This is a genomic window from Streptomyces sp. NPDC004732 (assembly GCF_040609235.1).
Classification (GTDB): Bacteria; Actinomycetota; Actinomycetes; order Streptomycetales; family Streptomycetaceae; genus Streptomyces.
In genome coordinates, this window is record NZ_JBEXJR010000003.1 from 563,103 (window position 1) to 675,255 (window position 112,153).

The window sequence follows — 112,153 nt, forward strand, 5'->3', positions numbered from 1 at the left end:
AGCACCGACTCCCAGCGGACCATGGCGCGCAGTTGGGCCCTGGTCTGGCCGACCGCGCGCAACAGGCCCAGCTCACGGGTGCGTTCGTGGATCGCGAGGGTCAGCGTGTTGGCGATGCCGAGCAGGGCGATGAGCACCGCGAGGGCGAGCAGCGCGTAGACGAGGGTGAGCATCATGTCGATGCCGCTCGCGGAGGCCTCCGCGTACTCGGAGCGGGTCTGCACCTCCGGATTGCCGTAGTCCTTCGCCGTCGCGGCGACCGCGGCCTTGCCTTCGGCCGGGCTCACGCCGTCCTTGAACGTGACGGAGACGAGGGTGTCGGAGTCCTGCATGCGGTGCGGCGCCCAGGCCTCGCGGCTGATGACGTAGTCACCGGCGAGCTCCGACCTGCCGAAGACGGCGCGGACCGTGAAGGTCTCCTTCTTGCCGTCGGCGAAGGCAAGACCGGTCCGGGAGCCGACCTTCAGGTCCTGCTTCGCCGCCTCCGACCTGGTGATCGCGATGCCGCGGTCGCCGAGCGTGCCCAGCGAACCGTCGACCTCACCGAGGTCGAAGGACTTTGCGAAAGGCCCCGGGTCGGTGACGGTCAGGGCGCGGCCCTCACCGTTGACCTCCGCGGCGCCCTTGCCGAGGCCGACGGCGGTCTCGACCTCGGGCTGCTTCGCGAGCGCGGGGGCCAGCTTCGGGCTCAGCCCGCTGCCGCCCGCGCCGAAACCGGGAGTGCTGACCGCGATGTCTCCGGCGAAGGAACGGTTCACGGTCTGGTCCATCGTGGCCTTCAGCGAGGCGCCGAAGACCGTGAAGAGGGAGACGACGGCGACGCCGATCATCAGCGCGCTCGCGGTGGCCGCGGTCCGCTTGGGGCTGCGCAGGGCGTTGCGCCGGGCGAGGCCGCCGGTGACGCCGCGCAGCCGGTCGAGGGGCCCGCCGAGGACGCGTACCGCTCGCGAGGAGGCGACGGGCCCGAGCACCACGAAGGAGACGAGGGCCAGCACTGCCCCCGCGCCCGCCAGCCAGATCGAGGGATCGACCAGGACGCCGGTGAGGGCGAGGCCCACGGCGGCCAGGGCGAGGCCGGTACCGACGACGGCACGGCGCCGCGAGGCACCGGAGTGGTCGACGGCCGTCTCGCGCAGCGCCGCGAGCGGGGCGGTGCGCCCGGCCCGCACCGCGGGCAGCAGCGCGGAGCCCAGGCAGACCACGACGCCGACGGCGAGCGGCAGCAGCATGGAGAGCGCGCTGATCACCAAGTCGCCCTCGGGGAAGGGAAATCCGATGGCCGGGAAGAGCGCCTGCAGACCTGCCGCGACGCCGATGCCGCCCGCCAGCCCCGCGGCCGACGCGATGACGGCGACGGCGCTCGCCTCGACGAGGGTCGAGACGGTGACCTGTCGGCGCGAGGCGCCGAGCGCGCGAAGGAGCGCGTTCTCGCGGGTGCGCTGGGCGACGACGATGGCGAAGGTGTTGTGGATGCTGAAGGTGGCGACCAGCAGGGCCACTCCGGAGAAGACCAGCAGGAAGCTGGTGAAGACGGTGAGGAACTGGCCGGAGATGTTGTCGGTGTTCTCCGCGGCCGACGCCTCCCCCGTGATGGCCTCAACACCCTTGGGCAGTACGGGAGTCAGCGCGTCGACGAGCCCCTGCTCGCTCACGCCGGGCCCGGCCCGCACCCGGATGGCCGAGGCCTGGCCGGGCTTCGGGGTGAGGTACTTCTCGGCGTCGGCCAGTGTCATGCCGGTGAAGGTGGTCTGCGCCATGCCGTCCTCGCCGCCGAAGGTCGCGAGGCCCACGATCTTCACCTGCACGGGGTCGGGGGCGCGCAGCGTCGTCGTGTCACCGATCTTCAGGTCGCCGGTCTCGGCGGCGCCGCGGTTGACCACGACCTCGCCGGGCGCGGACGGGGCACGCCCTTCGGCGAGTTGGTACGCGTTCAGCTCGGTGTCGTCGATCCAGTTGCCCGCGAGGGTGGGCGGGCCCTTGCCGCCGATGGGTTCACCGTTCTTGCCGAGCAGCTGACCCGCGCCCTCGATGTCGGGCGCGGCGGCGGCCACTTGCCCGTTCTTCTCGATCGTCTTCACGAGGTCGGTGCCGACCGGCTTGCGGGTGCCCCGGGTGTCGTCGGGGGTGGTGATGGTGTCGGCGCTGCGGACGACGGCGTCGGTGCCGCTCGTGGCGTTGCCGAACATCGTGTCGAAGCTGGCGCGCAGGGTGTCGCCCATGACGAGGGTGCCCGCCAGGAAGGCGACGCCGAGCATGACGGCGAGGAACGTACCGGCGAAACGGCGTCTGTGGCCGCGCAGTGACGACATGCTGAGGCGGACGGAGGCGTTCAGGGAGCTCATGATGACGTCTCCTTGCTGCCAGGACGGGCGCCGGGCGTCTGGGGCATGGCGGCGGCGTGCGCCGCGGATCCCGTCGTGGGCGGTCGCGTGTCGAAGGCCTTCATCCGGTCGAGGACCCGGTCGGCCGTCGGGGACTCCATGCGGTCCACGAGGCGCCCGTCGGCGAGGAAGACGACCTCGTCGGCGTGGGCGGCGGCCACCGGGTCGTGGGTGACCATGACGACGGTGCGGCCCATCTGGTGCACCGCCCTGCCGAGCAGGTTCAGCACCTCTTCGCCGGAGCGCGAGTCGAGGTTGCCGGTCGGTTCGTCGGCGAAGACGACGTCGGGGCGGCCCGCGAACGCCCGTGCCACGGCGACGCGTTGCTGCTGGCCGCCGGAGAGTTCGACGGGCCGGTGGTGCAGCCGGTCGCGCAGCCCGACGACGTCGATCAGGGCGTCCGCCCATTCCCGGTCGCCGCGGACTCCGGCGAGGTCCATGGGCAGGGTGATGTTCTCGGCGACGGTCAGCGTCGGAACCAGGTTGAAGGCCTGGAAGACGAAGCCGATGCGGTCGCGCCGCAGCAGGGTCAGGCGCCGGTCGTCCAGCTTCCCCAGCTCGGTGTCGCCGATGAAGGCGGCGCCCGAGGTGAGGGTGTCCAGGCCCGCCGCGCAGTGCATCAGGGTGGACTTGCCGGACCCGGACGGGCCCATGATCGCGGTGAAGCGTCCGGCGGGAAACTCGACGCTCACCCCGTCCAGGGCCCGTACGGCGGTGTCCCCGCTGCCGTAGACCTTCACGGCGTCGGCGACGCGAGCGGCGCCGACGCCCACGGGCCTGGTGACCCGTCCGGTGGCGGTGCTCATGCCGCACCGCCCTTGGAGGTACGGCCGAACTCCTCGTTGAGGACCGTCAGCCGACGCCAGTACTCGTCCTCGTCGATCTCACCGGAGGCGAACCGACGGCCGAGCACCGCGATGGGCGAGTTCTCTGCGACGCCGGTGTGCCCGGTGGGTCCGGCGGCTCCGAGCGCGCCCCGGAACGGGCCGCGGCGGCCGCGCCACACGGTGCGGCGGAGCAGGGTGAAGGCGCCGACGACGACGGCCGCCCAGATCAGCGGGAAGAACAGGATCCACGGGCCGGGCCCGCCGTCCCAGTGCGCCAGGGTCTGCATCTGAACTCATCTCCTCCGAAGCGGTTTCTGTACTGCCTCCAAACTCGCCCCGGGGGCACCCCCACGTCGTCGTACGGCCAGCGGCACCGTACGTACCACCGAGGGAGTACGCACGGCGGCCGCCGCTACGCCCGCCTGCTGCCCCAGCTGCTGGTCCGGCTACTGGATCTCTGTACCTACTAGTATGTACAGTGCCTTCATGAGCACTCCGGAGCGCCTGATCGAGTCCACTCGCGAGCTGCTGTGGGAGCGGGGGTACGTCGGCACGAGCCCCAAGGCCATCCAGCAGCACGCGGGCGCGGGTCAGGGCAGCATGTACCACCACTTCGCAGGGAAGCCCGACCTCGCGCTCGCCGCGATCCGGCGCACCGCCGAGGAGATGCGCGCCACCGCCGAGGCGGTCCTGAGCGGCGAAGGATCGGCATACACGCGCATCGAGTCCTATCTGCTGCGCGAACGCGACGTACTGAAGGGCTGTCCGGTCGGGCGGCTCACGATGGACCCGGACGTCATCGCCAGCGACGAGCTGCGCGCACCCGTCACCGAGACCCTCGACTGGCTGCGCGACCGGATCGCCGGGATCGTCGAAGAGGGCTGTGCCCAGGGCGAGTTCGCGGCCGCGCTCGATCCCAGGGACATCGCGTCAGCGGTCGTCGCGACGGTGCAGGGCGGCTATGTCCTGGCCCGGTCGTCCGGGTCACCTGCCGCGTTCGACACGGCGGTACGCGGCCTGCTCGCACTGCTCACCGCCGCCCGCACCCCGGGCGACACCACCACTCAGTGAGGATGCGTACGTTGCACATCACCCGGAACCGGCCCGAAAGCCGCCAGGGACCCGCCGAGCACTTCACCGGCACCGTCTGGCTCGACGAGATCGCCGCGCCCGACGCCCCGTCCCGCCTGCGCATGTTCAGCGTCCACTTCGCACCCGGCGGCCACACGGCGTGGCACCGCCATCCGCACGGCCAGGTCCTGCACGTGACCGAGGGCGAGGGGTTCGTGCAGCGCGAAGGGGGTCCGGTCGAGCCGATCAGGGCCGGAGACACGGTCTGGATCGAGCCCGGCGAGTCGCACTGGCACGGCGCGGGGCCGCGCACGTTCATGACGCACCTGGCCGCGGTCGAGGCGGCGGCGGACGGCACCACGGTCGACTGGGGCAACCTGGTCGACGCCTGCACCTATCCCAACTGAGCCTGCTTCCCCAGGAGTACGCGATGCACGCGATGCAGTACGAGATCACCCTGCCCGCCGACTACGACATGGGCATCATCCGCCACCGGGTGGAGTCGAAGGGCCACCTGATGGACGAATTTCCCGGCCTCGGCTTCAAGGCGTACCTGATGCGCGAGCGCGGCAAGGACGACTCGCCCGTGAACCAGTACGCACCGTTCTACCTCTGGAACACGGCCGAGGGCATGAACTCCTTCCTCTGGGGACCCGGCTTCCAAGGCCTCGCCGAGGACTTCGGGCGGCCGGTGGTGGAGCACTGGACGGCCCTTGCGTACGAGGAGGGTCCCGCGTCCGGAGCCGTACCGAGGACGGCGATCCGCCGCCGCCAGCGCATTCCGGCGTCGATGCACCTTCCTGGGACGGCGGTCGAACTCGCCGCGGAGGCGGGGCGTATGGCCCGGCGGGACGGCGCGGTGAGCGCGCTGACCGCGGTCGATCCGCGCACCTGGGAGGCCGTGCACTTCTCGCTCTGGGAGGGCGGGGCGCCGCAGGGCGTCGGCGATGTCTTCCAGGTGCTGCACGTGTCGGCACCGGAGCGGGAGAAGCTGGGGCGGGGGCGGCAGTGGTGACCGGGGGCGGTACCCGCACGGTCCGGACCGTCCTCGGGGACATCGCCCCGGCGGACCTCGGCGTCTGTGACGCCCACGACCACCTCTTCCTCCGCAGTCCTCGGCTCCCGGGCCAGGAGCTGGATTCGCCCGCTGCCGCGGCGGGGGAACTGGAGGCGTTCCGCAAGGCGGGCGGAGAGAGCGTCGTGCAGTGGACGCCGCACGGGATGGGGCGGCATGCCGGACTGCTGCCGGATCTTTCGAGGGCGACGGGTGTGCGTCTCGTCGCCGCGACGGGGTTGCACCAAGCGGTCCACTACCAGCAGGAGTTGCTCGACCGGCTCCGCACGGACGGCCTCGCGGCCCTCTTCGTCCGTGAACTCACCGAGGGCATCGGCGAGTCCGGCGTACGGGCCGGACTCATCAAGGTCGCGGGCGGCTTCCACGGCCTCGACGCGCACGCACGCTGGACGATGACAGCGGCGGCCGAGGCGCATCACGCGACGGGCGCGCCCATCGCCGTCCACCTGGAGCTGGGCACTGGCGCGCTCGACGTACTCGACCTGCTCTGCGGCGAGTGCGGCGTGCCGCCGCACCGCGTCATCCTCGGCCATCTGAACCGCTCCCCCGACCTCACCGGCCACCTCCAGGCCGCCGGGTCGGGCGCCTATCTGGCCCTCGACGGCCCCTCCCGCACTCATCACGCCACGGACTGGCGCATGCCGGACGCGATGCGCTCCCTGGCGGACGCGGGCTTCGGCGACCGCCTCCTCCTGGGCGGCGACACGACGACGGCGGGCGCGCAGTCGGTACACGGCGGCCCGGGCATGCCCCACCTGCTGCGGCGGGTGCGCCCCCGACTCGAGCTCGCCGTGGGTGCGGAACTGATGGAGCAGATCCTGACGGTGAATCCGGGGCGGGCGTTCGGCGTGGACTGGGGACCTGCCGCGCACCGCCACGTATTGCACTGACCGTTCCAGAACCTGTACGGTTCCGACATGGCCCGACCGAGAAGCTTCGACGAGGAGCGGGCCCTGGACGCGGCGATGCATGCCTTCTGGGCGAACGGCTACGAAGCCACCTCGACCCAGGACCTGTGCGATGCCACCGGCCTGGGCCGCAGCAGCATCTACAACACGTTCACCAGCAAGCACGACCTGTTCCGGCGAGCCCTGACCCGGTACATGGACGGCATGAACGCCGTTCAGCTCACGATCCTCGAAGACGTGGAGCGGTCGGCCACTGAGCGCCTGCGTGCACTGTTCGACCGGGTCATGGACGGGGAGTTCGAGCAGCGCAAGGACGGCCACAGCATCGGCTGCCTCACCGTCAACACCACGGTCGAGCTCGCCGGGCGCGACCCCGAGGCCGCCAGGATGCTGGAGCGGGACCTCGACACGCGGCTCACCGCGCTGCGCGTCACGATCCGCGCCGGACAGCAGGACGGCGACATCACATCCCGGCGCGACGCGGACACCCTGGCCCGTTACGTCAACGCGGTGATCGGCGGCATGCGGGTCTCCGCGCAGGGCGGCGCCGACCGCGCCACCTTGCAGGCCATCACCGAGACCGCGATGGACGCGCTCGCGGTGGACCGGTAGCGACGCGCGACGCAACACGACCACCTCCCGGCCGTCGACCTTCTTCTTCGAACTTCCTCTTCGGTCTTCCGCACCCTCGCACGCCCTTTTTTTGTACTGATCTATCCAAAACTTGCCCGACAGGAGCACCCCACCATGCCCCGCGCCGTATACGTACTGGCCCTCGGCATCTTCGCCATGGTGACCAGCGAGTTCGTGGTCGCAGGACTGATGCCGCAGATGGCGGACGGGCTGGACGCCACGATCCCCGAGATCGGCTACCTCATCACCGCCTTCGCCGCCGCGATGGCGCTCGGCGGACCCTTCCTCACCGTCGCCGTCCTGAAACTCCGTCAGAAGTCCGCCCTCATGCTGCTGTTCGGCATCTTCCTCGCGGGCAACGTGCTCGCGGCCCTCGCGCCCGACTACCGCACCATGCTGGTCGCCCGCGTCCTCACCGGCATCGCCTCGCAGGCGTTCTTCGGCGTCTCCATATCCCTGGCCTCCCGCATCACCCGGCCCGAAGTCCGCGGCCGTGCGGTGGCGGTGGCCCTCAACGGTCTGATGCTGGGCACGCTCCTCGGACTTCCGTTCGCCACGGTCGTCGGTGAACACCTGGGCTGGCGCGCCGCGTTCTGGGCGATCACCGTGCTGACCGTGCTCGCCGCGGCGGCCACGTTCGTCGGCGTGCCGAGCGCCGAAGGCGAGGGCGAGGAGACCGGCAGCCTCCGGCAGGAGCTGGGCGCCTTCCGCAACCCCCGGCTGTGGCTCACCCTCACCACGAGCACCTTCGTGATCGGCGCGACCTTCTCCGCCTTCAGCTACCTCAACCCGATCCTCACCGAGCTCACGGGCTTCTCCACCGGGACCGTCCCGCTGCTCCTCATCGCGTACGGCGCCGCCACCGTCATCGGGAACACCGTCGTCGGCAGGCTGGCGGACCGCCGCACCATCCCCGTACTCGTCGTCGGTCTGGCCCTGAACCTGACGTTCCTCATCGGGTTCGCGCTCTTCGCCGAACTGACCGTCCCCGCCGTGGTGTTCATGCTGGGCATCGGCCTGGTCGGCGTCACCATGAACCCCGCGCTGGTGACCCGCGTCCAGCGGGTCGGCAACGCCCGCTCCCTGGTGAACACCGTGCACACGTCCTTCATCACGCTCGGCATCATCATCGCCACGTCCGTCGGCGGCCCCGCCATCGACACGTACGGGCTGCGGGCCCCCCTGTGGATCGGCGCCGGTCTGGCCGTGCTGGGCCTCGCCTCCCTAGTACCTGATGTGCGGCGCCGCCTCCTGAACCCGGCCCCGGCCCCGACTGCCACGTCGGTGGAGGAGGCCGCAGACAAGGTCCCGCAGGTGGTGTGAGACCCAAGTCGGCACGAGGGTCCCGGGTTCCGCACGGTAGTTGGGGCGGGCCCGGGACGGTCACCCGAGTCAGGGAGTGCTCTGCTCCACCGTTCGCTCCTCCTGCACGGACAAGCCCGTCACGCCGAGCGCCGTCGTGCCCGCGCCGACGCCGACGAGGACCGCGGTGGCCGCCGCGATGCCGACGACCGCGAGCCGCAGGCGCGGCAGGCGCCGTCCTCGGCGGTCCCTTCGTTGCCCGGGCTGCTCCCTGGTGGATACGGCGGACGGCCGTGCGCCCACCGCGATGTCCCGGCGGGCCGCCACCCACTGCCGGATGTCGTCGGCGTCCAGCCCGCACGCGACGACGAAGGCGACGAGGACGGCCTCGCGGGGCAGGCGGTCCCGGCGGAGCATGGTCGCCGCCGTCGAATACGGCAGCACCTCGCCTGCCGTGGCCGCCGCGCGCTCCAGCTCCCGGTAGCTGAGGCCCGACCAGGCCTTGAGGCGGCGCAGTTCGGCCATGAACGCGGCCTCTCCGGCGGCGGGTGTCGGCACGGGCGGTGACATCATCGGGGTTCCTCCGGTTCCGGCGTGCGTCGCTGACCTGCGCGTACAGGAACTCGCACAAGCTCGAACAGCTCATCCGTTGAACAAGCCCACGAGCGGCGGCCAGCCTCGGCCTCGTATCTGTCGTCGTTGTCATGGAGGCATGCGTGGCTCGCCTTGGTTCCCTCGTGCTGTTGCTCGTGCTCGCGCTCGTCGTCGGGTGCTCGAACCTCCATACCGTGGCCGGGGCGGGGACCGGTGGGGGTCGGGCAGGCGAGGGGGCGCCGGTACCGTCGGACCGGATCGACCCGGCGGTCGACCGCTATCTCGACGAGGCGCTCCCCGAGGGGCCAGGCATCACCGTGGCCGCCGCCCGGGGAGACCGGCTCAAGCACTGCGCGGGCCGCGGTCTCGCCGACCGCGCGGCGAAGACCCCCGCCACGTGCGACACCGTGTACGACGTCATGTCGATCACCAAACAGTTCACCGCGGCCGCCGTCCTGAAGCTGGAGATGGCGGGCAAGCTGCGGGTGTCCGACCGGATCGGCACGTATCTCGGCCCGGTCCCGGCGGACAAGCGGGACATCACCCTGCACCAGCTCCTCACGCACACGGCGGGCCTGCCCGAGTCGCTCGGCGACGACTACGACCGCGTGTCGCGTGCGGAGTTGCTGGCCGGAGCATTGAAGGCACGGCTGCGGTCGGCACCGGGCAAGGAGTTCCACTACTCGAACACTGGCTACGGCGTGCTGGCCGCGATCATCGAGAAGGTCTCCGGGCAGAGTTACGAACGTTTCCTGGCGGAGCAGTTGTTCCGGCCCGCCGGGATGACCCGCACCGGTTACGTGCTGCCCGCCTGGCAGCGCGCACAGGTCGCCGTCGAGTACGACCGGCACGGGCGCGCGCAGGGACGGCCGATGGATCATCCGTGGGCGCCCGACGGACCGTACTGGAATCTGCGCGGCAACGGCGGGATGCTCTCCACCGCCCGGGACATGTTCCGCTGGCACCGCGCCCTCGTGGGCGACACCGTCCTGTCCACGACCGCGAAGCGGAAGCTGTTCGCCCCGCAGGTGCGGGTGCCCGAGCTGGACGGGTCCTACGGCTACGGCTGGGTCGTCGTCGACTCCGGAGACGGCCGGGTCGCCTGGCACGACGGGGGCAACGACTGGTCACTGGCGACGGTCGCGGAGTTCCGCCGCCAGCGGGTCATGGTGTTCTGGGTGAGCAACCACGCGTACCAGAAGGGAAGGTGGAACCTGGAGGACGACCAGCTGAAGCTGACTCATGGCGTGGCGGAACGGGTGCGGCGCGCCCCGTGACCAGTAGGTCTTCCTCTGCCCGGTGGAGAGGGTGCCGGATCCGTACGGCGACAACAGCCCGATCGGTTACGTCACGAACTTCTACGTCACGCCACCACAACGCGGCAGGAGCTGCCGCTCGACACCCGGGCTCATGGTTGAAGTCCCTCCTCGCAACGGCAGTTGAGGTGACGGTCGGACCGAGCATGCCGTCGGGCTGCAGGTCGGGCCGACCGTCATGGACGTCAGAGTCGCCCAGATCGGGACGGTCCGCCCGGTCGGCCGGACCGGACCGGGCGAGACCGGACCGGAGTGGACCGGAGCGGACCGGCCCCGGCAGGCTCCCCCTACCCCAGCGCCCCCAACGGATCGTCGAGCACCGGCTGCCAGGCCAACTCCGCCGCCCCCACCAGGCTGTTGTGGTCCAGCGTGCACGCCAGGATCGGTACCCCACCGCTGCGCCCCCACAGGCTCCGGTCCGCGACGACCGCGCGCAGCCGTTCCGGGTCCGCCTCCAGGAGGGCGCGGTGCAGTCCGCCCAGGATGATGCGGTCGGGGTTGAGGATGTTGACCAGGCCCGCGAGTCCGAGGCCCAGGCGGTCGATCAGGGCCTCGGCCGCGGAGCGTACGGACGGGTCGTCGTAGGAGCCGCCGAGCAGTTCGCGGGCCTGCACGAGCAGGCCCTCGGGTCCCGGCTCGCGGCCCGCCTCCGTCAGGAAGGCCAGGGGGTCCGTCTCGACGTCCAGGCAGCCCCGGCTGCCGCAGTAGCAGGGGCGCCCCTCGGAGTTCACGGTGAGGTGCCCCACCTCCAGGGCGAGGCCCGAACTCCCGGTGTGCAGGCGGCCGTCGAGGACGAGAGCGCCGCCGACACCCCGGTGGCCGGTCGCCACGCACAACAGGTCCCGGGCGCCGCGCCCCGCACCGTGGCGGTGCTCGGCGAGTGCCGCGAGGTTGACGTCGTTGCCCGCGAAGGCCGGTCCCGCGATGCCCGCGTCCCGTACGCAGTCGGCGAAGATCTCGGTGACCCGCGCCCCCGCGGGCCACGCCACGTGCAGCGGATTGAGAGCGGTGCCCTCCGGCTGGGCGACCGCGGAAGGCACGGCGAGACCAGCGCCCACGCAGCGCCTGCCGGTCTCCCGCAGCAGGCCCGCACCCGCTTCGACGACCGATCCGAGGACCCGCGCGGGATCGGCGTCGACGGTCTCACAGCCCGGCGCGGTCGCCACGATGCTCCCGCCGAGCCCGACCAGCGCGGCCCTGAACCCGTCGGCGTGCACCTGCGCGGCGAGCGCGACGGGCCCTGCCTCGGCGACGGCGAGCCGGTGCGACGGCCTGCCCTGCGATCCCGCGGCCGCGCTGGGCTTCGCGTCGATCCGGATCAGCCCGAGCGCCTCCAGCTCGGCGGCGACGGCGCCCGCCGTGGCGCGGGTGACGCCCAGCTCCGCGGTGAGCACGGCACGGGTGGGGGCACGCCCGGTGTGGACCAGTTCGAGCGCGGGGCCCAGCGCGCCCCGCCCTCGCTCCAGGCGGGTACGCGTGGTCACTTCCCCCTCGGCACGGGGGTCAGCCTTGCCGTTCATGAGGGCGAGTCTCCCATGATCCGTACACGCTCCCGCTGTCCAGTCGTCATCCGCCCGTTCCTCCCCGGAACCGTCCCGTACTCCGGCACTCACCGCCGTGTACGTCGGCATCTCATCGCCGCGCACGTCGGCATCCCGTCATCGCGTACGTCGGCATCTCGTCGCGCACGTCGCCACCGAACCGTCTTGTCCGCGCCCCATGCGCACCTCTACTCTGACTTTGTGCCGCCACTGAACAAAATCGGGACCGCAGCGTCGCGGCCCTCCGTCGCCGTCCCCGACCTCCGCCGCCTCCGCGTCGTCCTGACGGTCTTCTTCGCCCTGGACGGCTTCATCTTCGCCGGGTGGGTCGTCCGCATCCCCGCGATCAAGGAACAGACCGGCGCGTCGGCCAGCGATCTCGGGCTCGCGCTGCTCGGCGTCTCCGTCGGCGCCGTCATCACGATGACGCTGACGGGAAGGCTCTGCCGCCGCTTCGGCACCCATCCGGTGACCGTCGTCTGCGGCGTGCTGCTCTCGCTGAGCGTCGCGCTGCCTCCCCTGACGCACTCGGCAGCGGCCCTCGGCGCGGTGCTGCTGATCTTCGGAGCGGCGTACGGGGGCATCAACGTCGCCTTCAACAGCGCCGCCGTCGACCTCGTGGCCGCCCTGCGCCGCCCGATCATGCCCAGCTTCCACGCGGCCTTCAGCCTCGGCGGCATGGCCGGTGCGGGGCTCGGCGGGCTGATCGCCGGTTCCCTGTCCCCCACCCGCCATCTGGTCGGCCTCACCGTGATCGGCCTGCTCGTCACCGCCGTCGCAGGACGCGCCCTCCTGCGCCTCGACCCCCCGGCGCCCGCCGACCGCCCGGCCCCGGACAGCGACAGCGGCCCCCGGCGCCTCGACGGCCGCACCCGCCGCATGGTCGTCGTCTTCGGGCTCATCGCGCTCTGCACCGCCTTCGGCGAGGGAGCACTCGCCGACTGGGGCGCCCTCCACCTCGAACAGGACCTTGCCGCCCACCCGGGCGTCGCAGCCGCGGGCTACTCGTGCTTCGCCCTCGCCATGACCCTCGGCCGGCTCAGCGGAACCACCCTGCTCGAACGGCTCGGCCAGACCCCGATACTCGTCGCCGGCGGCGCCACGGCCGCCGCGGGCATGCTGCTCGGCGCGCTCGCGCCCACCGTCTGGCTCGCGCTCCTCGGCTTCGCCGTCACCGGCCTCGGACTGGCCAACATCTTCCCCGTCGCCGTCGAACGCGCGGGCGCGCTGGCCGGGCCCGGCGGCGTCGCCACCGCCTCCACGCTCGGCTACGGCGGCATGCTGCTCGGCCCGCCCGCCATCGGCTTCATGGCCGACTGGTTCACCCTGCCCACCGCCCTCACCAGCGTGGCCGTGCTTGCGGGCCTCGCCGCCGTCATCGGCTACACGACCCGCGACTGAGGGAACAGCGAGGGGACGCAGGGAGAAACGGGCGGCGCGGCTGCGTGTCCTGAGTGAAGAGTGACCGGAGCGAACCCCGCCGCCTGTCACGTCAACCCCATTTTCCAGCCAATTGGCCGGAGCTTGCCGGAACCTGGACTCTGTAAAGCGGACGTCCGTTTCGCCAGCACGCGCGCGCCCGCATGGCGCCCCACGACGCAACCGGATGCCGATCGAGTGTTCATAACTCATGCAGTCAGGCCAACTCCTGAGTTATGCAACAAAAATAATGTTTTACAAGCGGCGTTCCCAGGAATTAAGGTGAGCGCTCAACTAGAGATGACCCGCCGGGATCGGGAATTCAAGGTCGGACTCTTTGATCCGTACCGTTCCTTTGATCCGTACCGTTCTTCTGATCCATATGCTTGATCGCAACCCGGCCGGTCAAAACGGGGAGAGTGTAAAGGCATGTACGTGAAATTCCTTGAGGTGACTCGGCGCATCGGTTCCCGCTGCTGAGGCCTTCTGAGCGCTGACAGGGCTTCGCGCTAGGTCGCGAAACACCCCTTCATGGCAGGCGCCTGCGCGTCCGCATGTCATACCCCACCATGCCTGACATGCATGACACGCACCCCATACGCGCCTGAGCGCTTTCCGGTTGAGACGAAATCCAAGTACCGCAAGGGACTGGTTCCGTCGCGCCATTTCCATTCACATTTCCATTCACGTTTCCATTTCCAGCCCACCTCGGCTGTCTTCGTGTGATGGTCGACCACCGACGGTCGATTCCGGCTGCCACTTCGGCACGACCGCTTCACCGCATTTCCGCATGCTTCGGCAAAGTTTTGCCATGACGCAACCAAAAAGTCTACGGATTCCAGGTCAGACAATGATGACGAACCCCACGGGGCCCAAGGAATTGTCCCTGCCAGACATGCTGCGCGCGGTCGTACTCGCCCAGCCCGACCGGACCGCCGTCTCCTGCGGCGCGGAAAGACTGACTTTTCAGCAGCTCGGCGAACGGAGCGGGGAACTGGCGGACCGTCTGCGACATCTCGGCGCCACCGCGGATGCACGGGTCGGCATTTTCCTGCAGCCCTCCATCGACCTCATGGTGAGCGTCTGGGGTGTCCTGCGCGCGGGAGCGGCCTATCTGCCGCTGTCGCCCGAGTATCCGGACGAACGGGTGCGCTACATGGTGGCGGACTCACGCACCGAGGTCATCCTGACGGAGGAGTCCCTGGTCTCCAGGCTGGCCGCGATGACTCCCCCGGAAACGAAGATCGTCACCGTGGCCCGGGGCGCGGCCGCCGATCCACCGGCCGCCGCGCGCGTGCAGGGTGATGAGCACGTGCGGGGTGATGAGCGTGTGCAGAGCGGCGACCTCGCGTACGTCATTTACACCTCCGGGAGCACGGGCAACCCCAAGGGCATCGGCATCGAGCACCAGAGCATCGTCCACCAGATGCGCTGGCTGGCCGACGAACAGGGCCTGGACCGGACGAAGACGGTGCTGCAGAAGACGCCGCTGAGCTTCGACGCGGCGCAGTGGGAGATCCTCGCACCGGCCTGCGGCGCGAGCGTGGTGATGAGCGAACCGGGGGTCTACGCCGACCCCGGCGGACTCGTCGACCTGGTCCAGGCGAACGGGGTGACCACCTTGCAGGGCGTGCCGACCCTGCTGCAGGCGCTCGCCGACACCGGTCGGCTGTCCGGCTGCACCTCGCTCACCCAAGTCTTCAGCGGCGGCGAGGCGCTCACCAAGAGTCTGGCGACCGAGCTCCTCGACGCACTGCCGGAGTGCGAACTGACCAACCTGTACGGCCCCAGCGAGTGCACCATCAACGCGTCGTCCCACCGCGTGGACCGGCAGGCCGTCCAGCACGGCCCCGATCACTTACCCATCGGACGGCCGGTGCGCGGCACGGGCCTCCACATCCTCGACACCACCCGGCAGCCGGTCACGCCCGGCGACTCCGGTGAACTGTACATATCCGGGCCGCAGTTGGCCCGCGGCTATCTGAACAACCCCGAGCTGACCGCCGACCGTTTCGTCACCGGCGCGTTCACCGGCACCGGGGAGTCCCGCCCCACCCGCCTCTACCGCACCGGGGACCTGGCCCGGCTGAACGACGACGGGACCGTGCAGTTCCTCGGCCGCACCGACAGCCAGGTCAAACTGCGCGGCTTCCGGGTCGAGCTGGACGAGATCAAGGTGTCCGTCGAGAAGCACGACTGGGTCAAGTCCGCCGCCGTGCTGGTCCGGGACGACCCGCGGACCGGCGCCAACCTCGTCGCCTTCGTCGAACTCGACCCCGACCGGGCCGCGCTGATGGACCAGGGCAACCACGGCGCCCACCACCAGTCCAAGCAGAGCAAGCTGCAACTCAAGGCCCAGTTGGGCAATCTGGGCACCCGTCAGGACGACGGACTGCCCGTCGTCGAGCTGCCCGGACGGACGGCGACGGCCAGGCAGCGCCGCACGGTGTTCGCCCGCAAGACCTACCGGTTCTACGAAGGCGGCCAGGTCACCCGGGACGACATCCTTGCCCTGCTCGCCCGCCCTGCGGTGCGGACCGCCGCGCCCCGCGCCCCGGACACCCTCACCCTGGCCGAACTGGGCTCCCTGCTGCGCTACTTCGGCCAGTTCCCCAGCGGCGAACGGCTGCTTCCCAAGTACGGGTACGCCTCACCCGGCTCCCTGTACGCCACCCAGTTGTACGTGGAGCTCTCCGGCATCGCCGGTCTGGAGGCGGGCCACTACTACTACCACCCGGTCGACCACCGCCTCACCCTGATCGGCCCCGCGCCCGCAGGCAGGCCCAGGCTGCGGGTCCATTTCATCGGGCACCGAGCCGCCATCGAGCCGGTCTACCAGAACAACATCGAGGAAGTCCTCCGGTTCGAGGCGGGCCACATGGTCGGCCTGTTCGACCACGTGCTCCCCGAGTACGGGCTGCGCGTCGGCTCCCGCGCGGACGAGCCGGGCGTCAAGGACGTGCTCCGCTGCCCGGACGAGGACTTCTACCTGGCCACGTACGAGGTGGAGACGGCCGCCGCGGCGGTCGCGCCCGGCCCGGTCGACCTGTACGTACAGGCCCACCCCGGCCGCGTCGCCGATCTGGCCGAGGGCCAGTACCGGTACCAGGACGGGGGTCTGGTGCGGGTGTCCGACGGTCTGATCCGCAAGCAGGACGTCATCGCCATCAACCAGGAGGTCTACGCACGGTCGAGCTTCGGGATCAGCATGCTCGGCGGCGCGGCCGCGCCGTGGCAGCGCTACGTCGATCTCGGCCGGGAGCTGCAGCGCCTCCAGCTGAACGACGTCGGCCTGGGGCTGATGTCCTCCGGCTACAGCTCGGAGACCGGCAACCCCCTGGGGTCGGCCCGGCGCATCACGGATCTCCTCGGGGCCGGACCGGAGACCGCCGCCCGACCGGAGACCGCCGCCGGTCCGGACACCGCCTCCTACTTCGCCGTCGGCGGCCGCGTCAGCGCGGAGCAACGGCTCAGTGAGGGCATGAAGGAGGACTCCGTCCACATGCGAGGTCCTGCCGAGATCGTCAAGGACAACCTCGCCGAGACCCTGCCGCCCTACATGGTGCCCAACCGGGTCACCGTCCTCGACTCCTTCCCGCTCACCCCGAACGGCAAGATCGACCACCAGGCCCTGCGCGAGCTGGACAAGGCCGCCGTCGACGACGCCGACGCGCCGGTCGTCCCGCCGCGCACGCCCACCGAGGAGGCCGTCGCCGCACTGTGGCGCAAGGTGCTGCGCCAGGACCGGGTCTCGATCCGGGACAACTTCTTCGCCGTCGGCGGCCATTCGCTGACCGCGGTCAATCTGGTCGGCCGGATCAACCGGGAGCTGGGCAGTTCCCTGCCGCTCCAGGTGCTGTTCGACGCGCCGACCGTCGCCGGTCTGGCCCGGCTCGTCGACCGCACTCCCGCGACCGCGCTGTCCCGGACGGTGCGCCTCGGCGGCACGGACGGCGGGCGGCCGGTGTTCTGCTGGCCCGGCCTCGGCGGCTACCCGATGAGCCTGCGGCTGCTGGCCGGACGGCTCAATCTCCCCCGGCCGTTCCTCGGCGTCCAGGCGTACGGGATCAACCCGGGCGAGACCGCGTACCCGACGTTCGACGAGATGGTCGCCAAGGACATCGAGCTCATCCGGCAGGTGCAGCCGACCGGCCCGTACACGCTGTGGGGTTACTCCTTCGGGGCCCGCGTCGCCTTCGCGGTCGCCCGCGAGCTGGAGCGGGCCGGGGAGCGCGTCGACGAGGTGCTGCTCATCGCGCCCGGCAAGCCGCCCGTGGAGGTCAGGGACGGCGCGCCCAACGGAGCGACGGTCGACTTCACCGACCCCGCCTTCGTCTCGATCCTCTACTCCGTGTTCGCCGGGAACATCCAGCGGGCGGCGATCGCCGAATGCCTGGCATCGACCCACGACGAGGAATCGTTCATCGCGTGCCTCTGCTCCCGGTTCGAGCATCTGGACCGCGAGCTGGTGCGCAGGATCGTCGGCGTGGTCCGGCTGACCTTCCTGTTCGAGTACGCCCCCGAGGACATGGCCGGGCACCGGGTCACGGCACCGGTCACGGTGTTCCGGGCCGCGGGCGACCAGGACTCCTTCATCGACCTGGGCCACGCACTGTCGAGCACGCCTCCCAGGATCAACCGGCTGCAGGCCGACCACTACGCGCTGCTGCGTGCGCGCGGAGTGGACGAACTCGTCACCGCCGTGCGGACCGCTCGGCTTCCCAGAAAGGTCATCCCCATGCCCCACGTCACCATCAAGCACTTCCCGAACAACCTCGAGGACACGCAGATCTCGGCCCTGGTGGACGCGATCACCAGCGCGGTCAGGACCGCCTTCTCGGTCGACGAGGGCGTGGTGTCGATCGCCCTGGAACCCGTCGCCCAGGACGCGTGGAACGAGCGGGTCTACATACCGGAGATCGTCGAAGATCCCGGCCATCTGGTCAAGAGTCCGGACTACTGAGGCGGCTGAGCACATGCGCAGGACCATCACCAGGATGCGGCAGGACCTCGCCATGATCGTGGCCCGGGACCCGTCGATCCACACCCGCGCGGAGGCGCTGCTGCACCCCGCGCTCCCGGCCCTGTGGGCCCACCGGACCGCACACGTCCTCTACACCCGCGGACACCGTCAACTCGCCCGACTGATCGCCTACTTGGCGCGCTCGGTGACCGGCGGCATAGAGATCCATCCCGGCGCGCGGCTCGGCCGACGCGTGTTCATCGACCACGGGGCCGCCGTCGTCATCGGGGAGACCGTCGAGATCGGTGACGACGTCACGATCTTCCACCAGGTCACGCTGGGCGCGGTCGGCTGGTGGCGGGACGAGCGGCGCGAGCCGGGGGCCCGGCGGCACCCGGTCGTCGGCGACCGGGTGGTGCTCGGCACCAACGCGATCGTGCTCGGCCCCGTCACCGTCGGCGACGACGCGCTGATCGGCGCGGGATCGCTGGTTCTCGGCGATGTGCCGCCCCGGGCCCGGGTGACGGCTCCCTTGGCCGGGGTCGTCGTACCGCTGTCGCCCGCGGAGCGCGCCGAGTCCGACCACCTGCTGCGCACCCTGGCCACCGCCGGGTGCTGGTAACGGCCCGCTGCTCCCTGCTGCACGGACATTCACCCCGGCACGGCACGTGCCGAGGCACGGACATTCACCGAAGCACGACCCGGCCACGGGCCGGTCTGTCAACGGAGGCACAGATGATTCACGTCGGAGTCCTGGAGAGCAACCTCTCCGGTTCCGGCTTCGAGGGCCTGCAGATCATCAAGGAACTCGACTGCCGCGTCACCTTCTTCACCCGCGACCTGGAACGCTACCTCGCCGTCCCGGGCGGGCCCGCCTACTTCGACCGCTACGTCGACGACATCGTCCGCTGCGAGACGAACGTCTACGAGGAGCTCCTGCCGCACGTGCACGCGGCCGGGGCCGAGCACCCCTTCGACGCGTTCCTCACCCTCGCCGAGTACGACGTGGTCGTGGCCGCGGAGGTGGCGGTCCACCTCGGGCTGCCCACCGTCAGCGTCGACGGCGTCGCCACCGCGCGCAACAAGGCGCTGATGCGCCGCCGCTGCGCCGAACTCGGCGTGCCCATACCGGCGTTCCGCACGGTGGGCACGCCCGACGAGGCGGCGACGGCCGCGGCGGAGATCGGTCTGCCCTGTGTGGTGAAGCCCGCCGACGAGACCAGCAGCGCCGACGTGCGCCTGGTGGACACCGCGGAGCAGGCCGCCGAGCACGTCGCCCTGATCCGCTCCCGCGCGGAGAACACCCGCGGTCAGGCCCGCCACCACGAGCTGATGGTCGAGGAGTATCTGACCGGACCCGAGGTCAGCGTGGAGGTGCTCGCCGACGGCGACCGGTACGAGGTGTTCGGGGTGACCGACAAGTCGGTCGTCGGTCTCGGCTACTTCGTCGAGCTGGCGCACACCTTCCCCTCCGCCCTGCCCGAGCCGCTCGTGCGCGCCTGCGGCGATCTGGCCGTGGAGGCGCTGCGCGCGGTCGGATTCGACCTGGGCATGGCCCACGTCGAGGTCAAGCTGACCGCGTCAGGACCCAAGCTCATCGAGATCAACCCGCGGCCCGCCGGTGGAAAGATCACCTACCTCGTCGACCGGGCCCTTGGCATCAAGTCCCTGGAGTTGGTGGCCCGCCAGTACCTCGGTCAGCCGCTGCCGGACCCGGTGCTGCCCCGGCATCCGGTCGGCGGCGCCGCCATCCGCTATCTGACGGCGCAGCCCGGGCGGGTGGTGTCGGTCACCGGCCGGGAGCGGGCCGCCGCACTGCCCGGCGTCGAGGAAGTCGTCGTCAAGCCCAAGCCGGGTTCCGTCGTACGGGAGTTGCGTCGCAACGGGGACCGTGCCGGACATGTGCTGGTGGTGGCCGGGACGGCCGAGTTGGCCGCGCGCACCGCGGAGGCCGCCGTCCAGGAGATCGGCATCCGCACCGAGCCGGTCTCCCGGCGCCCGGTCGCGGACTCCCTGACCGACCTCGTCGGCGGAACACCCCTGCTGAAGCTTCCCGTTGACCGGATCGTGGACGGAGCGCCGGCCGATGCCGAGGTGCTGGCGAAGCTGGAACTGTTCAACCCCTGGTCGAGCAGTAAGGACCGGGCCGCCCTGACGATGCTGCGCGGCGCCGAGAAGCAGGGGCTGCTCGTCCCGGGCTCCGGCACCGTGATCGAGGCGACCTCGGGCAACACCGGTATCTCGCTGGCCGCATTGGCGGCGACCCGCGGCTACCGCTGCGTCATCGTGCTGCCGGACAACGCGACCCAGGAGCGGGTGGCGATGCTGCGGTCGCTCGGCGCCGAAGTGGTGCGGACCCCGCACAGCGGCGGCTATCAGGCGGCGGTCGACAAGGCCGAGGAACTCCACCTGCAGACACCCGGGTCGTGGTTCTGCCGCCAGCACGACAACCCGGACAACACGCGGGCGCACTACGAGACGACCGGTCCCGAGATCTGGAGCGACGTCGGCGGGCGCATCGACGTGTTCGTCTGCGGGGTGGGCACCGGCGGTACGCTCAGTGGCGCGGGGCGCTATCTGCGCGAGAGCCACCCCGCGGTGCGGATCGTGGCGGTGGAGCCGGCGGGCTCGCCGTTGCTGTCCGGCGGCAGGCCCGGCACGCACGGCATCCCGGGCTTCAACGGCGGCTTCATCGCGCCGACCACGCAACAGAGCCTCATCGACGAGGTGATCACGGTGTCCGACGCGGACGCCATGGACACCACCCGGCGGCTCGCACTGCACGCCGGTCTGCTGGCCGGTGTCTCGGGCGGCGCGGTCGTCCACGCGTCAGGTGTCCTGGCGGCCCGTCCCGAGTACCGGGGCCGACGCATCGTGACGCTGCTGCCCGACACCGGCGAGCGGTATCTCAGCCTGCTCGCCCACGAGAAGGCCCCGGCGCCCGTGTCATCCACGGCGGCGGCCGGACGGGGCGGTGCACGATGACGACACCCCTGCCCGCGCATGCCCTGGCGCACGACTACCGGCCTCGGCTGCTGATGGTGATGCCCTACCGCCAGTTCGTGCGCAAGGCACAGGCCGAGGGGTTCTGGGTCGGCGCGATCTGGGACACCCGGCTTGAGACGCCCGCCTACCTCGACGACGTGCGCGCCCTTGCGGACCTGTTCGTGACGGTGGACTTCCGGGACGAGGAGCTGCTGCGCCGCACCATCCGCGAAGTGGCCACGGAACACCACGTCTCGGTGATCCACCACCTCGGCAGGGAGGAGACGATGGTCGCCGCCCACGAGGTGGCCGAGGAGCTGCGCGCCGAGGTCAATCCGGCCACGGCGATCCGCTTCCTCGCCGACAAGCACGCGATGCGGGACCTGCTCGCGAGGCACCAACTCTCCCCTGTCGCCTACGAGTCGGCGCCGACCCGGCACGATGTCCCGGCCGCGGTCGAGCGGATCGGCCTGCCCGCGGTCGTCAAGCCGGTCGCGCTCGCGGGCAGCCGCGGCGTGTTCCTGTGGCGCGAGCCGCGGGACCGGGCGGACTGGACGACGCTCGTGGACACGTACGGCTATGACGGCCCGTTCCTGGTCGAGGAGTACCTGAGCGGGCCCGAGTACAGCGTGGAGACGCTCAGCCACGACGGCAGCCACCAAGTCGTGGGCACCACAGAGAAGTTACTGGGAGCTCCGCCGCTGTTCGTGGAGGTGGGGCACGTCCATCCGGCGCCGCTGCCCCCGGACCGCAGGCAGGCCATCGAGGAACTCGCCGTCCGCTTCCTCACCGTGTGCGGGTACCGGTTCGGTCCCGCGCACACCGAGGTGATCTGGACGGCGCGCGGCCCGCGCATCGTCGAGTCGCAGGCCAGGCTCGGCGGCGACCGGATACCGCGGCTCGTCGAGCTGGCCGGTGGCCTCGACATCGAGCAGGCGATCTTCACCGGTCTGGCGGGCACACCGGCCGAGGTGCCGGAGCCGACGGCGACAGCGGCCGTGCGGTTCTTCACCTTCCCGCCCGGCCGTGTCGAGGCGGTTCGCGGCCTGCAGAGGGTTCAAGCGCTGCCGTATGTAGACGAGTTGACCTTGCGGCTGCGCACCGGGGACACCGCGGCGGAGGTCCGTGACTCCAAGGGCCGCCACGGGCACGTCATCGTCTCCGGTGCCACGCCCGAGGAGGCCCGGAGCCGGTGTGCGGAGGTGCTCGCCGCCATCGAGCTCGTCATCGACGGGACGCCGGTTCGGGCGGACGGCCGGGCCGGGGAGCCGCGGGCCGTCCCCGACGACGAAGGACAGGTGGTGTTCGTCGGCTACAACGCGGCGTACTTGCGCGCCATCGACGGGAGTGTTCCCGACGGGTCCGTCGTCGTGCTCGAAGAGCCCGACATCATCCGCAAACGGGAACTCGGGGACGCGGCGACGCGCTTCGGCTGCCTGGACCGGATCGTTCCCGCGCACTACCAGCAGTCGGCGGGGGCCCTCGACCTGGTGGCCGACCTGGAGGCCGAGCGCCCGGTGGCCGCGGTCGTCCCCGGCCTGGAGTACGCGGTGCCCGCGGCGGCCGCGCTGGCCGAGAAGCTGGGGCTGCCGGGCGCGACCGAGCCCGCCGCGCAGGCGCTGCGGGACAAGGTCCGGCTGCGCGAGGTGTGCGACGCCGGGGGTGTCCGCGGTCCGCGCTGGCGCGAGGTGCACGGGCCCGACGACATCCTCGACTTCGCCGCCGACGGCCCCGTGGTGGTCAAACCGGCCAACCGGCAGGCCAGCGTCGGCGTACAGCTGCTCGACTCGGTCGACGCGGCCACCGCCGCGCGGGCGTGGGAGCGCACCTCCTCCGCCGCCGAGTACGAGCAGGTGCCCGACCGGCACCTGAAGTGGCGCTTCCTGGCCGAGGAACGGCTGCGCGGGCCCGAGTACAGCGTCGAGGCGCTGGTGCGGCAGGGCGAGATCATCTTCCACAACATCACGGCCAAGACGGTGATCCCGGGGCCGTACCCCGTGGAGCTCGGTCATCTGCTGCCCGCCCCGCTCGACCCGGACACTCAGGGCGCGTTCGAGGCGGCCATGCGGGCGCTCGTCGTGGCGACCGGCTATCGGACCGGGATCCTGCACGCCGAGTGGATCCTCACCGCGTCCGGTCCCGCGCTGGTGGAGTGCGCGGGACGCTGCCCCGGCGACTACTTGATCGACCTGAACGACCTGGCCTACGGCACGCGGATCAGGGTGGCCCTCATCGACCTGCTGGCCGGGCGTCCGGTCACCCTCCCCCGTACCGCGCAACTGACCTCGGCGATCCGGTTCCTGGCCGCCGAGCCGGGCACCGTCACGGAGGTCGCGGGGACGGCCGCGGCACAGGCCCTGCCCGGGGTCAGGACCGTGGAGGTCGACGTCGAGCCCGGCCAGGAGGTCCGGCCGTGGGCGTCCTCCTGGGACCGCGCCGGACACGTCATCGCGACCGGCCCCGACGCGAACAGCACGCGCCGACGCGTCCTCGACGCGGACGCGGCCATCCGCATCACCACGGAGCCCCGCCGCACCACGCCCCGTACGACCACGGATTGAGGAAGCAGATGTCTGTTCTTTGGCAGCGCGTCCGGGGATGGCCCCGGAGCATCCCCGGCGGGCGGGTCGGCCGCAGGCTGTCCGTGATGGCGATGATCGACGCCGTCGGGACCGGCGCCTTCCTGGCCGTCTCCGTGCCGTTCATCACCCGGTCCGTCGGTCTCTCCGTGGGCCAGCTCAGCCTCGGTCTGACCCTGTCCGCCGCGATCGCGCTGGCCACGGCCGTCCCCATCGGCATCCTCGCCGACCGGATCGGCCCGAAGAAGGTACTGGTCGGGGTGAGCCTGTGGCGCTGCGCCTGCTTCGTCCTGTACCCGTTCGTACAGAACCTGTGGCAGTTCCTGACGGTGGTGTGCCTGCTCGGTCTGGTCGACAAGGCAGCCGCGCCGATGGAACAGGCCCTGGTCGGGCAGGTGACGGCGACCGAGGACCGGGTCAGGGTGGTCGCGGTGCTGCGGTCGCTGCGCAATGTCGGCTTCACCGTCGGCGCCCTGCTCGGCGGTGTCGGGCTGCTGATCGACACCCGGGCCGGTTACGGCGCGATCCTGCTGCTCAACGCCGTCTCGTTCGCCGTGCTCGCGACCCTGGCCCACCGGCTGCCGGTGCTCAGCAAACCGGCGAAGAGCCTGCGGCGCCGCTTCTCGGTCGACGCGCTGCGGGACAGGCCGTTCCTGTCGTTCACCGGAATCAATGCCGTGCTCACCATGCACATGACCCTGCTGAGCATCGGCATCCCGCTCTGGATCGTCGAACACACCGACGCCCCGGCCGCGGTGATCTCGCCCCTGGTGGCGGTCAACACCGTGCTCGCGGTCGCCCTGCAGGTACGCGCCAGCCGGGGCACCGAGACCATCGCGGGCTCCGCACGCGGACTGGTGCGGGCCGGTGTCGCCCTCGCGGTCTGCTGCCTGCTGCTCGTCGCGGCGCCGAAGCCGCCCGTCGTCGTCGGGGTCGGCGTGCTGCTCCTCGCCATGATCGCGCTGACCGCCGGGGAGCTGTTCCAGTCCGCGGGCGGCTGGGGCGGGTCGTATCTGCTCGCGGCGCCCGGCCAGGAGGGCGTCTATCTCTCGGTCTTCTGGCTCGGCGTGGCCGTCCAGCAGATCGCGGCACCGATCGTGGTCGGCGTGGTCATCACGGCCGGGACCACCGGGTGGGTCGCCCTGGCCGCGCTGTTCGCCGTCTGTGGTCTCGCCGCGCCGGTCATCGGCCGCTGGGCCCAGGCCCAGGCGGACCGCCGACCGCAGCAGCCCCAGACCCTGGCCGAGGCCACGTGACCGCCCCCGCCCGCCGGACCGGCGGGCGGGTCTCAACTCGCACATCACTCAGGAGGAAATGATGTCCGTTCCACTGTACGTTCCCGCCGGTGAAGGCGAATACGTCGACATCCGCGACACGAAGAGGACGTATCTGAAGCTGACCACGCCCGACTCCAACGGGGAGTTCGGCTTCTTCGAGCACCACATGGCTCCGGAGGCGAAGGGCGCGGCCCCGCACATCCACAAGCAGTCCACCGAGATGTTCTACGTGGTCAAGGGCGAGATCGAGTTCACCATCGGGGACCGCAAGGTGGTCGGTGAGCCGGGCGCGTTCGCGTACGTACCCAAGGGGGAGCCACACGGCTTCACGAACCGGGGCACCGAGGACGCCACCCTGCTGATCATGTTCTACCCGATCTACGACCGCGAGGACTACTTCCGCGGCCTGGGCCGTCTGACGGCCAACGGGCGCAATCCCAGCATGGAGGAGCTGCGGGAGCACATGGCGAAGTACGACCAGTTCATGGTCTGACGTCGCCGCCGCTCTTCCCCGTACGGAAGCGCCACTGCAGCTCACGTACCTGATCCGCCAGTTCGGGCACCGGACCGGCGACCTCGAGACCGGGCACGACGTCCTGGACGGTCAGCGGACTCAAGGGCGAGGTGAGGGGCACGCCCCACTCGGCCTTCCACTCCCTGGCCTGCCGGGACGAGCTCGCGTACACGATGCGGCCAAGGCCGACCCAGCCGTGCGCGGCCGCGCACATCGGGCAGTGCTCCCCCGAGGTGTACACGGTCGCCGCGGCCCGTTCCCCGGCGGTCAGGTGGAGTGCGGCCCACCGGGCGAGCGCGAATTCCGGGTGGGCCGTCGGATCTCCGGTGGTGGACTCGCGGTTGCGGTCCTCGGCCCTGATCTCGCCGTCCGCGTCGACGAGCACGGACCCGAACGGCAGGTCGCCCGCGTCGAGCGCCTCGGCCGCGAGTGCCACGCAGCGGCGCAGGTAGGGCAGATCGGTTCCGGTGACGGCGGTTGCGTGGGTTGCGTCGGTTGCGCCGATTCCGGAGAGGTCGTGGTCGGGAAGGTCGCGGTCGTGGGATGTCACTGTGACTCCGTCCCTGTAGAGGCACCTGCGTCCGATGTGGGGCTGCGTCCGATGTACGACTACGTCCGGTGTGCGGCCACGACGGCCAGCGCCTGCCAGGCCTCCTCGGGCCGCAGGGTCTCGTCGGGGTCACCGTGGTAGGAGTCGAGCAGCACGGTGTCGGCACCGGCCAGGCGCAGTTCCTCGACGTCCTCGAAGAACTGCTCGACGGTGCCTTCTCCGGCTCGGCGCGCCGGGTGGTCGACCGGCTTCTCCGTGAGCCGGAGACGGATCCGCGGCGCAAGACCCGGCACGGGCCTGCCGAGCCGGGCAGCCGTTCCCTTCAGTCGCGTCAGCGCATCCCTGAACCAGGGCATCGTGAACCGCAGCGGGTGCCACGGAGCACCGAACCGCACGGCCCGGCGCATGGCCGCGTCGCTGTTCCCGCCGATCCAGATCGGAATCTGTCCCGAGCGGTAGTCGGCGTCGTTCTGCCACGCGGCCCGCATCGTCCGCAGATGCTCGTCGGTCAGTGCGCCGCGTCGCTCGAAGGGGACGCCGAGCGCCTCGAACTCCTCTCGGGCCCAGCCGACGCCGACACCGAGAACCAGTCGGCCGCCGCTGAGTTGATGCAGGTTGGCTGCCATGCGGGCGACCAGCAGGGGGTGCCGGTAGGGGGTGATGAGAACGGTCGTCCCCAGCTGTATCCCGGTCGTGATGCCCGCCATCCAGGAGAGCGTGGTGAAGGGCTCGTAGAACGGCGCGGGGTACCGCTCGGCCACGTCCGGCGTGATCGCCACGTGATCGGACATCATCAGCAGATCAAAGCCGAGACCCTCCACGGTTTCGGCCCAACGGGCGAGGTGATCCGGATGCGCCCCTGGCCCGAAGTTGGGGACGTTCACACCTATCCGCATGGGCGTCACCCTAGCGACGACCACGGGACGTACGCCATTGGTCCGACATCACCCGGAGGTTCCGGTTCCAGCGCACCGCGTCCGACACAATCTGCCGCATGGATATTTCCGAGCACATTCAAGTGGTCGACAAGGAGGGCCAGTTACTGGCCCGTGCCGCGACCGAGGCGGGCACCGAAGCCAAGGTGCCCACCTGCCCCGACTGGCAGGTGCGGGACCTGCTGCGGCACACGGGGATGGTCCACCGCTGGGCGGCCGCGTTCCTCACCGAGCCGCGCACCTCGTACCGGCTCGGCGGTGAACTCCCCGACCTGGACGGCGAAGCCCTCGTCGAGTGGTTCCGAGAGGGGCACGCCGCGCTCGTCGCCACGCTCACGGAGACGCCGCCCGACATCGACTGCTGGACCTTCCTGCCCGCCCCCTCCCCCCTGGCCTTCTGGACCCGACGGCAGGCGAACGAGACGACCGTCCACCGGGTGGACGCCGAGTCCGCGCGCGGCGGCTCCCCGTCCCCGATGGACGTCGCCTTCGCCGTGGACGGGATCGAGGAGCTGCTGTTCGGCTTCCACGCCCGCGAGCGGAGCCAGGTGCGCAGCGCCGTCCCGTCCGTGCTGCGGGTGCGGACCACGGATCCGGGGGACGAGCGGACGTGGACCGTACGCCTCTCGGACGGGCCCCCGGTCACGGAGCACGGCACAACGGCGCCCGCCGACTGTGAGGTGTCGGGTTCCGCGGCACGGCTCTATCTGGCGCTGTGGAACCGGCTGCCGTTCCCGCAGGTGACCGGGGAGCGCGCGCTGGCGGCACTGTGGCGGGAGAAGTCCGCCATCGTCATGTGACCGTCAGCCGGTGGAGGCGTCGAGCATCCGCCCGAGGACGGCCCGCTGCAGCGGCCGCACCTCCTGGTGGAGTGCTCGACCCTTGTCGGTGAGGGAGACGCGCACGCCGCGACGGTCCTCGCTGCACATGCCGCGCTCCACGAGGCCGTCCTTCTCCAGCCTCCCGATGAGGCGGGAGAGGGCGCTCTGACTCAGATGCACCTGCGCGGAGATCTCCTGCACGCGGAACGTACAGCCACCGTCGTCCGACGATCCCTCGGCCAGTACGTCGAGCACTTCGAAGTCACTCGCGCCCAGGCCGTGCGGGTGCAGCTCCCGGTCCAGCTCGCACAGCGTGCGCGCATGCACCGCGAGGATGCCGCGCCATTGGTCCACGAGCCCCTGCTCGGCCGATTTCACCGCCATGGGACCGCACGCTAGCAGAGATTCGCCACTTCATTGCATCGTCATTAAATGCATGTGCATTTAATGCGCCTGCGTCCCGGTCGGGGACGGTCAGGGGCGGATCAGGGGCGGTCCTTGTTGGCCGAGGCCCTCAGGGCGGCGATCGTGAGCGCCACGACCAGCAGCGAGGCGAGCGTGGCGATCGCCGCGGACAGGGTCGGGAGCGGTGCCGTCACCCGGTCGGGCCGCAGGACGTAGGCGAGCGCCGTCGAGTCGATCCGGTCGTCCACGAGGTGGCTGACGGTCAGCGCACCGGCCACCAAGGTGCTCGCCACGGCCACGAACGGCGACCCGCTCAGACACAGGGCCGCGCCCGCCACGGCGCAGACGACGGAGACGCCGAGCGCGGCGGGGAGACCGAAGGCGGGCGCGTCCGACCAGTTCAGCGGGAAGTGAGCCGCCGCGCAGAGCAGCAGGAGTACGCCTGCCACGCGCCGCAGCCACACCAGGGAGGTCGTGCTCCGCACCTGTGTGGCGGCGTCCGGAGTGGCAGTGGGGCGGGCGGCGGCGACGGATGCCGCGAGCGGGGCGGCCGTGGTCGCTGCCTGAGCGCCGTCGCTGCTTTTGGTGCTTCTGTCGCTGTCGGCGTCTCCGGTGCTGTCCGCGCCGCCGGTGTCCTGCTGTTCCCGCAGGCTGTCGATCAGCTGCATCAGGTCCTCGACCGACCTGGTCGTGCCCGCGGCGTGCACCACCTCGGCGCCGCTGTGCGGATCGTGCGGGGGACGGGACAGGAGGCGTACGAGGCGGCTCACGTCCGGGATGGGGCGTTCCTCGGCGGCGTGCCGGATGGCCTCGTCCATGTGGTCGGCGGGGTGTTCCGGCGGGCCGAGGAGTTCCACCAGCCGGGTGACGTCGTCGACGGAGCGGGCCACGGCGGCCAGTCGGAGTATCGAGGCGGCGGTCGGCAAGCCGTCGGGCGACTGCTCCAGGAGGGTGACCAGGTCGACCACGTCGTCCAGGGGCCTCGACACCACGGCGACGCGTATGAGCTCCTGCACCGCGTCGTCGTCGGTGCCGGGTGCCGCCTGTTCCGGGGGACGGTCGCCCGCGTCGGCCACGGCCGGTTCCGGGGGTCCGCCGTCGGCGACGGCCACGGCCCCTGCCGGGGATATCTCGTCGGTGACGTGGCCTGCTGCCTGCGGCCGCGGGGCGGTGTCCTCGCGGAGCGGGCCGCCGAGCTGTGCGGTGCCCCAGTGGACCGATGTGGACACCAGCGGATCGCCGGTCCCGGATGTTTCCCCTGCGGCGGAGAATGACTCAGCGGCCATCTCGTGTCTCCATTTCAGCGGGGCATCCTCGCCCCGCACATGTACGTGTCTCCCGTTCTATGCACGCTTCATTCGGCCCGCCACTGGAGCAGGCCCCTCGACGGCGCTCCCCACGGTTCGTGTGCGCCCGGGTCATTGCCCGCCGGGAGCGCACACCGCACACTCGGAGAATGGGGCGACGGACGCAGGCCGAGCGCGACGCGGACACGGTCGAGATCGCCTACGCCCTGTTCGTCGCGGCGTGCCTCGCCGGTGGCACGCTGCTCGCCGTGGCGTCACCGGCGTTCTTCTTCGGCGTGAAGTCACCCGACGAGGGCACCCTGGTCCGGGCCGGCCTGATCGCCGGGGCCGTGGTCTTCTTCACGGTGCTGGCGACGATCCTTCTACGGCACCGGCACCGGCGCGTGCCGCCTCGGCCCGGCCGCCAGCCGCCTCAGCCCAGCCAGCCGGGGCGGACCAGGCCCGACTCGTAGGCCAGGACGACGAGTTGGGCGCGGTCCCGGGCGTTCAGCTTCACCATGGTCCTGCTGACGTGCGTCTTGGCCGTGAGCGGACTGACCACCAGACGGCGGGCGATCTCCTCGTTCGAGAGGCCGATGCCGACCAGGGCCATCACCTCCCGCTCCCGTTCGGTCAGTCCGTCGAGGGCACCGGCGGCCGCGGGCTCCTTGGAACGCGCCGCGAACTCGGCGATGAGGCGGCGCGTCACGCCCGGCGACAGCAGCGCGTCGCCCTCGACCACCGCCCGTACCGCGCGCAACAGTTCCTCCGGTTCGGTGTCCTTCACCAGAAAGCCCGACGCTCCGGAGCGGATCGCCTCGAAGACGTACTCGTCGAGCTCGAAGGTGGTGAGCATGACCACCTTCACGTCGCCCAGCGAGGGTTCGTCGGTGATCCGGCGGGTAGCGGCGAGCCCGTCGAGCAGCGGCATGCGGATGTCCATCAGGACGACGTCGGGGCGCAGTTCCCGCACCATCCGCACCGCCTCGTCGCCGTCGGCGGCCTCCCCGACGACGCCGATGTCCGGCTGTGCGTCGAGGAGCGCCTTGAAACCTGCTCTGACCAGGGACTGGTCGTCGGCGAGCAGTACGCGGATCACTGGTCCTCCCGAGGTGCGGTGCGGGCCTTGGCATCCCCGTCCGCCGCCAGGGGCAGTACGGCGGTCACGCGGAAGCCGCCGTCCGGGCGCGGGCCCGCCTCGATCGTGCCATCGAGCGCGGCGGCGCGCTCCCGCATTCCGGCAAGTCCGTTGCCGCTGCCGCCCGCATCGGCGCCGGTGGCGGGCCCGTCGTCGTCGATCCGCAGGGTGAGCGCCGCCGCTTCGTGGTGCACCAGCACGCGTGCGCGGCGCGAACCCGAGTGACGTACGACGTTCGTCAACGCCTCCTGGACGATGCGGAACGCGGCGAGGTCCGCGCCCGGTGGCAGCTGCACCAGGGCGCCTTCCGTGGTGACTTCGACGGTCAGTCCCGCGCTGCCTGCCTGCTCGACGAGTTCGGGGAGGCGGTCGAGGCCGGGCGCCGGGGCGCGCGGCGCGGCGCCGGGGGCGCGCAGGGTGTCCAGGACCTGACGCACCTCCCCCAGCGCCTCCTTGCTGGCGGCCTTGATGGTGGTCAGCGCGGTGCGGGCCTGTTCGGGGTCGGAGTCGAGCAGCGCGAGGCCCACGCCCGCCTGCACGTTGATGACGGAGATGCTGTGGGCGAGGACGTCGTGCAGCTCCCGCGCCATCCGCAGCCGCTCCTCGTCCGCCCGCCGCTTCGTGGCCTGCGCGCGCTCGGCACGCTCCTTGGCCCACTGTTCACGGCGTACGCGGGCGAGTTCGGAGACCGCGATGATCGCGACGACCCAGACGGCTGCCGCCACCTCCTCGCTCCAGGGGCGGGCGCCGTCGTCGCCGGGCGGCAGCCACCGGTAGAGCCAGTGCGCGATCAGCAGATGCCCCAGCCAGAGACCGCCCACCGCCCCCCAGGCCGCACGCCGGTGCCCCGCGACGAGCGCGGCGAAGCAGCCCACGGCCACGGTCAGAAAGACCGGACCGTAGGGGTAGCCGGCACCGATGTAGACGAGCGTGAGCCCTGCGGTGGCGTACAGGACGGGCACGGGATGCCGGTGGCGCAGCAGGAGAACCGCCGCGGCCAGGAACAGCAGCACCCGGGCGAAGGGGCCGATGTCCACCCGGTCGGCCTGACCGTGCTCGGCGAACCCCGTTCCGACCTGCACGAACAGGGTGAGCGCGGCCGTCGTCAGCCACGGCAGGCGGCGGGCCGTCGGCCCCTCGGACCCGGAGTTCCACCAGGGCGGCCCGTGCCGCCACATCGGTGGTCCGCCCCACCTCGGGGGCGGACCGCCCGGCCTGCCTTCGCGCTGCTCTTCCATGTCGGTCACGCTAGACCGGAGCGGGTTGCGCGGGCGTCCGACGGGCGTGGTGATCACGCGTACTCCCACGGGAGTAGGAGCCGCGGGCCCGGCGGGGCATAGTGGCACCACTGTCTGACGACTCATCGAGCTCGCGCATTGACCACCCTCCTCTCTCTTCCGGGACGTCCTCGGAAAAGGTCGGAGGCTGCTGCTCGATGACTCACGGGCCACTCTATGGGCGACCCCCGCTGCCTTTCAGCAGTGTGCTCCGCATACCAGAAGTTGTGGGTGCGGAAGCCTCAAGTAGGTGAAATGCCCAGCCGTTGGTGCAGGTTCCGGGGCATCAGCTCTGCCGCAGCAGGCCCACCCCGTGCGCGAGCTGCGTCACCGCGTGCGAGAAGAACGCCGGGCGGTCCTCGACGATCCGGTTGAACTGCCCGAACACCTCGAACCCCACGAGCCCGAAGAGCTGCGCCCACGCCGCGACCATCGCCGTGATCGTCGCGGGCGGCAGATCGGGCGCGACGTCCGCCGCGATCCGCTCCCCCTCGGTGCGCAGCTCGCCGGGCAGCGGCCCGTAGGCGACGCCCCGCCCTTGGTGCGCGTCGCGCACGATGCCGATGAGGACCAGGCCGACGCGGGCGGCGGCCCGGACGGTCGTGTCCGGTGCGCTGTACCCGGGGACGGGCGAGCCGTAGATGAGCGCGTACTCGTGCGGATGCTCCAGCGCCCAGGAACGGACAGCCTCACAGACCGCCGTCCACTGCTGGACGGGCTCCTTCCCGGCCGCCACCGCCTCCGCGTGCGCGGCCTCGGCGGCGGCGCCGAGCGAGTCGTAGGCGTCGATGATCAGGGCGGTCAGGAGGTCGTCCCGGCTGGGGAAGTAGCGATAGAGGGCGGAGGAGGCCATGCCGAGCTCGCGGGCGACCGCGCGCAGGGAGAGCTTGGCAGCGCCGTCGTCCGCCAGCTGCTTGCGCGCCTCGTCCTTGATCGCCGCGGTCACTTCTTCGCGGGCACGGGCCCGGGCTCCTTGGGTGGCGCTGGTGGTGCTGCTCATGCAAGCCAGTGTGCCACGCGATCGGAGCAGTGCACACATTCGAGAGCACTGCTCTTGCTTTGGAGCACCGATCTCGTGCACACTGCTCTCAAGCGAGAGCAGTGCTCTCGGAATCTGGTTCCGCGCCAGGTTCACCGCCACCACCGGCGTCACCCCCAGGAGGGCACCATGTCCACGAACAGCTCGTCGTACTACCTCAAGGGCAGCCGCCTCAATGTCCGTCTGAACAGCGTGATCGGATGGCTGGCGCGGCACGGAGTCAGCCTGATGGGCAGCGCGGAGCTCTCCGTCCGGGGCCGCAAGAGCGGCAAGATGCAGCGGGTCCCCGTCAACCCCTATACGTACGACGGGGACCAGTGCCAGTACCTCGTGTCGGCGCGCGGGCACTCCCAGTGGGTGCGCAACATGCGTGTCGCCGGTGGCGGTGAACTGCGGCTGGGGCGCAAGGTGCGGGAGTTCACCGTCGTGGAGGTGCCCGACGCCGAGAAGCTGCCCCTGCTGCGCGGCTATCTGGAGAAGTGGGGCTGGGAGGTCAACCAGTACTTCCAGGGCGTGACCGCAAGCTCCTCCGACGAGGAGATCCTTGCGGCCGCGCCCGACCACCCCGTCTTCCGCATCACCGTGCAGAAGAACCGGTAGGAACGGTAGGAGCTGTAAGAACTACCGGTCGTCCCGCCCCTGGAGAACACGGCCCACCATCGGGTGCGTACGCACCAGCTCGCCCAGCGTAGTCGAACCGCGCGTGATCCTCGCGAAGGCGTTCCACGCGGGCCGGAAGCCCGTGATCGCCGTGTGCAGCATGCCGGGGCGGCGCTCGAAGGCCTTGAGCATGCGGCGTCCGACGCTCATCTCCACGCCGAGTCCCGCCTTGATGGCGAAGGCGTAGTTGAGGGCCTGGCGGCGGGCGTCCACCGCGTCGTGCGACTCGGCGACCCGCACCGCCCACTCCCCCGCAAGGCGACCGGAGCGCAGCGCGAAGGAGATGCCCTCACGGGTCCACGGCTCAAGCAGCCCCGCGGCGTCACCGCAGACCAGGACCCGGCCGCGGGAGAGCGGCGAGTCGTCGCTGCGGCACCGCGTGAGGTGCCCCGAGGAGACGCTGGGCTCGAACCCGGCGAGGCCGAGCCGGGCGATGAAGTCCTCCAAATACCGCTTGGTGGCGGCGCCTTCGCCGCGGGCGGAGATCACGCCGACGGTCAGGGTGTCGCCCTTGGGGAACACCCAGCCGTAACTCCCCGGCATGGGGCCCCAGTCGATGAGGACCCGGCCAGCCCAGTCCTCGGCGACGGTCTCGGGCACCGGGATCTCGGCCTCCAGACCGAGGTCGACCTGGTCGAGCTTCACGCCGACGTGCGCCCCTATGCGGCTGGCGCTGCCGTCGGCGCCGACCACGGCACGGGCCAGGACCGTCTCGCCGCCCTGCAGCACCACGGCGACGGTGCGCCGGTCCGGCACCTCGGCGCCGTGCTGCTCGACGCGTGCGACGGTGACGCCGGTGCGCAGCTCGGCGCCCGCCTTCTGTGCGTGCTCGACGAGCTGCTGGTCGAACTCGGCGCGGTTGATCAGGCCGAAGAGCATCTGCCGGGAGCGGCGGGTGCGGGTGAACTTGCCGTCGAGGGTGAACGTCACCGCATGCACCCGGTCGCGGAAGGGCAGCTCGAAGCCGGGCGGCAAGGAGTCGCGCGAGGGGCCGATGATGCCGCCGCCACACGTCTTGTAGCGAGGGATGTCGGCTTTCTCCAAGAGGAGGACGCTGCGTCCCGCGACCGCTGCCGCGTAGGCCGCCGAGGCCCCGGCAGGGCCGGCTCCGACCACGACGACGTCCCACACGTACCGGGTGTCGTCCGCTGAGTTCTCGCTGCTCACGTTGGTCTACCGCTCCTGATCCCGCTGTTGGCCGCGCTTTCCCCAGGCATCCTACGGCGGAGCCTCGCGGGCCCCTCCTGTGGGAGGATCACACGTACCCACATGTACAACGTCGCACCTACGAGGAGCGTGCCCATGTCGCCGAATCCGATCGCCGAAACCGTCGCCTCACTGATGCCGAAGGCGAAGGCGGAGCTCACCGAACTGGTGGCCTTCAAATCGGTGGCGGACTTCGATCAGTTCCCGAAGAGCGAGAGCGAGGCCGCCGCGGGCTGGGTGGCCGACGCGCTGCGCGCCGAGGGCTTCCAGGACGTGGCGCTGCTCGACACCCCGGACGGCACGCAGTCGGTGTACGGCTTCCTGCCGGGCCCCGAGGGCGCGCCGACGGTCCTGCTCTACGCGCACTACGACGTCCAGCCGCCGCTCGACGAGGCCGCATGGGCCACGCCGCCGTTCGAGCTGACCGAGCGCGACGGCCGCTGGTACGGCCGGGGCAGCGCCGACTGCAAGGGCGGTGTCATCATGCACCTGCTCGCGCTGCGCGCCCTCAAGGCCAACGGCGGCGTCCCCGTGAGCGTGAAGGTGATCGCGGAGGGCTCGGAGGAGCAGGGCACCGGCGGTCTGGAGCGGTACGCGGAGAACCACCCCGACCTGCTGACGGCCGACACGATCGTCATCGGTGACGCGGGCAACTTCCGGGTCGGTCTGCCGACGGTGACGTCGACGCTGCGCGGCATGACGCTCGTACGCGTCAGTGTCGACACCCTCGAAGGCAACCTGCACTCCGGCCAGTTCGGCGGCGCGGCCCCGGACGCCCTCGCCGCGCTGGTGCGCGCCCTCGACTCGCTGCGTGCCGCGGACGGTTCGACGACGGTCGACGGTCTGACGAGCGACGCCGCCTGGGACGGGCTGCAGTACGAGGAGAGCGACTTCCGCAGGGACGCCAAGGTCCTCGACGGTGTGGAGCTGATCGGCGAGGGCACGGTCGCCGACCGCATCTGGGCGCGCCCGGCCGTCACGGTCCTCGGCATCGACTGCCCGCCGGTGATCGGCGCGACGCCGTCGGTGCAGGCGGCCGCGCGGGCACTGATCAGCCTGCGGGTGCCGCCGGGCGTGGACGCGGCCGAGGCCACGAAGCTGCTCCGGGCGCACCTGGAGGCGCACACCCCGTGGGGCGCGCAGGTGCGGACGGAGCAGATCGGGCAGGGGCAGCCGTTCCGTGCGGACACCACGAGCCCGGCGTACGCGGCGATGGCCGAGGCGATGGGCGAGGCCTACCCGGGCGAGGAGATGCAGTACGCGGGCCAGGGCGGCTCGATCCCTCTCTGCAACACCCTCTCGTCGCTGTACCCGCGCGCGGAGATCCTGCTGATCGGCCTGAGCGAGCCGGAGGCACAGATCCACGCGGTCAACGAGAGCGTGTCGCCCGAGGAGCTGGAGCGGCTCTCGGTGGCCGAGGCGCTGTTCCTGCAGAAGTACGCGGCGAGCTGAGGACCGCCGGTCCCGCAACGCTCTGCCGAGCGCCAAGGAGCCTCGCCTTCGGGCGGGGCTCCGCGGTGCTGCGCGCCTCGGCGGACGGCTATGCGCCGAGCGGGACTCCGGCCTCCAGGTAGAGCGTGACCCCGCGTTCCCGCGCGCGCAGCGCCCAGCGCAGCCGTTCGTAGCGCACGGCGGGCAGCAGGTCGGCTGCTTCCTGTTCGGTGACGAAGCGCCAGTCGCGCAGCTCGGGCCCCGGCAGCAGCATGCGGACCGCCCCGCTGTCGAGCCGCCCGCCGTCGAAGAGGAACCGCATCCCGCCGTAGCCGGGCGGATTGGGCGGCTCCCAGTCGGCGACCAGCAGGTGCGGCGTCTCGGCGAGCTCGATGCCGGTCTCCTCGGCGACCTCGCGCACGCCCGCGCGTGCGGGCGCCTCGCCGGGCTCGACGACACCGCCGGGGAACTCCCAGCCCGCTTTGTACGTGGGGTCGACGAGCAGCACCCGGTCCTGCTCGTCGAAGAGCAGCACTCCGGCGGCGAGGGTCTCCGCGGTGGGCTCCGGTGTCTGCACGATGTCGCAGCCGGGCGCGGCGCCGCTGCGGACGGCCTCGGCGATGCGTTCGGCGGTCTCGAAGGGCGTGAGGAGGCCGGTGTCGACCCGGTGGGCGTCGCCGTCGATCCAGTCGGCTCGGGCGGCGCGGTAGGGCTCGATGTGGTCGAAGGCCCACTGCCGCACCCGCATGTCGCCGTCGGGCAGGTCCGACGGCACGGGACGGCCGGATATTCGCTCGCGCAGGATCGTTTCATCGGGGGCGAGCAGGACGTGGTGCACGGTGATTCTGCGCGCCGCGAGACCGCCGAAGATCTCGTCGCGGTACTCCTGGCGCAGCAGCGTCATCGGCACCACGAGGACGCCTCCGACCTCGGCGTGCAGGGCGGCCGCCGTGTCGATGACGAGGCGGCGCCAGATCGGCAGATCCTGATAGTCGCTCACCTCGTCGAGGCGCTTGGGCGGCAGGAGGTAGGGCAGCGCGCCGCCGATGACCTCGGGGTCGAAGAGTGTGCTGTTCGGGATCAGCTCGATCAGTTCCCGTGCGGCGCTGGTCTTTCCCGCGCCGAACGCACCGTTGATCCAGACGATCACGGTTCCCCCTCTTCTGTTGGCCCCCTGTGGCTTGCCCGCAACACCCTGCCATGGAAACCCGGCGCTGATGGGAGCGGAACCGCCCGCGGCGCGTCGATGCCACGGCCCCTCCGCGACGCTCCACACCCCCTCCCCGACAACGCAGGGCCCAACGTCAAGGGAATTGACGCATCTTCACTCCAACGTGTGGCACTGCCCTTCCGTGAATCGTTCCCGCACTCCAGGGTGCGTCCGCCCCCGCTAGCGTTTTCCCGGTAGGCACCCCAGTCCCCGGTGGCCTCTCACTACTGGCACTCCCGTTGCGCCACGCTCCTTCGCGAGCCCGTCGGCGCCGGCGCTGGGGGGATGGATGCGGCAAGACGAACTGAAGGCATACGCACGCGAGGAATCCGATCAGCCTCCGCGGGTGTACGGACTCGACCACGCGATAGTGATCGAACTGCACGGAGAGGTCGATGTCGTGGCCTTCCAGCGGTCGGCGCCGCTGGTGGACGCCGTGACCGCGGGGCCGGACCCGGTCGTGATCATCGACCTGAGTCAGATCACGTTCATCGACTGCTCGGGACTCTCCCTGCTGATGCGGGCCCACCGTCGGGTGACGGCGAGGGGCGGGCGTCTGTGCATCGTCTGCACGCACCCGCTGACACTGCGCATGATGCGCGTCACGGCGCTCACCGCAGCCCTGTCACCGGTACCGACGCTCAGCGCGGCGCTGCTCCTCGATCCGCCCGACCGCGAGATGTCCTGAGGGGCTTCGCCGGTTCGTGGTGGAGCTGATAGTGCGCGCGCCAACTCGGTGTCGCCGCGCCGCCCATGACGGTCATCACGACGTCGTGGGCGAGCGAGTCCGTGACGCGCAGGTGGCCGAAGAGAACCCGGTGGTAGGTGGTGGCCCCGAGCATGTCCAGGAGCAGGTCGATGTCGGCGTCGGGACGGATGTCGCCGCGCTCGATGCCGCGCCGTAGGGCCGCCTCCGTGGTGGCCCTACGGGGATGGAAGATCGTCTCGGCGAAGACCCGGTCCAGTGCGGGGTCGTCGGCGAGTTCGGCCATCAGCGCCGGGAGCGTACGCCGCCCGAGGCTGCCGCCGAAGGCGCGGCTGAGGGTGTCGATGCCTTCGATCAGATCGCAGTGCGTGCATCCCGTGTCCGGCGTGGGCGCCGTCCCCATCGTGTCGGCCAGGGCCGCGATGACGAGGTGCTGCCTGGACGGCCACCGGCGCCTGATGGCGGGCTTGGTCGTGCCCGCGCGCCGCGCCACCGCCTCCATGGTCAGGCCGGGATAGCCCCCCTCCTCCAGCAGCTCCTGAGTCGCCGTCAGGATCGCCTCGTCGAGCCGGGTGTCGCGAGGGCGTCCCGCGGGGCGGGCGGCGTGGGACGAGTGGTCCGCGTCGTCTGCGCCGCCTGCGTAGAGCGAGGGGTCGGGGGTTGCCATGGGGTTCAGTATAGGTAGCATGTCATTTCGTTCCGTTCCGGATCGAAATATAAGGAGGGGCTGTCTTGCCCGAGCAGGAGTCGGCCGCCGGCCGTGCGCTTACGGAGCCCACGGCACCCAGCACAACCACGCCGCCGGATATCGCCGATCCCCCGCGTGAGAGCGTGTTCCGCGCCCCCTACGCGGCGCTGACCTGGGGCATCGTGCTCTCGGTCGCCCTGGTCGCCTTCGAGTCGATGGGCGTGGCCACCGTGCTGCCCGAGATCGCCGGGAGACTCGGCGGCCTCGGCGCCTACGGCTGGGGCCTGTCCGCGCTGATGCTCGCCAACCTCATCGGCACCGTTGCCGCGAGCCGCGCCGCCGACCGGCGTGGCCCCGCGCGCCCACTGGCCCTCGGCCTCGCCGTCTTCGCCGTCGGCTGCGCGGTGGCGGGATCGGCGCCCAACTGGCCGCTGTTCCTCACCGGGCGCTTCCTGCAAGGGCTCGGCGTCGGCGCCGTCATGGCCCTCGCGTACACGGCCATCTCGCTGGCCTACCCGCAGCGGCTGCGCGCCCGGATGTTCGCCCTCGTGTCGGGCGGCTGGACCGTTCCCTCACTGGTCGGCCCGACGATCGCCGCGCTGATCTCCGACCACGTGTCCTGGCGGGGCGTGTTCGTGCTCCTGCTGCCGCTGGTGGCGCTGGCCGCCGCGCTCGCGCTGCCACCGCTGCGCCGCCTGGGCGGACCCGAGCAGGCGCCCGCCCCGGACGGCGGTCCGTGGTGGGCCACACCGGTGGCGCGCAGCGTCCTGCTCGCCGCGGGCACCGGAGTCCTCCTCGCCGGACTCGAACTGCGCCAACCCGTCCTGCTGGCCGTGCTGGTGCTGGCGGGCGGCGCCGCGGCCGTCGGCGCGCTGCGCTCGGTCACTCCGGCGGGCACGCTCAGCGCGCGACGCGGCGTGCCGACGGGTGTCGTGCTGCGATTCCTGCTCTGCGGCGCCTACTTCGGGAGCGAGGCGTTCCTGCCGCTCGGCCTGGTCGAGCTGCGCGGGCTGAGCGCGACGGAGGCCGGGCTCGGGCTGTCGGCGGGCGCGATCACGTGGGTGCTCGGCGCGGCCTGGCAGGGCCGGGCCGACAGCCGCTGGAGCGGCCGGTCGCGGGCGGTGCCGATCGCCGCGGGGTTCGCGGTGCTGCTCGTCGGCATCGTGGTGATGGCCCTGGGCGTCCTGGTCGACGCGACGCCCGCATTGACCGCCGTGGCGGGCTGGGCGATCGGCGGTGCGGGCATGGGTGTCGCCTTCAACGCCGCGACCACCGACACCATGGAACAGGCCCCGGCCGACCGGCAGGGCGAGGCGAGCGGTGCGATGCAGCTCGCGCAGACCCTGGCGGTCGCGGTCCTCAGCGGCCTCGGCGGCGCGGCGGTGGCCCTGTCGAGCGCGCACGGTTCGTCGGTGTCGGCCGCGCTGGCGGCAACGTTCGCGCTGACGGCGGTGCTGGCGGCGGCGGGGGGCCTTATGGCGCGACGGATCAGGGTGGGGACGGGGAAGGAGATGGGGAAGGAGGTGGGGTGACTTGGGGCGGCCGCGGCACAAAGCAGTTCGTGCGGCCGTGCGGATGACCCTACCGTGGCGCGATGGTTCCTATGCGGGTGCGGGAGATGGACAAGGCCGACATCGCGGCCGTTGCGGCGATTCGGGTCCGGGGATGGCAGGCCGCGTACGAGGGCATCGTTCCCCGGACGTATTTGGACGCGATGACCGTCGACGGCGCCGCGGCGCAGCTGGGGCAGTTCTTCGCTCAGCCCCGTCGGCAGTCACGGCACCTGGTGGCCCTCGCGGGCGGGGACGACAACGGCGGCCCGATGGGGTGGATCTGCTTCGGGCCGTGTCGCAACGAGATGTCGGCCCCGGGCCCGACCGGTGAGGTCTACGCCCTGTACGTCGCACCTGACCTGATCGGCCGGGGCATCGGCAGCAGCCTCCTGGAAGAGGCTCACGCACAGCTACGGAGCCAGGGCTTCGCAGCGTCCGCGCTGTGGGTCCTCGCCGAAAACCGACAAGCCCGACGCTTCTACGAACGAGCCGACTACCAGGCCGACGGCGCGACCCAGGACGACGTCTACGACGAGGCCACGTTGACGGAAGTCCGCTACTCGCGGGCGCTCTGAGCTCGGCGACGCAGGGGATCTCAACGGGCGGCCGCCACGCTGGTGCACGGCGGCCGGGCGCGCCGAACTCCGCCCGCTACCGCGCTGGTTGTACGCGTCGGCTGTGTCAATTCGACGCGGTACGCGGAATTCAAACCGCTGCGGGATTCGGCGGGGACAGGGTGGTTCTACCTTCGAGGTGTTCTGTAGTCGAACGATTCGGGGGGAATCATGCGTAAGGCGATTACTAGTGCGGTACTGGCCGGTGCCGTGCTCGGCACGCTCGGGGTCACGGCGGGTCCCGCGTCGGCACAACCCGCGACACGGGCTTCTGACGTATCGGTGACAGGGACGGCTCCCGCGTGCATCAAGAGGGCCGTCTATCCCGCCCTGGGGTACGCCAAGCTCACCAACAACTGCGGGCGGTACATGTGGGTCAAGGTCATCATCAAGGGCGGCCCCGACTCTCCCTGTTACCCCATGCGTGCAGGGGCAGTCGTCAAGGACATCTGGACGGTGGGTTGGTACGACCGCACCGTGACCTGCTGACCGGGGCCCACCCCTGTGCACACACGCCGCCCGGGAGTGCGCGGGCTAGGCCGGTCTGGTCCACGGACGGGTCGACAGAGTCGGCAACCTGCCCTGGGTGAGGGCGAATTGAGGTAGGGACACCTCGTACAGGTCCGCTATCGCGTCCAGGGCTCGGCTCTCGTCCGAGCGGTCCGCGGCCGGTCCTGCGGGGTCCGGGAACAGGTGGTCCGGGGCGAGCTCCGCGGGGAGCTCGCCCCACTGGTGCCGGTCAGCCCGGTGAACCGTGAAGCCGTACCGCTCCTCACCGTCCTCGGCGCAGGTGAAGTGGAACAGGCCCTCCTGCCGCCAGACGGTGAGGGCGCGCGTGCCGCGCGACAGTTCGGTGCCCGGGCGGGTGAGGCGGTCGGCGTTGAAGCCGAGCAGGCGGTGCGAGTCGAAGGCGAAGCTCCAGCCGACCCTTGCGCTGGTGCGGGCCTCGGCCGCGCGGGCCCCAGCACCCGTCCAGGCCGTGGAGCCTATGCGGGTCATGGCGCCGCGCCGCTCCCGCTCCCGCTCCCACCCGTACTGAAGACCCATGAGCTCGGCCTCGCTCGCCACCGGCTCCAACGGCACTGTCCCGAACCGCTCCACCAGCTCTTCGGGACGCACCCCCGCCACCAGGACGAACCGGTACGCATCGCGGAGCCCGCCCATGAGGGCCGGGTCCGTGAGCCACCCGAGCCCGTCGCGCACGCCCTCGACCGCGGCGTCGGCCACGGGCGCGGCATCCCCCTGCCCGGCCCGGGGCGTGACCAGCAGTTCCCGCCCCCGCTCCGGTGTGATCACCGGGCCGAGCAGCGGGTCGCCGAGCAGTCCGAACGGGGCCACGTGGTCCACCCCGTACGGCTCCCACTGCGGGACCGCCGCCATGATCACCCGCCAGGCGCCGTCCGTGTCACCCCAGCGCGCCAGCTCCCTGGCCTCCTTGACGGCACGTCCGAAGGCACCCGGTGACGCGTACTCGTACGTACGCCGTCTGATCTGCTCCAGGACGACTTCGGCGCGCTCCCTGTCCGACGCGTAGTCATCGGTCACAGGGCCGAGCACGAAGGTGTCGTACGTCCGCCCCTCGCGCAGGTGGCCCTTGACCTTCAAGGGCAGCACCTCGCCCGCGTACAGCGGGTCGTCCATGCGCGGGTCGACCGGCACCCAGCCGTGCCCGTCGAGGAGCGCCCGGAGTTGGGTGGCCAGCAGCCGCGCCCGCGGTCTGCCGAAGTCGTCCGCCTCGTCGAAGACGGCGAGCGCCTCGTCCACCTCGCCCCTCAGACACGCGAGCCTGGCCTCTTCCACGTTGGCGTCGAGCGTGCGCGTCACCGCGTTCTCGAAGCCGACGTCGGCGCCGCCCGAGCGGTAGAACCCCTTGTACATGCCTTCCATGAACGCGCGGAACGACTCGTGCCGCTCGGGCCCGTCACCGCTCCACCCACGGTGTACGTAGACCGCCCACTCCCCGTCGGCGCCCACGTCTCCCGGATCCAGCAGCACGTCCGTCATGTCCGAGTCGAGCGCGAGCTGCAACGCCCGGCCCCACATACCGGCCTGCAGCACCTCACGCTCCGCCGGGTTGTCGCCCAGATTCCCCTCGAACACGTCCTGCAAGCCGTACGGATCCCCGTACGACGCGATGCCATCCGCCCCCGCCAGCAGTTCAACGGAGCCACCCGCATACCGCCAACCGTCCGTCGTCTCGAGGAAGGAGCGGAGAGACGGTGGCAGCGGCGCCTCGACCCCCAGCCCGCGCAACCGCTCCTCCAGAGCCGCGATCCGTGCCGGTCCGGCCGGACCGAACCCCAGCCAGCGATCCCGCAGGACGTCCTCGTCCAGCTCCTCGAACTCCTCCGGCTCACTCGCGGCCAGCGCGTCCAGCCACTCCTCGCTCCACCGCCTGAGCAGCGGCCCCCACTCGAAGATCTCCATACGGGCCATCGTGGCAGCGACCACTGACAATTGCCGCTGGCGTCGGGGTATCTGGGCGCCCGACGCCAGCGGCGGCACCGTGGTACAGGGTCGTGCCCGGTCGGGGGTACCGGGCACGACCCTGCATCAAGTACTTCGTAGCCAGGGGCGGTTACGGATGCGTCGCCGGTCTGACTTTTTCGGCACGGGGTTCATGCGCTCCCGGCGACCTCAGCTCGTTCCCTCTCCTCCTCGGCGGCTGCACGGAGTTCGGCACGAGCCGCCCTTATGGCGGTGAGGGGCGCCAGGGAGAGCTTCAGCATGGGCACCACGGCGACCGCCAGCACTCCCAGTCCCACAATGAGCGTGGTGAGCTCGGCGCTCGCCCAGGGCATCGGGTCTTCATGGTCCGCGAGCCAGGCGAGGCACCCGATGGTCGCGAGAGCCTGCCCCAGCATGATGAATCCCCAGAGCGTTCCGGCCATCGTCTGCAGTGCCGTCCTCTTCAACCCGGCACTGGCACTGTTCAAGTATTCGAGCCCGACGCGTCTGGACCCACTCTCCAGAGCTCTCTCAGTGGCTGTTCTGACGATGCTCTTGATCTGTGTCTCGACAGCCTTCTGATAGACGGCTACCTCCACCGCTGCGGCGAGAAGGACAACAGGGGCGACTGCGGCGGCAGTTGTGGCGAATGATTCGGTCATCTTCATGAGCCGGATCCTGGCCTTCGCGAGCCGATGCCGTGGGTGAGTTACGCAAGAGTGATCTGACAGCTACTTCTGCCCGGCCGGAGCCCGGCACGTCAGGTCCTTGGCGGGGAGCCTGCCCGTGGTCAGGTAGGCCGTGGCGGCCCGGTCCGCGCAGGGGTTGCTGTCCGGCGCGTAGAGGACGCCGTGTCCCTCACCACCGGCGACGGTGAGCATCCGGGAGCCGCGCAGGGCCCGGTGCATGGCCTGACCGGCGAAGAGGGGTGTCTGAGAGTCCCACTCGTTCTGCGTGATCAGCGCACCGACCTTGTTGTCGATCCTGGTCTGCGGCTCGCTGCCCCGCTCCCAGAAGGCACAGGGTGTGATGGCGGCCGCGAAGTCGCCGTACAGCGGATACCGGGCCTTGTCGCGGATCGCCTCGCGGCGGTACTGCGCAGGGTCGTGCGACCAGGTGCGGGTGTCGGCGCACATGTAGGACCAGGCGATGGAGAGGTAGTTGTCGTCGGGATCCTGGACCTGACCGGGAGTGGCGGGAGTGCCGGGAGTGCCGAACGCGGTGGGCGTGGCGGGCGTGACGGACGTGGCAGGCCGGGCCGAGTGCTTGGCCTTGGCCGCCTTCTTCAGTCCGGCGATCCGTTCGGCGGCCTTCTGGACGTGGAAGAACGTGCCGTTGTCGGCACGGATGCCGTCGCCCGTGAGGAGTTGTCCCTCAAAGAGGATGGGCTTGCGGTTCGCCCGCGCGATCAGGTCCCAGTAGGTCCTGCGGACCTCGGCCGGAGTGTCGCCAAGGCCGTAGGCCGCGTGCCGACGGGCGGTCCATGCGGTCCAGCGCGTGAAAGCGGGCTCGGCCGCCCTCGCCATGTCGCGGAACATCCCCCGGTAGATCCGGGTCGGATCGGTTGCGCTGTCCAGCACGATCCGGTCGGCCCGCTGGGGGAACAGCTGCATGTAGACGGCGCCGAGGTAGGTGCCGTAGGACATCCCCAGGTAGGAGATCGTCCGCTCGCCCAGCGCGGCGCGGATGACGTCCATGTCACGGGCGCTGTTGCGGGTGGTGAGGTGCGGCAGCTTGGCACCGGCCCTGGCCCGGCACTTCCCGGCGAAGGTGCGGACCCGGTCCACGTCCTTCGCGAACGTCTCCGCTTTGTACGGATGGTCGGCCTGTTCCTCGACGGTCAGCCCGCAGCTGACGGGAGAGCTCCGCCCGACGCCCCTCGGGTCGAAGCCGACGAGGTCGTACCGCCGCTTCACTTCCGCGGGGAACTTGAGGAGCGGGTCGGCAGGCAGCCGCAGGCCCGGTGCGCCGGGGCCGCCCGGGTTGAGCAGCAGAACGCCGAGACGTGCCTTCGCGCTGCCCGCCTTCAGCCGGGATATCGCGAGGCCGATCGTCCTGCCGTTGGGGTCGCTGTAGTCCAGCGGCACCTTGAGCGTCGCGCACTGGAAAGTGGCGGGGCTCTTGGCGTCGCAGCGTTTCCAATGGAGCTTCTGTTGGGTGTACTTCCGCAGCGGGTCCTTGGCGGTTGAGGCGCCGGATGCCGTGTACGCCGTGGGTGCGGTGAACGCCGTGGGTGCCGTGAAAGCCGTCGCGGGCGTCAGTGCCGAAAGGGCGGCCGCCGCGAGGCCTGCGGCGAAGAGGCGGGCCTTGCGGGTGTTTCTGCTTCGCACGATGATGCTCGTCCTTGTCGAGGAGAGTGGGCAGCCGATTCACCGGTGAGGGAAGGCGGGGGAGGATAAGAAACAGGGAAGGCCGCCGGTCAGTTTCCGTCCAGGTGCTCGCGGACGCACTGCGTGTACTGATGGAAACTGTCGGGCTGGTAGCACTCCTGCGTCTTGTTCGCGTACCAGACCATGAAGACGGCACCCAGCCCGGACACAACGATCGCGAGGGCCGACGTCACCACGGCGGTAACGGCTTTGCCCCGACCCACACCGGTCCGCTTGGCCGTCATCAGCGCGGCGATGCCCAGGACCAGGCCGAGCACGGCGAGCGGGCCGCCGATGAGGACGACCGAGGTGCACAAGCCGGTGATGCCCAGTGCCATGGCGGCCGTGGCCAGGCTGTTCCTTCCGTTCTGTGCCGTCCGCGTCCCTACCTGAGCGTTCATCGGCCCGTCCTTCCGTCCCGTCGACTGGTGAGACCCCGATTCTGATTTCAGGGGCCCCACGATCACATCGCGGGAAGGCGGGAGAATTCCCTCCCCCGATCGAGGGAGGGAGCCGGTGGTCCGTCCGGTCATACTTACCTGGCCATGTTCAGAGGAATCCGGCCGCTGCTGCGCGGCTCCACGTATTCAGGTGCGCTATTCGCCTATTGCGGCGCGTTGGCGAGCCTTCCCCTGCTGCCTTTCGCCGCACTACCGGCGGTGGCGTGGCCATCCGCCTCCGTAGGAGTGCAGTTCACCCTGACCCTGCTGGTCTGGTCCGTACTGATCGGTGTGATCGGGCTGGCTCGTCCCACGCGGCGGGTGCTGATCGCCTGCGCCCGGCGGATGCTGGGGGTGCCGTTGCCGGATCCCGTGGACGAGCGTCGGCGTGCGGGCTCGCCCGGTGACGGGGCGGGTTCCTCCACGGCATCGGGCACCGACCGCCTGCGGACCCCGCTCTGGCTCCTTTCGCATGTGGCACTGGGGTGGGCGGGGGCGCAGCTGAGCGTCCTGCTGTTCGTCGCGGGCCTGCTCCTTCCCGGCGGCTGGGCCGGTGCCGAGGCCGGGGTGAGTGTGAACGGCTGGACCCTGCAGGCGGAGGGCGGCTGGCAGAGCTGGGCAGCGGCGCTCTGCTGTCTGCTCCTTGCGGCGGCCCTGTGTCCGGCGGTGACGTACGCCCTGCGGTGGCTGGCGCCCAGGCTGCTCGGTCCTTCGTCGGCCGAGCAGCTCGCGCTGGCGGCCGAGCGGGAGCGCGAACTGGCCGAACGCAACCGGCTGGCCCACGAGTTGCACGACTCGATCGGGCACACGCTGACAGCCGCCACGATCCAGGCAGCGGTGGCGGGCGAGGTGCTCTGTGCCGACCCGGTCGCGGCGCGGGCCGCCCTGCGCAGCATCGAGGAGTCGACCCGGGCCGCCTTGGAGGACCTCGACTACGTACTGGGCATGCTGCGCGAGGAGAAGGCGGGGACGGCACCGGCCCGCACCCTGGCCGACCTGCCCGAGCTGCTCGACCGGCTGCGGCACGCGGGCGCGGTGGTGGAGCCGGAGCTGTCGGGCGACCTGGCGCAGGTGCAGGGGACGCTCTCCCGGGCCGCGTACCGGATCCTGCAAGAAGGACTGACGAACGCGCTGCGGCACGGCGCGGGCGGTCCGATCCGGGTCGAGGTGGCGGCCGCGCCGGACTCGCTGGAGCTCGACGTGGTCAACCGGACCGGAGCCGGGAGCGGAACGGGCCCGGGTGCCTTCCCGACGTCCGGGCACGGCCTGCCCGGCCTCATCGAGCGGGTGCGGCTCCTGCACGGCGAGATCGAGGCCGGTCCGGACGGACCGGAGCACTGGCGGCTCACGGTCCGGCTGCCCGTACGCTTGCCCGCATGATCGGCTCACAGGCGAGCGCTGCGGTCGCGACCGGCCCCGACGCGACCGCGGCCGTCACAACCGACCCCGCGGACAGCGCCCCCGGTCGCACCACCGTGCTGATCGCGGACGATGACGAGGTGACCCGCAGCGGTCTGCGCACGCTGCTCGCGATGCAGCCGGGGATCGCCGTCGTCGGGGAGGCCGCCGACGGCATCGAAGCAGTTGAGCGGGCGGCGCAGTTGCGGCCGGACGTGGTCCTGATGGACGTACGGATGCCGCGCCGCAACGGCATAGAGGCCACCCGGCAGCTCCTCGCCGGACCGGTCGACCCGCCGAAAGTCGTGGTGATCACCACCTTCGAGAACGACGACTACGTCACCGCCGCGCTCAGCGCCGGGGCCAGCGGCTTCGTGCTCAAGCGGCTCCCTGTCCCCAAGATCGCGGAGGCTGTGCGAGTGGTCGCGGCGGGCGAGGCGATCCTCTTCCCGGCGGCCCTGCGCCGGATGGTCACCACCCGCCCGCTGGGATCCGCCGAGGCGCTGCCGCAGGCGGCGCTGACGGGCCGGGAGGAGGAGGTGCTGCGCCTGATGGCCACCGGCCGGTCCAACCCGGACATCGCGGAGTCGTGCAGGGTGAGCCTGGAAACGGTGAAGACGCACGTCGGGAACGTGCTGACCAAACTCGGCGCGCAGAACCGGACCCACGCGGTGGTCATCGCGTACGAAACCGGTCTGGTCGTGCCCGGGGTAGCCGGCTGACGTGACATCAGGCGGGCCGACCCGGCCTGCCGGGTTCAACCGAACACAACCAAACGCGCCAGGTGGATCTCACTCCCGAGTGGCACCGCCGCCAAGGGTTCTGGCGCCGGACAATCGAACCGGCACCGCCCCCTCTTCCAACAGAGTCCAACAAGCTCTACCGTAAGCGCGCACGTTCCACGCACATGCAAACCCCCCATCTTTCGCGAGTACGGAGGAACGTAACGATGCGTCATCTTCCAGCCCGCACCACCCGCCTGAGAGCGGTCGGATCGCTGACCGCCGCCCTGCTGTGCGCCGCCGGGCTCGCCACGCCCGCCGCGGCACGTGACACCGCCACCCCAGCCGCTGCCCCCGCCGCACAACTTCCCGGCGGTCTCGCGCTCACCCCGCCCATGGGCTTCAACAACTGGAACTCCACCCATTGCAGGGCCGAGTTCGACGAAGCGATGGTCAAGGGGATCGCGGACATCTTCGTCGAGAAGGGGCTCAAGGACGCCGGGTACGAGTACGTCAATCTCGACGACTGCTGGGCGCTGCCCCAGCGTGACGCGAACGGCAAACTGGTGCCGGACCCCGCGCGATTCCCGCAGGGGATCAAGGCGGTTGCCGACTACGTCCACTCCAAAGGCCTCAAGCTCGGCATCTATACGAGCGCGGGCACCAAGACCTGCAATTCCGCGGGCTTCCCCGGCGCGCTCGGCCATGAGCGCAGTGACGCCCAGCAGTTCGCCGACTGGGGCGTCGACTATCTCAAGTACGACAACTGCAACAACCAGGGTGTCGACGCCAAGCAGCGGTACATCGCCATGCGCGACGCGCTGAAGGCCGCCTCCGAGAGCACCGGCAGGCCCATCGTCTACAGCATCTGCGAATGGGGTGAGAACAAGCCATGGGAATGGGCGGCGGACGTCGGCCACCTCTGGCGCACCACCGGTGACATCAGTGACAACTGGGGCTCCATGTTGTCGATCATGAAGAGGAACCTGCCGCTCGCGAAGCACGCGGGTCCTGGCCGGTGGAACGACCCCGACATGCTGGAAGTCGGCAACGGCGGCATGACGGACACCGAGTACCGCACGCACTTCTCGATGTGGTCGATCATGGCCTCGCCCCTCCTCATCGGTTCCGACCTGCGCAAGGCCACCCCCGAGACCTTCGAGATCCTCGGCAACAAGGAAGTCATCGCCGTCGACCAGGACCCCCTGGGCAAGCAGGGCGAGGTCGTCTCGTCACAGGGCGGACGCTGGGTCGTCGCCAAGGAGATGAAGGACGGCAGCCGCGCCGTCGCCCTCTTCAACGAGTCCGGCACCCCGCAGTCCGTGTCCACGACGGCGAAGGCGGTCGGGCTCCCCGACGCCGACGCGTACACGCTGCGCGATCTGTGGCAGCACAAGAGCTACAACACGGCGGGCCGGATCGCGGCCACCGTCCCGGCGCACGGCACCGTACTGCTGCGCGTGTCCGCAGACGGCAAGTGGGCGCACCACCCGCCCGCCGCCGAACTCGGCCTGAAGGGCGGCCTGTTCGTGGAGGCCGACAAGCCCGCCGAGGTCACCTCCGAGATCACCAACCTGGGGCGCACGCCCGCCCAGCGGGTCTCCGTGGCGCTCGGCGCGCCTTCGGGGTGGGCCGTTAAGGCCACCTCGCCGAGCACGGCGCGTTCGCTGGGGACCGGCAAGTCGCTCGCCACGTCGTGGAAGGTCACCGCGCCGACGGGCACGAAGCCGGGATCGTACGACGTGCGGCTCACGGCCACCTACCGCTCACCGCAGGGCGCCCGCGCCGAGAAGGTGCTGCCGCTCACGGCCCAGGTGGTCACGGCGCCCCCGGCGGGCAACTCGCTGCTCGGCGACCTGGCGTGGCTGTCGGCCACCAACGGCTGGGGCCCCGTGGAGCGCAACACCAGCAACGGAGAGAGCGGCCTCGGCGACGGCAGGCCGATCACCATCGGCGGGAAGGTGTACGCGAAGGGCCTCGGCGTACATGCCGAGAGCGCCGTCGAGTACTACGCCGGAGCGGCCTGCGAGAAGGCCACCGCGCAGGTCGGCGTCGACGACGAGACGATAGTGAAGGGCACGGTCGCCTTCGAGATCTGGGCGGACGGCAAGAAGGCCGCATCGACCGGAGTGCTCACCAACGCCATGCCCGCGCAGGAACTGTCCGCGGACGTGAGCGGCGCCCAGGTCGTACGCCTCGTCGTCACGGACGGCGGGGACGGCATCGACTCCGACCACGGCGACTGGGCGGAGGCCACGCTGAGCTGCTGAGGCGGGTGGCGGCTGGCGGCTGGCGGAGGCCTCAGCGCCGGACCCGGGCCCGGCACATCCCCGGGGAACCCGGCATCAACCCCCCACCGCACTCCCCAGCCGCACCACCGCACCCGACCCACCGGCCGCGCTCGACCCCCTGTCGAGCGCGGCCGCCGCCGCGCCCACGAGTCCCGCGTCCGTGCCCATCAACGCGGGCGCCACGGTCAGTTGGCGTACGAAGGAGAGCGTGGCGTAGTCCCGCAGGGCGCGGCGCAGGGGAGTGAAGAGCACGTCGCCCGCCTTCGCCACTCCCCCGCCGATCACCGCGATGTCGATCTCGACGAGCGTGGCCGTGGCGGCGATCCCCGCGGCCAGCGCCTGGGCCGCCCGTTCGAAGGAGGCGAGCGCGACCGCGTCCCCGGCGCGGGCGGCGGTCGCCACCGCGGCCGCCGACGTGTCGCCGTCGGGACCCGGGAGCCAGCCGCCCTCCATGGCGCGGCGCGCGATGTTCGGGCCACTGGCTATCCGCTCGACACAGCCCCGCGCACCGCACGGGCAGGCGTCGCCGTCGAGGTCCACGCTGATGTGACCGATGTGTCCCGCGTTGCCGGTGGGGCCGGGGTGCAGCTTGCCGCCGAGGACGAGGCCGCCGCCGACACCCGTCGACACGACCATGCAGAGCGCGTTGTCGTGGCCGCGCGCCGCGCCCTGCCAGTGTTCGGCCGCGGTCATCGCCACGCCGTCGCCGACCAGGGCGACGGGGAGGCCGCCGGTCGCCGCGCGGACGCGGTCGACCAGCGGATAGCCGCGCCAGCCGGGGACGTTGACCGGGCTGACCGTGCCCGCCGACGCGTCCACGGGGCCCGCGCTGCCGATGCCCACGGCCGTCGCACGGCCCCACAGGTCACTGGAGGTGAGCTCGCCGAGTACCTCCTCGACCGCCCGCATCACCGTGTCGCCGTCCTCGCGCGCGGGCGTGGGACGCTGCGCGCGCAGGAGGATCCGGCCGCGCCCGTCCACCAGGGCTCCGGCGATCTTGGTGCCGCCGATGTCGAGTGCGGCGACGAGGTCCATGTGCATCTGTGTCGGGTCTCCTGGTGTATCGGCAGGCCGGAGAGTGCGAAGGTCAGTCTCCCTTGCATCTGACAACGTTGTCCAGGCCCTATGCTCGACGCCACATGCTCTTGCAGGGCCCTACGACCGCACCACGGCCGGACTGCGACCGAACCACGCACCCCCCGTGGACGAATGGTGGACGAATCGTGGGCGCCCCGCAGGGACCTCGTGGACGACTTCGTGGACGACAGGACAGGACAGCGCACCGTGGCCGAGACCGCCGCCCGACGACCCGAGAACCGTTACGGCAACCGGCCGACCATGAAGGACGTCGCCGCGCGCGCGGGAGTCGGCCTGAAGACCGTCTCGCGCGTCGTGAACGGTGAGCCAGGCGTCACCCCCGACACCGAACGACGCGTGCAGGAGGCCATCGAGGCCCTGGGCTTCCGCCGCAACGACAGCGCGCGCGTGCTGCGCAAGGGGCGCACCGCCAGCATCGGCCTCGTCCTGGAGGACCTGGCCGACCCCTTCTACGGACCGCTGAGCCGCGCCGTGGAGGAGGTCGCGCGGGCGCACGGCGCACTGCTCATCAACGGGTCGAGCGCCGAGGACCCGGACCGCGAGCAGGAGTTGGTGCTTGCGCTCTGCGCGCGTCGCGTCGACGGTCTTGTGGTGATTCCGGCCGGGGACGACCACCGCTATCTGGAGCCGGAGATCGCCGCCGGTGTCGCCACCGTCTTCGTCGACCGGCCCGCCGGGAAGATCGATGCCGACGTGGTGCTCTCCGACAGCTTCGGCGGCGCGCGGGACGGCGTCGCGCATCTCATCGCCCACGGTCACCGCCGTATCGGCTTCATCGGCGACCAGCCGCGCATCCACACCGCCATAGAGCGCCTGCGCGGCTACCGCGCGGCGATGGAGGACGCGGACATCCCCGTCGACGAGGCGTGGGTGTCGCTCGGCGGCACCGATCCGGAGCGGGTCCGCACGGCGGCCGAGACGATGCTGAGCGGCCCGGATCCGGTCACGGCGGTGTTCGCGGGCAACAACCGTGTGACGGTGACGGTCGTCCGGGTCCTGGCCTCGCTCGATCGCCCCGTGGCGCTGGTCGGCTTCGACGACATCGAGCTCGCGGATCTGCTGGAGCCGGGCGTGACCGTCGTCGCGCAGGACGCGGCGCAGCTCGGCAGGACGGCGGCGGAGCGGCTGTTCCGGCAGCTCGACGGCGCGTCGGAGGCCCCGGAGCGGGTCGAGCTGCCGACGCGGCTCATCAAGCGCGGATCGGGTGAACTGCCGCCCGCCGGTTGAGACCTCGGCCTCAGGGCCAGAAGACGACGGCGAGCGCGATCAGCGTACCGAGGGCGATCGCCCCGCCGATGGCCCCGAAGACGAGGGCGGTCTGCTGGCTGGCGGGTCTCAGCTCCCGCCAGCCCAGTTCCTCGGCCGCGCCCCGGATCAGCCGGTGACCGTCGGCGGACGAGAAGGCGAACCGCTCGCCGCTGACCGGCGAGTGGCCCCAGGTCCGGTACCGTGCCCGGCCGGTCTCCGTCGTCGTGCCGGGCGCTCCGGCCAGGCCCTGCTCCCGGGTGCGGACGACGTCGGTCATGGTGAACGTCATGTCGCCGGGGACCAGTGCGACGCGGTAGGTGTGCACCTGTGTGACGCGCCGGGTCGACTGCGGGACGTCGACGGTGAGGTCGAATCCCCGCTCCGTGCGCCGCGGCCGGTACGCCGTGTCCGCCGTCGCGGCGACGATGCGGGCGTACAGCGCGTCGGTGTCGCCGCTGCCGGCGGTGGCTTCCATCGGCCCGATGCCCTTCTCGAATCTCTCTCGACGCGGTGTCAGCAGACGGGCAGGCCGGGGAGCGGCTTGTCGTTGTCGCCACCCCTCAGATGAACGTCAGTGACGAACACGTTGGTGGTGCCGCGGCACCGCAATGCTATGACCTCCATGAACGCCCCGAGAAGCCGCCTCGGTCAGGCCGCACGTATCACCCGTTAGCCCAATCGAGGGAAGGTGGGGCGGTCTTCATCGATGTGGGGCCGCCAGCTGCGGAAGGATCCGTTCCATGCGAACCATGAAACGCGTTCTCCTCGCGGCTGCGGCCGCGTCGCTGCTGGTGGCGAGCCACGGCGCTACTGCCGCGGCCTCCGCGCCCGTACAGTCCGCGCCCGTACAGTCCGCGCAGGCAGCCGGGCCAGGCTGGCACCACGTGGCGGACTTCCCTCCGAACGAGGAGAACCGCTGTCATGAGCGCGGCCGGTGGTACATGGAGAACGGCGTACGCGCCTACGAGTGCCGGGCCGCCGGAGTCTGGGAGTTGTGGGTTCTCACCGAGCCCTCCTGACCGGAGTCAGGGCAGGATCGTCCCTGGATCGTCGCGCCTGGGGATGCGTGGTGCACAGCCGATACTCGATGCCCGCGTCCGCGACAACCATCAGAGCTGGTCAGCAGACGGGCAGTCCGGGCAGCGGCTTGTCGTTCTCGCCGCCCTTCAAGTAGACGTCGCTGACGAACACGTTGGTGTTGCCGCTGTCGTCGTCCGTCTTGGCCCACCAGACGTTCGTCCAGCGGCCGGACGTCTCGCGGCGGCCCAGGTTCTGCTGGCAGTAGAAGTAGTTGGTGCCCGCGTTCAACGTGCCCACCTGGGCGCCGCCCGCCGTGTACGAGCTCGCGCTGCGCCACACCTGGCAGTTGTACTTTCCGCCGCCCGCCGGATGACAGACCGGGTCCGGCGCCGAGCCGCCCTCGGTCGGCTTGGTGGTGGGGTCGGGACGGGTGGGGGTCTTGCCGCCGTCCTTGCTCTTGTCCCCGTCCCGGTCGGACGAGTCCTTGTCCCCCTTGCCTCCGTCGTCCCCCTTGTCGGCGTCCTCGGTGTCGCCGGAAGGCTTCGTGTGCGGCTTGCGGGGCTTCTCGTCGCCCTGCCCGGACGGCTTGGGCCGCTTCGACTCGTCGCCGAGCGGACCGCGGCTGCCGTCGTCGTCGTTCGACCCGGCGCCTCCTGGATCCGTCTCCTCCCGCGCCTGACTGGTCTTGTCCTCCTTGCCGTTGAGGACGGCCACGGTGACTCCGGTCGCCGCGAGGACGACGGCCACGGCGACGGCGGCCAGCAGGGCGCGGCCACGCTTCGGGCGCTGCGCGGCGCGGGTCTGCGCGCGGGTCTCGGCCCGGCTCGGGGAGACGGGTCCCTGGTGGCCCACGAAGGGGGCGGGGGCCGGGGAGTGCTGGGCCGCGTGCTGCGGCACCGGAGCGGGTACCGGCCCCTGCGGCGCCGCGGCGGGCGGCGGTCCGAAGCCCGGGGGCGGCGCGCTCGGGATGCTGCGCTCCGTGGTTCCGTAGGGCGCCTGGGCGGCCGGGCCCGTGCTTCCGGGCGCCGCGGCCGCCACACCGGCGAGCAGCAGCCGTGCCGCGTCCGCGTCGGGGCGCGCCTGCGGGTCCTTGTGCATCAGCTGCCGCAGTACGGGGGTCAGCGGCCCGGAGCGCCCGGGGTCGGGCAGCGGGTCGACCACGATCGCGGTGAGCGTGGACCACGTCGACGTACGGCGGAAGGGCGAGGCGCCCTCCACCGCGGCGTACAGCGTGGCGCCGAGGGCCCAGACGTCGGAGGCGGGGCCGGGGTCGTGGCCCTGGGCGCGCTCGGGCGCCAGGTAGTCCAGCGAGCCGATGAGTTCGCCGCTGCGGGTGAGGTGGGTGGCCGAGCCGTCGCCGGGGTCGTCCATCGTGGCGATGCCGAAGTCGGTGAGGACGACGCGGCCGCCGGTCTCCAGGAGGATGTTGCCGGGCTTCACGTCGCGGTGCAGGACGCCGACGCGGTGGGCCGCGGCCAGGGCCTCCATGACCTTGGCGCCGATGTCGGCGGCCTCGCGCGGATCGAGGGTGCCGCGGTCGCGCAGCACGTCGTCCAGGGAGGGGCCGTCGACGAGCTCCATGACGATGAGGGGCCGCCCGTCGACCTCCGTCACGTCGTGCACGGCGACCACTCCGGGGTGGCGCACGCGGGCGGCCGCCCGGGCCTCGCGCTGCATGCGCAGGCGCAGATCGGCCAGTTCAGGACCGGCCGCGTCCGTGTACGTGCGCAGTTCCTTGACCGCGACCTCGCGGTGCAGCACCTCGTCGACGGCGCGCCACACGACGCCCATGCCGCCCCGGCCGAGCTGTGCCACGACGCGATAGCGCCCGGCGAGAAGTCTGCCGACGTCGGCCCGATCCTGGTCTCCCGGCCGGTCCTGATCGCCGGGCTGTGCCCCGTCCCCCGAAAACACTGCTGCCCCGTTCCTGTGATGCCACTTTCCGTGGCGTACAGACTACGGGGCAGCAGTGACCATCAACGTTTTCTGTTACTTGCTTGACACCGTGAGGTCGCCGCGGCGGGGACCCGAGAAGCCCTGCAGCCGGGCCAGCGTGAGGCCGGTGAGCCGGGTGACCTCGCCCGCGTCGAGGGCACCGCAGTCCAGGCCGCGCAGCAGGTAGCCCGCGAGCGCCTTGGCGGTGGCGGGCTCGTCGGCCACGCCGCCGCCCTCGTGGTGGCCCGCGTAGGCGGCGAGGCGCGCGGCGGCCGCCTCGAAGCCCTCGCGGTAGAACGCGAACACGGCGGCGTAGCGCGTCGGGATGTGGCCGGGGTGCATGTCCCAGCCCTGGTAGTAGGCGCGGGCCAGGGCGCGCCGGGTGAGGCCGTAGTGCAGCCGCCAGGCGTCGTGGACCTGCTCGGTGGTGCCGACGGGCAGGACGTTGGTGGAGCCGTCGGAGACGCGTACTCCGGTGCCCGCGGCGGCGACCTGCATGACGGCCTTGGCGTGGTCGGCGGCCGGGTGGTCACTGGCCTGGTAGGCGGCGCTCACGTGGAGGCAGGCGCTGTAGTCGAAGGTGCCGTAGTGCAGGCCGGTGGCGCGGCCCTCGGCGGCCTGGATCATGCGGGCCACGGCGGCGGTGCCGTCGGTGGCGAGGATGGACTGGCTGGTCTCGATCTGGATCTCGAAGCCGATGCGGCCGCGCTCGATGCCGCGCGCCTTCTCGAACTCCTCCAGGAGGCGCACCATCGCGGTGACCTGCTCGGGGTACGTCACCTTGGGCAGGGTCAGGACGAGTCCGTCGGGGAGGCCGCCCGCCTCCATGAGGCCGGACAGGAAGATGTCGAGGGTGCGGATGCCGCGGTCGCGGACCGCCTCCTCCATGCACTTCATGCGGATGCCCATGTACGGGGCGGCGGTGCCGTTCTTGTAGGCCTCGGCCACCAGGCGGGCCGCGCGGGCGGCGTCCTGGTCCTCGTCGGCGCCCTTGTAGCCGTCCTCGAAGTCGATGCGCAGGTCTTCGACGGGCTCGCGCTCCAGCTTGGTGCGCACGCGTGTGTAGACGGCGTCGGCGAGGTCGTCGCCCAGGCCGAGGACGGCGGCGAAGGACGCGGCGTCCGGGGCGTGCTCGTCGAGCATCTCCAGGGCCTCGTCGCCCCAGGTGCGGATCGAGTCGGCGGTGAACTGCTCCCCGGGGACGTACACGGTGTGGACGGGCTGGCGGGTTCCTGGGTCTCCGGGGTAGCGGCGCTCCAGCTCCGCGTCCACCGGGGCGAGGGAAGCGCTGATGCCGTCGCTGATCGCGCCGGCGAGGCTCGTCGCCACCTTCTCTTGCTGACCCATTCCTGCATCCTCCACACACTCGATGCCGCGCCCGACATTTCCGCTTCACGGAATCAACAATCCGTATAGCGAAGTTATCCGTGACCTTCGTGCTGGTCAACACCCTCTCGCGTCCTGGACCCGTCGCCGACCACGGGAGTTCACGCCGGTCCCGCATTCTTCAGCCGCTGTCTCAGATCCTGCTTCCGCACCCGTACGCGCGCACCCCATCCTGACCGCGCGCCCCGAACCGAAGGAGACCGTGTGCCGACCGACTCCCGCGTCACGCGCCGTTCCGGCCTGCGGACGGTGTTCACCGCAGCCGCCGCGCTCCCCCTGCTCAGCACCGCACTGGCCGCCGCTCCCGCGCATGCCGTGCAGCGCCCCGGCCGCCGCCTGGAGATCATGTCGTTCAACCTCCGCTACGCGAGCACCACGCCGCCGAACACCTGGGCCGACCGCCGCCCGGTCACCCAGGAGCTCCTGCGCCGCGCCAGGCCGCACGTCATCGGCACCCAGGAAGGCCTCTACCAGCAGGTACGGGACATCGCGGCCGATCTCGGCCCGCACTACGACTGGCTCGGCACCGGCCGCGCGGGCGGCAGCCGCGACGAGTTCATGACCGTGTTCTACGACACCCGCAGGCTGGCCCCGGTCGAGTACGACCACTACTGGCTGTCGGACACCCCGGAGGTGATCGGCTCCAACACCTGGGGCGGTGGGTCCATCCGGATGGTCACCTGGGTCCGCTTCCACGACCTGCGCACCGGCGGCGAGCTGTACGTGCTCAACACGCACCTCGACAACGCGTCCCAGTTCGCACGCGCGCGTGCCGCGCAGCTGATCGTCGAGCGCCTCGCCCGCCTCGACCGGTCACTGCCGCTGCTCGTGACGGGCGACTTCAACGTGGCCGCACACAAGAACCCGGTGTACGACACGCTCCTGGACGCCGGGCTCGTCGACAGCTGGGACGCGGCGGACCGGCGGAGCAAGGCGTACGCCACGTTCCACGGCTACAAGCCCCTCACCCCCGACGGCGACCGCATCGACTGGATCCTGGCGACACCGGGGGTACGCGTCCACGAGGCGACGATCAACACGTTCGCGCTGGACGGGCAGTTCCCGAGCGACCATCTGCCGGTGCAGGCGAGCCTGACGCTGTGACGCACTGACGCCGTGACGCACCGAGGCCCTCGCGCCGCATGCCGCGGAGCGAGGGCCTCGTGGGTCGATGAGCTCAGCCCTTGCGGGTGTTGACCTCGTCGGTGAGCGCCGGGACGACGTCGAAGAGGTCGCCGACCACTCCGTAGTCCACCAGGTCGAAGATCGGGGCCTCGGCGTCCTTGTTGATGGCCACGATGGTCTTCGAGGTCTGCATGCCGGCGCGGTGCTGGATCGCGCCGGAGATGCCGGACGCGATGTACAGCTGCGGGGAGACCGACTTGCCGGTCTGGCCCACCTGGTTGGAGTGCGGGTACCAGCCGGCGTCGACCGCGGCACGCGAGGCGCCCACGGCGGCACCGAGCGAGTCGGCAAGGGCCTCGATGATCGCGAAGTTCTCGGCGCCGTTGACGCCGCGGCCGCCGGAGACCACGATCGCGGCCTCGGTCAGGTCGGGGCGGCCCGTCGACTCGCGCGGGGTGCGCGAGACGACCTTGGTGCCGGTGGCCTTCTCGGAGAAGGAGACCGCGAGGGCCTCGACGGCGCCCGCGGCCGGGGCGGCCTCCACGGCGGCCGAGTTCGGCTTGACCGTGATGACCGGCGTGCCGTTGGAGACACGGGACTTGGTGGTGTACGAGGCGGCGAACGCGGACTGCGTGGCCACCGGGCCCTCGTCGCCGGCCTCGAGGTCGACGGCGTCCGTGATGATGCCGGACTTGATGCGGACCGCGAGGCGGGCCGCGATCTCCTTGCCCTCGGCGGACGACGGGACGAGCACGGCGGCCGGGGAGACGGCCTCGTACGCGGCCTGCAGCGCGTCCACCTTCGGTACGACGAGGTAGTCGGCGAACTCGGGGGCGTCGGCGGTGAGGACCTTCACGGCGCCGTGCTCGGCGAGCGTGGCGGCGGTGGCCTCGGCGCCGGAGCCGAGGGCGACGGCGACGGGCTCGCCGACGCGGCGGGCCAGGGTCAGCAGCTCAAGGGTGGGCTTGCGGACGGCGCCGTCCACGTGGTCGACGTAGACGAGAACTTCAGCCATGGGACTTCAATCTCCTGCAGTTACGAAGAAGTTGGGCGGTTGAGGGGTGACTGAAGCTCAGATGAACTTCTGGCCCGCGAGGAACTCAGCCAGCTGCTTGCCGCCCTCGCCCTCGTCCTTGACGATCGTGCCGGCCGTGCGGGCCGGACGCTCGGCGGCGGAGTCGACCTTGGTCCAGGAACCCTCGAGGCCGACCTCTTCGGCGTCGATGTCCAGGTCGTCCAGGTCGAGCGACTCCACCGGCTTCTTCTTGGCGGCCATGATGCCCTTGAAGGACGGGTAACGGGCCTCGCCCGACTGGTCCGTCACGGACACGACGGCCGGCAGGGACGCCTCCAGCTGCTCGCTGGCGGTGTCGCCGTCACGGCGGCCCTTGACGACGCCGCCGTCGACGGAGACCTCGGAGAGCAGCGTGACCTGCGGGACGCCGAGGCGCTCCGCGAGGATCGCCGGCAGCACGCCCATGGTGCCGTCGGTCGAGGCCATACCGGCGATGACCAGGTCGTAACCGGTCTTCTCGATGGCCTTGGCGAGCACCAGCGAGGTGCCCATCACGTCGGAGCCGTGCAGGTCGTCGTCCTCGACGTGGACGGCCTTGTCGGCGCCCATGGAGAGCGCCTTGCGCAGCGCGTCCTTGGCGTCCTCGGGGCCGACGGTCAGCACGGTGATCTCCGCGTCGTCCGCCTCGTCGGCGATCTGCAGTGCCTGCTCGACCGCGTACTCGTCGAGCTCCGACAGCAGGCCGTCGACGTCGTCGCGGTCGACGGTCAGGTCATCGGCGAAGTGCCGGTCGCCGGTGGCGTCGGGCACGTACTTCACACAGACAACGATCCTCAAGCTCACGCCGGCTCTCCTACTGCATCGTCTTTACTGGGCTGCTGCCTTGGCTTATGGCTACTGCCTTCTTGCAGGCAGCATAGGCGCCTGAAGCGGCGGATCCCGGTCGGGGCGGCCCGCGCTCCGACTGGAATATTACTCATGAGTACACCCAGTTCATTCCCCCTGAGCAAGCGCTTTGAACTGTGACGTTCCCAACGCTCCGTAATCGGACCGCACTGCCGCCCGACGGGAACTTTCAGTCGCGCAACGCGTTGAAGCGCCCGTGGTGGTACAGGAGCGGGCGGCCCTCGTCCGCGCGGTCGCCGACGACGGCCTCCGCGAGCACGATGCGGTGGTCGCCGACGGGCACGCGCGCCACGATCCGGCAGACCAGCCAGGCGAGCGCGCCGTCGAGCACGGGAACCCCCTCGGGGCCCTCGCGCCAGTTCGTGGGCGGGCCGAACCGGTCGGCTCCGCTGCGGGCGAACGTCGCGGCGAGTTCCCGCTGGTGCTCGCCGAGTATGTGGACGCCGACGTGCGCGGTCTCGGCGACCACGGGCCAGCAGGAGGAGCCGGTGCCGATGCCGAACGAGAGCATCGGGGGCTCCGCGGAGACCGAGGCGAGCGAGGTGGCGGTGAAGCCGACGGGGCGGGAATCCTGCGCGGCGGTGATCACGGCGACCCCCGCTGCGTGCTGCCGAAAGACCGAGCGCAGCAGGTCGGGGGTGGCGAGCCGGGGCGTGCTGAGGGCAGGTGTTGCCGTCATGGAGTTGTCCTTCTGCCGGAGATTGCCGGAGGTACGAGCGGAGGCGTCGTTGCTCAGCACTGCGGACAGCGGGCGCTGGCGTGGCGGCCGAGGTCCACGTGGACGCGCTCGTACAGAAGGAGGTCCCGGGGCATGCAGGCAGGCTCGCGATAGATGCCGCGTGCAGTCAAGTCCGTTTCGGAATATGAAAGAAGGATCACGGTCGCGGGCCCGCGCGACCCGCCGTGACCTGCGTGGCGCACCGTCACACGGCCTCCCCCAGTGCGGCGATCACATCGGCCTTGCGGGGCTGCCCGACGGCGCGCCGGACCACGTGCCCGGCCGCGTCGAGGACGAGCACGGTGGGGGTCTTGAGGATGCGCAGCTCCCGTACGAGTTCGAGCCGCGCCTCGGCGTCGATCTCCACATGGGTCACGCCCGGGACCATCCCGGCCACGTCCGCGAGCACTCTGCGCGTCGCCCGGCAGGGCTGACAGAAGGCGCTGGAGAACTGCACGAGCGTCGCCCGCTCCCCCAGCCGCTCCCCGATGTCCGACACGCCGAGCCGCCGCCCGGCCTCCCGTCCCCGCACTTCCGCCTCCGCCCGTCAGCCCTGCACCAATGCGCTCCGAAGTACAGCGTTCGTGCGCCCCGAATGATTCCGACGTGACGAGAATCTCCCGTATCCGCGGCACCAAGGCTGGTCAGCCGTCCGTTGATGGGGCACGATCTGCGCAACGCCGAAAAACCTACGGCTGCGTAACTTTCACGCCGGGACCCCCTCCCCAGGCAGAAACGAAGGGCCCTCCCCACCCATGGCAGAGCTTGTCTACCGTCCCGTCATCGGTGCCGCGAAAACCCTGTTCAAGGCATGGGACCTGAAGATCGACTGCAAGGGTTCGGAGAACATCCCACGCTCCGGCGGCGCGGTCCTGGTCAGCAATCACATCAGTTATCTCGACTTCATCTTCGACGGTCTCGCCGCCCTGCCCCAGAAGCGCATGGTGCGGTTCATGGCGAAGGAGTCGGTGTTCCGGCACAAGATCTCCGGGCCGCTGATGCGCGGAATGAAGCACATCCCCGTCGACCGCAAGCAGGGCGAGACGGCGTATGCGCACGCTCTCGACTCGCTGCGCTCCGGGGAAATCGTCGGCGTCTTCCCCGAGGCGACGATCTCGCAGTCGTTCACCCTGAAGCAGTTCAAGTCGGGCGCCGCGCGACTGGCCCAGGAGGCCGGGGTGCCGCTCATCCCGATGGCCCTGTGGGGCACGCAGCGGCTCTGGACCAAGGGACACCCCCGCAACTTCAAGCGCAGCCACATGCCGATCACGATCCGCGTGGGCGAGCCGGTGGAGGCGCCGAAGGACCAGTACGCGGGTGCGATCACCCGGCGTCTGCGCGAGCGCTGCCAGGAGCTCCTCGAGGCCGCCCAGCGTGCCTACCCGGTGCGCCCCAAGGGCCCGGACGACACCTGGTGGATGCCGGCGCACCTGGGCGGCACCGCACCGACCCCCGCCGAGGTCAAGGCCTCCGAGGCGGGCTGACCGCCACGCCCTTCAGCGGACGGCGACGTGCGCGCCGGGGCTGAACTTTTCGAGCAGCTCGGCCAGTTCCGCGCCCGCCGTTCCGAGGCCCGCGTCCGGCCCCATGCCTTCCAGCAGGAAGATCGCGTTCACCGACTCCTCCGTGAGGCGGGTGCGCGGGCCCTGGCGCCAGTTCCAGCGGCGGCAGGTGACCCCCTCGTCGTCGCACCAGACGACCTCGCCCGCGTCCGGGTGCTCCACGGTCCGCTCCCCCGCGGCGGCGGTCACGAACTCCTCGTCGCCGGTCGCCCGCACCAGCCGCATGCCGCCCTTGATCAGGTCGAGGTCCTCGCCGCCGACCGGGATCAGATGGGCCACGCTGATGGCGTTGTAGAGATCGACGAGAGCATTGATCCGCGGCAGGCCGCCGTCCGCGAGGGCGCGCTTGGCGAGTGCCTCTGCGGAGTTGCGAGTACGCGAGGGCTTGGCGCCGAAGGCCGTGTACGCGGCACGCCAGGCGGCCATGTGCGGGTCCTCGTGCGGGGCCCGGCCGTCGAGACGCGCGGCGAGGCGGCGGGCCGCGTCGTCGAGGAGGGCCCCGGTGGCGTCGGTGCTGGGGCCGTTGACGAGCCCGCGGGCCTCGATGACGACATGACTGAAGCCGGGCGCAAGGGCGCGGACCTCGTCGGAGACGGTCAGGTCGATGGTCATGGTCCGTCGTTCCTCACAGTTTCGAGGGGTAGATCTGCCAGAGGTGGAGCCGGTCCCGGGCCTCCTTGAGCACGCGGAGCGCCACGGGGCTCGGTTCAGCATAGAGGACCGGGTAGTCCACTTCGTTGGACTCGGGATCGACCGGCCAGGCCAGCCGCTCCTCGCCGAGGCGGAACTGCGCGTCGACACCGGCCGGGATGTTGCCGCGCGCGTCCTGCCGGTGCCAGGCGCCGTCGAGCCGCACGGCGACCAGGCCGTGCAGGGAGTAGCCGCTGGTGTTGTCGTCCCGCAGGCGCTGGTAGCAGAACGCCGTGGGAATGTCCTCGGCGCGCAGCAGGGCGGCCAGGGCGTGGGACTTGGCGGTACAGATGCCGGTGCGTTCGCGCAGCACGTCGGAGGCGCGCCAGGTGACCTCCATGCGGCCCGTGTCCTGCGAGTGCGGAACGGTGTCGCGCACGAACTCGAAGGCGGCGCGTGCGTATGCGTACGTATCGACGGATGCTTTTGCGAGACCGGCCGCCGTCTCGCGGACCAGCGGATGATGATGGTCGACGACCTCGTCCGCGGCCAAGTACGCAGACAGGTCGGGGTTTTCCTGGGTCAGCTGCATGTCACGGGAGCATAGGAATGCGCCCGACCGTACGTCAATGACTTTACGGTCGAGCGCATAACTATGCGGAGTCGGCTTAGCGCGCCATCTCTTCCTTGAGCGCCACGAGGAACCCGTCGACGTCCTCTTCGCGGGTGTCGAACGCGCACATCCAGCGGACGTCGCCCGCCGCCTCGTCCCAGAAGTAGAAGCGGTAACGCTTCTGCAAGCGCTCGCTCACGTCGTGCGGCAGCCGGGCGAAGACCGCGTTGGCCTGCACGGGGTAGAGGATCTCCACGCCGTGCACCGAGCGGACGCCCTCCGCGAGGCGCTGCGCCATCTCGTTCGCGTGGCGGGCGTTGCGCAGCCACAGGTCCTTGGCGAGCAGGGCCTCCAACTGCACCGATACGAAGCGCATCTTGGAGGCGAGCTGCATCGACATCTTGCGCAGGTGCTTCATGTGCCGGACGGCGTCCTGGTTGATGACCACGACGGCCTCACCGAACAGCGCACCGTTCTTCGTGCCGCCCAGCGACAGGATGTCGACGCCGACGGCGTTCGTGAACGTCCGCATGGGGACGTCGAGCGCGGCCGCGGCGTTGGATATCCGGGAGCCGTCGAGGTGCACCTTCATGCCGAGCTGGTGCGCGTGGTCGCAGATGTCGCGGATCTCGTCGGGCGTGTAGAGCGTGCCCAGTTCGGTGTTCTGCGCGATCGAGACGACCTGCGGCATGGCCCGGTGCTCGTCGTCCCAGCCGAACGCCTGCCTGTCGATCAGCTCGGGGGTGAGCTTGCCGTCCGGCGTGGGCACGGTGAGCAGCTTGAGGCCCGCCATGCGCTCGGGCGCACCGCCCTCGTCCACGTTGATGTGCGCGGACTCGGCGCAGATCACCGCGCCCCAGCGGTCGGCGACCGCCTGGAGCGCGACGACGTTGGCACCCGTGCCGTTGAACACCGGGAACGCCTCGGCGGTCGGGCCGAAGTGTCCGCGGATCACCTGCTGGAGGTTGGCCGTGTAGTCGTCCTCGCCGTACGCGATCTGGTGACCGCCGTTGGCGAGCGCGAGAGCGGCCATGACCTCGGGGTGGGCGCCCGCGTAGTTGTCGCTGGCGAAGCCGCGCACGTCCGGGTCGTGATGGCGGCGCGCGTCGGTCCTCGGCGGGTTCACTGCTTCCCGGTCACGACCGGTCGTGTCGCGTCCGGTCACGGCTTCTCGGTCAGCCACAGGCGGTTTCCGTTCACTTCCCCGGCGGACTTCTCCCAGACGCCGGCCACGGCCTCGGCCAGATCCTTGACGTCCGTGAAGCCCGCGAACTTCGCGTTGGGCCGTTCCGCGCGCATCGCGTCGTGCACCAGCGCCTTGACCACCAGGATCGCAGCCGCCGCACGCGGCCCTTCGTCGCCCCCCGCCTTGCGGAAGGCGTCGGCGAGGGCGAGCGTCCAGGCCTCGGCCGCCGCCTTCGACGCCGAGTACGCGGCGTTGCCCGCGGTCGGCTTGGAGGCACCCGCGGCGCTGATGAGCAGGTAGCGCCCGCGGTCGCTGCGCTGCAGGCCGCCCTCGAAGGCGAGGGAGGTGTGCTGCACGGTGCGGATCAGGAGCTTTTCGAGGAGGTCCCAGTCGGCGAGGTCGGTCTCGGCGAAGTTCTTGCTGCCGCGCCAGCCGCCCACGAGGTGGACCAGGCCGTCGATCCGGCCGAACTCCTTCTCCGTGCGCGTCGCCCACTCCCGGGCGGCGTCCAGGTCGAGGAGATCGACCGTGTCGCCGATGACGGTGGCCCCGCCGTGCGCGTACCGGGCGGCGTCCACCGCTTCGGCCAGGCGCGCGGCATCGGCGTCCGATGCCACGACGGTGGCCCCGGCCTCGGCCAGCCTCAGCAGGGTGGCGCGTCCTGCGGGCCCGGCCGCTCCGGCCACCGCGATGACGGCTCCATCGAGTGCGGACATGGTCCTCGCCTCCTCCTGGCGGCCGCTCACGCGGCGGCCTTCTCGGCGCCCGAGGCAGCGGTGATCCCCTTGGTGGAGGCGATCACGTGCTTCAGCTTCTTGGAGAGCGCCTCATAGAACATGCTGAGCGGAAACTCGTCGGGAAGCACCTCGTCGACGAGTTTGCGCGGCGGCAGCGAGGTGTCCAGGGCGTCGGGGCCCTTGGCCCAGCGCGATCCGGGGTGCGGGGAGAGATAGCGGGACACCAGGTCGTACGCGGCGAACCAGTGGACCAGCTTCGGGCGGTCGATGCCCGCGCGGTAGAGGTCCTCGATCTCGCCGCACAGCTGGTTGGTGATCTCCGGCGCGCGCTCCCAGTCGATCCTGAGCTGGTTGTCGGTCCAGCGGAGCACGTCGTGCTTGTGGAGGTAGGCGAAGAGGAGCTGGCCGCCGAGTCCGTCGTAGTTCTTGACGCGGTCACCGGTGACCGGGAAGCGGAACATCCGGTCGAAGAGGACGGCGTACTGCACGTCGCGCGCCTGCGGGATGCCCTCGGCCTCCAGCTTCACGGCCTCCTTGAAGGCGGTGAGGTCGCAGCGCAGCTCCTCCAGGCCGTACATCCAGAACGGCTGGCGCTGCTTGATCATGAAGGGGTCGAACGGCAGGTCGCCGTGGCTGTGGGTGCGGTCGTGGACCATGTCCCACAGGACGAACGCCTGCTGGCAGCGGTCCTGGTCGCCGACCATCGCGCGGATGTCGTCGGGCAGTTCGAGCCCGAGGAGGTCCACGGAGGCCTCGGTGACACGGCGGAAGCGGGCCGCCTCGCGGTCGCAGAAGATGCCGCCCCAGGAGAAGCGCTCGGGGGCCTCGCGCACGGCGATGGTCTCGGGGAAGAGGACCGCGGAGTTCGTGTCGTACCCGGCGGTGAAGTCCTCGAAGGTGATGCCGCAGAACAGCGGGTTGTCGTAGCGCGTGCGCTCGAGATCGGCCAGCCAGTCGGGCCAGACCATGCGCAGCACGACCGCTTCGAAGTTGCGGTCGGGGTTTCCGTTCTGCGTGTACATCGGGAAGACGACCAGGTGCTGCAGGCCGTCCTCGCGGTGCGCGGCGGGCTGGAAGGCCAGCAGCGAGTCCAGGAAGTCGGGCACCTGGAAGCCCGCCTCGGCCCAGCGGCGCAGGTCCGCGACGAGCGCGCGGTGGTACGCGGTGTCGTGCGGCAGGAGCGGGGAGAGCTCCTCGATCGCGGATATCAGGCGGTCCACGGCGAGTTCGGCGATGCTCTTCGCCGGGGCGCCGTCCGCATCGAAGTCGATGGACCCGTCCGCCGACTGCCAGGGCCGGATGTCCTCCACGGCATCCTTGAGCACCGGCCACGCGGGGTGGTCCACCACCCGCTCGGCAGCGGCAGGAACCGCACCCTCGATACCCGGCTGCACAAGAATTTCCGTCATGTCCCACCCTCCACAGGAGAACCTCGCGTGAGAACACCGTAAGCGTGCGGGGTTCTCCACGACAAGGGGGGACTCGGGAAATTATCCTGCGCTACCCCCACTTCCGCCGCTGTTTTTCCTGCTGCTGCCTGTTGACTCGATTGCTTCTGCCGCATCTGCCATTGCCTGCCCCGCGTCGGGGAGCAGGCCGGGGAAGCCGAGGAAGCCGTGGAACATCCGCGGGAAGTGGGCGGTGGTGACGTCCACACCGGCCGCCCGCAGGCGCTCCGCGTAGGCCAGGCCCTCGTCGCACAGCGGGTCGCAGCCCGCGGTGACCAGGTGGGCGGGCGGCAGACCGCCGAGGTCGGCGGCGCGCAGCGGTGAGGCGAGGGGGTGCGTGCCGTCGCCGTCGGGGCCGAGGTACTGCTGCCAGAACCAGCGCATGTGCGCGGCGGTCAGGAAGTACCCCTGTGCGTTCTCCCGGTAGGAGCGGGTGTCCTGGGCGGCGTCCAGGACGGGGTAGAGCAGCACCTGTAGCGCGACGGCGGGACCGCCCGCGTCCCTGGCCCGGAGCGTCACCGCGGTGGCGAGACCGCCGCCGCTGCTGTCCCCCGCGGTGACGACGGCGCCCGGGTCGCCGCCGAGTGCGGTGCTCTCGGCGGCGGCCCAGCAGAGCGCCGCGTACGCGTCGTCGACGGCCGCGGGGAAGCGGTGCTCGGGCGCGAGCCGGTAGGCGACGGAGACCACGGCGGCCCCGGAGCGGGCGGCCAGGGCGCGCGCCGTGGCGTCGTGCGAGTCGAGGCCGCAGACGGTGTAGCCGCCGCCGTGGAAGAAGACGACGGTCGGGCGGGGGCCGGGGTGCCGCTCCGGGTCCGGCAGGTAGATGCGTACGGGAATCCCTGGCGCGCCCGGCGGCCCCGGAACGCTCCGGTTCACGACGGACCCGACGGCGGGCGGCGCCTTCCCCGAGGCGGGCGCGGCGGCGAGGATGCGGCGGGCCTCTGCGGCGTCGGTGACCGTGCCGCCGAGGTCGGGGAAGGCGTCGGCCAGGGCGTCGACGAGGGGGCGGGCGAGGGGGTCGAGACGGTCGGGGACGGGCCGCGGCATCAGCTCGGGCCCGCCTCCTGGGCGCGGAAGTACGGGATGACTTTCTCGCCCCACTGCCGCAGCGTCTCCAGGCAGGCCTCCTGCGGGACGGTGCCCATCTGGATGAGGCACATGATCTCGTCGGCCCCCGCGTCGCGCAGGCGCTCGACGTAGGCGATGGCGTCGTCCGCGGTGCCGTACGCGTGGTCGGCGTTGAACGTGGCGGTCGAGTTGGGCCGTACCGGAATGTTGTGCTCGTGCAGGCGCGCAACGACCTGCTCGGCGGCCTGCCGCATCGCGGCGGCCTCGTCACTGCCCTCCACGACCGCCTCGTCGGGGATGCCCGCGCCTCCGTACCAGTGCCCGATGGACTGCGCGAAGAACCGCTGGCCACGGGTGCCGACGCGCCGCGCGGTCTCCCGGTCGTCGAGCACGATGGTCGGGCAGAGCACGGAGAAGTGGTCGTTGACGGCGCTCGACACGAAGCGCGCGTCGGTGCGGGCCGCGATGGCCGCGTCGTACGCCTGACGCATCGCGGCGATCGACTCGGGCCCCGCGAAGCCCATCACCAGGGCGCCGATGCCGAGTTCGGCCGCCTGCGTCAGGGTCTCGGTCCTGCTGCAGGCGAGGAAGAGCGGCGGGTGCGGGGTCTGCTTCGGCCGCGGCAGGATCGGGTGCGGGCCGATGTCGAGGAGTTCGCCGTGGTGCTCGAACTCCTCCTTCTCCCAGGCCTTCCCGATGATCCGCAGCGCCTCTTCGACCTCTTGGGTCGTACGTTCCCTGTCGACCCCGCAGAGCGATGTCTCCTGCTCCGTGCCGCCGCGCCCCGCGCCCAGGTCGAGCCGCCCTCCGGAGAGCAGGTCCAGCATGGCCGCGCGCTCGGCGACCCTCGCCGGGTGGTTGAAGTTGAACGGCATGCAGACGACGCCGTGGCCGATCCTGATGGTGCTCGTGCGCGCGGCGACCCACGTCAGGAAGATTTCCGGCGCGCTCATGTGCGCGTACCACTTGAGGGAGTGGTGCTCGACCGCCCAGACGCGGTCGAACCCCTTCTGCTCGGCGAGCACGGCCTGCTCGACGCTGTCGTGGATCACCTGGTGCTCGCGCTCGACGGTCGGATCGGCGAGCTGAGCCTCGAATATGACGGAGAACTTCACGTGCCCTCCCGGGAGTTGTGCCCGTGCGGCATGGCCCTTGCGTATGACGATTAGCCATATGACTAGTCGTCAGGTCGCGAAGTCGCAAGGGGTGCCGCACAGGCATTCCGTCAGGCCGTGCCGTCCGCGAAGGGGCCTCCTGCCGCGAAGGCCTTGGCGGCGAAGCGTTCGCCGATGCGGTGGTGGGTGGCGGCGTCCGGGTGGAGGTCGTCGGGAAGGGGCAGCTCGGCGGCGTCCACGGAGCCGTAGAGGTCGCGGCCGTCGAGGTAGTGGAGGTGCGGGTCGTCGGCCGACCGCTGCTTCACGATGCGTGCCAGTTCGTCGCGGATGACGTTGAGGGTGAGCTTTCCTGCCGCCCGCTCCGCCGGGTCACCCATCGCCTTGAACCGGATGCGTCCCTCGGCGACATCACTGAAGTCCGGCGCGCTGGGGCCGGGGGTGTCCTCGTGGACGGGGCACAGGATGGGCGAGACGACCAGGAGGGGCGTGTCGGGGTGCCCCTCACGGATGGTGTCGAGGAATCCGTGCACGGCCGGGCCGAAGGCGCGCAGCCGCATCAGGTCGGCATTGACCACATTGATGCCGAGCTTGACGCTGATCAGGTCGGCGGGGGTGTCCCGCAAGGTGCGGGCCGTGAACGGGTCGAGCAGGGCGCTGCCCGCAAGACCCAGGTTGATCAGCTCCACACCGCCGAGCGAGGCGGCGAGCGCGGGCCAGATGGTGGTGGGGCTCGCGGCGTCGGAGCCGTGGCTGATCGAACTGCCGTGGTGCAGCCACACCTTGCGGCCCGGATCGCGCGCGGGCTCCACGGGAGCGTCGGTGCGCAGGGCGACCAGCTCGGTGGTCTCGTTGTGCGGCAGCCAGATCTCGACGTCCTTCATGCCGTCGGGCAGACCGTCGAAGCGCGCGGTGCCGGGCTCCCCCGCGGTGTGCTCGACGGTCCCCGCACTCATGTCGATGGTCAGGACGTTGCCGCCCTGGACGGTCGCCGCACCGGCCGGGCGGCCGTCCACGAGCAGGTCGTAGACGCCGTCGGGGCGGGGCGGGGCGCCCGCGTAGGACCGCTTGGTGGGCAGCGTGTCGAGCTCGATCGCGGTGGCGCGGGTGCGGAACGCCAGGCGTACGCCGGACGGCTGGGACTCGGCCATGGCGAGCTGCCCGTCGGTGTTCTGGACGCGGGCCCGGGCGGGGAGCCGGTGCGGCAGTACGCCGCGCTCGGTGTGCTCCACGTCGAGGGCGCCGCGCAGGAGCCCCGCGGTGATGGCCGTGTTGATCCAGGAGTGGTGGGTGTCTTCGGTGTGCATTGCCTCAACCTGTTGATCAAGTAAGTGGATGGGGGCCCTGGGCGGTCGGCTCGGGCCAGTTGCGCAGCAGGGCGTCGAGGGCGTCGATGACGCGCGTCCACGTCTCCTGCGAGTCGGGCGCGCTGTGGCTGAAGCCGCCCGCGAGCTCCAGGCTCACGTAGCCGTGGAAGACGCTGCCGAGGAGGCGGACCGCGTGGGTCTGGTCCGGTTCCGCCAGGTCGTACCCGCGCAGGATCGCCCGCGACATCTCCGCGTGCCTGCCGCCCGCGCTGGCGGCGGCCGCTTCAGGGGCAAGTCGCAGCTGGGCCGCCGCGTACCGGCCGGGGTGCTCCTGCGCGTAGTCGCGGTAGACGTTCGCCAGCGCGGCCAGCGCGTCCTTGCCCGCACGCCCCGCAAGGGCGTCGGCGCCCCGGTCGGCGAGTTCCGCAAGGGCGAGCAGGGCGATCCCTGTCTTGAGGTCCTGGGAGTTCTTCACGTGCGAGTAGAGGCTCGCGACCTTGACGTCGAAGCGGCGGGCGAGCGCCGAGACGGTCACCTGGTCGAAGCCGACCTCGTCCGCGAGCTCCGCTCCCGCCCGGACCAGACGTTCCGTGGTCAGTCCTACGCGCACCATGATGTTCCCCTCTCTCGGCATAACCGATTATGCATTTGCCTAATACCTTTAGGCAAATCGATGTCGAGGTTAGGGACGCTTGGTGTACTCAGGGTCGCTCGATGCGCTTCTCGAACCAGTGGTGCGCGTACGGCTCGTCGTTGAACGCGGGCACCTCGCGGAAGCCGCAGGAGTGGTAGAGGCCGATCGCCGCGTCGAGTGCCTTGTTGGTGTCCAGGCGCAGGACGGTGCGGCCCTCGCGGGCGGCCAGCGCCTCCAGTTCCGCGAGGAAGCGGCGGCCGAGGCCGAGTCCCCGCGCCGCGGGCGCGACCCACATGCGCTTGATCTCGGCCGCGGAACCGGACGGCAGCTTGAGCCCGGCGCAGCCGATGGGCTCGACCTGCGACCTCGCCACCAGGAACAGGCCGTCCGGCGGCCGCAGCCCGCCCGCGTCCGGCAGCAGGCTCTGCGCGGGATCGAAGCCGGTGTCGAAGCGCTCCTGCAGTTCGGTGAAGTAGGACCGCAGGCAGCCCTGGGCGTCCGGATGGTCGGGGTCGACGGCGTCCAGGGTGACCGTCCCTGCGGTGAGCAGCCGGTCGACCTCGGCCATGGCGGCGACGAGCCGGGCGCGCTGTGCGGTGTTCAGCGGCTCCAGGAGGGAGCCCGCGAGATCGTCGCTCCGCTCGTCGAGGAGGTCGCGTTCGGCGCGGCCGGTCGCGGTCAGCCGGACCGTGCGGACCCTGCGGTCCCGGGGATGCGGCTCCACGACCACCAGGCCGTCGGCCTCCAGGGCGCGCAGCAGGCGGCTGACGTAGCCGGAGTCGAGGCCGAGGCGCTCGCGCAGCCTGCGCACGTCCTGCCCCTGCTCGCCGATCTCCCAGAGGAGCCGGGCCTCGCCGATGGGCCGGTCGCGGCCCAGGTAGTGGTCGTGCAGCACGCCCACGCGTTCGGTGACCGTGCGATTGAAGCGGCGTACTTGGTCGATCTGTCCGGCAGTCATTCTCTGACCTTAGTCAGAGAATGACTGCCGGACGAGTCGATCAGTGTCCGGTCAGATGACGGTGATGTGCCCGGGGGCGGGCAGGCGGGGAGCCGTGGCGGGCTCGTGGATGTCCGCGAGCGCCATGAAGAGCAGCGCGACGGCCAGGGCGCCGGGGTCCGGCACGCCGAGCGCGTGGTCCCCCACGTAGCTGGCGCGGCCGCGGCGGGGGCGCAGCGAGGCGGTGGCGAGGGCGCCGCGGATGGCCGCCTGCGCGGCCTCGGTCAGCGGGGCCTCGGGGGCGTCGGCGTCCCGGGCGGCGGCCAGGGACTCGGCGGCGGGCGCGAGTGCGTCGACCAGCGTGCAGTCGCCGGGGACCGCGCCGCCCACCCGGTGGATGGCGGCGTGCCCGGCCGCGGCGGCCTCCGCGAGCGCGGCCACCGTCGGGGCGCCGCCGTCCGCGGGCGAGGCGGTGGCCAGGTGCTGGAAGAGGAGGCCGAACAATGGGCCGCTGGTGCCTCCGACGTCGTTGAGGAAGGCCTCGGCGAGAGCCGCCGTGCCGTCGAGGCCCGTCTCGTCGGCCAGCTTCACCGCGCGGCGCACGCCACCGGCGAGGTTGTCGCCGAAGTCGCCGTCGCCGACGAGCTGATCGAGCTTGGTGAGGTTGTCGCGGACCTGTGTGACGGTGAGCGCGTAACGGTCGAGCAGGGCGCGGTCGCCGCCCTCGCGCGGCGCGGCGGCCGGGGTGCTCGCGGGCGTCGGCACCGGTGCCGCGGGGCTCTCGGGGGTGAGGGAGGGGCGCGGCAGGACGAGCGGGGTCCGGGTGGGGGCGGTCCACAGCTCGGCCCAGCCTTCCTCCAGGCGCGTGAGGGTGAGGGAGAACCCGGCCATGTCGAGGGCGGCCGTGAAGGTGCCGGGGACGACCAGGACCGGACGCAGGCCGCGGGCGGTGAGCTCGTCGTTCAGGAGCACGGCGATGGCGTTGAGCTCCAGCTCGGTGGTGGCGCCCAGTCCGTTGACGAGGGCGAGCACCTCGTCGGGCCCCTCGGGCAGCGCGTCGAGGAGGTCGTCGGTCATGCGGCGGACGAGGTCGCCGGTCGCGGGCCTGGCGATGGTGCGGGTGCCGCGCTCGCCGTGGATGCCGACGCCGTAGTCGAGGGTGCCCTCGTCCAGCTCGAACGCGGGCTTCAGGGTGGTGGGCGAGGTCTGGGCGCGGGCCGCGACGGCGATGCTGCGGGAGTGGCCGACGATCCGTCGGCCCAGCTCGGCGAGCTCCTCCAGCGTCGCGCCCCGGTCGGCGGCGGCGCCGAGGAGCTTCTCGACGACGACCGTCGCGGCGGTGCCCCTGCGGCCGGTGGCGCTCTCCGCGCTGTCCGTGGCCAGGTCGTCGTCGATCAGGACGGTGGCGACGGGGATGCCGTCGTGCCGCAGGCGCTCGGCCGCGATCTGGAAGTTGATCACGTCGCCGGTGTAGTTCTTGACGATGTGCAGGACGCCGCCGCTCTTCGCGGCCGCCGCGCTCGCCTCGTAGATCTGCCGGTTGTGCGGGGAGGCGAAGACCTCGCCGGGACAGACGGCGTCCAGGCCGCCCCTGCCCAGGAGCCCGGTGTGCAGCGGCTCGTGGCCGGAGCCGCCGCCCGAGACCAGGGCGACCGTGCGGGCCGGGTCCGCGTCCCGCGCCCGCAGGTAGAGCGGGCTGCCGTTCACCTCGATCGTGCCGGCGTGCGCCAGGGCCAGCCCACGGGCGGCGGTCAGCACGGCATCGGTCTCCGGAAGGAAGTGGCTCATCGGTGAACTCTCCGTAGGTGTGCGAGGGGCGCGCGCGGCGGCCGACGGACGGGCCGACCGCGCCGCGGAACAACGGTCCCGCACCCGGAACCCCGGAGTTCCGACCGTGCCGGGTGGCGAGACGCCCACCATGGCCGCCCGCACCGCACCAAGGTCGGCACGCCCGGATACCGGCACTCCCGCGTTCCGGTCACCGGCGCCGTGTGCGAGGCTGACACCGTGCCCCGGACCGGCCGAGATCCGCGCGGGGCACGCGGCACTCTCCGTACGACAGCACCATTTTTGCGAGGTCTTTACTGTTGGTGGACGCGCGACGTGAGGACCTGGGACGGATGCTGCGCGCCTGGCGGATGGCGCGGGACCCCGCCCTGCTGCCCGGCCCCGTCCCCTTCCGCGGTCACCGGAAGTACCTCACCCAGCTCGACATGGCCCTGCTGCTCGGGGTCTCCGAACGCTGGTACCGCGCGCTGGAGCGGGGCGAGGACCGCAAGTACGCCCGCGAGATGATCGCCGGTGTCGCACGGATCCTCGACCTCTCCCCCCGTCAGTCGACCGCCCTCCACCGCGGCACCGGCCACCCGCCGCCCCGCCACCGCACGGAGGGCGCCCGGCCGGATGACGCGATGCTCGACCTGCTGCACCAGCAGCGCCGGGTGAGCTGGATCTGCGACCAGGCCTGGGACGTGGTCGCCGTCAACGCCGTGGCGGCGCGGCACTGCCCCTGGCTGGCCCGCGCGGACGCGAACGTCATGACCTGGGCGTTCTCCGCCGAGGCCCGGTATCAGCTGCGTGACTGGGACACGAAGTGGGCGGCCCCGCTGCTCGGGCGGCTGCGCCTGGCCTGGCAGCGCTGGCCGGACAACGAGCGCCTGGACGACGTGGTGCGGACGGTACGGCACGAGCCGGGCGTCGCCGCGCTCTGGGACCGCACGGCCGACGTCCGGGCACCTCTCGACGACGCGGACGACGCGGCGCTCCCCATGTACTTCCCGCTGGTGGCGCCCGACCCGTTCGACGTGCACGTCTCGGCGTACGGGCGCTTCGGCGACACGGCGCTGCGCTGGCTCGTCCTCACGCCCGTGGACCCGACGGTCACGTTCCCCTGAGAGCCTCCGTCAGTCGGCCAGGGTGCCCAGCCACTCCGTCAGGAGTCCGTTGACCTCGGCAGGGCGTTCCTGCTGGACCCAGTGGCCGCAGCCGTCGAGGACGTGCGAGGCGTACAGGCCCGGCAGGGTGTCGGGGTACGCCTTGATCGCGTCCGACAGCCACATGGTCGATGCGTCCAGGCCGCCGCCGATGAACAGGGACGGCTGGCGGATCGGCGCTCCGGCGAAGCGGGGGGTGAGGTCCTCCCAGTCGCGGTCCATGTTGCGGTAGCGGTTGAGCGCGCCGGTCAGTCCTGTCCGCTCGAACTCCGCGGCGTAGACGTCGAGATCCCGCTCGTCGAGCCAGCCGGGCAGCCGCCCCGCGGGGAACCGGTCACGCAGCCGCCCGCCACGGCTCACGAAGTGCGGGTCAGGCGCGCCCGGTCCTGGCATCGTGTCGGCGGAGAGCGCGGCGTAGAAGCCCGCGAGCCAGCCCCGGACGTCCGGTTCGATCTCGGCCTCGGCGCGCCCGGGCTCTTGGAAGTACGAGACGTAGAACTCCTCGTCCCCGCCCATCCCGGCGAACACCTCACCGGGCCGCGGGCCGCCCGGCGGCGTGTACGGGACGCTCAGCAGGCCGACCGCGCGGAAGACGTCGGGCCTGACGAGCGCGGAGTGCGCGGCGACGTTCGCGCCCCAGTCGTGCCCCACGACGACCGCGCTCTCCTCGCCGAGTTCCCGCACCACGGCGACGCCGTCCTCGACCAGGTCGAGCATCCGGTACGCGGCGGTGTCCGCGGGCCGCGACGAACGTCCGTAGCCGCGCACGTCGACGGCGACCGCGCGGTACCCGGCCGCGGCCAGGGCCGGCAGTTGGTGGCGCCAGGAGTACCAGGACTCGGGGAAGCCGTGCACCAGCAGGACGAGGGGTCCGGTGCCCTGCTCCACGAGGTGGATGCGGCCCGCGGGCGAGGGGACCAGGCGGTGGGTGAGGTCTCCGGGGGACGAGGTCTGGGGCTGGCGCTGGGATTGGGGCTGGGGCTGGGGCTGGGGCATGGACCCTCCTGGGGCTCCGGCGGCGGCGACTCGGTCCCGAGCATGCGACGCGCGTCCGCGGCAGGACGACGTTCGTTGCCGTTCCGGCAAACGCGCCACCAGGACAGCCCGTGCGAGAGCCAGCGGAAAAACCGACTACGGAACGATCGAGTCCACGTATCCGCCGTCCACCCGCACCGCGCCGCCCGTCGTCGCGGACGCCAGCGGGGAGCTGAGATAGACGACCATGTGCGCGATCTCCTCCGGCTCGATGAGCCGCTGGATCAGCGACTGTGGGCGGTGCTCCGTCATGAACTTCCGCTGCGCCTCGTCCCACGGCAGCGCGCGGTCGACCAGTTCGTAGACGAAGTCCTCCACGCCGCCGGTGTGCGTCGGCCCGGCGATCACGGAGTTGACGGTGACGCCGGTCCCCGCCGCCTCCTTCGCGAAGCCCCGCGACACCGCGAGCAGCGCGGTCTTCGACATGCCGTAGTGGATCATCTCCGCGGGCGTGACGAGCGCCGAGTCGCTGGCGATGTTCAGGATCCGGCCCCAGGAACCGTCCTTCATGCCCGGCAGATAGTGGCGGATCATCCGCACCGCGGTGAGGACGTTGACCTCGAAGTAGCGGCGCCACTCGGCGTCGCTGATGTCGAGGGCGGGCTCGGCGCCGAAGACACCGAGGTTGTTCACGAGGACGTCCGCCCGCGGAACGGCCTCGAAGACCTGCTCCGCGCCCTCGTCGGTGGAGATGTCCCCCGGTGCCGCGAGGAACTCGGCGCCGTCGCACTCGCCCTTGAGCCGGTCGACGGCGGCGTCCACGGACTCACGGGACCGTCCGTTGACCGCCACCCGGGCGCCCGCCCGTGCCAGACCGGCGGCGATCGCCGCGCCGATTCCCTGGGTCGAGCCGGTGACGAGCGCGGTCCTGCCGGAAAGGTCGACGAGCACGGTGCGTACCTCCTGGAGTTCCTGTCGTGCCTCTGATCTGCCACGGGTACGCCGTCGGCGTGCCCTCTGGCGTGCCTCTGGTGTCCCCCTGCCCCCATGCTTACCCCTTCTCCCCCCTGTCCCGCCCGCCCGGGTCCAGCGCGTCGACGAGCACGCGTACGTGCCCGTGCGGGAGGTCCTTCGTGGCCGTCAGAAGGGTCAGCCGGCCTGCGCGGGCGAGGCTGCGCAGCCGGTCGAGTTCCGCCGCTCTCTCCGGGGCGGCGAGCTCGTGGCGGTAGCGCTCGGCGAACTCGTCGAAGCGGTCGGGGTCGTGGCCGTACCAGCGGCGCAGCTCGTTCGACGGCGCCAGCTCCTTGTCCCAGGCGTCGAGCCGGGCCCGGTCCTTGGACACCCCGCGCGGCCAGAGCCTGTCGATCAGGACGCGGGTGCCGTCGTCGGGCGACGCCTCGTCGTAGACGCGCTTGACCTGCACGTCGAGGGAGCGGCTCGGCGCCATGCGGTTCTCCGTCCGGTCGGCTGCCACCCGCAGGTCGGGGGCCGCCCCCAAGACTGCGACACGTACCCCGTTCGGGCGAGCATTGCGGGCCTGCGCCGCGTCGCCCTGCTCAAGTGAGGCCATGAAACGACGGATCGGGAGCATCGACCGACGATGGTTCGAACGGGTGGCGTCCGCGCGGCTGCCGGGCGCGGAGCAGGTGCTGCCGCCGCTGAGTTCGGCGGCGAACCACGGGCGGCTGTGGTTCGGTGTGGCGGGGGCCCTCGCGGTCGTCGGGGGCCCGGCGGCCCGGCGTGCCGCTCGGCGCGGGGTCGGCGCCCTCGCGCTGGCCTCGGTGGCCACGAACACCGTGGCGAAGTACGCGGTACGCCGACACCGCCCCGTCCTCGACGCCGTCCCCGCGATGCGCCGTCTCTCGAAGGAACCGTGGACGTCCTCGTTCCCGTCCGGGCACGCCGCGTCGGCGGCGGCGTTCACCGTGGGGGTGGCGCTGGAGACGCCCCGGTACGGGGCGCTGCTCGCGCCGGTGGCCGCGGCCGTGGCGTTCTCCCGGGTGTACGTGGGGGTGCACTACCCGGGTGACGTCCTCGCGGGCTGTGCGCTGGGCGCGGCGGCCGCCGCGGTGACCTGCTACTGGTGGCCGCCGCGCCCCTCGCCCGCGCAGCACCGGCGGTCCCGGGTGAAGGCGCCCGCGCTGCCCGAGGGCGAGGGGCTTGTCGTGGTCCTCAACTCCGGTTCGGGGAAGGGCGTTCCGGGGCGGCTGCCCGCGCAGGAGCACGTGGCGCTGCTGCTGCCGAAGGCCGAGGTCCTGGCGTGCGGCCCTGGCGACGACCTCGGCGAGATCCTGGACAGGGCCGTGGCGCGGGCCACGGCTACGGCCGGGGTGCTCGGCGTCTGCGGCGGGGACGGCACGGTGAACGCCACCGCCCGGCGCGCCGCGGAGGCGGGGCTGCCGCTTGCGGTCTTCCCCGGCGGCACCCTCAACCACTTCGCCCTGGACGCGGGCACACCCACCTTCGAGGACACCGCGCACGCCGTGCTGCGGGGCGAGGCCGTCCGCGTCGACCTGGCGCGGGTGCGCGACGGCGAGGGCAAGGACGTCACCGGCTTCGTCAACACCTTCAGTATCGGGCTCTATCCGGAACTCGTGCGGCAGCGGGAGAAGTTGGAGGGGCGCATCGGCAAGTGGCCCGCGGCGGCGGTGTCGTTCATCGAGGTACTGCGGACCGCCACTCCGCTGCGGATCCGGCTCGACGGCCACGACCGTGCCCTGTGGCTGCTGTTCGCGGGCAACGGCCAGTACGCGCCGGACGGCCTCTCGCCCACGCACCGGCCCCGCATGGACGACGGCCTCCTCGACATCCGCACGGTCGACGCGGAGGCACCGCTGGCCCGGACCCGCGTCGCCCTCTCCTCTCTGGGCGGTGCGCTGCGGCGCTCCAGGGTGTTCCGCACTGAGCGCGTCGAGCAGCTCAGGCTCAGCGGCCTGGAGGACGTGGCGAGACTCGCGTACGACGGCGAGACCGCCCCGGCACCGGACACCCTGCTCCTCGACAAGCTGCACTCCGCGCTGACGGTCTACAGCCCCGCCGCGCCACTGGACGAGATCGCCCAGCGGGCCCGCACCCTCACGCTGGCGGCGAACCGCCGTCCGGGCCGGTGGCGGCGGCCGTTCGGGGGCGGTGCGAGTGGCCCGCTGCCTGCCGGGTGATGCCTTGGGCCCCGGTGCGCGGCGGTCTGGCCGCCCACCCTTGCGCCCGTACCATCCCGTTCACTTCAATGCGCCCTATGGCGGCCCGTAGAAACACCTCGCAGCAGCAGGGATCCCTCGAATCCGCTGACGGTGGTGGCGTGCTGCCGCCGACCGCGTGGGCCGTGCTCGGGCTGCTCTCCTTTCCCGGGGAGCGGACCGGCTACGAACTCAAGAAGTGGGCGGACGCCTCCCTCCGCTTCTTCTACTGGTCGCCCGCCATCAGCCAGATCTACGCCGAGCTGCGCCGCCTCGAAGCGCTCGGGTACGCCACGTCGCGCCGCTCGGGGCCCGAGGAGCCCCGCACGAAGCGCGCCTACGCCATCACCGACGAGGGCCGCGCCGCGCTCGCCGGGTGGGCGGACGCGGGGCGGGACGTGGGCCCGCCCGTCCTCAAGCACCCCTTGCTGCTGCGGATCTGGCTCGGCCACCTCACGGCCCCGGGCCGCCTGCGGGAGCTGGTCGCCGGGCACATCGAGCAGACCAGGGGGGAGCTGAAGGAGGTCAGGGATGCGCTCGCGCGGGTGGACGGGGCGCAGGCGTGGTCCCACCCCCAGGTCGCGCTGCGGTGGAGCGAGCGGCGTCTGGAGTCGGAGGTGGGGCTGGCGGAGGCGATGCTCGACGATCTCGCCGTGCTGGAAGCGGGCGGGGGTTTCGAGGCTCCGCACGCGCCGCGCAACACCTCCGTGACCACCGGAGCGGAGCCCGTGGAGCCGTCCGCGGAGCCGCCGGGTCAACCCGTGGAGGACTCGCCCACGCCCGGGTGAAGCGACTCGCACCGGCGGCGCTCCTGCCGGTAGGACGGACGGAGTCAACCGTCCCCGCCGTACGGAGCAGCGCACCCGTGAGCACCCGTGCCGTCCTTGTCGCCGCCCTCATCACCGGGCTCCTCCTCGGGATCGCGGGAACCAGAGAGGACGAGTCCACTCACCCGCGTCCACACGGTTCCTTCACCGAGGCGGGCCATTAGGCTGCGACATTGCCGCGCGGCTTCCTCCGCCGTGCGGTCGCCGAGCCTCCGTCGACGGAAGCGAGTGGATCTTGAACTTCCTCACCATCGGTCATCGCGGGGTCATGGGTGTCGAGCCCGAGAACACCCTGCGGTCCTTCGTCGCCGCGCAAGCGGCGGGCCTCGACCTCATCGAGCTGGATCTGCATCTGAGCAAGGACGGCGCCCTCGTCGTCATGCACGACGCCGACGTGGCCCGTACGACCGACGGCAGGGGGCCGATCGCCGAGAAGACCCTCGCCGAGCTGCGGGAACTCGACGCGGGCCGCGGCGAGCGCATCCCCGTCTTCGAAGAGGTCCTGGACGCGGTGAAGTCACCGCTGCAGGCCGAGATCAAGGACGTCGCGGCCGCGCGGGCCCTGGCGGAGGTCATGCACCGCCGCGATCTGGTCGCACGGGTGGAGGTGATCTCCTTCCACGACGAGGCGATCGCCGAGATCGCACGGCTCGTCCCCGGAGTGCGCACCGCGCTCGTCGCGAGCCGCTACGGCACCGACGTCGTGGAGCGCGCCACCGCCGTCGGCGCGACCACGCTCGTCCTCAACATCCGGCGCCTGACGCTGGAGATCGTCGAGCGCGCCAAGAAGGCCGACCTGCGGATCATCGGCTGGGTCGTGAACACCCAGGACGACCTGCGCCTGGTGCGGGCCCTGCAGCTGGACGGGGCGACCACCGACTATCCGGAGATCAAGCGGACGGGCCGCTTCACGGCCTAGGCGAGGTCCAGGTCCTTGACCAGCAGCTCGAACTGCAGGTCGTCCCGCTGCGGAATGCCGAAGCGCTCGTCGCCGTACGGGAAGGGGGTCATCTTTCCCGTACGGCGGTAGCCGCGCCGCTCGTACCAGGCGATGAGGTCGTCACGGGCGGAGATCACGGTCATGTGCACCTCGCGGACGCCCCACGCCTCGCGTGCCGCCCGCTCGGCCTCGGCGATGATCACCTTGCCGAGGCCCGCGCCCTGCAGGGCAGGACTGACCGCGAACATCCCGAAGTAGGCGTGGTCCCCACGGTGTTCGAGCTGGCAGCACGCGACGAGCGCGCCGTCCCGCTCGACCGCGACCAGTCGGCTCGTCGGCGACTCGATGACATCGACGACGCCCTGCGGGTCGGTGCGCTGGCCCTCCAGGAGGTCGGCCTCGGTGGTCCACCCGACCCGGCTCGCGTCGCCGCGGTACGCCGACTCGATCAGCGCGACGATGGCATCCACGTCGGCGGCGACGGCGTCGCGGAAGATGAGCTCTCCTGAGGTGGGGCGCGGGGCGGTGTCCATGGACCTGGCTCTCCGAATCTTGGCGCGGTATGGGGCGCCGTCGAGCCTAACCCCCGGCCGCGGGCACTAGGGTGCGGCCGCATGGTCCACGTACTGAGCAGCAGGATGCTTCTGCGCCCCACCGACCCGGAGCGCTCCCGCGCCTTCTACGGGGAGGCGCTGGGCCTCGCCGTCCACCGCGAGTTCGGCACCGGCCCCGAGCGCGGCACGGTCTACTTCCTCGGCGGCGGGTTCCTGGAGGTGTCCGGCCGCTCCGACGCCCCGCCCGCGCCCGGTCTCCAGCTCTGGCTCCAGGTCGCGGACGTCGCGGCGGCCCACGAGGAGCTGGTGGCGCGCGGCGTCGAGGTGCTGCGGCCGCCGGTCAAGGAGCCGTGGGGCCTGGTCGAGATGTGGATCGCGGATCCGGACGGCGTCAGGATCGTGCTCGTCGAGGTCCCGCACGACCACCCGATCCGCTACCGGCCCGGGATCTGACCTTCCGGGAGCAGCGGCAGCACGGCGAAGACGTGCTCCCGCCAAATCAGGCGGGACGGCTCCTCCGGGTAGGCGGCGACGGTCGGCAGGGCGTCGAAGAGCTGCACGAGGCGCTTGTCGCGGTCGTACGAGGGCCAGCCGGGGTCTCCGTGGGCGGCGAACGCCGTCCACGCGGAGCGCATGCGGGCGGACAGGACCTCCGCCTCGGGTGCCCCGCCGATCAGTGCGGCGGGCTGGCCGCGGTCGAGGTTGCCGAAGACGAGGGGCACGTCCAGGCCGTGGCAGGCGCCGAGTGCGCCCTCCATGCCGGGGGCGGGCCAGGTCAGCTCGTAGGCGTGGACGCGGCCACCGGCGGCCGCCTGCGCCTCCGCGAGATGGAGGCTCGGCATGCGGAACAGCCAGTCGGACAGGACCAGTTCGTAGAGCTCGTCCGGGCCCGCCTTCGGATGGGCTTCGCGGTAGGCGCGGGCGCCGTCCGGGCCGGGGGCGAACGTGCGCAGGGCGGCCGCCGCGGTCTCCTCGCCGACCTGGCCGAGGAGTCCGTCGAGCGCGGTGAGGAGCCGCTGCTCGTGGCGGGTGTGGCCGACGAGGAGGTCGATGTGCCGGGCCGCGCCGTCGGCCAGGGCCTGCCACGGGGTGACCGTCAGGGTCGTGCCGTCGAGGACCGGTGCGAAGGTGATCGACCGGAGCGCGGGCCTGCCCCAGCGCCCGGCCCGCCGCGCCGCCCCTGCGCCGACCGCGTCGCCCGCCGCGGACAGCCGGTGCGGCGCCACTTCGCGGAGGTCGGCCACCGTGGGCCGCAGGCCCAGTTCGGCCGCGCACGCGGCGGCGATGTCGGCGGCGAGCTCCGGCGCGAAGACCGTGCCCTGCACGCTCTGTGCGACGGCCCGGCCGAAGAGTCCGTCCGCGCCCCGCGCCGCGAGGAGCGCGGCGACCGATCCCCCGCCCGCCGACTGCCCGAAGACCGTGACCCGGTCCGGGTCGCCGCCGAACGCCCGGATGTTCTCGCGCACCCACTCCAGGGCGGCGATCTGGTCGAGCAGGCCGCGGTTGGCGGGCGCCCCCTCGATCTGGCCGAAGCCCTCAAGACCCACCCGGTAGTTGAACGTCACCAGGACGACCCCGCCGTCCCGCGCCAGACGCCCGCCGTCGTACTCGGGAAGGCCGGACATCCCGATGGTGAAGGCGCCGCCCTGGATCCACACCATCACCGGCAGCGCCGCGCCGGGGCCGGGATCGGGCGACCAGACGTTGACGGTCAGCCAGTCGTCGCCCACCGCCTCCTGGGCCAGCGCGTCCATGCCGAAGTGACCACCCTGCGGGGGCGGTGGCCCATAGGCGACGGCCTCGCGCACCCCGCTCCAGCCGCGCACCGCACGCGGCGCCGCGAAGCGCAGCGCGCCGACCGGGGGCGCGGCGAACGGGATGCCCCGGAAGACCGCGACGCCCGCCTCCCTGCTGCCGCGCACCGACCCGGCCGCCGTGCGGACCTCGGGCCGGGATCGGGACGCACCGGAACCGTCGACGGTCATCGCAACTCCCCCTCTGGGCAGACACCAGGGAGCATCCCGCTCTCCCCGGATCCGGCGCCAACGATTTACGCAAGTTGCGCAGATCGAGTACAGATGTGTGAAGCACGTCACACCAGCAATCCATCCAGGATGCAGGGGTACAAGGCCACGGGTACGGTCCGCAGAAGATCTTCCTAGGCCCTGAAGTCGATCTCCAACCGCTCAGGAGAGACATCACATGGCAGCTCCCCGGATCCTCATCGTCGGCGGCGGTTTCGCCGGCCTGGAGTGCGCTCACAAGCTGGAGAAGAAGCTCTCGCCCCACGAGGCGGAGCTGCGGCTGATCAGTCCGACGGCCCACCAGCTGTATCTGCCGCTGCTGCCGCACGTCGCCTCAGGAGTGCTCACCCCACAGTCGGTGGCCGTGCCGCTGCGCCGGATGCTGCGCCGCACCGCGATCGTGCCGGGCGGCGCCGTCGGCATCGACCCCAAGGCCAAGGCCGTGGTCGTACGGAAGATCAACGGCGAGGAGGTCGTGGAGCGCTACGACTACCTGGTCCTGACGCCCGGCAGCGTCACGCGGCAGTTCGACATCCCCGGCGTCGACCGGTACGCGGTCGGCGTCAAGACGCTCGCCGAGGCCGCGTGGATCCGCGACCACGTGATCTCCCAGCTGGACCTGGCCGCGGCGAGCTCCAGCTGGGAGGAGCGCGAGCAGCGGCTGCAGTTCGTGGTGGTCGGCGGCGGGTACGCGGGCGTGGAGACGGCCGCGTACCTCCAGCGACTGACGTGCGCCGCGGTCGAACGCTATCCGGGGCTCGACGTGTCGCAGATCAAGTGGCACGTGGTGGACGTGGCCCCGAAGCTGATGCCGGAGCTGGGCGACCGGCTCGGCGAGAAGGCGATGGAGATCCTCCAGCGCCGGGGCGTGAACGTCTCGCTCGGGGTGTCCGTGGCCAAGGCGACCGAGGACACCGTCACGCTCACCGACGACCGGGTCCTGCCGTGCCGGACGCTGATCTGGACCGCGGGGGTGGCGCCCAGTCCGCTCATCGCGACGCTGGACGCCGAGACCAACCGGGGACGGCTCGTCGTCCGCCCCGATCTGACGGTCCCCGGGCTCGACGGCGTCTTCGCGCTCGGCGACGCGGCGGCCGTCCCCGACCTCGCCAAGGGCGGCGACGCGATCTGCCCGCCGACCGCGCAGCACGCCATGCGGCAGGGCTGGGCCGCCGCGCGGAACGTCGTCTCCGCCCTGCGCGGCTTCCCGCTCGCCGACTACAAGCACAAGGACATGGGTCTGGTCGTCGACCTCGGCGGCATTCAGGCGGTGTCGAAGCCGATGGGCGTGCAGCTGACCGGGCTGCCCGCCCAGATCGTGGCGCGCGGCTACCACCTGGGCGCCCTGCGCACGCTGACGGCCCGCTTCCGGACGGCCGCGAACTGGGGACTCAACGCGGTCGCGGGCGACGACTACGTACGCACCAGCTTCCAGAGCCAACGGCCCGCCACGCTCAAGGACTTCGAAATGACCGACGCCTATCTGACGCAGGAGGAGATCACCGAGCGGGTGGCGGCGGCCTGAGGGACGTCTCACCGCGCTCCCTCGTCGACTCGAAGCGGTCCGCCCAGAAGGCAGTCCGGTCGAGATAGGCGGTCTGCGCCGCCTCGCCCGTCTTCCCGTACGCCCCTTCGAAGGTCTGGTAGCCGTGCCCGGCCGGGGGTGAGGAGTCGGCGGGCTCGATCGAACTGCCCTCGTGCCACTCGTTGAAGGACGTCACCGACACCCAGGCGGGCGAGCCGCCGACGGCAGGGTCCAGGGCGTTGTTCCACTGTTTGTCGTACGCGGCTCCGTCCGCGCGGCCGAGGGTGGGCGTGGTGTTCCCGGGGACCGCGCGGTCGTCCACGTAGCCGGGGGCGACCGACGGGGCCCAGATCAGGCCGTGTGCGCGGGCATGGTCACCGGCCTGCTTCCAGCCGGGGGCGGTGGCTCCCGCGATCCCGTCGTAGGTGTACATCCCGGAGAAGTGCGCGATCTTGGTGGTGTCGGTCGTCTGGGCGAGGACGATGTTGCTGTCCGTCACCTCGTCGAGCGCGGCCCAGTCGGTGGTGCGCAGGCTCTCGAAGACGTAGAACGCGGGTCTGTCGCCGTGCTCCGCGGAGCGGTGGAAGGCCGGATGGCCGCCGTAGGCCTCGTTGATGTAGCGGATGTCCGCCACGGTGGACGCGGCGGTGCGCCCCGCGTACGGCTCCAGGTGCCAGGCGACCTCGATGCCCTCCGCCGCGGCCGCGTCCAGCACCCCCGCGGCGAGCCGGTCCTCGTAACCGCCCCGGCCCCACCAGCTGTAGACGAGCACTCCGGCACCGGAGCGCTTCACCCACTTCATGTGCTGGGCGACGACTCCGGCCATGTCCCCGGAGTCGTAGGGGCCGAGCGCCGGGTAGAAGTCGGCGCCGATGTCGTCGGGCGGGGTGTGGCCGCCCTGGGGCCAGTGCCGCCAACTGCCGCTGGCGGCAGGGCTTCCGTACCACGGGTAGTAGAAGAGGTGGACGTTCCGCGACCCCACGGCGTCAGCCGCGGAGTGCGCGGGCGCGGGCGTCGCGTGGGTGGACGCGACCGGGGCGCACAGCGCGGCCGCCACTGCGAGGGCGACGGCGGTGAGCAGCTTGAGCCCTGTGCGAGGGCGCGGTGGGAACAGGCGTGGGGACATGGGGGCATCCTCCTGACGCTCGGGGCGTGTCAGGCAGGGCGCGCGCCGGCCGCGCTGGCTGCGAGGAATGGGTCAAGACGTGCGTGAATTGCACATTCAACACAAGGAATTACGCAGAAGTGCGAGCGCTTTGCATGGTGGCGACCCCGCGTTCATTTGTCAAGGCCGTGTCAAAATGCGCGACGCCGCCCGCACCGCTTGCGCCCCGCGCCACTTCGCGCCCCCGGCCCCCGCCCCCCTCAGCCCTTCCGCACCCCGAGCCGCCCCTCCAGCTGCGCGAGCAACTCCCCCAGGAGTCCGCTGAGTTGCCCCTGCCCCGCACCGTCAAGCACGGAGAGGACGACCGTCTCGTATGCGAGCTGCTCCGGCAGGATCGCGTCGACGAGGTCACGCCCGGCCTCGGTCAGTCCGACGTGCGCGACCCTACGGTCCCGCGCGTCGGCGCGCCGCTCGACCAGCTCCCGCTCCTGCAGCAGCTTGAGCCGCTTGGTGACGGCGGCACCGGAGGAGAAGGTCTCGCGGGCCAGCTCCCCGGGGGTCAGCTCGTGCCCGGTGCGGCGCAACGCGCCGAGCAGGTCGAACTCGGCGCGGGTCAGGCCCGCCCGCCGCAGCGGCGCGTCCTCGGCCTGCTGGAGGAGGGCGGCGCAGCGGTTGATGCGGCCGATCACCTCCATGGGTCCGGTGTCGATGTCGGGCCGCACCGCCTGCCACTGCCGCACCACCGCGGCCACGGTGTCCCCACCGGGACCGGCCACCGGACCGTTCTGCGTCGTCATGCTCGTGCGCCCTCCCAGGCGTCGGCGGCTCCCGCGCGGGGCCGCGTCCCCTGACCGTTCTCTCCGCCGTGGCCGTGCAGCCTGCGGACCGTCGCCGCGAGCGTACGGTGTCCGGCGCGTTCGGCGGCGAGCACGCGCTGTTCGGGCAGGGCGCGCTGCCACCATTCGCCCGCGGCGGCGTCCGCGGCGGCCCGCAGTTCGACGAGGGCCGCGGCGAGGCGGCGCCGGGCGGGCTCGACCGCGCCCGCCCCTGCGAGGCCCGCCTCGGCGGCCTCCCTGGCCCGGTCGGCGGCCGCGATGGCGTTCTCCATGTGGTCGGTGGCGCGCCGGTTGGTGACGAGGACCGCTGCCGCGACGCCGAGCACGGCGCCCACCAGGGTGTCCACGACGCGGTCCAGGATGAGCCCGCCGGGCTGCTGGAACCGCCCGAACTCGGTGACGAGCAGCGCCATCGGCGTCACGCACACGCTGCCCAGCCAGTAGTTGCGGGTGATCAGGGCCTCCGCGCCGAAGGCGAGGGCCAGGCAGCACACGATGAGCTCGGCGTGACCGAGGTGCGCGAACGGCGCGATGGCGGCGAAGGCGAGCACTCCGATGAGGTTGCCGACCACGCGCTGCACGCCCCGGTTCCAGGTGAGGGTGACGTTGGCCTGGTACAGGGAGGCGGCCGTGACCAGGGCCCAGTAGGGGCGGCCGATGCCGAGCGCGAGCGAGCCGTATCCGGCGAGGGCGCAGCCGACGGCGGTGCGCAGCGCCACGGGCAGCAGCGGGGAGCCGGGGGCGAGCCGCCGCCGCAGCGGCACCTTCGGCCCGGCGAGTTCGGCGTCGACACCGAGGAGCTCTGCCTCCTCGCCGGGGTGTGTGCCGCGGGGGCGCGGGACGGCGCCCGTGCCGCGCAGCCCGGCCGCCCAGGTGCGCAGCGTGCCGGGGTCCGCGGCTTCGGGCACGGCGAGGGCTTCCTCCGCGCGGACGACGAGCCGGGCCAGGGCGTGCCGGGCCTGCGTGGTCCGTGCGCCGGTGGCGAGCAGCGACTGCCAGGCGGCGTGCACGGCTCCGGCCGCGGCGGCGCGGGCCCGCTCGGCGCCGGGCCCCGCGGCGTCGTCGCGCCCGGCGGCGGCGTGCGCGTCGGCATACGCGGCGGCGGCGTTCAGGGCGCGTGCGGTGGCCCGGCGCTCGGGTCCGTGCGGCCGCACCAGGGCGGGCGCCATGCCGACCAGCCAGGCCACGGCGCCGCCCGCGAGGGTGAGCGCGAGGTGGCCGGGGACCTGTCCCAGGGACTGCGGCGCGAAAAGGCTCGCCGAGCTGATGAAGGTGAAGATCAAGTGTCCGGGCGGCCCGACGCGTGTGGCGTCGCAGAGCGTCTTCTGCGCCGCGGCGAGCAGCGCGCCGACGGCGACGAGGACCACGGCGGAGCTCGTGAGCGAGGCGGTGACCAGGGCGACGGCGATGCTCGCGGTCATGCCCGCGACCACTCCGGCAAGCATCCGGGCGCGGGCCGCGTAGGGAAAGTTGTGGGCGTACAGGGCGCAGAACGTTCCGGCCATCGTGTACATCACGAGGTCGAGCCGCCCGAGGGCGAGCAGCGTCAGGTTCGGCAGCGCGGTGGCGACGACCACGCTGCTCGCGGGCTTGAACCAGATGTCGGACGGCCTGCCCGGACGCAGCACACCGGCGAGCGGGAGCCTGCGGGCGCGGACGGGGCGGGATTCGGGATGCGGGGACGGCGGCGTACTGCTCATACCCAAAAGGTTAGCAAGTGTTTTACTCGCAAACTATCTGGGTCCGAAAGAGGTACTGGAGGCGTGCCCGCCCCCGCGCTCCCCATGCCGTGCTCCCCGTGCACCCCCATGCGCTCGCGTACGACGCCACGCACCCGGGCATCGACCCGACGAGACCGTCGACACCTCGACATCTCGGCACCTCGACACCACCGACAGGGGAGGGTGCGGTGCACGGACCGGCACAGGCCGCCTGGCTGCTCGTCGCGCTCTGCACGGGGACCGGGGCCTACTGCCTGCTGCGCATGCGCAGCAGGATCGAGGAACAGCGCCGCACGGCCGGCGGCGAGGCGCTCATGGGGTTCGGGATGGCGGTGATGGCCGTGCCCGCGGCCGTGCTCGCGCCGCCCCGCTGGGCCTGGCTGGTCTACGGCGCGGTGTTCGGCGCGGCCGCGCTGCACACCCTGTGGGCGGCCCGCAGCCACCCGCACCACCTCCACCATCTGGTCGGCGCGTTCGCCATGGCCTACATGTCGGTGGCGATGGCGATGGTTCCGGGCGCGCACGCGGGCCACGGAGGCGCCGGCATTCCGCTGCTGACCGGCGCGCTCCTGCTGTACTTCGTGGGGTACGTCCTGTGGTCGGGCGCCCGGCTGGCCCCCCGGGCGGTCTCCTCGGCGGCGGGCGGCGCGGCCGTGCTGGGCTGGGCGGACCGCTCCGAGGTGGCGCTGGCGTGCCGGTTGTCGATGGGGATCGGGATGGTGGCGATGCTGCTGACGCTGTAGCCGCGTCCAGGCGTCTTGACCGCGCCCCGGCTTCGTAGCCGCGCCTCGGCTTCGTAGCCGCGTCTCAGCGTCCGGTCAGCGCGACCAGTGCGGTGAGGCTGTCGATCCGCCGGTCCGCCGTGTCGGCGACGCCGGGGTCGTCCGCCCAGTAGTGCCCCCACGGGCCGCGGCGGATGTGGGCCGTGCGCAGCCCGGCCCGCTGGGCGGGGAAGACGTCGTGGGCCGGGTGGTCGCCGACGTAGAGCGTCTCCTGGGGGTCGGCCTGCGCCACTTCGAGCACCCGGGCGAAGAAGGCGGGGTCCGGCTTCGCCACGCCCCAGTCGCCCGACGTGGCGATGTGGTCGGCGGGCAGGTCGAGGTCGCGCAGCAGCTCGCCCGCGCGCGCCGTCCCGTCCCCGGCCACGACGACGCGGATGCCCAGCTTCTGCAGACCACCGAGGGCGGGACGCACGTCCGGGTAGAGGTCGGCCTCGCCCAGATGCTCGCCCCGGCCCGCGGTCTCGCGTGCCCGGCAGGCGGAGGCCACGTCCATGTCCGGGCTGATCAGCCGCAGCACGTCGGCGTGGTCCCCGCCCTGTGCGACGACGGCTCCGACGAGCGCGGACAGGGTGTGCCGCGGCACCTGCAGCCAGTCCGCCCAGGATGCCCAGTAGCGGTCGTCTTTGGTGAGGGTCTCCCCCACGTCGAACACGATGGTCTCGATCATCATCCGCACCTTAACGGCGACCCGGCGCCCGGTCCGCGGTCGTCACTCGTACGAGAATTACGCCCGTGTCGGCCGTGGCGTGCGTCACTTGGGGTGACAGCCCATACCCTCGGGTAGCCCGACCCTCATAGGCTGGGCGCCATGATGGTCCCCGTCGCGCTGCTGCTGCTGGGCGCCCTGACCGCTGTCGTCGCCCCCCGAATGCTCGCGCGGGCCGACTGGCCGGAGCGCGAACCCGTGGTCGCGCTGTGGGCTTGGCAGTGTGTGGTGGCGGGCGTACTGCTCTGCTGCGCGCTCTCGATGACCCTGAGCGCGGCCGCCGCGTGGCAGGCCGTGCGCGGTCACGTCTTCGCGCCCGCACCGCACGCCGTGGTCGAGGCGTACGCGCTCCAGGCGACCGGCCCCTGGGCTGCGGCGACCGCCGTGGTCCTGGCCTGCGGCGGCGTGTGGACCGCGGCCATGCTGGCCAGGGAGATCGTGCGGGCGCGGGCACGGCGCTCCGGGAGCCGGGCCGAACTGCTCGAACGCTCCCCGCTGTTGCCGGGCGAGGAGCCGGGCAGCAACCGTCTCGTCGTCCTGGAGGGCGAGCGCCCCGACGCCTGGTGGCTGCCGGGCCAGGCCCCCCAACTGGTCGTCACCACGGCCGCGTTGCGCCGCCTGAAGGGCCGTCAGCTCGATGCGGTGCTCGCCCACGAGCAGGGTCACGCGCAGGCCAGGCACGACTGGTTGCTGCACTGCTCGGGGGCGCTGGCCATCGGATTCCCGCAGGTGCGGGTGTTCGCGGCGTTCCGCGACGAGATGCACCGCCTGGTGGAGCTGGCCGCCGACGACGTGGCGTCGCGCCGCTTCGGCCGTCTGACGATCGCCCTCGCACTGGTCGAACTCAACGAGGACCGTGGCGTCTTCGGCCCCTGCCCGGCCCATCAGGCACACGTCCCGCAGCGCGTGCACCGCCTCCTCGCGGCCCGCCCGCGCCTCACCGCGGGACACCGGCTCCGCCTGACGGCGACGGCCGCGCTGGTCCCGGTGATCCCCGTCCTGGTCACCTTCGTACCGGGGCTGCGCGCACTGGGTTAGTACGTCACCGGCGGGTCGGGTCACACCCGCCGCAAGCCCCGCCGGAACACACCCTGCCGCCCCGGGATGGCCTCGGCCCCGCCCCGTCGGCGAGGATCACTGCATGTACCCCGCGCCGACCGACACCCCGACCCGACCGCCCGGCGCCCGGGCCGCGCTCACCGCCGCGGCCCTCGGCGTGCCGTCGCTCCTGCTGCTCCTCCTGGTCGCGCTGGAGTGGCGGCCGCTGCTCTCGCTCGACGGCGACATCGCACGCACCACCCACCGCTGGGCGGTGGACGAATCCGGGATCACGCGCGTCAGCCGCATCCTCACCGACTGGGTGTGGGACCCCTGGACGATGCGTGCGCTGTGCGCGGTGGCGGTGATCTGGCTGGCGCTGCGCGGGGCGTGGTGGCTCGCACTCTGGCTGACCGGCACCTGCGCGGTCGGCTCCGCGCTGCAGCAGGGGCTCAAGGCGGCGGTCGACCGGCCGCGCCCGGTCTGGCCGGACCCGGTGGACTCCGCGCACTACGCGGCGTTCCCGTCGGGGCACGCGATGACGGCGGTGGTCGTCTGCGGCCTGCTCCTGTGGGTGCTGCACATCCACGGCGCCCGCCCCGCCCTGTGGCGCACCTGTCTGACCCTCGCCGTGATCTCCGTCGTCGGGGTCGGGGTGACCCGGATCTGGCTCGGCGTGCACTGGCCGTCGGACGTCGTGGGCGGCTCGCTGCTCGGCGCCATGATGGTCGCACTGGCCGTGGCGACGTACACGTACGGACCCGGAAGGCGGACCCGGTCACGCTGTGTTGACGGGGGCTAAACGCTTCTGGTGCGGCGAGAGATGAAGAAGCATGAACGCCATGACAGCCCTGGTGCCAGGGTGGGCAGTTGAAGGGGCAGTGTTCGTGCTGCGGGTGATCCCGTGGTCCGGCTGCTGCGTCCTGCTCGTCGTCGGAGTGCTGCGGCTTCTCGCGGAGAGGTCTCGTCGCAGGACACTGCTGGCCATCACCGTCCAGGCGCCGCCGGGCACCGTGGTGGCGCAGGAGCGGGGACCGGGCGGTCCGAGCATGTGGATTCAGGTGGGAGGCGGGGCGGCGCCGCTTCCGGAGCGGGAGTCATGACGTCCCAGATCCCACCGGAGCACTGGGAAGAGGTCGCGGAGCTGTACGTGCGGTTCCGCGACGACATGGTCCGCTTCGCGGCGCGGCTGCTCGGCCGTGCGCAGCACCTGGCTCACGACTTGGTCCAGGAGGTCTTCAAGGCCGCGGCCCTGCGGTGGGGCACGCTGCGCACCCGCACGGAGGACGGGCAACGGGCCTGGTTGTACCGGGTGTTGAAGAACAAGGTCTTCGACCAGTGGGGCGCGGCCGGACGCGCGGAAGTCGGCGGTCTCAGCGACGATCTGGTGGCCGACCTGGACACGCCGCGGACCGCGGTCTCCCATCTGCTGTTGCGGAAGTGCTGGAAAATCATCGACAGCATGCCTCGTGCCCAGCGCCGGGTGGCACTCTTGAAATGGCAGGGCGAATGGGCCAACGACGAGATCGCCAGACATCTGGGCATCGCTGAGAGCACCGTGCGGGTCCATCTGCGCAATGCGCGGCGGACCCTGGCCACGGAGCTGGGGAGCGAGGTCGTCTTTCCCTCCGAGTGGAGGGACGAGAGTCCGGGAGGGGAGGCAGAGGATGAGTAACGGCCAGGACAGGACCGACGCACCCGGCGCCCCTTCTTCCTCAGGAATCCCCGTGGGCGCCGACGACCTTGTGAAGCAGCTCGACCGCGTGGTCGATGCGCAGCTTCCGGCCCCCAGCACCTCTGAGGGCTTGCGGGAACTGCGGCAGTGGATGGCTCAGGAAGTGCCCGCTGTCCAGGACGTGCCCGCGGTCCATGAAGTGCCGTTGGTCCAGGAGCGGCGGCAGCAGTGGGCGAGCGTGTCCGGTGGCGACGGGCCGCCAGCACGACGTAGCGGCGTCGGTGTCGCGGCCCCTCCCCCGAGTGCCCATGGCACCCGGCGGCCCTCCGCGCCCTCGTCGCTGGACGAGTTGTGGCGGTCGTACAAGGACACGGGCGACGGGCGGCTGCGGGAGCAGCTGATCCTGCATTACTCGCCGCTGGTGAAGTACGTCGCGGGCCGGGTGAGCGTGGGGCTGCCGCCCAATGTCGAGCAGGCCGACTTCGTGTCGTCGGGGGTGTTCGGGCTGATCGACGCGATCGAGAAGTTCGACATCGAGCGGTCCATCAAGTTCGAGACCTATGCGATCACGCGCATCCGCGGGGCGATGATCGACGAACTGCGGGCGCTCGACTGGATCCCGCGCTCGGTGCGGCAGAAGGCCCGCAACGTCGAGCGGGCCTACGCCACGCTGGAGGCGCAGCTACGACGCACTCCCTCGGAGAGCGAAGTCGCGGTCGAGGCGGGGATCACGCTGGAGGAACTGCACCTGATCTTCAGCCAGTTGTCGCTCGCCAACATGGACGCGCTCGAGGAGCTGCTGCAGGCGGAGGGCGTCGGCAGTGGCCGACTCGGTCTGCGGGACACGCTCGAGGACCACGCGGCCGACAATCCCGTGGAGGTCGCCGAGGACCGCGAGCTGCACAGGCTGCTCGCGCAGGCCATCAGCACACTGCCGGAGCGTGAGAAGACCGTCGTCACGCTCTACTACTACGAGGGCCTCACACTCGCCGAGATCGGCAACATCCTCGGTGTGACCGAGAGCCGGGTGAATCAGATCCACACCAAGTCCGTACTGCAGCTGCGCGCGAAGCTGGCGGACTCGGGGCACTGATCGAGACAGGAGCAGGGGATTTTACGCCGAGCGGCCGAACGGTGTCTGCGCGTCCGTGGATCGGCACATGGGCCCGGGGCAGGCAACACTCCCCCGCGGTGCTGCCTGCCCCGAGCCCGCACTGAGTATATTGGCTCGGAGCCAGTCAACGCAGGAGTTACAGAATGTCCCCGCGTAGCCCATCGGTCAATGAAGAATTGCGCAGACGTTCCCGGGAGCGGCTGCTGCAGGCGACGGTGGACCTGGTCGGCGAACACGGGTACGAGGCCACGACGCTCGGCCACATCGCGGACCGGGCCGGTGCCGCCCGCGGCCTGGTGTCGTACTACTTCCCGGGCAAGCGCCAGCTGCTGCAGTCCGCGGTGCACCGGCTCATGCACCGCACGCTCGACGAGGGGCTGGAGCGGGAGCCGCGCACCGAGGACGGGCACGAGCGGTTGGCACGGGCCATCGACGCGATCCTGGGCCTGGCCCTCGACGAACCGCTGCTGATGCGCACGCACATGGCGGGCATCCTGCAGGCGGAGGGGTTCGTGCAGTGTCCGGAGCAGCAGCGTCTCGCGGAGCTGCTGCGCGACACCGTCGTCCGGTACGGGTCGCAGGACCCCGACCGGGACTACCCGCTGCTGCGGGCGCTCCTGATGGGCGCGGTCTTCGCGCTGCTCATTCCCGGAGGGGCACCGATGCCACTGGAGACGCTGCGCGCCGAACTGTTCCAGCGGTACGACCTCGACTGGAAGCTCGGGGTCCCGCCGGACGGCGCACCGCCCGACGGGATCTCCATGAAGGCGGGCTAGTCGAAGTAGTCGGGCTGGGTCTGGACGTTGAGCTCGTTCAGGCGGACCCGCTGGGCGGAGTCGGTCCGCTTGTCGTTGATCTTCAGGACGTCGAGGCCCATCTCGATGTCGTTCGAGTAGACCCGGCCGTTGTAGTAGTACGCCGACCACGCGCCCGCCGTGGTGATCTTGTCGGTGGTGTGCGGGCCGCGCTCGAAGTAGCCGATCTCCTTGGGCTTCTCGGAGTTGGTGAAGTCCCAGACGGAGACGCCGCCCTGATACCAGGCCTGGACCATCAGGTCCTTGCCCCTGACCGGGATCAGCGACCCGTTGTGGGCCACGCAGTTCTCGGTGTCGGCCTGGTGGCGCGGAATCTTGAAGTAGCTCTTGAAGACCAGCTTGCGCTTGTCGCCCTTGCCCTTGATGTCATAGATGCCGTTGGCGCCGCGGTCGGGCCCGGTGGCCGCGTTGCAGGTGGCGCCGGAACCGCCGCCAAGCTCGTCGGTGAAGACGACCTTGTTCGCCTTCTGATTGAAGGTCGCCGAGTGCCAGAACGCGAAGTTGGTGTTGTCCTGGACCTGGTCGATGACCTTCGGGTTCTCCGGGTCCTTGATGGAGAACAGGATGCCGTCGCCCATGCAGGCGCCCGCCGCGAGGTCCTCGGAGGGCAGCACGGTGATGTCGTGGCAGCCGGTGGTCTTGGAGACGCCCGGGTTGGTGGGCCCGCCGGGGTTGCCGCCGCCGTCAGGACCCTCACCGGGGAAGAGCACGGGGAAGTTCACGACCGCGGCCTTCTGCGGGGCCTTGCGCGGCACCTTGATGACCGAGATCCCGTCGTGCGGAGGCTTGCAGTCCGGGAACGTCGCGTTCGGGGAGTACGAGGAGACGTATACGTAGACGTTCCTGCGCTCCGGCACCAGCGTGTGCGTGTGCGAGCCGCAGGCCGTCTCGACCGCGGAGACGTACTTGGGGTTCGACTTGTCGCTGATGTCGAAGATCTTCATGCCCTCCCAGGAGGACTTCTCCGTGGCGGGCTGCGTGGTGCTGTTGCAGGAGTTGTCGCTGCGCGAGGAGTCCGTGGAGAGGAAGAGCAGGTTGCCGGAGACGGAGACGTCGTTCTGCGATCCCGGGCACAGCACCTGCGAAATCGTCTTCGGGGCCTTGGGGTTGCTGATGTCGTAGATGCGGAAGCCGTCGTAATTTCCGGCGAAGGCGTACTTGCCCTGGAACGCGATGTCCGTGTTGAGGCCCGGCAGCGCGTCCTTGGGGATGTTGGCCAGGTGCTCGATGTTGTCCGAGTGGACGACCTCGTCGGGCCCGGGGATCTCCCCGCGCTCGATGGCCTTCTCGGTCCGGGCTTCGTCGCTCTTGGAGACGCTCTTCGGGGCGGCGGGGGTGTCGCCGGGGTCGGGGACGGCTCCCGCGGGCGCGGCGGTCAGGAGCGCGGCCAGCAGTCCGGCTGCCACCGCCCCGACTCCCAGGTGTCTGCGCCGAGTTCGGGAATTGTTCAACAGGGTCACTGCGTCCTCCCTTGTCGCCGTTCGCAGTCGAACGGTTCACGGACACCCGCAGTATCGTGCTCATCATGCACAGATCAACAGAGGGGGAAACGGACCCGTAACGAGAGTTTTCGATCGCGGGTGGTCATCCGCGTGCTAGTACGGACCCCAACTCGTCGCCGTGTGCCGCAGGAGGTTTCTGTGCTCAACCGTCGTACGTCCACCGTCACCGCGTTCCTGGCGACAGCCGTTCTCGTACTCGGGGGGTGTGACTCCGACGGGGGCGGTGGGAGCGGGTCCGACGCCGGGCGCAAGGCGTCGGAGGGGCCCTCGGTGATCGCGCCGGGCAAGCCGGGCGAGACGGCGGCGACGATGTCGGCGAAGGACGCCGCGGAGAAGCGGACCGAGGACGACTCCCCCAACACCGCCGACTTCACGTACACACAGATGATGATCGTGCACCACGGCCAGGCCCTGAAGATGACCGAACTCGCGCCGGAGCGGGCGGAGTCGAGCCGCGTCAAACGGCTCGCTTCGCGCATCACCTCCGCACAGAAGCCCGAGATCGGCGCGATGAAGGGCTGGCTGAAGAAGTACGGCGGCCCGCGCGAGCACGCGGGGCACGACCACGCGACCATGCCGGGCATGGCGACCGAGGCGCAGCTGAAGCAGTTGCGCGCCGCGAAGGGCACGGCGTTCGACGAGCTCTTCCTGAAGCTGATGATCACTCACCACAGCGGGGCCGTCACGATGGCCACGGATGTGCTCTCCGAGGGCAACAACATCCAGGTCGAGGAGATGGCGAACGACGTGGTGGCGCAGCAGTCGACCGAGATCAGCAGGATGCGGGAGATGGGCTGAGGCCGCTGGCTGACGCCATGGGCGGGGCTCGTTCCCTGCGCGCGATGCGGTGTCCGTTCCCTACCTTCGATGGTGACGCGGGGCCAAGAGGCCCGCGTCGCGCGCTCCCGCGATGAGTCTGAGCGACTTGCGGCGGCTGTGCCCGGTCGCGCACATCACGGCGAGCACCGGGTCGTGCCCCTCGTGCTGCGCCGTGCGGTACGCCTCGGCCACGATCCGGCGCCCCGCGCTGCCGCGCGGCCACGCGGGGCGGGCGCGGCGGACCGGCTCAGCCGCCACCGGGCCGTCGTCCGCCAGCGGTCGCTCGATCCAGTCGACCAGCGCCGCGAAGTCGTCCGGGGAGAGCGGGGGCCGGGCGTGCAGGTCCTCGATGGCGACCCGGCCGTGCGACACCACGGCGGTCACGTCGACGTCGGCCCCGTCGCTGAAGGACAGCCGGACGCGGAACGAAGGCCCCGGCGGCTCCGGCCAGGCCTGCTGATCCAGCCGGGCCAGCCGGGCCAGCCGGGCCGACCCGCCCGACCCGTCCGGCCCGTCCGCCCCATCCGGCCCGTCCGGTGCAGCGACATCCGGTCGATAGTGATCAGAAACATCAGCAAATGATCTGTTCCGCACATGCGCACGCTATCCGCGCCGTCGCATCCCCCCGGGGACGGCACGCACGACGACTCGCACAGACGGACGCACACCCCTGACATCACACGGCCCCTGGTGCGATCCTGAGACCGTCCCGGGCTCGTCTCGCGGAAGGAGCACCACCGTGCTGCAGGTCGCCGTCGTCGGTTCGGGCCCCAGCGGTGTGTACGCCGCGCAGTCCCTCGTCCAGCAGGACCTGGTGCCGGATGTGCGGGTCGACGTGCTCGACCGGCTCCCCTGCCCGTACGGCCTGGTGCGCTACGGGGTCGCGCCGGACCACGAGAAGATCAAGTCCCTCCAGAACAATCTGCGCACGGTCCTCGAACACGAGCGCGTGCGCTTCCTCGGCTCCGTCGAGATCGGCCCCGGCGCCCTTCCCCCGGACCGGCTCCTCGGCCTCTATCACGCGGTGGTCTACTGCGTGGGCGCGGCGGCGGACCGCAGGCTCGGGGTGCCGGGCGAGGACCTGCCCGGCAGCTTCTCGGCGACCGAGTTCGTCTCCTGGTACAGCGCGCACCCGGACGCGCCGGCGGACGCGTACGCGCAGGACGGGTTCGTACGGGACGTGGAGTCCGCCGTCGTCATCGGCGTCGGCAACGTCGCGGTGGACGTCGCCCGGATGCTGGTCCGCGGCGCCACCGAACTGCTCCCCACCGACATGCCGGACGCCGCGTTGGGCGTGCTCGCGGGCAGCCGGGTGCGCGAGGTGTCGATGGTGGGCAGGCGCGGCCCCTCGCAGGCGCGGTTCACCACCAAGGAGCTGCGGGAGCTCGGCGCGCTCCCGGACACCGAAGTCCTGGTGGACCCGGCGGAATTGGCCCTGGACCCCGCGTTCGCCGACCCGTCAGGGCTGCCCGCGGCGAGCCGTCGCAACGTGGAGGTGCTGCGCGGCTGGGCCGAGCGCCCCGAGCGGGGCCTGGCCCGGCGGATCAGGCTGCGCTTCTTCCTGCGGCCGGTCTCCCTGGCGGCGGGGGCAACGGGACACGTCGCCGGGACCCGGTTCGAGCGGACACTGCCGGACGGCTCGGGCGGCGTGACGGGTTCTGGGCGGTACGAGGACATCCCGGCGCAACTGGTGCTGCGCTCCGTCGGGTACCGCGGGGTGCCCATCGAAGGGCTGCCGTTCGACGCGGGGCGTGGCACGGTGCCCCATGCTGCGGGGCGGGTGCTGCGCGACGATGCGCCCTCGCCCGGCGAGTACGTGGCGGGCTGGATCAAGCGCGGCCCGACCGGCGTCATCGGGACGAACCGCCCGTGCTCCAAGGAGACGGTGCTCTCCCTCCTTGACGACGCCTCCGCTCTCGTACGGCGGCCCGTCCCGGAGGACCCCCTGACGGGGCTGCGGGCGGCGGGGCTGCGGCCGATCGAGTGGCCGGGCTGGCTGGCGATCGAACGCGCGGAGGCGGAGCTCGGCCGCTCGCTCGGGCGCCGCATCGTGAAGATCCCGGACTGGGAGGGGCTGCGGGCGGCGGCGTGGGGGGTGCCGGGCTAGGGCCTGGGGTTTTTTGGGGGGGGGTTGGCGTTTGCACGGCATGGGCCGCGTACGTCCCGACGGCCCGTCACTCGTCGAGAAGCCCCAGTCGGTGTGCGACGGCCGCGGCCTCGCCGCGGCCCGAAGCGCCCAGCTTCGGCAGGATGTTGGAGACATGGACGCTCGCCGTCTTCGGCGAGATGAACAGTTCCTGCGCGATCTGCCGGTTGCTCCGCCCGGCGGCCACCAGCCGCAGCACGTCCCGCTCCCGGGCGGTCAGCCCCAGCGCCGCCGCCGGGGACGGGGCGGACTCCTCCTCGTCCTGCCGCAGCGGGACCCGCGCACGACCGGCCAGCGTGGTGATCTCCGTGGCGAGCGGCGCCGCGCCCAGCTCGTGCGCCACCGCCCCGGCCCGGCGCAACAGCTCTCCGGCCACGTCCCGGGAGTCCGTGCCGCCCTGGGCCAGCAGCGCCTCCGCGAGGCGGAAGTGGGCCGTGGCCGCGAGCATCGGGGGCTCCAACTGCTCCGTGGCCGTAACGGCCGCCGTCCAGGAGGCGGTGGCGTCCCGGCCCTCCACGCCGACCAGTTCCGCCTCGATCATCAGGGCCTGCGCGGCCCACAGCGGTGCGAAGACGGGCTGGCCCTTCATCGCCTCGCGGATCCGCTCCACCGCCGCCCCGCGCCCCGGTTCGGCCACCGCGAGCCCACGGGCCCGCGCCTCCGCCGCGGCCGCCTCGTACAGCAGCGGCCAGCCGTAGCGCTGGTGGCCGAAGGGGATGGCCTCGCCGATCGCCGTCTCCAGGAGGGAGCGGACGTCGAGGATCCGGCCGTCGGCGGAGGCGAGGGCGATCGCCACGCGGGCCATGGCCAGGGTGTGCTGCGGCTCCGGGTAGGGGCCGACGATCCAGTGGTCGGACTGCTCCATCCGGCGCCGGGCCTCGTCGTACGCGCCGCGGGCCAGGGCCAGTTCGGCGCGCTGCCCGGCGGCCTGCCCCCGGGTGCGCACGCTCACCCCGCGGCGGCCGACGGCCCGGTCGAGCACGTCGTCGGCATCGGCCCAGCGGCCGAGCTGGATGAGGGACTCGGCGAGGTTCGCTTCGATGAAGGAGGCGATGTCCGGCAGCCCGTGCCGCTCGGCGAGGTCGCTGCCCTGCTCGGCGGTTTCGACGGCCTCGGCGTAGCGGCCGATGCCGTGCAGCGCCGTGGACAGATTGCCGTAGCCACGCACCACGACAGCGACGTTGGCCCGCACCAGCTCGCCGGTGAAAGCGTCGCGGGCCAGTTCGAGCCCGGCCTCGACGTCGCCCGTGTGCATGGTGAGCCAGGCCAGGGTCTGCTGCGCGGTGATGCCCATGATGTCGGCACCCGTCGTCCGGCAGAGCTCCACCGCCCGCTCCGCGATCCCGATGGCCTCGCGTCCCGGCCGGTGCACGACGTTCCAGTTCGCCACGTGCGTCAGCACATAGGCGTGCACGGGGGATGGCGGCAGGCCCTCCACCAGCGCCTGGGCCCGGGAGATCTCCTCCCAGCCGTCGGAGCGGGCGAGGTCGCGCAGCAGTTGGTAGCGCTCGGTCAGGAACCAGGCCGCCCGGATGGGGTCGTTCGTGGCCGGGCGCAGTCCGGAGGCAGGAGCCGGATCGCCGTCCAGCTCGCGCAGCGCCCGCTTGCAGATGGCGAGCGCCCGCTCCCGTTCACCCGCGAGGCGCGCGGCGACGGTGATCTCGGCGAGCAGGTCCACGAAGCCGCCCGGCGGGTCCTCGGACATGGCCGGGGACAGGCCGCCCTCGAAGCCGCGCCGGATCGCGTCGCGGCGCAGCTCGTCGGGCACGTCGTCCCACAGTTCCAACGCCCGTTCCAGCAGGTGGTGCTGCTCGGCGAACGCGTGCCGACCGCGGGCGGCGGCCGCCGCGGCGAGCACGGCGGGCAGGGCGCGAGCGGGGTCGCGGGCGTCGAACCAGTACCCGGCGAGGCGTCCGGCCCGGTCCTCGGACCGTACGAGAAGCGGGTCGGCCTCCAGGGCCTCGGCATAGCGGCGGCTGAGCCGGGAGCGCTCGCCGGGCAGCAGGTCGCCGACCACGGCCTCGCGCATCAGGGCGTGCCGGAAGCGGAAGGACTCCCCCTCACCGGAGGGCTGCAGGACGGAGGCCCCGACAGCGGTACGCAGCGTCTCGATCAGCTCGTCCTCGGCGAGGCCCGTGACGGCGGCCAGGAGGCGGAACTCCACCTCCGACCCGCCCTCGGCGGCGATCCGCACCACGCGCTGCACCTCGTCCGGCAGCGCCTCGACCCTGACGAGCAGCAGGTCGAGCAGGGAGTCGCTGATGCCGCCCGGGGAGCCTTCGAGGAGGCTGCGGGCCAGCTCCTCGACGAAGAACGCGTTGCCCTCGGAGCGTTCGAAGACCCGGTCCAGGACCTCGTCGGGCGGGGTCTCGCCGCGGATGGTGGTGAGCTGGCTGCGGACCTCGGCGCGGTCGAAGCGGGGCAGTTCGAGGCGGGTGACGGTGCGCAGCCGCTCGTACTCGGCGAGGGCGGGGCGCAGCGGGTGGCGGCGGTGCAGGTCGTCGGCGCGGTAGGTGGCGACGATCAGCAGTCGGCTGTCGGTGAGGGCACGCAGCAGATAGCTGAGCAGCTCGCGGGTGGAGCGGTCGGCCCAGTGCAGGTCCTCCAGGGCCAGGATGACCGTGCGGTCCTTCGCGAGCCGTTCGAGGAGGCGGACGGTGAGCTCGAAGAGCCGGGCGCGGCCGTCGGTCTCGGAGCGCTCCCGGTCCATCTCGCCGAGCTCGGGCAGCAGCCGGGCGAGCTCGCCCTCCTGACCGGCGACGGCGGCGTCGACCTCGGCGCCGAGCCTGCGGCGCAGTGCGCGCAGGGCGGTGGAGACGGGGTGGTACGGCAGGGCGTCGGCGCCCGTTTCGACGCAGCCGCCGAGGGCTACGACGGCCCCGTCCGCGGCGGCCCTGCCGAGGAATTCCTCCAGGAGCCGGGTCTTGCCGACGCCTGCCTCGCCGCCGACGACGAGGGCGCGGGGCTCCCCGGCATCGGCCCGGGACAGGGCCTCGCCGAGGGCGGCCAGTTCGGCGTCGCGCCCGACGAAGACGGGGTTCATGTGACTGCTGTGCACGGGGCCGAGCATCGCACGGTGTTCGAGGTGGTGGACAGCGGTGGTGGACGCGGTGTCGGTGGGCGGGCCACAGCTCGGGCATCCCCGTGATCCGCCCGAAGGGGCAGGCTTTCGGGTGTCCCCTGTGCCTCTCCCGCACCCGTTCCACCGTCCCCCGGCTGCCCCTCGCGATCCGGCGCGTCCCAGTCGCGCATTCCAGGCACCTTGCGTTTGCGCAGGTCAAAGACCTATTTGGCGTTCCAGCGTCCCCAACTGCCCGGCATTCGTGGCGGTCGGGACGGGTGGCCCCGCAGTGTTGAACCGTGCTCGCCGGACGTTCCTCTCGGATCCCGGTCGTACTTCTCGAGCACGGTTTCGCAGCAACGACATATGGGAGTTCGTACATGCTTCGCAAGCGCTCACGTCTGATCGCCGCCCCGGTCGCGGCGGTCGCCCTGACCCTGACCGTCGCCGGCTACCAGGCCAGTGCGGCCGGGACGTCGGCCTCGGACGACGCGGGACGGTCCGCCGAGTCCGCCCGTGCGGCGGCCCCGTGCCTGTCCGGTACCACGACCCTGATCGGCGACCTCGACGGCGACGGCCGCCCGGACAAGATCGCGAACCCCGGGCTCACCGGGACGAAGATGACGGTCGCGTGGGGGGCCGCCGACGGCTCGTTCGGCACGAAGCAGAACGTCAGCAAGCTGGTCGGCACCAAGCAGGGCGAGGTCACGACCGCCGCGGTCGCCGACTTCCAGAAGGACGGCAAGCTGGACCTGGTCGTCAACATCGTCGAGCCGTCCGGCGTCGACGACCCCGCGACGGCACGCGTCGCCGACTACCGCCCCGGACCGCTCAAGCGCACGAACCTGAGCTCGACGAGCACCCGCCACCTGGACATCGGCGACGCCCGCGAGGCCAAGGAGCTGCGGATCGCCAACTACGGCGACGACGCGTACCCGGACCTCGCGATCCTGAGCAACGCCGGTGACGGGGTGCTGGAGCGCAACGTACGCCTGTCGAAGGCGAACAGCGGCCCGGGCAAGTACAACCAGAACGACGAGCAGAAGTACGGCGCCTGGGGCACCCCGGCCGAGCCTCCGACCATGCCCGGCGATGGCTGGAAGCACTTCTACAAGTCGTGCTCCTGATCCGTTCCTGATCCTTTCCTGATCCGCTCCTGACCGCCGCATCGGGCGCCGCCGGTTCTCCGGACCGGCGGCGCCCCCGGTCCGTCCGGGGTGCCTCCCGTCGCTGAAATGAGGAAGATCGCTTGTCCAGCACGTCCCCGGCGCTCGTGGCCCCCGCGCCCGTCACGCCCACCATGCCCACCACGCCCAGCACCCCCACCGGCCCCGCCGCTCTCTCCGCACCGAAGACGAACCGCGTGCGGGTGTCCGTCACCGCCGCCGACCCGATCACCCGCGAGGGAGTCCTCAGCCAGCTGCGCCGCCACCCCGAGGTCGAGGTGTGCGGCGAACCGGGCCCCGGCGGGGTCTCCCTGCTCATCGAGGACACCCTCGACGAGGCCGCGCTCACGCGGCTGCGGCGCGCCGTGCGCAGCGAGGGCGCGCGTGCCGTGCTCGTCACGGGCTCGGTCCGCGAGCACGAGCTCCTCGACGTCATCGAGTGCGGTGTCGGAGCCGTCGTCTGGCGCCGCGAGGCCACCGCGCACCGCTTGGTGCAGGCGGTCCTGACCACCGCCAAGGGCGGCGGTGACCTGCCCGCCGACCTGCTCGGCCAGCTCATCGGCCAGGTGCGGCGCCTCCATCAGGGCGGCCCCGACCAGCCGGGGTTCTTCCTGAGCTTCACCAAGCGCGAGGTGGACGTGGTGCGCCTGGTGTCCGAGGGGTTCGACACCTCGGAGATCGCCACGAAGCTCGCGTACTCCGAACGCACCGTCAAGAACGTGATGCACGGCCTGACCACACGCCTGCACCTGCGCAACCGCGCGCACGTCGTGGCGTACGCCCTGCGCGAGGGCTTCATCTGACCGGGCCGGGCTCCGGACGTATCCGATCGGGCGACAGGGCAGCGGGTTGGCGAGCGGCGGGGTGGGAGTGCGCAGTGATCCATGAGGTGGACGAGGTCCTCAAGGGCCTCATCGGCGGCGGGGCGCTGACCGGGGCCGGTATCGACGTCTCCTTCGACGTGCCCTCGCGCGACTGGGCGGCCCGGCGCAACACGCCCGTGGTCAACGCCTACTTGTACGACATCCGGGAGGACGTGTCCCTGCGGCAGCGCGGCCACACCGGGGTGCGCGACGACCGCGGCATCGTCGTCCGGCGCCGCCGTCCCCCGCGCTGGTTCCGGCTCTCCTATCTCGTGACGGCCTGGACGAAGACTCCGCAGGACGAGCACCGGCTGCTGTCCGCCGTCCTGGCGACGCTGCTGCCGCACGAGCTGCTGTCCGCCCAGGAACTCCCCGGCCCGCTCGGGCGGCTCGGTCTCTCGGTGCTGGTGACGGTGGCCGTCAACCCTTCGGAGGCCCGCTCCCTCGCCGATCTCTGGTCGGCGCTGGACAACGAGCTCAAGCCGTCCCTGGACGTCACGGTGACCGTGCCGTTCCCGGCGTACCCCGACTACGACGCGGGGCCGCCGGTCACCGAGGGCGTGACGGTCCGGGTGCGTGCCGTCGACCGGCCCGTCAGACCGTGAGCCGGACCGCCTCCAGAGACAGGTTCAGCTCCATCGGGCTTCCGTGGTACTTGAACTGGCCGGGGTCGGTGCACACCTCGCCCATCCAGTCCCTCTCCGTCACGAAGGCGTCGCTGCACACGGAGCCGTCGAAGACCTTGTAGGTGAAGCCCTCCAGGGCGGGGTCGGCGCTCTCGGTGCTGCCGAAGAACATGTCCTTGCCGTCCTCCGCGTCCGACCACGGGATGCCCTTCCGCCAGCCCTCGCCGACGAAGGCGCCGGTGCCGGTGACCCCCTGGGTGCCGGTCACCGCGATGTTCAGCGACTTGATGGGGGTGCCCTGGCCTGCCGCGCCCGCCTCCGCGCCGTCGCACACGGGTTCCTGCCAGCTGTCCTCGACGAAGGCGCGGTAGCAGATGTGACGGCCCTCGCTGCTCTGGGCGAGTTCGTTGACCGCGTCGGCCGCCGTCTTCTCCTCGGGTTCCTCCTCCCCGCCTCCGCCGTCCGCCGGCTCCTCGGAACCGCCCTTGTCCGCATCCGCGGGAGGGTCTTCCTTCTTCTCCTCGTCGGGCGCGGGCGGGGCGCTCTTCTTCGGCGGGGGCGGGCTGTCCGGTGCGATCGCGCCGGACTCCTGCGGCTTCTCCCGCGCCACGCTCTGCATCTGCGGGCGGTTGGTCAGCCAGATCGTCACGAACGCGATCGTCAGCGCGAGGACGAGCCCGAGCGTGCCCACCAGCCAGCCCGGCAGGACGCTGCGCTGCACGAAGGTCCCGTCGACGGTCAACGGCTCGGTGCCGGACCGTCGGACGCTCAGCGCGTAGGGCTGCTCCTGCTTGGACCCGAACCAGGTGATCTGCTTGGGCCGCAGCGTCGTCTTCACGAACGCCGCCCGGCCCGGCTCGATCTGTACGTTGCCCGGCTCGATGTCGTACGACAGCCGGTCGCCGTTGTCGTTGCCGCCGAGCGACGCGGTGACGGTGGTGTTGCCGAGATTGTCCACCGCCAGCTGCGGGCGGCCCCGGAACCATCCCTTCACCGTCGGCGGCACCAGTTCGGCGCGGACCTCGGTGAAGGGGTTGACCGTGACGTTCCCTTCGGGGACGACGATGCCGCCCGCGTGTTCCGCCGGGGTGATCCGTACCGCGTACGGATGCGCGCCGACGGTGGCGTCCGGCGTGCGCGGCGGCGCGAACGTCAGCTCGACGGTGCCGGTCGTGCCCGGATAGAGGCGGAGCACGGGTGGCTCCACCGTGGTCCAGGGGGCGAGGTCACCGACCGGTTCGAAGCGGTACGCGTCGACGATGTCACCGGTGTTGCGCACCCGCAGCTGCACCGTGGTGGTGCTGCCGGGCTCGACGGTCACGGAGGCAGGTTCGAGGGAGGTCCAAAGGCTCACCCCATGACGCTAGGTGGGCGGGCGGCCGCCGTCAGGAGTCGACCGGGCAGACCCCGTTGCCTCAACGGGCGCTCGCGATGTCCTCCGGTCCGCCTGCCGTCCCGGCACCGGGGCGGGCACACTGGCGCCATGGACCAGGGGTTGGCGGCGGTGATCGCCGGGGGTGCGGGGCTCGTCGGAGCGGTTCTGGGGGCCTGGCTCGGCGGGCGGGCGGCGACGGAGGGCACGCGGCTGGGGGCGACCATCGCGGCCGCGGAGTCGCATGCGCTGTGGGTGCGTCAGGAGCGTACGACGACGTATGGCCAGGTGTGCACCGCCTACTCGGCCATCGGCGTGAGCCTCTATCCCGTCTATGCGGCCGTCTGCCGGGGCGAACTGCCGACGCCCGAGCAGGAGGAAACGGCCCTCCGCGCGGTGGGCGAACTCGCGGGAAGCTGTTCGGGGACCGTGTCGTTCCTGGGGACACCGGTGATCGCGACGGCGGCGCAGGACGTGGTCGACCGGTGCGACCGGTTCGAGATGGAGCTGCGGCCCTATCTGGCGGCGCTGCGGGCGGGCACGCTGCCGGTCGACGAGCAGTCCTTCGGGGACCGGCTCCATCCGGCCATCGACGCCCTGCGCGATGCCAGGAACACGTTGGTGGACGAGTTCCGCGGGGTGCTCCTGCCCGAGGCGCCCGGCGCCACCGGCGGCTAGAGCGTCAGCCGCCGAGGCGGCTCTCCTCGTGGGCCGCCGCGGCCAGGACGCTGTCCAGCAGGCCGGGGAAGAGCGTGTCCAGGTCGTCGCGGCGCAGCACGTTCAGCTTGGTCGTGCCGCGGTAGATCTGCCGGATGACGCCGCTCTCGCGCAGCACCCGGAAGTGGTGCGTGCACGTCGACTTGGTGACGGGCAGCGCGAAGTAGGAACAGGAGAGTCCGGCCGCGCCCTCCTCCCGGGCCAGCTCCCGCGCCACCCGCATCCGCATCGGGTCGGCGAGGGCGTGCAGCACGGCTTCGAGGCGGATGTCCCCGGGCTCGGGGTGGGCGAGCGTCCTGCTGCTCGCGCTGCCGGTCGCGGCGGCGGCGGTCGTCATGGCGGCTCCACTTCATCCTGTGCCCGGCTTTCCTTGCACTTCATTGTACGAGAGACGTCGTAGTTTGACATTCGCCGTACTACGAGGACTATCGTACGAGCAGCACATCACCCATGAGGAACGGAGCCCGCCGTGAGCGCGCTGTTCGAGCCGTACACCCTGCGATCCCTGACCATCCCGAACCGGGTCTGGATGCCTCCGATGTGCCAGTACTCGGCGGCCCCCGAGGGCGCCGAGGCCGGGGCACCGCGGGACTGGCACTTCGCGCACTACGCGGCGCGTGCCACCGGCGGCACGGGCCTGATCATCGTCGAGGCCACCGCGGTCAGCGCCGAGGGCCGCATCAGCCCGTACGACCTGGGCATCTGGAACGACACCCAGGCCGCCGCGTTCCGCCGCACCACGGACTTCCTGAAGAGCCAGGGCACCGTCCCGGCGATCCAGCTCGCCCACGCGGGCCGCAAGGCGTCCACCGACCGCCCCTGGAAGGGCGGCGCCCCGGTGGGTCCTGATCAGTACGGGTGGCAGGCCGTCGCGCCCAGCGCGGTCCCCTTCGACGAGCGCCACCCAGTGCCGACGGAGCTCACCGTCGAGCGGATCCACGAGGTCGTGGCGCAGTTCGCCGACGCCGCCCGGCGCTCGCTGGACGCGGGTTTCGAGATCGCCGAGATCCACGGCGCCCACGGCTATCTGATCGGCGAGTTCCTCTCCCCGCACAGCAACAAGCGCACCGACGCGTACGGCGGCTCGCACGAGAACCGCACGCGCTTCGCCCTCGAAGTCGTCGACGCCGTACGGGCGGTGTGGCCCGCGGACAAGCCGCTGTTCTTCCGCATCTCCGCCACGGACTGGCTGGCGGAGGCGGGCTGGACCGCGGACGACACGGTCCGCTTCGCCACCGAGCTCAAGGAGCACGGCGTCGACCTGCTCGACGTCTCCACGGGCGGCAACGCGGCGGGCGTCAGGATCCCCGTCGAGCCCGGCTACCAAGTCCCGTTCGCCGCACGGGTGAAGGCCGAGACGGAGCTGCCGGTCGCCGCGGTCGGCCTGATCACCGACATCGAGCAGGCCGAGAAGATCGTCGCCAACGGCGAGGCGGACGCCGTCCTGCTGGGCCGTGAGCTGCTGCGCGACCCCTCGTGGGCGCGGCGCGCGGGGCGTGAGCTCGGCGCGGAGGTGCACGTGCCGGACCAGTACCACCGCTCCGTCTGAGAACCCGTCGCCCCAAGTTCTCGCGCATTCTCGTCATGATGGGCCATGGTGGGCACCAGGGCCCGGCCGCGGACGACTGCGTAAGAGGGGCGACGATGTCGACAGGTCGACTTCCGGAGCACGAGCAGCGCATCCTCGACGAGATGGAACTGGTCCTGCGCCAGGACCGGCAGCTCACGGCCCGCCTGTGGATCCTGCGGCTCGGGCCGCGCCTGCGCACCGCCCTCGCGAACAGGCCGCACCCGCTCACCGTGGCCTTCTTCGCCGCGGTCTCCTGCACGCTCCTGTTCATCGGCATCCGCACGTCGAGCCCCGGCATCGTCTGGGCCTTCGCCCTCGTGTGGTCGCTCACCCTGGCCGGGTTCGTGCGGGTGCTGTGCCGGTGGACCGAGCCATGACCGCCAGGCCGATTCTCGGTCTGGCGGTCATGTGGTGCCGGGCGTAGAGAGAGAGGTTCACCCAGGGCCCCCAGGGAGGCCGACGTGGACAGAACCATCGGCAAGGCAACGTTCCGGGACGCGTTCAAGAACCAGGCCATCGCGGTATCCGCGCTGCCACCGGGCACGGCACGGCGGCTCGCCGAGCGGGCCAACGCGACAGCGGGCCCGGCCGACGCGGCGCTGCGGACCAAAGCCGAGTTCAGCACGTTGTACGACCTGCTGCTCGCCGAGCAGTCGGACATCGCCGGAGACGGCAGCCTCGTCCTTCTCGACGCGGACGGGCAGTCGACCGCGATCGGCCGGATCATGGACCAGTACCTCGACTCGGCGGAGAACAAAACGGAGTTCTTCGCTCAGGACATGTATCAGGTCAAGGTCACCGGCTGGCCGCCCGGCGTCCTGACGGCCGACGACGTGCTGGTGGCGCCACCGGGCGCCCGGCTGTCCCTGACGAAGCACGGCGCCCCGGACGACACACTGCTCGCGACCCCGTCGTTCTCGATGGTCAACAGCGGCAACCTGACGGCTCACGCGCCCAAGCGCTCCTGGAAGATCGACTTCGAGGTCGGCGCGAGCGAGGACCGGCTCTTCGGCATGGAACGGGTCAACCTCAAGGCGATGTACAACGACCCGTCGCAGATGCGCGAGGCCGTCGCCTGGCGTCTCCTTGAACGCGCGGGCATCCCGGCGGCGCAGCACACGTACGCCACGTTCTCGATCAACGACCGCTACATGGGCCTCTTCTCGGTCATCGAGCAGGTCGACAAGAAGTTCCTGAAGGACCACTTCGGCAAGAACTCCGAGGGCAACCTCTACAAGGCGTACTGCGGCGACGTCGGCTGCGCGACGCTGGAGCACCGCTCCGGCTCCGACGGCGTCGACAGCGGGCGGCAGTACTTCACCGCGGGCAGCCGCGAGGACGACCGCACGTACCGCCTGAAGACCAACGAGGACGATCCGCAACTCGCCACCTACGACGACCTCGCCGCCCTCGTCCGCACCATCAACGCGGCCCACCTTCCTGGCGACGAGCGCAAGTTCACGTCCGACGCGTTCCGCGAGTCGGTCGAGCAGATCCTGAACGTACCGGCCTTCCTGCGCTGGGCGGGCGCCAACGTCCTCCTGGGCAGCTGGGACAACTACTTCGCGACGCCGTCGAACTACTACCTGTACAACTCCGGCAGGCTCGGCGACGCCTCGGGCTTCATGTCCCGCCCGTACTTCACGTTCATCCCCTGGGACTACGACAACAGCTCGGGCATCGACTTCTTCTCGACGCAGTGGCAGTACACGGACCTGCTCGACTGGCCCTCGATGAGCCGCAACTACTGCCGGATCACGCACGCGCCGCACGAGGTCTCACGCCTGCCGCTCTTCACCAACCTGCTGCGGCACCACGACTTCTGCCAGTACTACCTCGACCACCTCGAGTACCTCCTGGACACGGAGTTCGAACCCGAGCGGGTCGCCGCGCTGCTCGGCGCGGAGGGCTCAGGGCGGGCCGACGGACTGTGGCAGCTCGTCTCGTCCGCCGCGTACGCCGAGTCCACCACCCCGCACGGACAGCCCTTCACCGGGCGGCAGTTCACCAACGACGAGGTGTACCGCGCGGCGTACCGCCAGTGGGAGCTGAGCCGGGGCTCGCAGTTCACGTACGGGATCTTCCACTACACGCGCATGCGCTACGACCACGCACGTCAGCAGCTTGCCGAGCTGCGCAAGACCTATCCCAACGGCGCCAGTGGGGCGACGTTCCCGGGTGCGATGGAGGTACTGCCCTCATGACCGCGACGAAGAAGTCCACCAAGGCCAAGGCCGGTGCCCAGCAGAAGTCCGGGGGCAAGGCGGCGAGCGAGCTCCGGCTGGTCAAGGAAGCGAAGATCCAGGACCTGATCGGGGACGGCGCGGGCACCCGTCTGGAGGCGAGCGGCGTCCTCTACCGCGACGGCGCCTTCCTGATCGTCTGCGACAACCTGTCCTCCCTCATCCGGGTCAGCAGCGAGCTGTCGCCCAAGGCCCCGGAGAACGGCGTCCTGACCCGTAACAAGGGCGCGAAGAAGGACACGAAGAAAGGCGCTTCGGCGGCGACCGAGGGGTTCGAGGACCTCGCCCACGACGAGGCGCGCGACCACTACTACACGCTGAGCGAGGCCGAGCCGGTCAAGCCCAAGGGCTTCCGCGCCCGCGTCCAGGAGTACGACGCGAAGCTGCGCCCGATCGGGTCCGCGCACCTCGACTTCGAGCTGGCGGACGCCAACAAGGGCATGGAGGGCCTGGAGTGGGTCGACCGCTCGGGCACGGGCCACCTGCTCGCCCTGTGTGAGGGAAACCTGTGCGCGGGCGGCAAGAAGGGCCGCACGCCGGGCGGCGGGCGCATCCAGGTCTTCCGGCGCGACGGCAAGCGCTGGACGAACACGGCCACGATCCGGCTGCCCAAGTCGCTGCCGTTCGAGGACTACAGCAGCGTGTCCGTGCGCGACGGCCGGATCGCCGTCCTGTCGCAGGCGTCGTCCGCCCTGTGGGTGGGCCGCATCGACACCAAGAAGTGGCAGGTCGACGAGGGCAAGGTGCACCGCCTCCCCACCGACAGCAAGGGCCGTACGGTCTACGGCAACCCCGAGGGCGTGTCCTGGGTCTCCAGCGACCACGTGGTGATCGTGTCCGACCGGGCGAAGAAGGGCCCCGGCAGTGCACGGTTCCGTGACAAGGACCAGTCGATCCACCTGTTCCTGATCCCGGGCAACAACAACTGACCAGCGCTTCCGGCCCGAGGGCGCCCCGGCTCACTGCCGGGGCGCCCCCGGGTCACTCGGGTATCGCCGCCAGGGTGAAGGAATGCCCTGCCGGATCGGAGTAAGTACGGCTGTCCCGGGGACCGTTGTTGTCCTT

General features: G+C 71.6%; 104 protein-coding genes and 2 pseudogenes (2 of these 106 only partly in view). 53 read left to right on the plus strand and 53 right to left on the minus strand.

All coding sequences use genetic code 11. The features are described from left to right. The 3 genes in view from ABZV77_RS11715 to ABZV77_RS11725 are tightly spaced (at most 5 nt apart) and all read right to left on the minus strand, a layout consistent with a single transcriptional unit that may run on beyond the window. Positions 1–2,333 carry the 5' portion of an FtsX-like permease family protein gene (locus ABZV77_RS11715; RefSeq protein WP_356254298.1) on the minus strand. It extends 229 nt beyond the left edge of the window, so 2,333 of the gene's 2,562 nt are visible here — the first part of the coding sequence; the start codon lies at positions 2,331–2,333; the stop codon falls past the left edge of the window. A gap of 5 nt (positions 2,334–2,338) precedes the next feature. After that, entirely contained in the window at positions 2,339–3,187 is an 849-nt protein-coding gene (locus ABZV77_RS11720) for an ABC transporter ATP-binding protein (protein ID WP_356253838.1), read from the minus strand. Continuing rightward, entirely contained in the window at positions 3,184–3,495 is a 312-nt protein-coding gene (locus ABZV77_RS11725; protein ID WP_356253841.1) for an SHOCT domain-containing protein, read from the minus strand. Before ABZV77_RS11725 ends, ABZV77_RS11720 begins: the two co-directional genes overlap by 4 nt. Before the next feature lie 184 nt (positions 3,496–3,679). Between ABZV77_RS11725 and ABZV77_RS11730 the strand changes: the two genes are divergently transcribed. From ABZV77_RS11730 to ABZV77_RS11755, 6 genes are all read left to right on the plus strand, one after another. Beyond that, complete coding sequence (locus ABZV77_RS11730; RefSeq protein WP_356253844.1) at positions 3,680–4,279, plus strand: TetR/AcrR family transcriptional regulator; 600 nt, start codon at positions 3,680–3,682, stop codon at positions 4,277–4,279. Positions 4,280–4,290: 11 nt separating this feature from the next. Further along, the gene (locus ABZV77_RS11735; protein ID WP_356253847.1) at positions 4,291–4,686 is read left to right on the plus strand and encodes a cupin domain-containing protein; all 396 of its coding nucleotides are present in this window, start codon (positions 4,291–4,293) and stop codon (positions 4,684–4,686) included. 23 nt (positions 4,687–4,709) lie between these two features. Further along, on the plus strand, positions 4,710–5,294 hold the full coding sequence (locus ABZV77_RS11740) for a DUF4865 family protein (protein ID WP_356253850.1): 585 nt from the start codon (positions 4,710–4,712) through the stop codon (positions 5,292–5,294). Further along, positions 5,288–6,244, plus strand: a complete 957-nt coding sequence (locus tag ABZV77_RS11745) for a phosphotriesterase (protein WP_356253853.1) — start codon at positions 5,288–5,290, stop codon at positions 6,242–6,244. The genes ABZV77_RS11740 and ABZV77_RS11745 overlap by 7 nt, the downstream gene beginning before the upstream one ends. Before the next feature lie 27 nt (positions 6,245–6,271). Next, complete coding sequence (locus tag ABZV77_RS11750) at positions 6,272–6,874, plus strand: TetR/AcrR family transcriptional regulator (protein ID WP_356253856.1); 603 nt, start codon at positions 6,272–6,274, stop codon at positions 6,872–6,874. Between the two features lie 135 nt (positions 6,875–7,009). Beyond that, positions 7,010–8,218, plus strand: a complete 1,209-nt coding sequence (locus ABZV77_RS11755) for an MFS transporter (protein WP_356253859.1) — start codon at positions 7,010–7,012, stop codon at positions 8,216–8,218. A gap of 69 nt (positions 8,219–8,287) precedes the next feature. Here the strand turns inward: ABZV77_RS11755 and ABZV77_RS11760 are convergent, their stop codons facing one another. Beyond that, a complete protein-coding gene (locus tag ABZV77_RS11760) occupies positions 8,288–8,770 on the minus strand; it encodes a hypothetical protein (RefSeq protein ID WP_356253862.1) in 483 nt (160 codons plus the stop codon). A 143-nt stretch (positions 8,771–8,913) separates the two neighbouring features. On the opposite strand from ABZV77_RS11760, the gene ABZV77_RS11765 reads away from it, so the two are divergent. Beyond that, positions 8,914–10,068, plus strand: a complete 1,155-nt coding sequence (locus ABZV77_RS11765; protein WP_356253865.1) for a serine hydrolase domain-containing protein — start codon at positions 8,914–8,916, stop codon at positions 10,066–10,068. Between the two features lie 326 nt (positions 10,069–10,394). Here ABZV77_RS11765 and ABZV77_RS11770 read toward each other — a convergent pair whose 3' ends face one another. Beyond that, positions 10,395–11,627, minus strand: coding sequence for an ROK family protein (locus tag ABZV77_RS11770; RefSeq protein ID WP_356253868.1), 1,233 nt, complete (start codon positions 11,625–11,627; stop codon positions 10,395–10,397). Positions 11,628–11,858: 231 nt separating this feature from the next. Here ABZV77_RS11770 and ABZV77_RS11775 point away from each other — a divergent pair, with 231 nt between their 5' ends. From ABZV77_RS11775 to ABZV77_RS11810, 8 genes and pseudogenes are all read left to right on the plus strand, one after another. Beyond that, positions 11,859–13,049, plus strand: coding sequence for an MFS transporter (locus tag ABZV77_RS11775; RefSeq protein ID WP_356254301.1), 1,191 nt, complete (start codon positions 11,859–11,861; stop codon positions 13,047–13,049). Between the two features lie 898 nt (positions 13,050–13,947). Further along, positions 13,948–18,030: an amino acid adenylation domain-containing protein gene (locus ABZV77_RS11780; protein ID WP_356253871.1), complete on the plus strand. Its 4,083-nt coding sequence runs from the start codon at positions 13,948–13,950 to the stop codon at positions 18,028–18,030. Between the two features lie 13 nt (positions 18,031–18,043). Continuing rightward, positions 18,044–18,652 (plus strand): serine O-acetyltransferase EpsC, encoded by a 609-nt coding sequence (epsC, locus tag ABZV77_RS11785; RefSeq protein ID WP_356253874.1) that lies wholly within the window; start codon positions 18,044–18,046, stop codon positions 18,650–18,652. A gap of 113 nt (positions 18,653–18,765) precedes the next feature. Then, positions 18,766–20,001, plus strand: a pseudogene (locus tag ABZV77_RS11790) (ATP-grasp domain-containing protein); the annotation flags it as partial. Continuing rightward, positions 19,996–21,015 (plus strand): cysteine synthase family protein, encoded by a 1,020-nt coding sequence (locus tag ABZV77_RS11795; protein ID WP_356254304.1) that lies wholly within the window; start codon positions 19,996–19,998, stop codon positions 21,013–21,015. The pseudogene ABZV77_RS11790 and the gene ABZV77_RS11795, both read left to right, overlap by 6 nt. Then, positions 21,012–23,576, plus strand: coding sequence for an ATP-grasp domain-containing protein (locus ABZV77_RS11800; RefSeq protein WP_356253877.1), 2,565 nt, complete (start codon positions 21,012–21,014; stop codon positions 23,574–23,576). The genes ABZV77_RS11795 and ABZV77_RS11800 overlap by 4 nt, the downstream gene beginning before the upstream one ends. An 86-nt stretch (positions 23,577–23,662) precedes the next feature. Beyond that, a complete protein-coding gene (locus tag ABZV77_RS11805; protein WP_356253880.1) occupies positions 23,663–24,850 on the plus strand; it encodes an MFS transporter in 1,188 nt (395 codons plus the stop codon). A 61-nt stretch (positions 24,851–24,911) separates the two neighbouring features. Then, a complete protein-coding gene (locus ABZV77_RS11810) occupies positions 24,912–25,364 on the plus strand; it encodes a cupin domain-containing protein (protein ID WP_356253883.1) in 453 nt (150 codons plus the stop codon). Here the strand turns inward: ABZV77_RS11810 and ABZV77_RS11815 are convergent. Further along, positions 25,354–25,890 carry a nucleoside deaminase gene (locus tag ABZV77_RS11815; protein ID WP_356254306.1) on the minus strand — a complete coding sequence of 179 codons (537 nt, stop codon included), beginning with the start codon at positions 25,888–25,890 and terminating at the stop codon, positions 25,354–25,356. The genes ABZV77_RS11810 and ABZV77_RS11815 overlap by 11 nt on opposite strands. Before the next feature lie 104 nt (positions 25,891–25,994). Further along, positions 25,995–26,831, minus strand: a complete 837-nt coding sequence (locus ABZV77_RS11820) for an LLM class flavin-dependent oxidoreductase (RefSeq protein ID WP_356253886.1) — start codon at positions 26,829–26,831, stop codon at positions 25,995–25,997. Between the two features lie 98 nt (positions 26,832–26,929). Between ABZV77_RS11820 and ABZV77_RS11825 the strand changes: the two genes are divergently transcribed. Then, positions 26,930–27,670, plus strand: coding sequence for a maleylpyruvate isomerase family mycothiol-dependent enzyme (locus ABZV77_RS11825; RefSeq protein ID WP_356253889.1), 741 nt, complete (start codon positions 26,930–26,932; stop codon positions 27,668–27,670). A 3-nt stretch (positions 27,671–27,673) separates the two neighbouring features. Here the strand turns inward: ABZV77_RS11825 and ABZV77_RS11830 are convergent, their stop codons facing one another. Beyond that, positions 27,674–28,075, minus strand: coding sequence for a MarR family transcriptional regulator (locus ABZV77_RS11830; protein ID WP_356253892.1), 402 nt, complete (start codon positions 28,073–28,075; stop codon positions 27,674–27,676). Between the two features lie 101 nt (positions 28,076–28,176). Beyond that, on the minus strand, positions 28,177–29,382 hold the full coding sequence (locus tag ABZV77_RS11835) for a hypothetical protein (RefSeq protein ID WP_356253895.1): 1,206 nt from the start codon (positions 29,380–29,382) through the stop codon (positions 28,177–28,179). Positions 29,383–29,552: 170 nt separating this feature from the next. Between ABZV77_RS11835 and ABZV77_RS11840 the strand changes: the two genes are divergently transcribed. Further along, positions 29,553–29,855, plus strand: a complete 303-nt coding sequence (locus tag ABZV77_RS11840) for a DUF6332 family protein (RefSeq protein WP_356253898.1) — start codon at positions 29,553–29,555, stop codon at positions 29,853–29,855. Here the strand turns inward: ABZV77_RS11840 and ABZV77_RS11845 are convergent. From ABZV77_RS11845 to ABZV77_RS11855, 3 genes are all read right to left on the minus strand, one after another. Further along, complete coding sequence (locus ABZV77_RS11845; RefSeq protein WP_356253901.1) at positions 29,816–30,481, minus strand: response regulator transcription factor; 666 nt, start codon at positions 30,479–30,481, stop codon at positions 29,816–29,818. The two genes, ABZV77_RS11840 and ABZV77_RS11845, sit on opposite strands and share 40 nt — an antisense overlap. Further along, positions 30,478–31,758, minus strand: a complete 1,281-nt coding sequence (locus tag ABZV77_RS11850; RefSeq protein WP_356253904.1) for a sensor histidine kinase — start codon at positions 31,756–31,758, stop codon at positions 30,478–30,480. The genes ABZV77_RS11845 and ABZV77_RS11850 overlap by 4 nt, the downstream gene beginning before the upstream one ends. A 325-nt stretch (positions 31,759–32,083) precedes the next feature. After that, entirely contained in the window at positions 32,084–32,797 is a 714-nt protein-coding gene (locus ABZV77_RS11855; protein WP_356253907.1) for a TetR/AcrR family transcriptional regulator, read from the minus strand. Positions 32,798–32,965: 168 nt separating this feature from the next. On the opposite strand from ABZV77_RS11855, the gene ABZV77_RS11860 reads away from it, so the two are divergent. Then, the gene (locus tag ABZV77_RS11860) at positions 32,966–33,436 is read left to right on the plus strand and encodes a nitroreductase family deazaflavin-dependent oxidoreductase (protein ID WP_356253910.1); all 471 of its coding nucleotides are present in this window, start codon (positions 32,966–32,968) and stop codon (positions 33,434–33,436) included. Positions 33,437–33,457: 21 nt separating this feature from the next. Here ABZV77_RS11860 and ABZV77_RS11865 read toward each other — a convergent pair whose 3' ends face one another. Further along, the gene (locus ABZV77_RS11865; RefSeq protein ID WP_356253913.1) at positions 33,458–34,663 is read right to left on the minus strand and encodes a geranylgeranyl reductase family protein; all 1,206 of its coding nucleotides are present in this window, start codon (positions 34,661–34,663) and stop codon (positions 33,458–33,460) included. A gap of 135 nt (positions 34,664–34,798) precedes the next feature. Here ABZV77_RS11865 and ABZV77_RS11870 point away from each other — a divergent pair, with 135 nt between their 5' ends. Continuing rightward, positions 34,799–36,154 carry a dipeptidase gene (locus ABZV77_RS11870; protein ID WP_356253916.1) on the plus strand — a complete coding sequence of 452 codons (1,356 nt, stop codon included), beginning with the start codon at positions 34,799–34,801 and terminating at the stop codon, positions 36,152–36,154. 88 nt (positions 36,155–36,242) lie between these two features. Here ABZV77_RS11870 and ABZV77_RS11875 read toward each other — a convergent pair whose 3' ends face one another. Next, positions 36,243–37,283 (minus strand): NUDIX domain-containing protein, encoded by a 1,041-nt coding sequence (locus tag ABZV77_RS11875; protein ID WP_356253919.1) that lies wholly within the window; start codon positions 37,281–37,283, stop codon positions 36,243–36,245. Between the two features lie 349 nt (positions 37,284–37,632). Here ABZV77_RS11875 and ABZV77_RS11880 point away from each other — a divergent pair, with 349 nt between their 5' ends. Next, the gene (locus ABZV77_RS11880; RefSeq protein WP_356253922.1) at positions 37,633–38,031 is read left to right on the plus strand and encodes an STAS domain-containing protein; all 399 of its coding nucleotides are present in this window, start codon (positions 37,633–37,635) and stop codon (positions 38,029–38,031) included. Here ABZV77_RS11880 and ABZV77_RS11885 read toward each other — a convergent pair. After that, entirely contained in the window at positions 37,985–38,716 is a 732-nt protein-coding gene (locus ABZV77_RS11885; RefSeq protein ID WP_356253925.1) for a TetR/AcrR family transcriptional regulator, read from the minus strand. The genes ABZV77_RS11880 and ABZV77_RS11885 overlap by 47 nt on opposite strands. A gap of 65 nt (positions 38,717–38,781) precedes the next feature. Between ABZV77_RS11885 and ABZV77_RS11890 the strand changes: the two genes are divergently transcribed. From ABZV77_RS11890 to ABZV77_RS11900, 3 genes are all read left to right on the plus strand, one after another. Beyond that, positions 38,782–40,269, plus strand: a complete 1,488-nt coding sequence (locus ABZV77_RS11890) for an MFS transporter (RefSeq protein ID WP_356253928.1) — start codon at positions 38,782–38,784, stop codon at positions 40,267–40,269. A gap of 62 nt (positions 40,270–40,331) precedes the next feature. Next, a complete protein-coding gene (locus ABZV77_RS11895) occupies positions 40,332–40,865 on the plus strand; it encodes a GNAT family N-acetyltransferase (protein ID WP_356253931.1) in 534 nt (177 codons plus the stop codon). A gap of 210 nt (positions 40,866–41,075) precedes the next feature. Further along, a complete protein-coding gene (locus ABZV77_RS11900; RefSeq protein WP_356253934.1) occupies positions 41,076–41,393 on the plus strand; it encodes a hypothetical protein in 318 nt (105 codons plus the stop codon). A 45-nt stretch (positions 41,394–41,438) separates the two neighbouring features. Here the strand turns inward: ABZV77_RS11900 and ABZV77_RS11905 are convergent, their stop codons facing one another. The 4 genes from ABZV77_RS11905 to ABZV77_RS11920 all read right to left on the minus strand — a co-directional run bounded on the left by ABZV77_RS11905 (position 41,439) and on the right by ABZV77_RS11920 (position 46,122). Next, complete coding sequence (locus ABZV77_RS11905; RefSeq protein ID WP_356253937.1) at positions 41,439–43,331, minus strand: SMI1/KNR4 family protein; 1,893 nt, start codon at positions 43,329–43,331, stop codon at positions 41,439–41,441. Positions 43,332–43,522: 191 nt separating this feature from the next. Next, positions 43,523–44,020, minus strand: a complete 498-nt coding sequence (locus tag ABZV77_RS11910; protein ID WP_356253940.1) for a hypothetical protein — start codon at positions 44,018–44,020, stop codon at positions 43,523–43,525. 63 nt (positions 44,021–44,083) lie between these two features. After that, a complete protein-coding gene (locus tag ABZV77_RS11915) occupies positions 44,084–45,682 on the minus strand; it encodes an alpha/beta hydrolase (protein ID WP_356253942.1) in 1,599 nt (532 codons plus the stop codon). Between the two features lie 89 nt (positions 45,683–45,771). Then, positions 45,772–46,122, minus strand: coding sequence for a DUF4190 domain-containing protein (locus tag ABZV77_RS11920; RefSeq protein WP_356253945.1), 351 nt, complete (start codon positions 46,120–46,122; stop codon positions 45,772–45,774). Positions 46,123–46,266: 144 nt separating this feature from the next. Between ABZV77_RS11920 and ABZV77_RS11925 the strand changes: the two genes are divergently transcribed. From ABZV77_RS11925 to ABZV77_RS11935, 3 genes are all read left to right on the plus strand, one after another. Beyond that, positions 46,267–47,541, plus strand: coding sequence for a histidine kinase (locus tag ABZV77_RS11925; protein WP_356253948.1), 1,275 nt, complete (start codon positions 46,267–46,269; stop codon positions 47,539–47,541). After that, entirely contained in the window at positions 47,538–48,281 is a 744-nt protein-coding gene (locus tag ABZV77_RS11930) for a response regulator transcription factor (RefSeq protein ID WP_356253951.1), read from the plus strand. Before ABZV77_RS11925 ends, ABZV77_RS11930 begins: the two co-directional genes overlap by 4 nt. 227 nt (positions 48,282–48,508) lie before the next feature. Then, positions 48,509–50,551 carry an NPCBM/NEW2 domain-containing protein gene (locus ABZV77_RS11935; RefSeq protein ID WP_356253954.1) on the plus strand — a complete coding sequence of 681 codons (2,043 nt, stop codon included), beginning with the start codon at positions 48,509–48,511 and terminating at the stop codon, positions 50,549–50,551. Between the two features lie 75 nt (positions 50,552–50,626). Here the strand turns inward: ABZV77_RS11935 and ABZV77_RS11940 are convergent, their stop codons facing one another. After that, positions 50,627–51,613, minus strand: a complete 987-nt coding sequence (locus ABZV77_RS11940) for an ROK family protein (RefSeq protein ID WP_356253957.1) — start codon at positions 51,611–51,613, stop codon at positions 50,627–50,629. A gap of 216 nt (positions 51,614–51,829) precedes the next feature. Here ABZV77_RS11940 and ABZV77_RS11945 point away from each other — a divergent pair, with 216 nt between their 5' ends. Beyond that, a complete protein-coding gene (locus ABZV77_RS11945) occupies positions 51,830–52,897 on the plus strand; it encodes a LacI family DNA-binding transcriptional regulator (protein WP_356254309.1) in 1,068 nt (355 codons plus the stop codon). A gap of 10 nt (positions 52,898–52,907) precedes the next feature. On the opposite strand, the gene ABZV77_RS11950 is transcribed toward ABZV77_RS11945, so the two are convergent. Beyond that, on the minus strand, positions 52,908–53,393 hold the full coding sequence (locus ABZV77_RS11950; protein ID WP_356253960.1) for a hypothetical protein: 486 nt from the start codon (positions 53,391–53,393) through the stop codon (positions 52,908–52,910). Between the two features lie 265 nt (positions 53,394–53,658). Between ABZV77_RS11950 and ABZV77_RS11955 the strand changes: the two genes are divergently transcribed. After that, positions 53,659–53,937 (plus strand): hypothetical protein, encoded by a 279-nt coding sequence (locus ABZV77_RS11955; RefSeq protein WP_356253963.1) that lies wholly within the window; start codon positions 53,659–53,661, stop codon positions 53,935–53,937. A 100-nt stretch (positions 53,938–54,037) separates the two neighbouring features. Here ABZV77_RS11955 and ABZV77_RS11960 read toward each other — a convergent pair whose 3' ends face one another. Then, entirely contained in the window at positions 54,038–55,753 is a 1,716-nt protein-coding gene (locus tag ABZV77_RS11960; protein WP_356253966.1) for a serine/threonine-protein kinase, read from the minus strand. Between the two features lie 174 nt (positions 55,754–55,927). Then, positions 55,928–57,220: an aldolase/citrate lyase family protein gene (locus tag ABZV77_RS11965; protein ID WP_356253969.1), complete on the minus strand. Its 1,293-nt coding sequence runs from the start codon at positions 57,218–57,220 to the stop codon at positions 55,928–55,930. A gap of 243 nt (positions 57,221–57,463) precedes the next feature. On the opposite strand from ABZV77_RS11965, the gene ABZV77_RS11970 reads away from it, so the two are divergent. Next, positions 57,464–58,363 (plus strand): endonuclease/exonuclease/phosphatase family protein, encoded by a 900-nt coding sequence (locus tag ABZV77_RS11970; protein ID WP_356253972.1) that lies wholly within the window; start codon positions 57,464–57,466, stop codon positions 58,361–58,363. A gap of 73 nt (positions 58,364–58,436) precedes the next feature. On the opposite strand, the gene ABZV77_RS11975 is transcribed toward ABZV77_RS11970, so the two are convergent. The 4 genes from ABZV77_RS11975 to ABZV77_RS11990 form a co-directional block, all read right to left on the minus strand. Beyond that, positions 58,437–59,399 carry an electron transfer flavoprotein subunit alpha/FixB family protein gene (locus ABZV77_RS11975; protein WP_356253975.1) on the minus strand — a complete coding sequence of 321 codons (963 nt, stop codon included), beginning with the start codon at positions 59,397–59,399 and terminating at the stop codon, positions 58,437–58,439. 57 nt (positions 59,400–59,456) lie between these two features. Further along, on the minus strand, positions 59,457–60,242 hold the full coding sequence (locus ABZV77_RS11980) for an electron transfer flavoprotein subunit beta/FixA family protein (protein WP_356253978.1): 786 nt from the start codon (positions 60,240–60,242) through the stop codon (positions 59,457–59,459). 232 nt (positions 60,243–60,474) lie between these two features. After that, positions 60,475–60,984 (minus strand): flavin reductase family protein, encoded by a 510-nt coding sequence (locus ABZV77_RS11985; RefSeq protein WP_356253981.1) that lies wholly within the window; start codon positions 60,982–60,984, stop codon positions 60,475–60,477. Between the two features lie 244 nt (positions 60,985–61,228). Continuing rightward, positions 61,229–61,555: a thioredoxin family protein gene (locus ABZV77_RS11990; RefSeq protein ID WP_356253984.1), complete on the minus strand. Its 327-nt coding sequence runs from the start codon at positions 61,553–61,555 to the stop codon at positions 61,229–61,231. 223 nt (positions 61,556–61,778) lie between these two features. Here ABZV77_RS11990 and ABZV77_RS11995 point away from each other — a divergent pair, with 223 nt between their 5' ends. Next, complete coding sequence (locus ABZV77_RS11995) at positions 61,779–62,507, plus strand: lysophospholipid acyltransferase family protein (RefSeq protein ID WP_356253987.1); 729 nt, start codon at positions 61,779–61,781, stop codon at positions 62,505–62,507. A gap of 12 nt (positions 62,508–62,519) precedes the next feature. Here ABZV77_RS11995 and ABZV77_RS12000 read toward each other — a convergent pair whose 3' ends face one another. The 11 genes from ABZV77_RS12000 to ABZV77_RS12050 all read right to left on the minus strand — a co-directional run bounded on the left by ABZV77_RS12000 (position 62,520) and on the right by ABZV77_RS12050 (position 74,045). After that, positions 62,520–63,197, minus strand: a complete 678-nt coding sequence (locus tag ABZV77_RS12000; protein WP_356253990.1) for a phenylalanine--tRNA ligase beta subunit-related protein — start codon at positions 63,195–63,197, stop codon at positions 62,520–62,522. Between the two features lie 13 nt (positions 63,198–63,210). Then, positions 63,211–63,807, minus strand: a complete 597-nt coding sequence (locus tag ABZV77_RS12005) for a transglutaminase family protein (protein ID WP_356253993.1) — start codon at positions 63,805–63,807, stop codon at positions 63,211–63,213. Positions 63,808–63,883: 76 nt separating this feature from the next. Further along, positions 63,884–64,954 (minus strand): low specificity L-threonine aldolase, encoded by a 1,071-nt coding sequence (locus tag ABZV77_RS12010; RefSeq protein ID WP_356254312.1) that lies wholly within the window; start codon positions 64,952–64,954, stop codon positions 63,884–63,886. 35 nt (positions 64,955–64,989) lie between these two features. Beyond that, complete coding sequence (locus ABZV77_RS12015; RefSeq protein WP_356253996.1) at positions 64,990–65,730, minus strand: SDR family NAD(P)-dependent oxidoreductase; 741 nt, start codon at positions 65,728–65,730, stop codon at positions 64,990–64,992. A gap of 26 nt (positions 65,731–65,756) precedes the next feature. Next, positions 65,757–67,160 carry a DUF6421 family protein gene (locus tag ABZV77_RS12020; protein WP_356253999.1) on the minus strand — a complete coding sequence of 468 codons (1,404 nt, stop codon included), beginning with the start codon at positions 67,158–67,160 and terminating at the stop codon, positions 65,757–65,759. Positions 67,161–67,241: 81 nt separating this feature from the next. Then, positions 67,242–68,246, minus strand: a complete 1,005-nt coding sequence (locus ABZV77_RS12025) for an alpha/beta hydrolase (protein ID WP_356254002.1) — start codon at positions 68,244–68,246, stop codon at positions 67,242–67,244. After that, positions 68,246–69,382, minus strand: coding sequence for an LLM class flavin-dependent oxidoreductase (locus ABZV77_RS12030; protein WP_356254005.1), 1,137 nt, complete (start codon positions 69,380–69,382; stop codon positions 68,246–68,248). The genes ABZV77_RS12025 and ABZV77_RS12030 overlap by 1 nt, the downstream gene beginning before the upstream one ends. A 110-nt stretch (positions 69,383–69,492) precedes the next feature. Continuing rightward, positions 69,493–70,686 carry a GDSL-type esterase/lipase family protein gene (locus tag ABZV77_RS12035; protein ID WP_356254008.1) on the minus strand — a complete coding sequence of 398 codons (1,194 nt, stop codon included), beginning with the start codon at positions 70,684–70,686 and terminating at the stop codon, positions 69,493–69,495. 16 nt (positions 70,687–70,702) lie between these two features. After that, positions 70,703–71,299, minus strand: a complete 597-nt coding sequence (locus ABZV77_RS12040) for a WHG domain-containing protein (RefSeq protein WP_356254011.1) — start codon at positions 71,297–71,299, stop codon at positions 70,703–70,705. An 88-nt stretch (positions 71,300–71,387) separates the two neighbouring features. Further along, positions 71,388–72,278, minus strand: coding sequence for a bifunctional helix-turn-helix transcriptional regulator/GNAT family N-acetyltransferase (locus ABZV77_RS12045; RefSeq protein ID WP_356254014.1), 891 nt, complete (start codon positions 72,276–72,278; stop codon positions 71,388–71,390). Positions 72,279–72,329: 51 nt separating this feature from the next. Beyond that, complete coding sequence (locus tag ABZV77_RS12050; protein WP_356254017.1) at positions 72,330–74,045, minus strand: dihydroxyacetone kinase subunit DhaK; 1,716 nt, start codon at positions 74,043–74,045, stop codon at positions 72,330–72,332. A 302-nt stretch (positions 74,046–74,347) separates the two neighbouring features. On the opposite strand from ABZV77_RS12050, the gene ABZV77_RS12055 reads away from it, so the two are divergent. Further along, entirely contained in the window at positions 74,348–75,151 is an 804-nt protein-coding gene (locus ABZV77_RS12055) for a helix-turn-helix domain-containing protein (RefSeq protein ID WP_356254019.1), read from the plus strand. 9 nt (positions 75,152–75,160) lie between these two features. Here ABZV77_RS12055 and ABZV77_RS12060 read toward each other — a convergent pair whose 3' ends face one another. The 3 genes from ABZV77_RS12060 to ABZV77_RS12070 form a co-directional block, all read right to left on the minus strand. Then, positions 75,161–76,186: an alpha/beta hydrolase gene (locus ABZV77_RS12060; protein WP_356254022.1), complete on the minus strand. Its 1,026-nt coding sequence runs from the start codon at positions 76,184–76,186 to the stop codon at positions 75,161–75,163. A 135-nt stretch (positions 76,187–76,321) separates the two neighbouring features. Further along, positions 76,322–77,116, minus strand: coding sequence for an SDR family oxidoreductase (locus ABZV77_RS12065; RefSeq protein WP_356254025.1), 795 nt, complete (start codon positions 77,114–77,116; stop codon positions 76,322–76,324). A gap of 100 nt (positions 77,117–77,216) precedes the next feature. Then, the gene (locus tag ABZV77_RS12070) at positions 77,217–77,612 is read right to left on the minus strand and encodes a DUF488 family protein (RefSeq protein WP_356254315.1); all 396 of its coding nucleotides are present in this window, start codon (positions 77,610–77,612) and stop codon (positions 77,217–77,219) included. A 121-nt stretch (positions 77,613–77,733) separates the two neighbouring features. On the opposite strand from ABZV77_RS12070, the gene ABZV77_RS12075 reads away from it, so the two are divergent. From ABZV77_RS12075 to ABZV77_RS12085, 3 genes are all read left to right on the plus strand, one after another. Then, positions 77,734–79,323, plus strand: a complete 1,590-nt coding sequence (locus tag ABZV77_RS12075; protein WP_356254028.1) for a phosphatase PAP2 family protein — start codon at positions 77,734–77,736, stop codon at positions 79,321–79,323. A gap of 77 nt (positions 79,324–79,400) precedes the next feature. Further along, positions 79,401–80,129: a PadR family transcriptional regulator gene (locus ABZV77_RS12080; RefSeq protein WP_356254031.1), complete on the plus strand. Its 729-nt coding sequence runs from the start codon at positions 79,401–79,403 to the stop codon at positions 80,127–80,129. A gap of 274 nt (positions 80,130–80,403) precedes the next feature. Continuing rightward, positions 80,404–81,087 (plus strand): glycerophosphodiester phosphodiesterase family protein, encoded by a 684-nt coding sequence (locus ABZV77_RS12085; RefSeq protein ID WP_356254038.1) that lies wholly within the window; start codon positions 80,404–80,406, stop codon positions 81,085–81,087. Here the strand turns inward: ABZV77_RS12085 and ABZV77_RS12090 are convergent. Further along, positions 81,084–81,641 (minus strand): GNAT family N-acetyltransferase, encoded by a 558-nt coding sequence (locus ABZV77_RS12090; RefSeq protein WP_356254041.1) that lies wholly within the window; start codon positions 81,639–81,641, stop codon positions 81,084–81,086. The two genes, ABZV77_RS12085 and ABZV77_RS12090, sit on opposite strands and share 4 nt — an antisense overlap. Positions 81,642–81,722: 81 nt before the next feature. On the opposite strand from ABZV77_RS12090, the gene ABZV77_RS12095 reads away from it, so the two are divergent. Beyond that, a complete protein-coding gene (locus ABZV77_RS12095; protein WP_356254044.1) occupies positions 81,723–82,115 on the plus strand; it encodes a glyoxalase superfamily protein in 393 nt (130 codons plus the stop codon). Here ABZV77_RS12095 and ABZV77_RS12100 read toward each other — a convergent pair. Then, the gene (locus ABZV77_RS12100; RefSeq protein WP_356254047.1) at positions 82,097–83,647 is read right to left on the minus strand and encodes a carboxylesterase family protein; all 1,551 of its coding nucleotides are present in this window, start codon (positions 83,645–83,647) and stop codon (positions 82,097–82,099) included. The two genes, ABZV77_RS12095 and ABZV77_RS12100, sit on opposite strands and share 19 nt — an antisense overlap. 217 nt (positions 83,648–83,864) lie before the next feature. Between ABZV77_RS12100 and ABZV77_RS12105 the strand changes: the two genes are divergently transcribed. Continuing rightward, positions 83,865–85,211, plus strand: coding sequence for an FAD-dependent oxidoreductase (locus ABZV77_RS12105; RefSeq protein ID WP_356254050.1), 1,347 nt, complete (start codon positions 83,865–83,867; stop codon positions 85,209–85,211). Here ABZV77_RS12105 and ABZV77_RS12110 read toward each other — a convergent pair. From ABZV77_RS12110 to ABZV77_RS12120, 3 genes and pseudogenes are all read right to left on the minus strand, one after another. After that, positions 85,186–86,190 (minus strand): annotated as a pseudogene (locus ABZV77_RS12110) (glycoside hydrolase family 99 protein); the annotation flags it as partial. The gene ABZV77_RS12105 and the pseudogene ABZV77_RS12110 overlap by 26 nt on opposite strands. 386 nt (positions 86,191–86,576) lie before the next feature. Then, positions 86,577–87,113: a MarR family winged helix-turn-helix transcriptional regulator gene (locus ABZV77_RS12115; RefSeq protein WP_356254053.1), complete on the minus strand. Its 537-nt coding sequence runs from the start codon at positions 87,111–87,113 to the stop codon at positions 86,577–86,579. Continuing rightward, entirely contained in the window at positions 87,110–88,852 is a 1,743-nt protein-coding gene (locus ABZV77_RS12120) for an FUSC family protein (RefSeq protein ID WP_356254056.1), read from the minus strand. Before ABZV77_RS12120 ends, ABZV77_RS12115 begins: the two co-directional genes overlap by 4 nt. Positions 88,853–89,061: 209 nt before the next feature. On the opposite strand from ABZV77_RS12120, the gene ABZV77_RS12125 reads away from it, so the two are divergent. Then, positions 89,062–89,616, plus strand: coding sequence for a DUF5134 domain-containing protein (locus tag ABZV77_RS12125; protein WP_356254059.1), 555 nt, complete (start codon positions 89,062–89,064; stop codon positions 89,614–89,616). Between the two features lie 64 nt (positions 89,617–89,680). Here the strand turns inward: ABZV77_RS12125 and ABZV77_RS12130 are convergent, their stop codons facing one another. Further along, a complete protein-coding gene (locus tag ABZV77_RS12130; RefSeq protein ID WP_356254062.1) occupies positions 89,681–90,322 on the minus strand; it encodes an HAD family hydrolase in 642 nt (213 codons plus the stop codon). A gap of 141 nt (positions 90,323–90,463) precedes the next feature. Here ABZV77_RS12130 and ABZV77_RS12135 point away from each other — a divergent pair, with 141 nt between their 5' ends. The 6 genes from ABZV77_RS12135 to ABZV77_RS12160 all read left to right on the plus strand — a co-directional run bounded on the left by ABZV77_RS12135 (position 90,464) and on the right by ABZV77_RS12160 (position 94,964). Further along, entirely contained in the window at positions 90,464–91,399 is a 936-nt protein-coding gene (locus tag ABZV77_RS12135; RefSeq protein WP_356254065.1) for a M56 family metallopeptidase, read from the plus strand. A gap of 103 nt (positions 91,400–91,502) precedes the next feature. Next, positions 91,503–92,201, plus strand: coding sequence for a phosphatase PAP2 family protein (locus ABZV77_RS12140; RefSeq protein WP_356254068.1), 699 nt, complete (start codon positions 91,503–91,505; stop codon positions 92,199–92,201). Between the two features lie 31 nt (positions 92,202–92,232). After that, positions 92,233–92,502, plus strand: a complete 270-nt coding sequence (locus ABZV77_RS12145) for a hypothetical protein (RefSeq protein ID WP_356254071.1) — start codon at positions 92,233–92,235, stop codon at positions 92,500–92,502. Then, entirely contained in the window at positions 92,499–93,074 is a 576-nt protein-coding gene (locus ABZV77_RS12150) for a sigma-70 family RNA polymerase sigma factor (protein ID WP_356254074.1), read from the plus strand. Before ABZV77_RS12145 ends, ABZV77_RS12150 begins: the two co-directional genes overlap by 4 nt. Before the next feature lie 238 nt (positions 93,075–93,312). Next, entirely contained in the window at positions 93,313–94,167 is an 855-nt protein-coding gene (gene whiG / locus ABZV77_RS12155) for an RNA polymerase sigma factor WhiG (protein ID WP_356254318.1), read from the plus strand. Positions 94,168–94,331: 164 nt separating this feature from the next. Beyond that, positions 94,332–94,964, plus strand: coding sequence for a helix-turn-helix domain-containing protein (locus ABZV77_RS12160; RefSeq protein ID WP_356254077.1), 633 nt, complete (start codon positions 94,332–94,334; stop codon positions 94,962–94,964). Here the strand turns inward: ABZV77_RS12160 and ABZV77_RS12165 are convergent. Beyond that, positions 94,961–96,463, minus strand: coding sequence for a hypothetical protein (locus tag ABZV77_RS12165; RefSeq protein WP_356254080.1), 1,503 nt, complete (start codon positions 96,461–96,463; stop codon positions 94,961–94,963). The genes ABZV77_RS12160 and ABZV77_RS12165 overlap by 4 nt on opposite strands. A gap of 180 nt (positions 96,464–96,643) precedes the next feature. On the opposite strand from ABZV77_RS12165, the gene ABZV77_RS12170 reads away from it, so the two are divergent. Beyond that, positions 96,644–97,303 carry a DUF305 domain-containing protein gene (locus ABZV77_RS12170; RefSeq protein WP_356254083.1) on the plus strand — a complete coding sequence of 220 codons (660 nt, stop codon included), beginning with the start codon at positions 96,644–96,646 and terminating at the stop codon, positions 97,301–97,303. Between the two features lie 60 nt (positions 97,304–97,363). On the opposite strand, the gene ABZV77_RS12175 is transcribed toward ABZV77_RS12170, so the two are convergent. After that, positions 97,364–97,798 (minus strand): DUF6214 family protein, encoded by a 435-nt coding sequence (locus tag ABZV77_RS12175; RefSeq protein WP_356254320.1) that lies wholly within the window; start codon positions 97,796–97,798, stop codon positions 97,364–97,366. Positions 97,799–98,063: 265 nt separating this feature from the next. Here ABZV77_RS12175 and ABZV77_RS12180 point away from each other — a divergent pair, with 265 nt between their 5' ends. Then, positions 98,064–99,431, plus strand: coding sequence for an FAD-dependent oxidoreductase (locus ABZV77_RS12180; RefSeq protein ID WP_356254086.1), 1,368 nt, complete (start codon positions 98,064–98,066; stop codon positions 99,429–99,431). Between the two features lie 67 nt (positions 99,432–99,498). Here the strand turns inward: ABZV77_RS12180 and ABZV77_RS12185 are convergent, their stop codons facing one another. Further along, positions 99,499–102,528, minus strand: coding sequence for an AAA family ATPase (locus ABZV77_RS12185; RefSeq protein WP_356254089.1), 3,030 nt, complete (start codon positions 102,526–102,528; stop codon positions 99,499–99,501). A gap of 383 nt (positions 102,529–102,911) precedes the next feature. On the opposite strand from ABZV77_RS12185, the gene ABZV77_RS12190 reads away from it, so the two are divergent. The 3 genes from ABZV77_RS12190 to ABZV77_RS12200 all read left to right on the plus strand — a co-directional run bounded on the left by ABZV77_RS12190 (position 102,912) and on the right by ABZV77_RS12200 (position 105,165). Next, positions 102,912–103,658 (plus strand): VCBS repeat-containing protein, encoded by a 747-nt coding sequence (locus ABZV77_RS12190; RefSeq protein ID WP_356254092.1) that lies wholly within the window; start codon positions 102,912–102,914, stop codon positions 103,656–103,658. Positions 103,659–103,831: 173 nt separating this feature from the next. Continuing rightward, positions 103,832–104,500, plus strand: coding sequence for a response regulator transcription factor (locus tag ABZV77_RS12195; protein ID WP_356254323.1), 669 nt, complete (start codon positions 103,832–103,834; stop codon positions 104,498–104,500). Positions 104,501–104,574: 74 nt separating this feature from the next. Beyond that, positions 104,575–105,165 (plus strand): DUF4255 domain-containing protein, encoded by a 591-nt coding sequence (locus tag ABZV77_RS12200; protein WP_356254095.1) that lies wholly within the window; start codon positions 104,575–104,577, stop codon positions 105,163–105,165. Here the strand turns inward: ABZV77_RS12200 and ABZV77_RS12205 are convergent. Further along, a complete protein-coding gene (locus tag ABZV77_RS12205; protein ID WP_356254098.1) occupies positions 105,155–106,540 on the minus strand; it encodes a hydrolase in 1,386 nt (461 codons plus the stop codon). The two genes, ABZV77_RS12200 and ABZV77_RS12205, sit on opposite strands and share 11 nt — an antisense overlap. Positions 106,541–106,669: 129 nt before the next feature. Between ABZV77_RS12205 and ABZV77_RS12210 the strand changes: the two genes are divergently transcribed. Then, positions 106,670–107,236, plus strand: coding sequence for a hypothetical protein (locus ABZV77_RS12210; RefSeq protein WP_356254101.1), 567 nt, complete (start codon positions 106,670–106,672; stop codon positions 107,234–107,236). Positions 107,237–107,240: 4 nt separating this feature from the next. On the opposite strand, the gene ABZV77_RS12215 is transcribed toward ABZV77_RS12210, so the two are convergent. Then, entirely contained in the window at positions 107,241–107,612 is a 372-nt protein-coding gene (locus ABZV77_RS12215) for a helix-turn-helix domain-containing protein (protein WP_356254104.1), read from the minus strand. Positions 107,613–107,744: 132 nt separating this feature from the next. Here ABZV77_RS12215 and ABZV77_RS12220 point away from each other — a divergent pair, with 132 nt between their 5' ends. The 4 genes from ABZV77_RS12220 to ABZV77_RS12235 all read left to right on the plus strand — a co-directional run bounded on the left by ABZV77_RS12220 (position 107,745) and on the right by ABZV77_RS12235 (position 112,017). Then, positions 107,745–108,824, plus strand: a complete 1,080-nt coding sequence (locus tag ABZV77_RS12220; protein ID WP_356254107.1) for an NADH:flavin oxidoreductase/NADH oxidase — start codon at positions 107,745–107,747, stop codon at positions 108,822–108,824. A 95-nt stretch (positions 108,825–108,919) separates the two neighbouring features. Further along, positions 108,920–109,222, plus strand: a complete 303-nt coding sequence (locus ABZV77_RS12225; RefSeq protein ID WP_356254110.1) for a DUF3040 domain-containing protein — start codon at positions 108,920–108,922, stop codon at positions 109,220–109,222. An 84-nt stretch (positions 109,223–109,306) separates the two neighbouring features. Next, complete coding sequence (locus ABZV77_RS12230; protein WP_356254113.1) at positions 109,307–111,049, plus strand: CotH kinase family protein; 1,743 nt, start codon at positions 109,307–109,309, stop codon at positions 111,047–111,049. Further along, complete coding sequence (locus ABZV77_RS12235; RefSeq protein ID WP_356254116.1) at positions 111,046–112,017, plus strand: hypothetical protein; 972 nt, start codon at positions 111,046–111,048, stop codon at positions 112,015–112,017. Before ABZV77_RS12230 ends, ABZV77_RS12235 begins: the two co-directional genes overlap by 4 nt. A gap of 52 nt (positions 112,018–112,069) precedes the next feature. Here ABZV77_RS12235 and ABZV77_RS12240 read toward each other — a convergent pair whose 3' ends face one another. After that, on the minus strand, positions 112,070–112,153 hold the final stretch of the coding sequence (locus ABZV77_RS12240; protein ID WP_356254119.1) for a VOC family protein. 300 nt of this gene lie beyond the right edge of the window; 84 of the gene's 384 nt are visible here — the last part of the coding sequence; the start codon falls outside the window, past its right edge; it ends in the stop codon at positions 112,070–112,072.

Excerpts from the sequence above, each read along its gene's own strand:
- ABZV77_RS12105 (WP_356254050.1), top strand. The coding sequence starts at position 83,865 with ATGGCAGCTCCCCGGATCCTCATCGTCGGCGGCGGTTTCGCCGGCCTG.
- ABZV77_RS11730 (WP_356253844.1), top strand. The coding sequence starts at position 3,680 with ATGTACAGTGCCTTCATGAGCACTCCGGAGCGCCTGATCGAGTCCACT.
- ABZV77_RS11850 (WP_356253904.1), bottom strand. The coding sequence starts at position 31,758 with ATGGAAGAGCAGCGCGAAGGCAGGCCGGGCGGTCCGCCCCCGAGGTGG.
- ABZV77_RS11725 (WP_356253841.1), bottom strand. The coding sequence starts at position 3,495 with ATGCAGACCCTGGCGCACTGGGACGGCGGGCCCGGCCCGTGGATCCTG.
- ABZV77_RS12015 (WP_356253996.1), bottom strand. The coding sequence starts at position 65,730 with ATGTCCGCACTCGATGGAGCCGTCATCGCGGTGGCCGGAGCGGCCGGG.
- ABZV77_RS11755 (WP_356253859.1), top strand. The coding sequence starts at position 7,010 with ATGCCCCGCGCCGTATACGTACTGGCCCTCGGCATCTTCGCCATGGTG.
- ABZV77_RS12095 (WP_356254044.1), top strand. The coding sequence starts at position 81,723 with ATGGTCCACGTACTGAGCAGCAGGATGCTTCTGCGCCCCACCGACCCG.
- ABZV77_RS11950 (WP_356253960.1), bottom strand. The coding sequence starts at position 53,393 with ATGGAAGCCACCGCCGGCAGCGGCGACACCGACGCGCTGTACGCCCGC.
- ABZV77_RS11920 (WP_356253945.1), bottom strand. The coding sequence starts at position 46,122 with ATGAACGCTCAGGTAGGGACGCGGACGGCACAGAACGGAAGGAACAGC.
- ABZV77_RS11925 (WP_356253948.1), top strand. The coding sequence starts at position 46,267 with ATGTTCAGAGGAATCCGGCCGCTGCTGCGCGGCTCCACGTATTCAGGT.
- ABZV77_RS11830 (WP_356253892.1), bottom strand. The coding sequence starts at position 28,075 with ATGGCGGTGAAATCGGCCGAGCAGGGGCTCGTGGACCAATGGCGCGGC.
- ABZV77_RS12160 (WP_356254077.1), top strand. The coding sequence starts at position 94,332 with ATGTCCCCGCGTAGCCCATCGGTCAATGAAGAATTGCGCAGACGTTCC.
- ABZV77_RS11965 (WP_356253969.1), bottom strand. The coding sequence starts at position 57,220 with ATGGGTCAGCAAGAGAAGGTGGCGACGAGCCTCGCCGGCGCGATCAGC.
- ABZV77_RS12235 (WP_356254116.1), top strand. The coding sequence starts at position 111,046 with ATGACCGCGACGAAGAAGTCCACCAAGGCCAAGGCCGGTGCCCAGCAG.
- ABZV77_RS11905 (WP_356253937.1), bottom strand. The coding sequence starts at position 43,331 with ATGGAGATCTTCGAGTGGGGGCCGCTGCTCAGGCGGTGGAGCGAGGAG.
- ABZV77_RS12215 (WP_356254104.1), bottom strand. The coding sequence starts at position 107,612 with ATGACGACCGCCGCCGCCGCGACCGGCAGCGCGAGCAGCAGGACGCTC.
- ABZV77_RS11910 (WP_356253940.1), bottom strand. The coding sequence starts at position 44,020 with ATGAAGATGACCGAATCATTCGCCACAACTGCCGCCGCAGTCGCCCCT.
- ABZV77_RS12225 (WP_356254110.1), top strand. The coding sequence starts at position 108,920 with ATGTCGACAGGTCGACTTCCGGAGCACGAGCAGCGCATCCTCGACGAG.
- ABZV77_RS12020 (WP_356253999.1), bottom strand. The coding sequence starts at position 67,160 with ATGACGGAAATTCTTGTGCAGCCGGGTATCGAGGGTGCGGTTCCTGCC.
- ABZV77_RS12120 (WP_356254056.1), bottom strand. The coding sequence starts at position 88,852 with ATGAGCAGTACGCCGCCGTCCCCGCATCCCGAATCCCGCCCCGTCCGC.
- ABZV77_RS11930 (WP_356253951.1), top strand. The coding sequence starts at position 47,538 with ATGATCGGCTCACAGGCGAGCGCTGCGGTCGCGACCGGCCCCGACGCG.
- ABZV77_RS12210 (WP_356254101.1), top strand. The coding sequence starts at position 106,670 with ATGGACCAGGGGTTGGCGGCGGTGATCGCCGGGGGTGCGGGGCTCGTC.
- ABZV77_RS11870 (WP_356253916.1), top strand. The coding sequence starts at position 34,799 with ATGTCGCCGAATCCGATCGCCGAAACCGTCGCCTCACTGATGCCGAAG.
- ABZV77_RS12140 (WP_356254068.1), top strand. The coding sequence starts at position 91,503 with ATGTACCCCGCGCCGACCGACACCCCGACCCGACCGCCCGGCGCCCGG.
- ABZV77_RS12100 (WP_356254047.1), bottom strand. The coding sequence starts at position 83,647 with ATGACCGTCGACGGTTCCGGTGCGTCCCGATCCCGGCCCGAGGTCCGC.
- ABZV77_RS11825 (WP_356253889.1), top strand. The coding sequence starts at position 26,930 with ATGGATATTTCCGAGCACATTCAAGTGGTCGACAAGGAGGGCCAGTTA.
- ABZV77_RS11800 (WP_356253877.1), top strand. The coding sequence starts at position 21,012 with ATGACGACACCCCTGCCCGCGCATGCCCTGGCGCACGACTACCGGCCT.
- epsC (WP_356253874.1), top strand. The coding sequence starts at position 18,044 with ATGCGCAGGACCATCACCAGGATGCGGCAGGACCTCGCCATGATCGTG.
- ABZV77_RS12040 (WP_356254011.1), bottom strand. The coding sequence starts at position 71,299 with ATGGTGCGCGTAGGACTGACCACGGAACGTCTGGTCCGGGCGGGAGCG.
- ABZV77_RS12050 (WP_356254017.1), bottom strand. The coding sequence starts at position 74,045 with ATGAGCCACTTCCTTCCGGAGACCGATGCCGTGCTGACCGCCGCCCGT.
- ABZV77_RS11885 (WP_356253925.1), bottom strand. The coding sequence starts at position 38,716 with ATGGCAACCCCCGACCCCTCGCTCTACGCAGGCGGCGCAGACGACGCG.
- ABZV77_RS12190 (WP_356254092.1), top strand. The coding sequence starts at position 102,912 with ATGCTTCGCAAGCGCTCACGTCTGATCGCCGCCCCGGTCGCGGCGGTC.
- ABZV77_RS11820 (WP_356253886.1), bottom strand. The coding sequence starts at position 26,831 with ATGCGGATAGGTGTGAACGTCCCCAACTTCGGGCCAGGGGCGCATCCG.
- ABZV77_RS11835 (WP_356253895.1), bottom strand. The coding sequence starts at position 29,382 with ATGGCCGCTGAGTCATTCTCCGCCGCAGGGGAAACATCCGGGACCGGC.
- ABZV77_RS11900 (WP_356253934.1), top strand. The coding sequence starts at position 41,076 with ATGCGTAAGGCGATTACTAGTGCGGTACTGGCCGGTGCCGTGCTCGGC.
- ABZV77_RS12150 (WP_356254074.1), top strand. The coding sequence starts at position 92,499 with ATGACGTCCCAGATCCCACCGGAGCACTGGGAAGAGGTCGCGGAGCTG.
- ABZV77_RS11720 (WP_356253838.1), bottom strand. The coding sequence starts at position 3,187 with ATGAGCACCGCCACCGGACGGGTCACCAGGCCCGTGGGCGTCGGCGCC.
- ABZV77_RS11810 (WP_356253883.1), top strand. The coding sequence starts at position 24,912 with ATGTCCGTTCCACTGTACGTTCCCGCCGGTGAAGGCGAATACGTCGAC.
- ABZV77_RS12090 (WP_356254041.1), bottom strand. The coding sequence starts at position 81,641 with ATGGACACCGCCCCGCGCCCCACCTCAGGAGAGCTCATCTTCCGCGAC.
- ABZV77_RS11995 (WP_356253987.1), top strand. The coding sequence starts at position 61,779 with ATGGCAGAGCTTGTCTACCGTCCCGTCATCGGTGCCGCGAAAACCCTG.
- ABZV77_RS11860 (WP_356253910.1), top strand. The coding sequence starts at position 32,966 with ATGTCCACGAACAGCTCGTCGTACTACCTCAAGGGCAGCCGCCTCAAT.
- ABZV77_RS11975 (WP_356253975.1), bottom strand. The coding sequence starts at position 59,399 with ATGGCTGAAGTTCTCGTCTACGTCGACCACGTGGACGGCGCCGTCCGC.
- ABZV77_RS11880 (WP_356253922.1), top strand. The coding sequence starts at position 37,633 with ATGCGGCAAGACGAACTGAAGGCATACGCACGCGAGGAATCCGATCAG.
- ABZV77_RS11955 (WP_356253963.1), top strand. The coding sequence starts at position 53,659 with ATGCGAACCATGAAACGCGTTCTCCTCGCGGCTGCGGCCGCGTCGCTG.
- ABZV77_RS12025 (WP_356254002.1), bottom strand. The coding sequence starts at position 68,246 with ATGCCGCGGCCCGTCCCCGACCGTCTCGACCCCCTCGCCCGCCCCCTC.
- ABZV77_RS11895 (WP_356253931.1), top strand. The coding sequence starts at position 40,332 with ATGGTTCCTATGCGGGTGCGGGAGATGGACAAGGCCGACATCGCGGCC.
- ABZV77_RS12000 (WP_356253990.1), bottom strand. The coding sequence starts at position 63,197 with ATGACCATCGACCTGACCGTCTCCGACGAGGTCCGCGCCCTTGCGCCC.
- ABZV77_RS11935 (WP_356253954.1), top strand. The coding sequence starts at position 48,509 with ATGCGTCATCTTCCAGCCCGCACCACCCGCCTGAGAGCGGTCGGATCG.
- ABZV77_RS12070 (WP_356254315.1), bottom strand. The coding sequence starts at position 77,612 with ATGGCGCCGAGCCGCTCCCTCGACGTGCAGGTCAAGCGCGTCTACGAC.
- ABZV77_RS11855 (WP_356253907.1), bottom strand. The coding sequence starts at position 32,797 with ATGAGCAGCACCACCAGCGCCACCCAAGGAGCCCGGGCCCGTGCCCGC.
- ABZV77_RS12080 (WP_356254031.1), top strand. The coding sequence starts at position 79,401 with ATGGCGGCCCGTAGAAACACCTCGCAGCAGCAGGGATCCCTCGAATCC.
- ABZV77_RS11805 (WP_356253880.1), top strand. The coding sequence starts at position 23,663 with ATGGCGATGATCGACGCCGTCGGGACCGGCGCCTTCCTGGCCGTCTCC.
- ABZV77_RS12005 (WP_356253993.1), bottom strand. The coding sequence starts at position 63,807 with ATGCAGCTGACCCAGGAAAACCCCGACCTGTCTGCGTACTTGGCCGCG.
- ABZV77_RS12135 (WP_356254065.1), top strand. The coding sequence starts at position 90,464 with ATGATGGTCCCCGTCGCGCTGCTGCTGCTGGGCGCCCTGACCGCTGTC.
- ABZV77_RS12195 (WP_356254323.1), top strand. The coding sequence starts at position 103,832 with ATGCCCACCACGCCCAGCACCCCCACCGGCCCCGCCGCTCTCTCCGCA.
- ABZV77_RS12130 (WP_356254062.1), bottom strand. The coding sequence starts at position 90,322 with ATGATCGAGACCATCGTGTTCGACGTGGGGGAGACCCTCACCAAAGAC.
- ABZV77_RS11840 (WP_356253898.1), top strand. The coding sequence starts at position 29,553 with ATGGGGCGACGGACGCAGGCCGAGCGCGACGCGGACACGGTCGAGATC.
- ABZV77_RS11770 (WP_356253868.1), bottom strand. The coding sequence starts at position 11,627 with ATGAACGGCAAGGCTGACCCCCGTGCCGAGGGGGAAGTGACCACGCGT.
- ABZV77_RS11760 (WP_356253862.1), bottom strand. The coding sequence starts at position 8,770 with ATGATGTCACCGCCCGTGCCGACACCCGCCGCCGGAGAGGCCGCGTTC.
- ABZV77_RS12060 (WP_356254022.1), bottom strand. The coding sequence starts at position 76,186 with ATGCCCCAGCCCCAGCCCCAGCCCCAATCCCAGCGCCAGCCCCAGACC.
- ABZV77_RS11740 (WP_356253850.1), top strand. The coding sequence starts at position 4,710 with ATGCACGCGATGCAGTACGAGATCACCCTGCCCGCCGACTACGACATG.
- ABZV77_RS12115 (WP_356254053.1), bottom strand. The coding sequence starts at position 87,113 with ATGACGACGCAGAACGGTCCGGTGGCCGGTCCCGGTGGGGACACCGTG.
- ABZV77_RS11750 (WP_356253856.1), top strand. The coding sequence starts at position 6,272 with ATGGCCCGACCGAGAAGCTTCGACGAGGAGCGGGCCCTGGACGCGGCG.
- ABZV77_RS11985 (WP_356253981.1), bottom strand. The coding sequence starts at position 60,984 with ATGACGGCAACACCTGCCCTCAGCACGCCCCGGCTCGCCACCCCCGAC.
- ABZV77_RS12075 (WP_356254028.1), top strand. The coding sequence starts at position 77,734 with ATGAAACGACGGATCGGGAGCATCGACCGACGATGGTTCGAACGGGTG.
- ABZV77_RS12045 (WP_356254014.1), bottom strand. The coding sequence starts at position 72,278 with ATGACTGCCGGACAGATCGACCAAGTACGCCGCTTCAATCGCACGGTC.
- ABZV77_RS12145 (WP_356254071.1), top strand. The coding sequence starts at position 92,233 with ATGAACGCCATGACAGCCCTGGTGCCAGGGTGGGCAGTTGAAGGGGCA.
- ABZV77_RS12035 (WP_356254008.1), bottom strand. The coding sequence starts at position 70,686 with ATGCACACCGAAGACACCCACCACTCCTGGATCAACACGGCCATCACC.
- ABZV77_RS11940 (WP_356253957.1), bottom strand. The coding sequence starts at position 51,613 with ATGCACATGGACCTCGTCGCCGCACTCGACATCGGCGGCACCAAGATC.